This window comes from uncultured Polaribacter sp., assembly GCF_947501385.1.
Lineage (GTDB): Bacteria > Bacteroidota > Bacteroidia > Flavobacteriales > Flavobacteriaceae > Polaribacter.
Window position 1 is genome coordinate 1 of record NZ_CANMVP010000008.1, and the last position, 115,343, is coordinate 115,343.

Consider the following 115,343-nt stretch of genomic DNA (forward strand, 5'->3'; position numbering starts at 1 on the left):
ACGATTTGTAGGATGGTTGAAGAAAAGCCAGTATATCAAAAATTAATAAAACAGAAGCTAAACGTATAACTCAATAATTATTATATTAGTATATTTAAAATTATAACAAATTATTAATAAAAGATTCCAAATTTCACCCAGTTTGGAGCTCCTTCCTTAGCCTGCATTGAGCGCAGACGTGATGGGAAGGCTAGGATGGGATTTTAATATGAGTAAGCTAGTACAACCTTTAAATTTTAAAAAGTGGATTGATGAACATCGTCATTTATTAAAGCCACCAGTTGGTAATAAACAAGTTTGGGATAATGGCGACTATATTGTGATGGTGGTTGGTGGCCCGAACAATAGAAAAGATTATCATTACAACGATACTCCAGAGTTTTTTTATCAAGTAGAAGGAGATATGATTTTAAAGATCATAGATGATAAGGGAAAAATGATTGACGTAGCCATTAACGAAGGTGATATCTATTTATTACCTGGTAAAGTATCACATTCACCACAAAGAAAGGAAAACACCGTTGGTTTGGTGATTGAATATCCACGTTCGGAAGGAATGTTAGATGCCTTGGAATGGTATTGTGAAAATTGTGGAAATCAATTGTATCGAGAAGAATTTGCGTTGGATAATATTGAAACAGATATGCCAGTAATTTTTGATAAATTTTATGCTGATAAAGAAAAAAGAACTTGTGATAATTGTGGAACAGTAATGGAAGCCCCCGTTCCCCCAAAGGGGGACAATGCGTAATATTTGCGTAAATTTTATTTTATCTCATATCAATTTGAAAGTACAAACCAAATTCTAAAATCAAAAAAGTAATGTCAAATCCATTAGAAAGTAAAAATATTCCCTCCTTTGGGGAAAAGGGGGGTGGAAATGGGCGTCGCAAACTACGCATCAACGGACATTCACATTTATTGCCTTATCCAGAGCAAATTCCTCAATTTATGAAGGACAAAGAGATCTTTTGGGTAGATGATGAACGCAAACATATGTTGCAAAAAGGATGGAGTAGACCTGTAACAGATTCTAGTTTTTTCTTGGATGAGAAATTATTATGGATGGAAAAAAACAAGCTAGACCACGCCGTGATTTTAAATCTTTCTCAATTGTACGGGAATGGATTGCGTTTAGAAGAAATGAAAAAAGCGTTGCGTTTTCAGAATGATTTTAATGCAAAAGTGCAAAAAGACCATCCAGATAAATTTACATGTGGTTTTGTAGTGCATCCTGGGTTTATATACGGGGCGTTGGATGAAATAAAACGTTGTGTGGAAGAATTAGATTTAAAGGTCTTGTGTTTGCCAACACATTTTATGGATTCTATTGGGCAATGGCGTTGTGTTTTTGATGAAGAAAATGATCGAATTTTTGAATTGGCAGACCAATACAAATTAGCGATTGAAATTCATCCTTATGACGGAGATAAAATGATAAAGCTAGAAAATACCAATTGGCGTTTTCACTTAATTTGGATGTTGGCACAATGTGGTGATGCCTATCATTTTTATACGTTAAATGGCATGCAAGAACGCTTTAAAAATATTAGAACCTGTTTCGCACACGGAGGACAATTGGCACAAATGAATTTAGGAAGAAGGATTCAAGGTTTTGACGGAAGACCCGATTTATTTGAAGGAAAATACCATCCACGAAAAGCAGTTGGACATAAAAATATCTTTTTTGATACGCTGGTTCACGATACCGATTCTTTAAAATTAATGCTCGAAAGACAAGGTACAAGTCAGGTTTTAATGGGCTTAGATGATCCGTATCCCTTAGGTGAAATGGAAAGTGATAAACAATCTTCGTATCCTGGAAAAATTTTGGATTTAGCCATTGAGAAAAAGATTATTTCAGAAACAGAAAAAGGAGAGATTTGGGAAGACAACGTTTTACAATGGTTGTTTGGAGACGATGAAAAAGCGAAGCGAGATTTGGTGCGCAAAATTCTTGGTTAGAGTATGCAGTAGACAGTCTTCAGTTAGCAGTCAAAAGTACCTGACTGAAAACTATATACTGATGACTAAAAACTTTTCTACCCTTCACATCTTTTTAAAACTTCCTCAGCTCTTGATAACATAAACTTTGGGTAAAATTCGATGTCATTTTTCTCTTTTTTGCCTAATTCAATTGCTTTTTTAATTTGGTCACAATAGGGTTTTGTAGATTTGCCAAAGAACTTGGCAGTACCCATATTCCATTCAGCATAGCCTAGAATTACCCTTGGGTTTTCTGGCGCAATTGCTAAGGCTTTTGCATATAATTGATTGTTTTTTCCAGACAGAGTCATTCCGTATTTTTGTCCATCAAAAGCAATATAACCAAGGTTTAACAACGCTTGTGTAATAATTATTTCTGGATTGTTTTCTGAATTCGATTTTGCAACATCTAAAAAAGCTTGCGCTTTATTTAATTTGGCTGTTAACTTCGTTTCATCTTTTAATCCAAAACTACCTAAAATTTCTACAGTGGCAGCATAATATGCAGGCTTCCATTTTGTTGGTTCTGCTTTCGATATTCTTTCAAATAGCTGAGAAGCTTCTAACATTTTTCCAGTTTCCCAAAGAGAAAATGCCTTTTGCATCCCTTTTTGATATTTTGATTGTGCAGCAATACTACCTACAAATAAAAGGGCGATAATAATGATTGATTTTTTCATGTTATATAGTTATAGGTTGTTGATTTTTAAATTGATATTTAATAATAAAGTATGCGACTATAATGTTTGGAACCCAAGATAACCAAGCAACAATTTTATATGCTGATAAAAAACCACCCAAATATATTGTTAAAACTGGCAACCAAATTCTAAGTGTTACTGCTGAAAAGCAGGCGGCATAACTGTAAATCATTAATTTTTGATGTTTAATAACATCTCCATTTTTAATTGCAATAAATGCAAAAAGCGTTGTAAAAAACCAAACAATTGCCATGGCTAAAAATCCTAATTTGGGGCTAATCCCGCCTGTGGCATGTAAAGCGATATAGAAACCAGCAATTCCACTAATTAAACAACACAGAACATATATTTTGCCAATACTTTTATGAATTTTCAAATTTTTAGTTCTAAACTTTTTATTGAATTGAATCCATCCAATTAATAAGGCAATTCCTCCTAGAATAATATGTGTATAAAAAAATGTATTCCAAAGAGTATCTGCTAAAAGAAGATCTGATTTGCTTGCTAAGAGTCCGAATTTTCTATCAATAATAAAATATATTGCAGGATATAAACCAATAGCCACACAAGAAATAGCTAGAACATAGTATGGAATTTTTTTGATTGCCATTTTAAATTTTTATATTGATTGTTTTGTTTTCTGCTAATTGAAATTTTGCATCCTCATATTTTGGAGGTCCCATAAAACCTTTTGCATTGTTAGAGCAACCATAAGCTTCTTTTGGTATTCCAAAGAAATTCGTGTCCATTTTTTTATTGTTATTTTCATCGTGAACAAAGGAAACAGCATATTCGCCTTTTGGTAAATCTTTAAAAACAACTACCGATTTTTTATCGCTAATATGTACAACATCTCCTTTAAATTGTTTTTTTAAGAAATTTTCTTTTTTATTATAAATCCCTACCATTAAAGTTCCTCTGTCTGATGCTAAGCCAGATATATGTACGGTTAAATTAAAATTCTCTTCTTGTGAGGTTGTGGTATAAATTCCACTAAATATAAGAGTGATTATTAAGATTGTATTCTTCATTGTAGTTGTTTTTTATTGATGATTCAAATATCTGATGTTTTTAGTTCTTTTACACAAGAAACATACCGAATTGTAGTTTTTTATTGCTGAATTGTGTTTTTTAAAGTTTCAAAGTTTCTATTTGTTTTTATGCTACTAAAGTTTTTTAAATAGGTTTAGCCCAGATTGAGCGGTCTGTTTGAGCTCTTTTTATCTCTTTTTAGAGATGAAAAAGCGAGTAGCGAAAGCTGGAAATAGCTCTTAAAAATCATAAATTATCTAACTGATTCGATTTATTGTCATCACTAATGGTCCAAAAGAAACCTACAAAAAAGAAACTATCTGCGTTTGGTATGATTGCTTGTCTTTCAAAATTACCATTGCTATTTGGTGTGTCTTTATAATCGTAACCAAAGATGTTTTTTGTTGCTAAAACATTGTTTACAGAGAAATATACAATTTTCTGTTGGTCTATTAAATAGGCCCAATTAAAACTCAAATTATGAAAGTTTTTGGTTTCGTTATTTAAAAAACCAGGTTCGTTAGGGTTTGTGTAATTTCTGCCAGATGCAAACTGATAACTGAAACCTATTTGACTTTTAAAATCTTCGATCCAATGTTTGGTGACTATAGATAAATTGTGTTTTGAGGCGAAACCTGGTCTTGCTGCTGTTGGGTAGTTTCTGTAGTCTCTTTCTGTTTCTAAATAAGAATAAGAAATCCAATAATCAGTATTTTTTATCTTTCCATTTTGTCTCCAGAATACATCAAAACCTTTTGCAAAACCGCTTCCATTATTGTTGAAGTTGGTGTCAAAATTAGGTTGATTGCTATCAAACTTTACCAAGCTAGTGTAATCTTTATAATAGGCTTCAACTCTAAAAATCTGACCTTGTTTTACAGATTGATAATTGGCAATGAAATGCGAGGTGGTTTGTGCTTTTAAATTTTGACTGAATTTTAGAAATTCATTGTTAGGGTTTTGGTAAAACTGACCATAGGCCAATGAGAATTGAGAATTTGTTCCTGATTTATATGATATTGACGTTCTTGGAGAAAGTGTAAATTCATTTAATAATTCTGAGTTCTCAGCTCTAAGACCCACTTTTGCTGCCAAGTTTTTTGAAAAGAAAATATCTGTTTCTATAAAAGAGGCAAAAATGTTATTATCGAATCCATACGTAAATCTATTACTATTGTTTGGAGTATAACTTTCATCATAATTGGTTATAAAATATTCTGCACCAAAACTTAAACGTGCTCTACTAGAAAAACGCTTTTTTAACTTCGCTTTAAAGTGAAAAGAATTGTCATTGCTATGTACAAGATCATCAATAATTTTAATAGTAGCGTTGTCATTGGTATAACTTACGCTTGTTTCATATTTCCAGTTATGTCCAAATTTGTTTTTATAAGAAGCATTAAAATAGAGATTTTTATTGTTTAATCCGAATCTTAACCCTTCTTCAAAATTAATATGATCTTGTAAAACATCTAAACTTGAATAGCTGTATGCGCTGTATAATTTTAGCATCGAATCATCTTTAAATTGGTGTCTAAAAACCATTTCTCCGTTTAAAGATTGAAAAGGTTTTTTCCAAGTATTTCTATCTTTAAAAATTTCTAAATATGGTGCTAAATTGATGTAAGTTGTATTAATACTAAACGAATTACGATTCCATTTTTGAGTATTTCCAACCCCTACACCAACCGTCATTAAAGTAATGTCTGTTTTTTCTTGATCTGGTTCATCAATGGTACTTAACAATAAAACACTAGATAAAGCTTGTCCGTATTCAGCTGAATAACCACCTGTAGAAAAGGTAATTCCTTTAAATAAAAAGGGAGAATAACGTCCTCTTGTTGGAATGTTATTAGTTGTTGGTGTAAAAGGTGTAAAAACACGTGCGGCATCTATAAAGATTTGCGTTTCTTCTGCTTCACCACCACGTACAAATAAACGCCCATCTTCTGCAACAGTGGCTGTTCCTGGAAGTGTTTGTAGCGCGCCTACAAAATCTCCTAAAGCACTTGCTGTAGTTACAACGTCTAAAGGTTTTAAGGCAGTGACTTTTGCCTTATCACCCGCCTCGAAAGTACCTGCGTTTATCACAACTGCGTCTAAAGTATTTACATCATCGCGTAATTTTATTTGTAAGTTTTGTAATGTGGAAACATCAGCAGTTTTAATATACGTTTCGAAAGAAACAAATGAAATTACCAGAGTTTGTGCATTTTTTTCTGCTGTTTTAAAAGAAAACGCTCCTTTTTCGTTGGTTGAAGTTCCATCATAAGTTCCGTCTAAATACACATTTGCCCCAAAAACAGGATTGTTTTTTGCATCAGTAACTCTTCCTGAAATAGTAGTTTGGGCACTGATGGAAAATTGGCAAACTGTACAAAGTAAAAATAGCATTCGTTTCATCTTATTGGTTTTTTGATGCTACAAAGATGTATTCGTTTTGCTTTTAAAAATAAAAAGAAGTACCGAGTTGTAATTTAAGAATGATGAACTGTAACATGTTTATTTGACTTTAAAACGCAAGACCGTTTTAAGTTTTTCAATAGCAACTTTTCTAAAATCTGATACATAAATTTCTCTGTGAATCTTAGATTGTCTTTCTAAATTATGCTGTTCAGCAAATTCTTCCATTATTTTAAAAGTTGTTGCTTCATTGTCATAAGAACCTATATGGAGCATTTGCACACAATTTCCTTCTGCTATTTTTACAAATTTTACCTGATCAATAAAAAGAGCTGGTTTTTTAATTGTTACTTTTTTTATCATTTCTAAAGCGTAGTCTCTCGTAACAAAATTGGGTTGCCGAATCATTAAAGTGAATATCAATTTATCTTTATCAATTGGTGAATTAGGGTTGAAATTTTTCTTTGCTTTCTCAGAAATGTCCCAAACTCCTTCAAGTGGATACACCGTGTAGTCAAAGTAATTTTCTAAAACAGGTTTTTGTTTTAAACTCATCTTTACTCCATAAGAAAGTGCATACAAAGGAGCTATGAAATTAGTAAAATGATTACTATTTGGATTTCCTTTTCCTGATATTGTAAAAAAATTATATTCAGGTATTACAATTTGTTCTGGTTTCGCTTTTGGAATATAAACTTGTTTTTCCTTTTTTCTCCATTCGTGTTTCATCAGTAATCAGTTAAAATTTATAAAACAGGAATACATAAATCTACAATGAATTTGTTTTCTGGATGTTCTGCAGCATTATTATGATAGATTTCAAACGGATCAATGGTTGATTTTTTATGTCCATTTTCTACCATCCAAACAAAAGAAGATTCCCAAGCTTGTTGAAATTCAAACGGTGTAATTTCGAATTTAGAAACAATACATTTTGTAGCTGCTATAGTTCTTAAATTAACTTCTCCATCAACTTTTATAGGCTCGTTTAAAATTAGACAAGCACTCATTCTTAAATTATTTGGATCTGTAATTTTTGGGCTGTCATGATAAATAGTTGCCATTTTGGTTCTTTCATTCATCAATCCTTTTGGCGCTGCCCATTTTACCAATTTGTCATAAACCGTGCTAATTGCTTCCATTTTTCCTTTATGAGAAATAGAAGCGAGATGTAACTTGTCTATTTTTTCAACAGTTGTTTTTGCATTCATTTGTAACCATTTTAAAGCGTTATTGATATTACAAATGTACTGCTCAAAAGAAATTTCTACTTGTCCGTTCTTGCTAATGGTTTTACAAATCTTGCTAAATTTATCTGGACTTTCTTCTTTGAATTGTTTTGGTGAAATGCCATAAAAACTCTTGAAAGCTCTAGAGAACGAAGATAGATTTTCAAAACCCACCGCTTCAGAAACGGCTGTTATCGATTTTTCTTTTTGATGTAATAAATAGGAAGCCGCTTTTTCGATTCTTTTTCTAGTGATGAAATTTTGTAAAGTTTCACCCACAACAACAGAGAATAAACGGTGAAAATGAAAAGGAGAAAAGAAGGCTTTTTTTGAAATACTTTCTAAACTTAATTTTTCAGATAAATTTTCTTCTATAAACTGAATTGCTATATGTAATCTAGCAATGGTTTCTTTCGCAACTTTAGTAGCATTCATTGATCTATTTTTTGAAGTTGATAGAATAAAATTCCACCTGCAAAGTATAAAAGAATGTCTACATAGTCCTTTGTATATCTTGCTAAATAATTTGGAAAAATAAATTCAAACAGCATGCTGTATAAAAAACAGAGATATAAAATGATTGCTAAAGGAATTTTATAATTTTGATTGTTTTTGGTACATTTTAAAACCTGAAGACAAATGTAAAGAACAATAGGAATGATTAAAAAATCATTCAAGTAAAATTGAATAATTTTGGGCAACTGAATATTTAAAAGAGATGAAACATATATAAATGTTCCCAACAAAAGAGAAAATAAAAAATAGTTTAATAATATATTTTTCATCTTATCCAGCTGCTACCATTGCAATAAACCATGCCAAACCTGCACCAATTGTACTAACCACCAGAATGGCAGAATATAGAATCCAACCTGCCATTTTATAGAATATATTCGGATGCTTTTTTAATCTCTCGGCTAAATTAGGGTTCTCTTTTTCATAGATAGCTTCCTTTACTCTTTTTTCTTTTCCTGCTTCAGCTCTAATTTCTCTCTTTTTTTTGTGAGAAATGAGTGTATTACAATTGGTGCAATATTCTTTATTCGTATTAAAAACACCACAATTGGGGCATTTTACCATTCTTTTAGTTGCCATATTTATATTTTAAAAGAATATTTATTTTTATTCTTGTAAGGTCGAATAATCAAACGGGTTTCTCGATCGAAACGAATGTAATTGTAGACCCAATTTAGAAATACAATTGCTCTGTTTCTAAATCCTATTAAAGAAAATAAATGGACAAACATCCAAACAAACCAAGCAAAAACTCCTTGAAATTTCCAGTTTTCTAAATCTACAACTGCTTTATTTCTGCCGATGGTTGCCATAGAACCCTTATCATTATACACAAAAGGACGTTGCTCTTTATTCAAAAGCTTTGCTAAGATGTTTTTAGCAACTAATTTTCCTTGCTGTATTGCAGGTTGCGCCATCATGGGATGACCGTTGGGTGTTTTTTCTGAGGTCATGCAAGCCACATCACCAACTGCATAAATATTCGTATAATTTTTTACTTTGTTGAATTCATCCACTTTTATTCTTGCAGCGCGTTCAATAATACATTCTTCTTTTAAACCATCAATGGTTTCTCCTTTTACACCAGCTGCCCAAATAACCGTTTCTGCTTTAAAATAATCTTCTCCATTTGTGGTAACCGTTTTCCCATCATAGTCTAAAACGCGTAAGTTTTTCCAAACGTTTACGCCTAAATTTATTAAGAAATCTTCTGCTTTTTCAGAGGCTTTTGCGCTCATTCCTTTTAAAATTTCGCCAGAACTTTGTATCAAATTAATTTGCATTTGCCTAATGTCTAAATCTGGATAGTCTTTAGGTAAAATTCCTTTTTTCATTTCTGCCAAAGCACCCGCCAATTCAACACCTGTTGGACCACCGCCCACAATAACAAAATTCATCAAAGCATTTCTTTCTTCAAAATTTGAAGTCAGCAAGGCCTCTTCGAAATTTTCTAAAACCAAGCTTCTAATATTTAATGCTTGTGGAACAGATTTCATTTCCATCGCATATTTTTCTACATTTTTATTTCCGAAGAAATTGGTTGTAGAGCCTGAAGCAATAATTAATTCGTCATATTCTAAGTTTCCAATGGAAGTTTTAAGTGTATTTTTTTCTGGTTGAATTTGAACTACTTCGGCCAATCTGAAATAAAAATTCTCAACATCATTAAAACGTTTTCTTAAAGGAAAAGCAATAGAATCTGGTTCTAAACCACCTGTAGCAACTTGATACAGTAATGGTTGAAACGTATGATAATTGTGTTTATCTATTAAGACAACTTGTAATTCTTGTTTTTCTAAACCTTTTGCTGCAGCTAAACCTGCAAAACCACCACCAATGATTACAACTCTAGGAAAACTTGTTTGAGGAATGTTCATATTAGATGTTGCGTTTGAAATGTTTAGAAGTTTAGATTGCAAATTTACTGAAAAGGATTTTATTTTTGAGCTCTTTTAATTTCTTGAAGTGTTTTATTTGAGTTTATAAATGCTGAAATGACTTTGATTTGTAATTTGTCTATTTCTAAATCAAAATAGTTTGCCCATTTATCATCTTTAAAAAGATGATGTATTTGTTTTATTCTTTGTTGTGCCTCAGAAAATGAAAATAAATAATGTATTTGGTGCTCTTTTTTTGATTGAATTTTTGCTGTTTTTTCTTCGAAATTTACATCAATAAAAAATATTTTTTCGGTTGAATTGATTGGGTAGAAGTCGTTCCATTTTGCAAAACCAATGACTTTATCTTGGTTTTTGTAATTTGTTAATGCCATTAACTTCCACCTGCAATTGGCAACTCTTCCCCAATGATTTGATTTTCTGTAAACACCTTTGTCAGTATAAAAATAGGTGCTTTCAGACTTGCTTTTGTAGTTGGTGTTTTCTGGAAACTCAAAATGATCAATTTGTTGGAATTCACAAAAAGTATGCTTGAAGAAGTTGGTTTGATTGTAGGTTTTCAATATAATTATTTAAGTACGAGTTTCCTTGAAGGCTCTCTATAAAATCCATTTATAGTAACAGTGTCTTTATCAAAATTAACGGTTGCAAATGCTGAGGTGTTTTCTGTATCTACCATTCCTTTAAAAGTTAAATAATGTACATTATCTACTTCTTGATATGCACCTGCATGGTTATGTCCATTAAAAAATAGTTTTACATTTTTATACGGTTTTATAACAGACAAAAATTGCGCCCTATTCCAAATAGTATGTTGATCGATAGGGAAAATAGGAAAATGACAGTAGAAAGCTACTTTTTGGTTTTTTTCAAGAGCTTTATCTAATTCTTTTTGAATCCATTTTAATTGAGTATTGCTTAAAGCACCGTTCCATTTTTTTACAAAAGGCAAATCTTTATCTTTTAATAAATCAAAAATTGAATCTGTTTGTTGTTTTTTAGTTTCGGTTAAAGCTCCATAAAAACTTAAATCGTTACCATCTAAAACTATAAAACGCCAATCATTTTCAATAAAACTATAATACCTATTTTTTATGTTTAGTTTTTTTAAGACCTCTTTTTTTAATGAATCTTTTACTTCAAAATCATGATTTCCTAAAACATGATAAGACGGCGATTTTAGATTTTGCCAAGTGGGTAATATACTATCTAAACTCTTAAAATTTTTATCAATAAAATCACCTAAATGAATGGTGTATTTTAAGGTGTCTTTATTTAAAGTTTTAACAGCTTCTTTCAATCTTTTAGGAGATTCCTTATAGTATCTGTCCCATTTAACGTCACAATTACAATATTGGCAATCTGAAATGACTCCAATTTTAAAAGAAGTGTCTTTTGAGTTTTGGCAAGATTGAATGCTAATTAAAATAGTAATTAAGAATATTATTTTTTTCATCGGATTCAAAAATAGTCAAAATTATAGAATTTAAATAAGGGTATAAGAAAACGCAACCAACTTAATGATTGCGTTTTAACTTTTTTAGAGATCCCGCTTTTCAGCGGGATAAATTCAATTGCGTATTTTGTAAAAACAAAATACTATTTTATTTACTTTATTTTTTCGAAATCTATATCTTCAACATACTCATATTGGATGTTATAGGAGCGAAAAAAATCCCACTAAAAAAGTGGGATTTTAATCATTTATTTAAAGATTCCGTTTATCAACGGGATAAGCAATCCATAGAAAATTTTTAGTCTCTGTGCATACCTGTTTTCACAGGTATCAGCGATTCACGCAATAAAACTTATTGGTTCTCTGCTTTAAAATAGATCCCGCTTTTCAGCGGGATAAATTCAATTGCGTATTTTGTAAAAACAAAATACTATTTCATTTACTTTATTTCTTCGAAATTTACATCTTCAACATACTCATATTGGATGTTATAGGAGCGAAAAAAATCCCACTAAAAAAGTGGGATTTTAATCATTTATTTAAAGATTCCGTTTATCAACGGGATAAGCAATCCATAGAAAATTTTTAGTCTCTGTGGATACCTGTTTTCACAAGTATAAGCAATTCACGCAATAAAACTTATTGGTTCTCTGCTTTAAAATAGATCCCGCTTTTCAGCGGGATAAATTCAATTGCGTATTTTGTAAAAACAAAATACTATTTCATTTACTTTATTTCTTCGAAATCTATATCTTCAACATACTCATATTGGATGTTATAGGAACGAAAAAAATCCCACTAAAAAAGTGGGATTTTAATAATTTATTTAAAGATTCTGTATTTCAACGGGATAAGCAATCCATAGAAAATTTTTAGTCTCTGTGGATACCTGTTTTCACAGGTATCAGCGATTCACGCAATAAAACTTATTGGTTCTCTGCTTTAAAATAGATCCCGCTTTTCAGCGGGATAAATTCAATTACGTATTTTGTAAAAACAAAATACTATTTCATTTACTTTACTTCTTCGAAATCTACATCTTCTACATTGTCTCCTTGTGCATCACTTGCTTCAGGTTCACCTTGCTGTGCTGCTTCAGGATTTGCTCCTTCAGCACCACCTTGTGCAGCATACATCTCTTCAGAGGCAACTTTCCAAGCTTCGTTAATGGTTGCTAATGCAGTGTCAATTTGCGCTAAATCTTTAGATTCATGTGCCGCTTTTAACTCTACTAAAGCAGCTTCAATTGGTTTTTTCTTATCATCAGATAATTTATCACCAAATTCTGTTAATTGCTTTTCTGTTTGAAAAATCATAGAATCTGCTTCGTTGATTTTTTCTGCAGTTTCTTTGGCAATTTTATCAGCGTCAGCATTTGCTTCTGCATCTTTTCTCATTTTTTCGATTTCTTCTTCAGATAAACCAGAAGAAGCTTCAATTCTAATTTCATGAGATTTATTGGTTCCTTTATCTAAAGCAGAAACTTTAATGATACCATTCGCATCAATATCAAAAGTTACTTCTACTTGAGGAACTCCTCTTTGTGCTGGAGGTAAACCATCTAAATGGAAACGTCCAATAGTGTTATTATCTGCTGCCATAGCTCTTTCACCTTGTAAAACGTGAATTTCTACGGATGGCTGATTGTCTACTGCTGTAGAAAATACTTGCGATTTTTTTGTTGGAATGGTTGTGTTTGCATCAATTAATTTTGTAAAAACATTCCCCATTGTTTCAATACCTAAAGATAAAGGTGTAACGTCTAATAATAATACATCTTTTACATCTCCAGATAAAACGCCACCTTGAATTGCAGCTCCTAAAGCAACAACTTCATCAGGATTTACACCTTTACTTGGTGCTTTTTTAAAGAATTTTTCAACCGCTTCTTGTACAGCAGGTATTCTTGTAGAACCACCAACTAAAACAATTTCATCTATATCAGAGATTGTTAAGTCTGCATTTTTTAATGCTGTTTCACAAGGCTCTATGGTTCTTTTTATTAAATCGTCAATTAATTGCTCAAACTTAGCTCTAGACAAGGTTCTCACCAAGTGTTTTGGTCCACTAGCAGTAGCAGTTACATAAGGCAAGTTAATTTCTGTAGAAGCAGAAGAAGATAATTCAATCTTTGCTTTTTCAGCAGCTTCTTTTAAACGTTGTAAAGACATTGGGTCTTTACGTAAGTCTAAACCTTCATCTGCATTAAATTCGTCAGCCAACCAATTAATAATTCTTTCATCAACATCATCTCCACCTAAATGTGTATCACCATCTGTTGCCAATACTTCAAAAACACCATCTCCTAATTCTAAGATAGAAACATCATGTGTTCCACCACCAAAATCAAAAACAACAATTTTCTTATCGTCATGAGATTTGTCTAATCCGTACGCTAATGCAGCTGCTGTAGGTTCGTTTATAATTCTTTTTACTTGTAAACCTGCAATTTCACCAGCTTCTTTTGTAGCTTGTCTTTGTGCATCGTTAAAGTATGCAGGTACAGTAATTACTGCTTCAGTAACATCCGTTCCTAAATAATCTTCAGCAGTTTTTTTCATTTTCTGTAACACCATTGCAGAAATTTCTTGTGGTGTGTATAAACGACCATCAATATCTACTCTTGGTGTATCATTGTCTCCTTTTACTACTTTATAAGGTACTCTTTTTACCTCTTTTGTAGATTCAGAAAATTTATTCCCCATAAAACGTTTGATAGAATACACTGTTTTTGTTGGGTTTGTTACTGCTTGTCTTTTTGCAGGATCACCAATTTTACGTTCTCCACCTTCTACGAAAGCTACAATAGATGGTGTAGTTCTTTTTCCTTCCGCATTAGGAATTACAACTGGCTCATTACCTTCCATTACAGAGACACAAGAGTTTGTTGTTCCTAAATCGATTCCTATAATTTTACTCATAATTTTTATTTTATAATTTAAATTCGTTTTTCAATTTTACAGTTACAATTAGTCAAACTGTGTGCCAACCGTTTTTTTTATTGTAAAATGTCAGTTTTAAAAACATAAATAAATTAAATTATGACATATTGACATAATTAGTTTCTAATTCATTGCAGAGAAGAATAGCTGAAATAGCAAATTATTTTCTTATATTTGGATAGTTCTTTTTAGAATTAACATTTTATATAAACTCTTAAACCTAAAAAACATGAGTAAATTCGATGAAAAAGTAGCATTATACAAGAAATTTATGGACGATAGAGATTTTCGTTCCAATTCAGATTTATTAGCCGCTGTTACAAAAGGTCTCGGCCCATCAATCTATAAAGCAGATGCAGAAACTGTTTCTGGCTCTGATGCAAAAGAATTGGCAACTGTAAAGAATAACTTTTTAATCAAAAAACTAGGTTTAAAGGATGGTCCAGAATTAGACGCTGGAATTAATGAAGTGATGGATCGTATTGGGAAATCTGAAAGAAAAAAATACAGAGCAGTAGTTTATTACATGCTGATGAAAAAATTTGATAAAGAATCTGTTTACGGTTTCTAAATACATATCTTTTAAATTATATGAAAAAATCCAACTCATTGAGTTGGATTTTTTACATTTACAGCGTTTTACTTAATCATTTTTACGAATGTCGCAATTTATTAGTGTTTTTGATATGTTGAAGATTGGCGTTGGCCCGTCAAGCTCACATACATTAGGTCCTTGGAGAGCTGCTGAACAATGGATTCAGAAATTAAAAGAAAATAAAAAATTTTATGTAATTGACGGTATTCAGGTTGATTTGTACGGTTCTCTTTCTTTAACAGGAAAGGGACATGCTACAGATTTGGCAATTCAGTTGGGTTTAAGTGGTGCAGATCCAGAATACATTCCGATTGAAAGTATTGCTTCCATTATTGATGAAATAAAAAACAACCAACAACTTTTTTTCAATCAAGAAAGATTCGTCCCTTTTTTTAAAACCTCAATTATTTTTAATAGAGAGTTTTTACCTTTTCATGCCAACGGAATTAAATTCACAGGATTTTCTAAAGGTGAAGAAATTTCTACCCAAAGATATTATTCTATTGGTGGTGGCTTTATTGTGCAAGAAAATGACCATTTAGAAGAGGAGATTGAAATCAATAAAAAGAATTTTCCATATCCTATAAATAGAGCCATTCGATTAGAAGAGTTTTGCGAACGTGACCATTTAGCAATTTCTGAAATTGTACTTTTAAATGAATTAGAGTTAAACTCGGCTGAATTTATAGACAAAGAATTGCATAGAATTTGGGACACCATGTTAGAATGCATGTATACAGGTTGTCATACACAAGGAATACTGCCTGGAGGATTGAATGTAAAAAGACGTGCTTTTGACACGCATCAGAAATTAATAAAAGATACGAGTTATACAAATCCTAAAGAATGGCTCACTGCCATACGAAGTACAGAGGTAAAATTTAGAGAAATTTTAAAATGGGTAAGTTGTTTTGCACTTTCTGTAAACGAAGTAAATGCAGCTTTGGGTAGAGTAGTAACCGCACCAACAAATGGAAGTGCAGGAGTAATTCCTGCAGTTTTAATGTATTATATGGTGATAGAAAATCACGAAGCTGATTTTAGTCATGTTAAAAAATTCTTATTAGTTGCTGGCGAAATTGGCAGTATTTTTAAGAAAAATGCTACAATTTCTGCAGCCATGGGAGGTTGCCAAGCAGAAATAGGTGTTTCGTCTGCCATGGCAGCAGCAGCCTTAACAGAGTTGTTAGGCGGAACAGCAGCACAAGTATTGTCAGCCGCAGAAATAGCGATGGAACATCACTTAGGTTTAACCTGCGACCCTATAGGAGGTTTGGTGCAAGTGCCTTGTATAGAAAGGAATTCTATGGGTGCAATAAAGGCAATTCACGCAGCAGAAATTGCTTTAGAAACAAACCCTAAAGAATCTTTGGTGCATTTAGATAAGGTAATTGATACGATGTGGGAAACGGCAAAAGACATGAATAAAAACTACAAAGAAACTTCTGAAGGTGGTTTGGCAGTGACTGTAAGAATTGTTGATTGTTAAATAAAAACCTAAAGATACTCGGGAGTATCTTTAGGTATAATTATAGCTAATTTTAAAGAGCAGGAGTTTTTTCTGAGCTTTGAATCGCTAAATTGTAAACAACCAAACCAAAACCAATCTTATTAATCGCATCACCAATATTATAAATAACATTTAAATCGAATCCTCCGAACACACTTTCGTACCATCCTGGAGTTCCAGCCATATAACCAATTGGGTAAATTGCCCAACCAACTAATACGAACCAACATAAAGTTTTGTGTGCGCTTAATACTGCTCCGCCGGCTTTTACAGCTAGTTTTTTTGCAGTTCCAAACCAAATATCATACACAATTACAAAGTATGCTATACCTGAGATTAGACCCCATAGCCAAGCATTCTCTCTATCTATAGTTTCTCCAATATACCCTGTAACAAGCATAACTACCGATAAGAAGATTAGTCTCCACATCATAGATCTTTTTGCGCCAGCTACTTTTAAAATCAAGTAAAACTCAACACACATTAAAGGTACTGTTAATACCCAATCTACGTAACGAAAGAAGGTTGGAGATTCTACGTTTGAAGCCCAATAATCTCTCATATACCAATAATGTACTGCAGCTATAAAAGTAATAAGCCCAGAAACTAAAATTGATGTTCTCCATTTTTTATCAAAACTATTCATTGATAAAAAGAAAAATACAGATGCAGCCATCATAGCCATGCATCCCACAAAAAAAGTAAATCCAACATAATCATCTGTAGCCATTTTAGCGACAGACAAAAAATTAATTGATAAATTCATATTTAAAGAATTAAGTTAGTAAAAAATGTTTAATGTTTTGTACAAAACATTAAACAAAAATACAAATTAAATTGATAACTTTGTAAAATGGAATCATTTTTAAAGCAGAATTATCAAAATTTTATGATTTTCTTTACATTTTTATTGTTTTGGTTTAGTATACAGTTTGGCGAATTCGTAGAAGATTCTGTTGCTTTTGTAATGATTGTTTCTATAGGAATACTTCATGGGGCAAATGATTTACTAATTTTATCTAAAGGAGAAAAAAAGAGGAATATTTTTAGAAAGCATCTAACAATTTATTTAAGTATTATATTGGGTTGCGTGGTAGTTTATTTGATAAGCCCTTTTGTAGCTATTTTATTATTTATTCTATTAAGTTCTTATCATTTTGGTGAAGAGCACTTTGGAGAAAAAATAACTGTAAATAAAATCTTCAATTCTATTTTTTTTACGTCCTATGGACTGTTTCTTTTTATGATGTTATTTTACGAGTCGATGGCTGATGTTGATGAAATTATGATTGAGCTTACAGGTGTTACATTTACAAAGTATCAAATAGAAATTTCTTTAATTACTTCTTCTGCTATTCTTTTATTAGCAGGTTTGTATATAGTCTTAAAAAAGATGTATAAATTAGAAAAACTGTTAAAAGAAGTTTTTTATTTAGGATTGCTTTTTGTTGTTTTTAAAACATGCTCACTCATTTTGGGTTTTGCTATTTATTTTATTTTTTGGCATTCTATACCATCAATTATAAATCAAGTTGAGTTTATTTCTGGAAATTTAACAAAAGAAAGTATACTTTTTTATATTAAAAAAGCCTTTATTTATTGGGGAATTAGTGTTCTTAGTTTACTAATTTTGTATCAGATAATACCTCAAGCTAGTTTATTTTCAACCATAGTTTTTGCGGTTTTATTTGCAGTTACGGCACCACATACTTGGGTGATGTATAAAATGAAAAGTTAGCGGGTAAACACCAACTCATTTCCAGAAGACATTTCTTCTGAAAAACGATACTTCTCAATATCAAACCCTTTTAATTCTTCAATTGTTGTAATGTTGTTATCAATAATATAACGAACCATGAAGCCACGTGCTTTTTTGGCATAGGTCATAATGGTTTTGTATTGTCCGTTTTTAAAATCTTTAAAAACCGGTGTAATCATCGGAACTTTCAAAACTTTTTTAGGAATTACTTTAAAGTATTCTGTACTTGCTAAATTGACTAATAATTCACCATCCGCCAATTCTTCGTTTAAAGCTTCAGCAACTGTAGTATCCCAAAATTTATAGAGGTTTTCTTTTCTACCTACTTTTAATTTTGTGCCCATTTCTAATCGGTAAGGTTGAATTAAATCTAAAGGTTTTAGCAAACCGTACAAACCAGATAATATGCGAAGTCGATCTTGTAATATTTGTATTTTTTCTTCCTCTAAAGAATTTACATCAATTCCTTGAAAAACAGCACCTGTAAAAGCATAGATAGCTTGTTTGGCATTATTCTTAGTAAATGGAGTTTTCCAATCTTGATTTCGATCATAATTTAAAGCAGCCAAATCACTCGAAATAGACATTAAATCTGATAATTTATTTTTAGAAAGTGTTTTTAGTTTTTTATTCAGCTTTTCAGATTGGTCTAAAAAAAGAGGTTGTGTATATAAATCGGTAGGCACTGTGCTTTCGAAATCTAAAGATTTTGCTGGAGAGATGATGATTTTCATTTTGCTTAAATTGAAAAATTTTTGAGAAAAATTAAAATATAAATATACAAATGATTCAGACTATTTTTGAATTTTATGTTATTTTAAATTGATGCTTCCATTCATAAAATTTATCTATATTCACATTTTATCAATGAAACCAAAAATATGAAAAGAAGTCTTGTTAAATATAAGAATAGCAAGTTTAATTTATTTATAAGCAAGCATAAAAAATATGCACCACTTCTATTTTTTATCGCGGGTTTTACTTGGGATTCTCTTACGCTAGGTAGAATAGATAGATTGTACGATATTATAATTTTGTGTGCTTATATGATACTTTTAACCGTTAGTATCTATTTTTTTAATTTGGTGGATAGTGAAAAATGGAAAACTTCTTTTATTCAAAAATATGGACATTATTTACCATTAGCCATTCAGTTTTTTTTAGGTGGACTTTCTAGTGCCTACGTAATCTACTTTTCTAGAAGTGTATCACTTTCTAAGACAGCTAGTTTTTTTATAATTTTAGTAGTTTTACTTTTTGCAAATGAAGTTTTTAAAAAACGTGTTTCTAACAAATATCTACAGTTTAGCGCTTATTTCTTCGTGAATTTTACTTTTTTAAGTTTCTTTTTGCCTATTATTTTAAAAGAAATGAATACGACGATATTTCTAATTTCTGGAGCTATCAGTTTGGCTTCAACTTTTGTCTTAATAATTTTAGTGTATAGTACAAGCCTTTCTGCAAGAACAGAAATTACAAAATGGAAAATGGTGAGTATGATTTTCGGAATTTATTTGTTAATAAACATTTTCTACTATTTTAAATTGATTCCTCCAGTGCCTTTGGCTTTAGATAAAGGATTGGTTGCATACAACATTGAAAAGGAAGACAATTCATATATAGTGAGTTATGAAATTGATGAATGGTATATTTTTTGGCGAGATCATAAAATCAATTTTAACAGGAACTCGAATCAACCTGTGTATGTTTTTACGTCGATATTTGCACCAACCGATTTAACAAAGAAAATTTATCATCTATGGAAATGGTATGATCCTAACACAGAAGAGTGGCAAAATTTAGATAAAATTGGTTTTAATATTGTTGGAGGAAGAGATGAAGGTTATAGAGGCTATAGTTATAAAAATAATGTTATAGACGGTGAATGGAAAGTAGAAGTAATTACTGATGAAGATTTAGTGCTAGGTGTGGTAGATTTTAACATTAAAACGTCTAACTCAACAAAAAAGCATAGAAGAATTACAAGGAAATTTTAAAATATTTTTTAAACTGTAATAATATTATTGAAATTTTTTGTCAAAATGATTTTTCAAATAGGCTATTTGTATCAATGCCAAAATAGAAAATGTAATAACAGTATACATTACTGTTGATGATATTGATATACTTCCAAATAAATTAGGGAATTCAATATTGCTAAAAGAGCTTGTATCTAATGCTGGAAAATTATAGGTACTAGTACTTTTTCCTTTGAATAAGAACCACAAACAAGTTGCTATAAAACTTACTGAAACAACCCATATTTTTTTAGAAATTAAGGGTTCAGGTTTTAAGACTGTTTTTTGTTCTTCCTTTAAAATTGCATCCATAATAGTAGCGGTAAAACGGGAGGTGGTTTTATCTACTTCTATTTCTTGTATGTACTTTTTAAAAAAAGCATCTTCGGTTAAGTGGTGTTTATTTTTTTCCATAGTGTGCGATCATTTCAGGCTCAAAACGTTTTTCTACAATACCAAGTAAACGTTTTCTTGCTCTGTGTAATTTTACTTTAATGTTTGCTTCAGAAAAGTTGGTAATGGTTTGAATCTCTTTTAAACTTAATTCTTTAAAATAGAAAAGCCATAATATGGTTTTTTCTTCTTTCGGCAATTCTTCTAAGCAAATTTTCATCATTTTTGCTCTGTCTTCTTTTTCAATAGTTTTTAAAACATCATCAGAAGATTTTAAATTTAGTGAAAAATCTTCATCAATTGTAGCTGTTTTATATTTTCTTTCATTCTTTTTAAATTCATCTAAACAGTTATGATACGTAATTTTATATAACCAGGTAGAAAATTTAGAATCGCCTTTAAAATTTGCAAGATTTTTATAGGCTTTAATAAAAGTATCTTGACTAACCTCTTCTGCAACTTCTTTATTTTTCGTCATTTTTATTGCCAAAGAGAACACCAAATCTTTGTAGGTGTTTACCAATTCTGCGAAAGCATTAGAATTGCCTTGCAAAACTTTATCAATAATTAGTTGGTCTTTGTTGGCCATTTTCTATAGGACTGTAAAGTAAATAAAAAGGTTACAGTTTTTTTGAAATAAAAATAAATGAATTTTTCTGTAACCTTTATTTAAAATTATTCGTCAAAGCTACAAACACAATAACAATAAACAATTTAAAATCAATATTATGGAAGTAGCAATCGTATTTATGTTCTTATTCGCAATCATTTTCGGAATCTTTTATGTATTCTTTTCAACCAGAAATAAAGAACGTCTGGCACTAATAGATAAAGGCGTAGATGCTACCGTTTTTATGAAAGGACAGCAAGACCGCAAAACAGCACCTTTTTGGAAGGTATTAATTTTAAACTTAGGTTTACTGGCCATGGGAGTTGGTGTAGGTATTTTACTAGCAACCATATTAAGTTATCATTTTGGGTATGAGGGTTCATGGCAAAACAGACCACAAAACGCTATCGATTCTGGTGTGTTTTATGCAGCATCTATCTTTTTATGTGCTGGTGGAGCGCTGTTAATTGGCTTTCAACAGACAAAAAAATTAGATAAAGAATAAGATTTATTTTTATTCAATTTACAACCACTTTTAAAATAGTAAAAGTGGTTTTTTTGTGTTTTATAAAGTCACTATCTTTAAAAAAATATTTTTAATGAAAAATGATTACACAGATAGTAAGTTTAAAGAACTTTTAGACAAATTACAGCAAGAAAGTTGGCAGTTAGAATTGCTAATTTCTGGGTTTGCAATTTTTGGTTTGGTTTCATCTTTAGACCTTCTAGTAAATATGCTGAATGAGGCTAAGGCTGTTGAGAGCTATAACGAATATTTATATGGCATTGCTTTAGTTGCTTGTTGGGTACTAATTATAAATTTAATATTACACGTAGTTTTAAGAGGTTTATGGATTGGCGCTATAGGCTTGCGCTATGTTTCCGGTGAAATTGAATATGAATCTTTAAATTATAAAAAACGTTTTACAAATCATCTAAAGAAAAAAGTAGGTTCTTTTGATAAATATATAAATACCTTAGAAAACTACTGTAGTATTCTATTTGCAATTACCTTTTTGTATTTATTTTATATTATTTCCTTTTTTCTTGTTATTCTGATTCTTGTATTAATAAGTAACTTTTTTATGAAATTAGGTCTTTTTTCTGAAATGACAGGGGCTTTACTATTGGTATTATTTGGAATGTCTTTTCTTTTTTTAGCCCTTATTGTATTTATCGATTTTATAACACAGGGATACTTAAAGAAAAAAGAATGGACTTCTTTTTTATACTTTCCAATTTACAAAATCTTTACTATTATTACACTTTCCTTTTTATACAGACCTTTGGTATATAATGTTCTAGATGATAAGTTTAGCAAAAGGTTAACCTTTATCATAACACCAATTTACATTTTAGCATTTTTTTTTGTAACCTCTAATAGTATAAGATCTAATTACATTTCTGCAAAAGAATACTCATCTGTTCATTATTCCGATAATAATAATTATATAAGCACATTAGAGAAAAATAAATATATTAAAAGAGCAGCCATACAATCTAAAGTAGTCAAAGAGAATTATATACATCTTTTTATTCCTTTCAAGGAAAATATTGAAGATTTAATTTTTGATCAAAATAAAGATTTAGAGCCTGAAGATGACAAAAGAGGTTTTAGTAACGGTATCTTTTCTTCTAAAGATAAAGTCAATGTTCAGAAAAAAGATAGTTTGAATTTTTTATATTTGAAAGCCTTTAAAAAAATATTTACTTTAAAAATAGATGCGCTAAAAATAAACACAAATTTTTCATTTACAGAAATAAATAATCAAATAGGTTTCGAAACATTTGTCTCATTAAAACAATATACAGAAGGCAAACATATCATCAACTTAAAAAGATTAACAACTTCTATAAGATCAAAGAAAATAGAAAATAAACATGTGATAGATATCCCATTTTGGTATTTTAAACAATAAAAACAACTTCAAATGAAAAAAATTACAGGATTCCTTTTATTTGTCTCAATGATAAATTTTGCTCAGACAGATTCAAAAATATATCAAATTATCGAGAACGTTTCTGCAGATAGAATTAAAGCAGATGTAAAAACACTCACTGAATTCGGAACAAGAAATACCTTTTCTGATACCATTTCTAATAACCGAGGAATTGGTGCTGCAAGACGTTGGATAAAATCTGAATTTGAGTCTATTTCTAAAAATTGCAATAACTGTATCGACGTTTTTTACCAAAAAGATTTCGTTAGCAAAGAAGGGAATAGAAGAGTACCTCATGATGCTTGGATAGTAAATGTTGTGGCGATACAAAAAGGAACAAAATATCCGAACAAATTTGTAATTATGAGTGGAGACATCGATTCTAGAGCTAGTGATACGATGGATTTTACTACAGATGCTCCAGGTGCAAATGACAATGCTTCAGGAATGGCAGGAACCATTGAGGCAGCAAGAGTTTTAAGTAACTATAAATTTGAAAGTAGTATTCTTTATGTGGGTTTGTCTGGCGAAGAGCAAGGCCTTTTTGGTGGTGCTGGATTGGCAAAATATGCTAAAGAAAAAGGTTGGGAGATTATTGGTATTTTAAATAATGATATGATTGGTAATATTGAAGGTGTAGATGGTGTCATAGACAATAGATCTTTTCGAATTTTTTCGGAACCTGTACCTGCAAATGAAACCGAAAGAGAAAGAAGAATGCGAAGATTCTATGGAGGAGAAGTTGACGGAATTTCTAGACAATTAGCGCGCTATATTCATAAAACAACCAAAACATACATGCCAGAAATGAATCCGATGATGATTTATAGGTTAGACAGGTTTGGGAGAGGTGGGCATCACAGACCTTTTAATGATTTGGGTTTTGCAGGAATTCGTATTATGGAAGCTCATGAAAATTATACACAACAACATCAAGATATTAGAACCGAAAATGGAATTAAATATGGTGATACTTTTGAGCATGTAAACTTTGGCTATGCTAAAAAATTGACAGCTGTAAACGCAATTAGTTTGGCAAGCTTAGCTTGGGCTCCAGAGGCACCAAAAGAGGTTGCCATTGGTGGAATTGTAGAAGCTTCTGTAAAATTAAAATGGACCAAAGTAGCAGGTGCAAAAGGCTATAAAATCTATTGGAGAGACACCACGTCACCTACTTGGGATCATTCTAGATATGTAGAAACTACAGAATTTACTTTAGACGGTATTGTAATTGACAATTTCTTTTTTGGGGTTGCAGCAGTTGGAGAAAACGGACATGAAAGTGTGGTTGTTTTTCCTAATAAAATTTGGAGGTAAGAATTTAGAATTAAACGTCCATAAAATCATCAATTTCTTTTTGTGAAATTTGTGGATTTGCTCCTTCCTTTTGAGCCACCAAAGCACCAACTGCGCAGGCTACATCAATGGCTTTTTGTGGATTTTCTTTTTGCAGTAAATGACTAATTAAGGTTGCTAAAAAAGAATCTCCAGAACCCACGGTATCTGCCACTTTTATTCGATAGCCGCTATTGTAAAATAGTTGTGACTCATAAAATAAAACAGCACCATGTTCGCCTTTTGTCACACAAATATGTTTGGTTTTTGTTTTTTCTGCTATAAAATGGATGTTTTGTTCTAAATTGTTGCATGGAGAATCTAGATAAGTAGCAATTTTATACAATTCTTCATCATTAAATTTGATGAAATCTGCTATTTGCATCAGCTCAATTAAAATGTTTTTCTCGTAAAAAGGCGCGCGTAAATTCACATCAAAAATTTTATAAGTTGCTACTTTTAAAAGCTGGTATAAAGTTGTTTTGGAAATCTCATCTCTGGTGATTAAGCTTCCAAAGACAAAAGCATCCACCTGTTTTACTAAGTCTGATGTTGCTTCTTTACATGTTATTTTATCCCAAGCTTTGGGATGTACAATTTGATAACTTGCAACTCCTTTTTTATTTAAAGTAACGGCAACTTCTCCTGTTGTAAAATCATTTAAAACTTGCACGTGTTTTGTGTTTATTTGGTGTGCTTGCAAATACTCTAAAATAGATTTTCCCAAATCATCAGTACCTACTGCACTAATCATAAAAACTTCATTAGAAAAGGATTGCAAACGAATGGCGACATTTAGCGGAGCTCCTCCAATTTTTTTATGATTGGGAAAAACATCCCACAAAACTTCCCCAAAACAAACAATTTTAGACATGTTTTAATAAATATTAGATTCTGATGTTCTTTGATTTATTGAGCTTGCAAAAATACTCAGCATTCTTTTTGCAATACCTGTCCAACCAAAATTTCTACGTGCAAAACGTGCGCCTTCTACAGACATTTCATTTCTTAAATTAGGATATAATAACGGCATTGCCATCATTGCACCAAATTCTTTTGGTCTGTGTGGATCTGCAAATAATGCTTGATTTCCAAAATCAATCAAATCACATAAACCACCGTGAACTGTAATTACACTTGGTGTTCCACAAGCCATGGCTTCAATGGCAACCATTCCAAAAGGTTCATATCGAGAAGGCATTGCAAAAATGCTTGCAGATCTATAAACGTTCGCTAAATCCTCATCTTCAATATAACTTTTCCATTTAATTTTATCCATCACTCCAATTTCAGATGCTACTTGTTTTAATTTTTCAATTCCGTCTTTATCTTGTTGAGAATCTCCGCCAATTGCAGCGACTAAACCAGCTTCTGGAGCTAATTCAAATAATGTGGGTAAAGAATTTATTAGTAAATCATACCCTTTATTATGCGCCATTCTTCCCAAAGCTAAAACATCTTTAGGATTGATGTCATATTTTACACGAATTTTATCATTCTCTTTTGAGGGAACAGGGAAAAATTTATTTTCATCAATTCCTGGAGGAATCATACTACAATTTTTATTTAAAACATCATATTGCTGTACCAGTAAGTCTACTTGTGGCAACGTTGTAGCAATTACAAAATTACACATTTGGTATACGAAATATTCTTTACGAATTCGTTCTTTAAAACGGTAGGTTTTTTCCATTTCCTTTTCATCCATATCACTTCCCATAGAATGTTGTTTCCACCAACCTAAAGAATGTGGCGTATGCACGTGACAAATTCCTAACTCTTCTGCAATTTTTTGTCCCGCCCAACCTGCATCCCAATAATGAGAATAGACCACATCATATTTTTTATTTTCTTTTTTTATGGCTGCAAGCGTATTCGTAACAAATTTCTTCAAATGGTCGTGCATATCTTCCTTTCGGATGAATTTTTTCCCTCCAAAAGGAATTCTCCAAATACTATAATTCTCATTTACATCATCATATTCTGGTTGGTCTTCAAATTGGCGTGTCACTAAATCTACACGTTTGCCAAGCCTGCTAAATCTTTCTGCTAATTCTAAAACATACACTACTTGTCCGCCAGTATCTGGCTTTCCTAATTCGGCATTTGCCCCAACATATCCATGCAGAGAGATCATTAAAATCGATTTCATAGTTTTATTTTTTAGTTTTTGTTATTTTTAAATCATTGTACGCAGAAATATATTGCGCTGCAGACCACGCTTGATAGGCTTTTCCCATTGGTTTTCCAGTAACGCCATGCGCCCATTCTGTAAATTCCCATTCGTTACTAATGCCTTCTTTATTTAGCAATGCCAACTTGTGTAGTTCTGCTATGGCCATATCTCTAAAGCCTAATTTATTTACAAACTTTACCCAAAAACCGCCCACAAAAGGCCAAATACCGCCGTTGTGATAATGGTTTGGCAGATTTAAAAGGTTTACAGTATAATAAGGTCTCCAATCTGGGTCTCCAGGACTTACTACTGGATATACGTTTGCAACAGGAAAAGGATCGTTCACACCAACACCTAACATAAATTTAAATGTTTGATGCGCTTTTTCAGCATCGATGGTTCCATGTAAATAGGCAAGTACATTTCCTAAAATATCACAACGCCAACTAAAATCGAAAGGTGTTGTTTGGGCAATTAAATACGAGGTGTCTCCTAATGTAAATTGTTTTTCAGCAAATGACACGGATGAAAATAATTGCTGTTGTGTTGAAGGCCAAAAATTCTGAACAATTTCTTTTTTTATTACTTGAGACCATCTAATAGATTCGCCAGCATCTTCATGATTTCCTAACATTTCTAACATGCGTCCAAAACAAACGTTGGCTCTATACCATAAAATTTCATCGTATAAAATATTATAACTTCTACCAAACAAATCGGTCCAATCTCCTGCTTCAGGAATTTCTAAAAGGGCATCATTATTGCTATCATGTGCACCTAACCATCGCATGGTTTCTTTAATATCTGCAATGTATTTTCTTAAAAATTTGTAATCTTTTGAAACATTTACATATTCATAAAATGCAATCACTACCCAAATACCACTGTCTATAGAGCAAATGCCTCCAACACCAGAATAATCAGGCTCATTATCCTTCAACCTTACATTAGAAGGAATCTGACCGTTCCTAGAAATATGTTCAAAAAGTGTAATTAATGTTTGTCTTTGACATTGATGAATTTCTTCGTCATCAATTAAAGACAAAGAGCCAATAACCGTAATTGCGCCATCTCTTGCCCAAACAGAATGGTAATTTTCATCGGTTCCATTCGGAATATTATCTTTTATAGAACAAGCAGAAAAACCCAAAGGTGTTATGTTTTTTCGTAGCGCTTCTATTGCTTTTTCATAGCCTTCTTGTATCAATGCAATCTTTTCATTATCATCTTCTAAAGCCAAAGTGTCTAATTCTTTTTTGATAAAAAAATCATCAGAATGATCTATATTGGTAATATCAATAGCTTCTTTTGGAAGTATTTTGTAGTAGATGAGACCTTCAATAATACCATCTCCTTTTTCTTTTTCAGTATGATAAACTTTTTTGTGTTTTGTGTATTTGTATAACTCTTCGTGTGCATTTGCAACCACAATACCAGAAACACCTTTCAAATCGAACATTGCTGAGTCATTTCCACTATCTCCTGCAACCAAAACTTGATTCGTCTCTAAATTTAGCCTTCGTAACAACCACTGCAAAGCGTTTCCTTTATTAGCCCATTTAGGTAAAATGTCTAAAAATTTATTGCCTGAATAAATTACATTGACGTCCATACCAGCATTTAGAAAATCTTGCGCAACATTTTCTATTAAGACTTCACTTGCATCATGAAAAAAATAACTTCTTTTGTAGGAATGTTGAAATTTATTAGGCTGTTCACTAATAGGAAAGTCTATTTTATTGATAATAATTTCTACAGCCTCTAAATTCCAACCATCATCTAAAATATCATTAAATTCTTTTTCTACACTTCTTTTTTTATAATTATAAATATGCGTTCCGACTCCAGAAATTATATAATCTGGTTTGGGTAGTACACCTTTGTCAATTAGATTTAATACATCATCAATTAATCTGCCAGTATTATAAGTAACAATAATATCTAAGTCATGGGCATATTTTATCCATGATTTTGTAAAGTTACTTTTATAGGTGTGAAAATCAATTAATGTATTATCGATGTCAAAAGATAAAATTTTAATATCGTTCTCTATTTTTTGGTTTTTACTCATATTTAAAGGCTTTTTTTTTAAAAGATTTCAATACTCGTTAAATTAATAAAATTTTAGGGAGATGCTAATCGTTCAGTTCTTTAATCTCTTTTAAACAGCTATTTTTATGATAATCATAATTATAGTATATAAAAAATGATAATTTGAAACGTTAAAAAAAAGTTAATTAATAGTTTTTATTTCTTAATTAAGAGTATTACTATTATATTTGAGATATAAACTTTTAGTTATGAAATCAATTATATTATTTACACTCATTTTAATCGTAAATTTTTCTTTTGCACAAGAAAGAAATACTTACTTAAAGACCATGACTTTCAATACGAATATTGAAGAAAACCATTATTCAGATAATGATAATAATTCAATTTTAGAAATTAAGCTTTTAGAGCTTTTAGAACCTATAAATAATTCTGAGGGTAAGTTTCCAATGTATAAATTAGATGGTGAACATGTTGATCTTATTTTGAATGGGAAATCTAAAATAATAAATAACTATAGTTCTAAAAACTTAATGAGTTTAGGAGCTGATGCAACTAGAGTTTCAGAAAATCTATTGACTCAAAATGAAGTAAAACTAATTCAAACTTTAATTTTAAAAAAACTTTTAAAAGAAGGTCACACAGATGTAGCTTTTGTGAAGGAGTATCAAATTAAAGGAAATTTAAACAATGAACTTTATAAAAACATTCCTCTTTATAAAGATAAATTAAATGTGAACTTAAAAATATCTAATAATATAGAAGTTCAATTAGGTGAAAATCTTGAGGGTTATATGGCAAGAATTAATAAAACAGAATTAGATAAAACGCTTCAAAATAGTTTGAATTTATTAATAGTGAGTTTTTAAAATCGATACGTCGTATTTGTTTAGACATTGTTTCTTGATTGTTTCTTGATTGATTTAAATTGGTAGCTCAGCAAATCGAGTTACCAATTTTTATTTTATAACTATATTTACAATCAACAGCATATTTTGCAATTAATGGAATTAAAAGAAGAATACTATTTTAAAAATGATACTGAATGGTACGATTGGCTAGCAAAGAATCATCATTCTTCAAATGGTGTGTATCTAATTTTTTATAAGGTAGAAAATAAAGAAGCATCTATGCGTTGGGAAGAGGCTGTAAAAGTTGCGCTTTGTTTTGGTTGGATAGATGCTACTGTAAAAAGTTTAGGAAATGGAAAGCGCAAACAGTATTTCTGTAAACGAAATCCGAAAAGTGTTTGGAGTGCTTTGAATAAAAAATATATAAAAGAATTATTGGAAAATAATTTAATGAATGAAAGCGGATTAAAAATTATAGAAATAGGAAAACAGAACGGTTCTTGGACGGCTTTAGACGCTGTTGAAAAAGGTGTTATTCCCGAAGATTTACAAGCAGCATTCAATCAAAACAAACTTGCTTTTGATAACTACAACAATTTTGCACCTAGTTATAGAAAGAGCTATTTGTACTGGTTACATCAAGCAAAAAGAGCAGCTACTCGGCAAAAAAGAATTACAGAAATTATTTCATTTTGTGAGCGCAATATAAAGTCTAGAAATACTTGGTAAGATGAAAACAACAAAATTTAAAATACTATTCATTGATGTTTTCAATATCTTTATTCCGAATAAAATCTTTGCACCTTTTGCCGCTAAAAAAATGAACCGTGTAAAAGTTAAAATCTGGTTTCAAACCCATAAAATTGAATTTTATGCAGCTGTAAAAAAAGATAAGAACTCTGGAGATTATAAAATGATGTTGAGTAAGCAAAAGCAAAAAGCGTTGGGTGTATCTTTAGGGGATGAATTTGAAATGCAAATTTTCGAGGACACCTCTAAATATGGAGTAGAAATGCCAGAAGAATTAGAGGCTGTTTTAATGAGCGATTATGATGCATATAAAATTTTTGAAGAACTAACTGCAGGCAAAAAAAGAAGTATTATTTACGGCATTATTCGTTACAAGAAAAGCCAACAGAAAATAGACAAAGCACTTGTGATGTGTGAGAACTTAAAAAGAGGAATTAGAAATCCTATGGAACTTTTTAAATTGCCATAACCACAAACTAATATTCTTTCCAAAGCACTTCGACAGACTTAGTGTAGAATCACACATACAAATTGTATTTTGAGCAAAAAAAAAGACCCTTCAGGTTTTTAAAACCTGAAGGGTCTTGACTATAAGTATCTACAATCCGCTTATAAAACTTCCATAAGGATCTTTGAACTGAGTACCTTCTGCAAATCTATATTTACTTAACTTTTTATATTCTACCAAAGCCCATAAAACAAATTCTTTCATAAAATAAGTATCAGCATCATTCATGTTTGGTTGGTGTTCTTTTATAAAATCATCTAAAGGTATAATTTTATCAATTTCTGCCTTGTATTGCGCTTCAGAATGTTCATCTAACAATTCGAAATCTTCGTCAGCATTAAAAAACCAAGAAATAATAGCATCGTATGGGGTTTCTTCTTCTTGTTTTTCCAATTTTTTAATTTCTGGAAAATAAGTTGGGAATAAACTTTTTACAGCTTTTTTAATCAAACTATCTGCAACTACATGTGCACCTTCTTGTTCACCTTCATACACCAATTCTACTTTTCCTGTAATTGAAGGTATAATTCCATCAAAGTCGCTTAAACGAACCATGGTTTTTTCATCCCCAGAAAATAAAGCCCTTCTTTCTGCAGTACTTAATAAATTTTCAAAAGCAGAAATACTTAATCGTGCACTTACACCACTTTTTGCGTCTATATATTCACTTTCTCTTGCTTCAAAAACAATCTGCTCTAACAAATCTTTTGCTAGTTCAGGTACCTCTATAAAATCTTTTTGAGAACTGGCTTTGTTCGCTTCTTGTTGTGTAATGGTTTTAGCAGTTTCTATGTCTTCAGGATAATGCGTTAAAATCTGAGAACCAATTCTATCTTTTAGCGGTGTAACAATACTTCCTCTGTTGGTATAGTCTTCGGGATTCGCCGTAAAAATAAATTGCATGTCTAAATTTAGACGCATTTTAAATCCGCGGATTTGGATATCACCTTCTTGTAAAATATTAAACAAAGCCACTTGAATTCTTGCTTGTAAATCGGGCAATTCATTAATTACAAAGATACATCTGTTTGCTCTTGGAATCATTCCGTAATGAATAACTCTATCATCGGCATAACTCAATTTTAAATTGGCAGCTTTTATAGGATCTACATCACCAATAATATCTGCAACCGTAACGTCTGGTGTTGCTAATTTCTCAGCAAAACGTTCATCTCTATGCATCCAGAAAATTGGTGTTTTATCACCTTTTTCTTGAATGGTTTCAATGGCAAATCTTGAAATAGGATTCAAAGGATCATCATTTATCTCAGAACCTTCTACTACAGGAATAAATTCGTCTAATAAATTGACCATTAATCGAGCCAAACGTGTTTTTGCTTGACCACGTAAACCTAATAAATTGATGTTATGTTTACTTAAAATAGCACGTTCTAATTCAGGTATCACGGTGTTTTCATATCCATGAACTCCTTTAAAAACGGTTTCTTTATTCATTATTTTACTAATGAGGTTTTCTCTTAATTCGTCTTTTATAGATTTTGAAGCATATCCCGCTTTCTTTAATTCTCCTAATGTTTTTATATTTTCTAAATTCATAAGCCTATCCTTAATCCTTTCCGAAGGAAAGGAAACACTGTTGTGTTTATCTGTGTGTTAATATTATATTTTTGCCCTCAAACTTGCTAAAAGCCTTCCCTTTGGGAAGGTTGGATGGGCTTTTTATTTAATTCTCTTTTTTCTATTTGTTTCGTAGTCTTCAAAAATCATTTCACCTAAACCCTTTAAACCTGTGTAAAATGCTTTTCCTTGATTTGCTTGTGTAAACGCTCTTACAAATTGCATCAAATACGGATCTTGTGCAATCATAAAAGTAGTAATGGGAATGTGTAATTTTCTGGCTTGTTGCGCCATTGCGTAACATTTGTTTACAATGTGTTGGTCTAAACCGTTACTGTTTTTATAATATTGACCATCTGGCAGACGTAAACAGCTTGGTTTACCATCTGTAATCATAAAAATTTGCTTGTTGGTATTTCGTTTTCTGCGGAGCAAATCCATCGCTAAATTTAAACCAGCAACTGTATTTGTATGATAAGGACCTACTTGTAAATAGGGTAAATCTTTAATTTTAATAGACCAAGCATCGTTTCCAAAAACAATAATATCTAAAGTATCTTTCGGATAACGAGTAGTAATCAATTCAGCCAAAGCCATCGCAACTTTTTTGGCAGGTGTAATTCTATCTTCACCATACAAAATCATAGAATGACTAATGTCTATCATCAACACTGTACTCATTTGGCTTTTATGAAGCGTTTCTTCAACAACCAAGTCGTTTTCTGTAAGACTGAAGTTCTCTATACCATTATTTATTTGTGCGTTTCTAATACTTTCGGTAACGGAAACTTTGTCTAATGCATCTCCAAATTGATAAGCTCTAAAATCTCCCGTATGTTCATCTCCAATTCCTGGAGATTTACTTTTATGATTCCCCGAGCCACTTCTTTTTATTTTTCCAAAAATATGATTTAAGGCTTGCTGGCGAATTGCACGTTCTGTTTTCGGAGTAATTTTTGTGCCTCCAGTTCCATCTGCTTTTACTTCCTCTTTAATGTATCCTTTTTTCTTTAAATCTTCGATAAAATCATCAATGGTATAATTTTTATCAGTCAATTTATATTCTTTGTCTAAAGAGCGCAGCCAATCGATGGCTTCATCAAAATCGCCAGAAGTATGCGTGATTAATTCTTTAAAAATCTCGAATAATTTTTCAAAAGGAGATTGGTTTTCTGCTTCATAAGTTTTAAAGACAAAACCTTTTCTTTTCGTGTTGTTTTTCATCACTATAAAAATACGGCTTTATAAATCGCCCAAAAAATGATTAACATTACTTTAATATATACTGAGATTGATTTAGGTTATTCTTTACAATGGATATTAGGCCTACTTCACTTATTAAATACATACAATAACAACTTTAAGATGATAAAAAGTTTTAATTGAGTTTTTTAAGAAATATAAAAATAATTTTTTAGAGGTCAGTAGTTAAATACATACCAAGTAAAAATTTTAAAGTACTGTTTATTAGGTGTTTGGAATCGTTTGTTATCGTCCGTTCGAGCACAGTCGAGAACTATTGGTCTGCTTTATATAGGTTTCGATAGCTTCGCTAGCTACCTTCGGCGCAAAATATCTTTTGCTTCTCGGCAATGCTCAACCAGACATCGTTAGTTAATTATTATTTTTAATAAGTAACTCGCTACTGACCTCTATAATTTTTATATATGCAATAATTATAAAATAATGAATAAGTTCTTTGATGAATTGATTTATTATCTTTAGTTTTATTATGTGAAATATTATTTTGATTACTTAAGTGATTTTGAAAAATGAAACATATCAGAATACTCATACTTCTTTGTCTACTAATGCATACAGCATTTTTCTCTCAACACATTCCTTATTTTAAGAATTACAATGTTTCTAAATATGAAGCTGGGAACCAAAATTGGGGCATTTCAAAATCTGAAACAGGGAAATTATACGTAGCAAATAATAATGGATTATTAGAATTCGACGGTCTAAAATGGAAACTTTGGGAACTGCCAAATAAAACAATCATACGTTCTGTTTTAGCCCATAAAGATAAAATTTATACAGGCTCTTACAAAGAATTTGGCTATTGGATTAAAAACAGTAAAGGCCTTTTAAAATATTTTTCTTTAAGCGAAAATTTTGAGAATAAGATCTCATCAAATGAAGAGATTTGGCAGATAAATGCCTATAAAGATTTAATAATTTTTAGATCTTTCTCTAATATATATATGTATGAGAAGGGTAAAACACAAAAAATAAATTTATCATCCACCATCATTTCTTCTAATTTTATAAATGAAGAATTGTATGTTTCTACTTTAAGAGAAGGGATTTTTGTCAAGAAAGGAAATGAGTTTGTCTCTTTTATTGACGATCCTATTTTTGAAAACACTAAAATTATATCCATCTCTAATTTTAATAAAGGTTTTTTGATTACTACTTCTCTAAAGGGATGTTTTCTATTTAAAAATGATAAATTATCGGTCTACAAATCAGAAATTAACTCATTCATAAAAAAACACCAATTAAACACTTTTTTAGAACTAAAAAATGGGAATATGGTTTTTGGAACCATTAAAAATGGAATTTATGTTATCGATAAAAATGGAAAAATTTTATATAGTATCAACAAAGAAAATGGTTTGTTAAATAACACTGTTTTGGGGATGTCTGTTGATGATGATAACGAACTTTGGTTGAGTTTAGACCAAGGGATTTCTATGATAAACTTAAATAGCAACTATACTTTTTACAATGATACTAGTGGAAATTTAGGCGCTGTTTATGACGTAATTTTATATAAGGACGTAGTTTATATAGGAAGCAACACAGGAATTTATTTCTTAAATAAAGAAAACAAATTAGAATTTATAGAAGATTCTCAGGGGCAAGTTTGGGATTTTAAAATAATAAATGATGAATTGTTTTGCGGACATAACAATGGCACCTATCTTATTAAAGATAATAAACTAAAGCTGATTTCTATTTTTACTGGTGGATGGACGTTAAAAAAAGTTCCAGAATCTAATGCTGTTTATATTCAAGGAACGTACTCTGGTTTGGTGAAATTCGAAAAAACAAAAAATGAATGGCAAGCAAAACGTTTAGATAAAACAACAAATCCCATTAAGTATTTGGTATTTGAAAATGAAAGAAAAGCTTGGGCTGCAGATGCTTATAAAGGATTGTATAGAATCACTTTTAATGAAGATTATCAGTCTATAAAAACTATTGAAAATTATAATTCCAAAGGATTATCATCAGATTATGGTGTACGCGTTTATAATCTGAATAACAATATTGTTTTTAAAACTAATAAAGGATGGCAGAAATATGAATCTATATTAGATAGCATCATAGATTATGAGCTATTAAACAAAACGTTCGGTAAAGACGCTTATATAATTTCTGAAGACGATTCAGAAAAATTGGTCGTTAAAAATAAAGATTTAATTAGTTTTTATAACGTATCTAATTTTAAAAACACCTTATCTATTGAGAGTAAGTACTTAGAAAATAGACTAATTGTTGACAATGAAAACATATCAGTTTTAAAAGATTCAGCTGTTGTATTAAGCTTAATGAATGGTTTTATGATAATTGACGAACGAAAAAATCAATTTTATAATCAGTTACAAAAACCAAATATAGAAACCATTGTTACAGATAAAAGAAACATAAATATCAGTAACAAAGAAGTTATTAAAATCCCTTTTGATAAGAATAATATAACAATTTCATTATCTGCACCAAAATCAAAGAATTACTTTTTTGAATACAAAATAGCTACTAATAATTCTTCAATTTGGAACCGTATTGAAAAAGAAAAATTAGAATTGTCTAATTTGCCCGACGGAGATTATACGTTACTATTTAGAACATCGAACCTTCTCGATAAAACTTCCGAAAATACCAGTCTTCAAATAAAAATACTTCCTCCTTGGTATAAATCTAAAAAAGGATATCTATTGTATGTGGGAATCCTACTTTTAATTAGTGCTCTTTTTTTTATGTTGCATAAAAGAAAGATTAAGAAAGAGCAAAAACTTTTAGAAATCAAATTTCAAAAAGCACAAGAAAGGTTAGTTGAGGAGCAAATCATTGAAAACGATAAAAAAATAATCGAATTAAAAAATGCAGCTTTAAAAAACGAGTTGAAATTAAAAAGTAAACAGTTGGCAAATACTGCAATGGCTTTGGTCAAAAAAAATGAATCGCTTCTTTCTCTTAAAGAAGAATTACTTTCAAATAAAGACAATTTCAATAATTATTTTTCCTTTAAAAAAATAATAAAAAAAGTTAACAATTCTATTGGTCACAAAGATGAATGGGAAGTTTTTGAATACAATTTCAATCAAGTTCACGAAGAGTTTTTTAAACTTTTAAAAGAGCAATTTCCAAGATTAACCCATAAGGATTTAAAGATTTGTGCTTATATTAAAATGAATCTTTCAACCAAAGAAATAGCACCATTAATGAATATTTCTTTAAGAGGTGTAGAAACCCATAGATATCGTTTAAAGAAAAAATTAGGACTCGATAATGAGAGTTCTTTGACTTCATATTTGGTAAATTTTAGCTCCTAATTTTATCATTAATTCAATAAACAAGTGCTTTTTTTTCGATTTTACCACTTAAAATTATTTAAAAACTACACTCAAAAATACGTCATTACTACGTCATTTTTATTTTTAAAGGTTAATTTTATTAGTTATAATAGCTATTTATCTATTGTAGAATACTCACTTTTATCAATTTTTTTTATAATGATGTACTTAAAGTGTAGTCTGTATTGTTAATTTAACGTTAAATAAGCTCTAATTTTACTCTAATCAATTTCAAATGAATAAAAAGATGAAAGTCAAATTAAAGTTATTACTACTATTAATGTTATTTTCAACAATAACAATGCTACATGCACAAGAAATTAATATTAAGGGAATTGTTACTAGTGCAGATGATAATTCACCTTTACCTGGTGTAAGTATTCTAGTAAAAGGAACAACCAAAGGAACCTCCACAGATTTTGATGGTGGCTATGCTATCAACGTAAATAAAGGAGATGTTTTGGAATTTATGTATGTGGGTATGAAAACCGTTGCTGTTACTGTAGCCAACAAAACTACTATAAATGTGGCTTTAACAACAAGTTCTGAAATTTTAGATGAGATAGTTGTTATTGGTTATGGTACTGCAAAAAAACGAGATTTAACAGGATCTATAGTGAGCATTAAAGGGGAAGAAGTTGCAGATAAACCTGCCACAAATCCAATTGCTTCGCTTCAAGGAAAGGTTGCTGGGCTTTCCGTAGTAAATTCGGGTAGAATTGGGCAAAATCCGGATATTAGAATTAGAGGAACAAGTAGTAGGTATAACACAAGTCCACTTTATGTAATAGACGGAATATTTGCCAATAATATTGACTTTGTAAACCCAAATGACATCGAATCTATAGAGGTGCTTAAAGATGCATCATCTTTAGCCGTTTTTGGAGTTAGAGGAGCAAACGGTGTTATTATTATAACTACTAAAAAAGCGAAAAATGGAGAGTTTACATTAAACTTTAACTCTACTATAGGTGTCAAAAATATTACAGGGAAACCAAATTTGGCGAATGGGGCGCTTTTCAAGGAGCTTTATGATGAGCAATTAATAAATGAAGGTGAATCGCCTTTTATTTATTACAATGAATTTGACGGAGATACCGATTGGGTAAATGAAATAGCAAATAATGCTGCATTTATTCAAACAAATAATTTAAGTATTCAGAATGCTACAGATAAAAGCAAATTATCTTTTGGTTTAGGGTATCGAATAGAAGAAGGATTAGTTAAGGAAGAAAAGTTAGAGAGAATTACATTGAATTTAAATAATGAATATAACATCTCTAAAAATTTTAGAATTGGTATTAACTTAAATGGGTTGCAAGATAAGCTTCCAAACCAAGGCGGTTTTGGAGCAGCATTGAATGCAACTCCAATCGTAGATCCTATTCATTTTGATACGAGACCAGAGTTTAACGGTCTTTATAACCAACTGCCCATTCAGATTGGTGGGCCGCAAATTGGAAATCCTGCATTGGTTGCGAATGTCACAAAAAACAAAGGTATTGGAGAAAGATATCGTTTTGTAGGAAGCCTTTTTGCAGAGGTAGATTTTTTAAAAGATTTTAGCTTTAGAGTAAATATATACGGAGATTATAGTCACTCTAGAACTAGATCTTATACGCCAATAGTTGGAATTTATGTTGCTGAATCTGATGAAATAGAGAACTTTAATGGCAATCAACTTACGCGAGTAAATCAGTCTAGTAATACAGGATTCAATTTTCAGAACGAATATTTGTTATCATTTAAAAAAGACTATGGTAAGCATGACATTAATGCTGTTATAGGTTTTACAACAACAGAATTTTATTCAGAAAATATAAATGGTAGTGTAGAACATGATCCAAGTTCAGCAGTAGGTATTATTCCTGATGATGAACGTTTTTGGTATTTAAATGTATACCCTTACGGAGATCCATCAACGAGAACATCAAACTCTAGTCAATCAGATAGGGCAACTGCTTCATTTTTAGCTAGAACTTTATATAGTTATGATGGCAAATATTTATTAAATGCTTCTTATCGTAGAGATGCCACATCACAATTAGCACCAGATAATAGAGAACAAGATTTTTGGTCTGTTGGGGCAGGTTGGGTTGTTACAAGAGAAAGTTTTATGGAGAATGTAAATACGTTAGATTACCTGAAATTTAAAGGTTCTATAGGGGCATTAGGGAATCAAGCTTTACCTGGTGGCACTAATTACCCCTATTATCCAGGTGTAAACCAATCTGCAACTGCAGTTTTTGGTAATAATGTAATTGCTGGTTTTATTCAAAAATTTGAGGAAAATCCAGATTTAAAATGGGAAACCGTAAAAATGTGGGAGTTTGGTTTTGAATCGAGATGGTTAAATAATAAACTAACGTTTAATACGAATTACTATAACAGAAAAACCGAAGACTTATTAGTATTTGTAAATACAGGTGTACAAACATTTTTTGATAATTTTGGTGAGATTGAAAATAAAGGTTTTGAATTTGAAACTTCATGGGATGATAATCTTAGTGATAATTTCAGCTATTCCATCGGTGGAAATGTAACGACTATCGATAATAAAGTTTTATCAACTTTTGAAGATGCTCCAATTTTTGCAAACGGATCTGCTTCAAGAACTATTACTGGTGAGGCAATTGGACATTTCTATGGATATATCGTAGATGGTCTATATCAATCAAACGCAGATATAGCAGCTTCAATCCCAAGTGCTTTAGGTAGTTATTCTCCAGGAGATTTTAAATACAGAGATGTTAATGGAGATGGAGAAATTACACCAAACGATAGAACAGTTATCGGGAACCCTACACCAGATTTTACCTATGGTTTTTATACAAATTTAAAGTATAAAAACATTTATTTGAATATGGATTTTCAAGGTGTTTATGGAAATGAAATATATCGAGATTGGGGAAATGGAAATTCTTTCGCTCAATTTAATTTTAGAGATGCTAGAGCAGAAAGATGGATGGGTTCTGGAACATCAAACTGGGAGCCTAGATTATTTTCTACAGATTATAACAGACTTCCATCAACATATATGATTGAAGATGGTAGTTATTTAAGAATTAGAAATATTCAATTTGGGTATAGTGTTGATCATAATGTACTTAAGAAGTTAAAAATTCAGCAATTAAAATTATTTGCTAATATTCAGAATTTATACACTTGGAAAGAAACTTCGGGCTTTACCCCTGAAGCTGGTGGTTCTCCAACTGCTTTTGGTATAGACGGAGGAGGGTATCCAATACCCGTAATTTCTACCGTTGGTGTTAGCTTAACATTTTAAAAAATTAATAAAATGAAAAAAATAAAACGAATTAAATTACAAATTTTGTCATTGGTAGGTATTTTAATATTAGGCATGGCATGTGAAGACGGTTTCTTAGACAGGTTACCTTTAGGGGAGGTTGCCAATAATGAAGAATTGGGGGTTGGTGGTCAAGAAGCCGCTGTATTTGGTATATACTCCTTAACAAGAACTACTAGCGTAGGAAGCTGGACTAGATTATGGTTTGGAAGCATTAGATCTGATGATGCAGAAAAAGGGAGTACTCCTGGAGATGGTGCTGCAAATGGAACAGCTTTTAACGAATTTCAATACATTCCAACCAACGGATTAAGTACAGCATGGTGGAACGGACACTACGAAATTATTTTTGCATGTAATGAGGTGATTAATAATATTAAAGAGGCTGAGTTAACCGATGAAGCAAGTTTAGTAAATGACGCAGAAGCCAGAGCAATAAGAGCTTTAATGTATTTTGAATTGCGAAGAGATTATGGAGAAGCACCAATTATTACAGTTACAATAGATGTGCCTTCAGATGCTTTTGCACCAAAATCTTCTATTGCTGAAATAGATACGTTTATAATAGAAGATTTAGAAATCGCAGAAAAAAAATTACCACTTACTTGGCCAAATTTTCCAGGAAGAGCTACAGCTGGCTTTGCTAAATCTTTATTAGCGAAATTATATCTATATCAAAAAGATTGGACAAACGCCTATAATAAATCTAAAGAGATTATAGATTCTAAAACCTATACACTAGACCCTAGTTTAATGAATTTATTTGAATTAGGAGGCAACAATGGCTCTGGATCTATATTTGAAATTCAGCAAACAATTACGGATAATGGAGATCGATTTTCTAACATTTACTTTATTGGGCAAGGGGTAAGAGGAACAGGAGAATGGAATTTAGGTTGGGGTTTTAATGTGCCAACACAACAGCTTGTAGATGCTTTTGAGCCAGGAGATTTAAGAAAAGCAAATACCATTTTAGAATCTGGTAAAGATGATGGTGGTTTTGGAGGTGGTACATTGCCAGATGCACCTCCTTTAGCTCAAAAATATTGGAATAAAAAAGCATATACACATAAAGATGTTCGTACCAGCTTTAATACAAATGGAAACAGATGGGAAAATATTAAGATCTTTAGATATGCAGACATCCTCTTAATGGCTGCAGAGGCTGGGAATGAATCAGGATTAATTTCTCCGTCAGATGCAGCTGATTTAATAACACCAGTGCGTTTAAGAGCTGGACTTCCTAGAGTTTCCAGTTCATCGCAAAGCGGAGTTCGAAATGCAATTAAACAAGAAAGAAGAGCAGAGTTTGCTATGGAAGAGTACAGATTTTATGATTTAGTGCGTTGGGGAGATGCACCTGCAGTATTAGGTAGTTTAGGATATTTACCAAAACATGCTTTTTTCCCAATTCCTCAAGAAGCAATTGATAATTCTGGAGGTGTTATTGTTCAAAACCCTAACTATTAATAATTATCATATCAAATTTTAAAAAGTATAGAAGTGATGAAAAATAAAAATTTAAAAAATTTAGGTATACTATTCATAGGAATTCTATTTTTTAGCTGTCAAGATTTACAAAAACCAGAGTTTACGAATTTTCTTTATGATGGTCCAGAAATTACAATTACAAGTCCAAGTGCAAGTGGTTCAACCGTTATTCGTTCTAAAGAGGCAACAGCACCAATTACTATTACGTTCAAAGTAGTAGATGATCTTGGTGTGGCGAGCGTAAATGTAAAAGTCAATGATACAGAAATTGCAAATTATACTGATTTTGCAAATAATAGATTAATTGAAGTAGACAATCTAGTTTTTGATAATGTAACCACAGGAGTACATACATTAACCATAACAGCTAAAGATATTAACGATGTTGTTATTACAGAAACAACAACGTTTGAAAAAGTAGATATACCTCCATATACACCTATGTTTGATGGAGAGATATTTTACATGCCATTTAATGGAGATTACGCTGAAGCTATAAGTGGAAATGGAGCTACAGAAGCAGGGAGTCCAGGTTTTGCTGGTGAATCAAAAATGGGCAGTAATGCCTATGCAGGAGCTACAGATTCTTATTTAACATATCCTACGGCAGGGTTATTGGATGCTGAATTTAGCGCTTCGTTTTGGTATAAACTTAATGCAGATCCAGATCGTGCAGGAATATTGGTGATAGGACCACCAGATACAGCCAATCCTGATGCACAGAATAACAGAAAAAGTGGATTTAGGTTTTTCCGTGAAAATGCAGGAGGTAAACAACGTTTTAAGCTAAATGTTGGAAACGGCACTGCAGATACCTGGGTAGATGGTGGAGCTGCAGCAGATGTAGACCCCGCAGTTAACGATTGGGTACACATGGCATTTACGATATCTGGAACCGAAGCTAGAGTCTATATTAATGGTAATATGGTTAAAGAAAGTGCTTTTACGGGTATAGATTGGGCAGGTTGTGATTTGTTATCCATTATGTCTGGAGCTCCACGTTTTGAAGCGTGGAATCATAAAGCTGATTTAAGTTATATGGATGAGTTGCGTTTGTTTAACAAGGTATTGACACAAAAAGACATTTCTAATTTAGGCGCGCAAGGAAGTAAAACATTTAGTATGCCATTTGATGGTAGTTATACAGAAACGATAAGTGATACCGATGCTTTACAAGTAGGTAGTCCTGGTTTTGCTGGAGAATCTAAAGAAGGTAGTAACGCTTATGCAGGTGCTACAGGTTCTTATTTAACCTTTCCTACTGCAGGATTGTTGGGTAATGAATTAAGTGCAACCTTTTGGTATAAACTTAATGCAGATCCAGATCGTGCGGGAATATTAGTAATAGGACCACCAGATCCAGCCAAACCAAATGCACAGAATAACAGAAAAAGTGGTTTTAGATTTTTTAGAGAGAATGCAGGAGGTAAACAACGTTTTAAGCTGAATGTTGGAAATGGCACTGCAGATACCTGGGTAGATGGTGGAGCTGCAGCAGATGTAGACCCCGCAGTTAACGATTGGGTACACATGGCATTTACGATATCTGGCACCCAAGCTAGAGTCTATATAAATGGAATTATGGTCAAAGAAAGTGCTTTTACAGGTATAGATTGGACAGGTTGTGATCTGTTATCTATTATGTCTGGAGTTCCTCGTTTTGAAGAATGGGGGCATAAGGCCGATTTAAGTTATATGGATGAGTTGGCTTTATACAACAAGTCATTATCACAAGAAGAAATTCAAGCGATTATGAATTAATTGAAAATTAGCTACTGCAAACTAAAAAATAAAGTTTATACTAATAATAGTCAAATATAAATATTTATATAGTTCCCCCAATAGTAATTCTTAGCTGCATTTAACAAATAAATGCAGCTAAATATTTATCAAAAACATGATACTACAAAAAATAAAAATAACGTTGTCACTAGGTCTTTTAGTAATAGTTTTTAGCTGTAATTCAAAAGATAAAAAATCAGCAAATAATTCGTTAGCAAATAAAATAGAACTAACAGATAATCAATTGTTAGATTCCATTCAAAAACAAACGTTTAATTATTTTTGGGAAGGTGCAGAACCTAACTCAGGTATGGCTCCAGAAAGGATTCATTTAGACAATGTATATCCTTCAAATGATAAAAATATAGTGACCATTGGTGGAACAGGTTTTGGGTTGATGGCTATTTTAGCGGGTGTTGAAAGAAAGTTTATTACTCGAGAACAAGCACTAAACAGATATTTTAAAATTATAAATTTCTTGGAAAAAGCAGATCGTTTTCATGGTGTTTGGCCCCATTGGTTAAATGGCGAAACAGGAAAAACAAAACCGTTTAGTAAAAAAGATGATGGTGGTGATTTGGTGGAAACCGCATTTTTAGTCCAAGGACTATTAACGGTTTCGGAATATTTTAAAGATGGCAATCAAAAAGAACAAGAGTTAGTTCAAAAAATAGATATACTCTGGAAAGAAGTAGAGTGGAATTGGTACACAAAAAATGGAGAAGATATTTTATACTGGCACTGGTCTCCTAATTATAAGTGGGAAAAGAATTTTGGTGTAAAAGGGTATAACGAATGCTTAATCATGTATGTTTTAGCGGCATCTTCACCAACACACCCAATCAAAGCATCAGTATATCATAAGGGATGGGCAAAAAGTGGCGATATTGTTTCTAATCAGCAATTATACAGTCATGATTTAGTTTTGAATTATTTCAATCAAAGTGAAAAACCAATGATTGGTCCCTTATTTTGGGCACATTATTCATATTTAGGATTAAATCCAAAAGGACTGTCAGATCAATATGCAGATTATTGGAAATTGACTCAAAATCAAGCCAAAATTCATTATGATTACGCCGTAGATAATCCAAAAAACTATAAAGGATATGGAGCAGATTTTTGGGGGTTAACTTCTAGTTATTCCATGAGAGGTTATGCTGGACATAGACCAGGTGATGATTTAGGGGTAATTTCACCAACCGCAGCTTTATCTTCTTTTCCTTACACTCCAAAAGAAAGTATGAAAATGCTTCGCAATTTATATAAAAATCACGATTCACTAATCGGTAAATATGGACCTTACGATGCTTTTAGTATAGAACATAATTGGTCTACTCCAAGATATTTAGCCATAGATCAAGGACCAATTCCTGTAATGATAGAAAATTACAGAACGGGTTTACTCTGGGATCTATTTATGCAAAATACAGATGTTTTAAAAGGATTACAAAAATTAAATTTCACAATTAAATAAATACAAATGATAAAAAATATAGCATTTTACCTATTTATATCAGCGTTATTTTTTTCGTGTTCAAACGATTCTATATACAAAATATCTAACAATCCAGATCCTGTAGATTCAACGATAGAAAAATTATCTGATGAAGAAATGTTGAATTTGGTTCAAAAAGAAACGTTTAAATATTTTTGGGATTTTGCCAATACAGCATCAGGTGCAGCAAAAGAACGTTATCACCCAGAAGATCCTACTTTAAATCAAGATGTAGTGACAAGTGGAGGTACTGGTTTTGGATTGATGAGTATTATAGTTGCTATAGAGCGCGGTTTTGTTTCAAGATCAGAAGGTGTATCAAGACTAAGTAAGATTGTAAATTTTCTAGAAAATGCAGACAGATTTCATGGCGCTTGGTCTCATTGGATAAATGGAAACACAGGCAAGGTAATCCCTTTTAGCACTAAAGATAATGGAGGTGATTTAGTAGAAACTGCATTTTTGGTACAAGGGCTTATCTGTGTAAAAGAATACTTAAAAAATGGTACTACTACCGAAAAAGCAATTTCTTTAAAAGCAGACCAACTGTGGAAAGGTGTAGAATGGAATTGGTACACTCAAAATAAGGATGCATTGTATTGGCATTGGAGCCCTAATTTTGATTTTGATATTAATTTAAAACTTACAGGGTATAATGAGGTAATGATTACTTACATTTTAGGAGCATCATCACCAGATTATAGTATTACAAAATCTACTTATGAAAGTGGATGGGCAAGCAATGGAAGTATAAAAAACTCAAATTCTCAGTACGGTTTTCCTTTAGTTTTAAAACATGCTGGAGGTTCTAATTTTGGAGGGCCACTTTTTTTTAGCCATTACTCTTTTTTAGGATTAAACCCTAAAAATTTATCTGATCAGTATGGTAATTATTGGGATGTAGCCGTTAATCACACTAAGATTAATCGCCAGTATTGTATTAGCAATCCTAAAAATTATAAAGGGTATGGCGTAGATGTTTGGGGTTTAACAGCCAGTTATTCAAGAAATTCAGATGGTTCTAGAGGATATGCTGCACATAGTCCATCAAAAGATCTTGGAGTTATCTCGCCAACAGCGGCAATAAGTTCCACACCATATACGCCAATAGAATCATTACAAGTGATGCATTATTTGTATCAAAATAAAGATGAAATGTTGGGCGTTGCAGGTTTTTATGATGCTTTTAGTCCAGAATATGATTTCTGGGTAACAAAAACATATTTAGCTATAGATCAAGGACCACAAATTATAATGATAGAAAACCATAGAACTGGTTTACTATGGAATTTATTTATGCAAAATGAAGACGTAAAAAAAGGATTAACTAAATTAGGATTTAGTTACTAAAACTCGATTATGAAAAAATATTATTACACTTTACTGATACTTTTCTTGTGTTTTTCAAATAATTTGTTGTCACAAGGCAATTCAAATTTATACGAGTCAAAATCATTCATACATAAAACGGATACCTTAAAGTATCGAATTCAGTATCCAGAAAATTTTTCAATAGGAAAAAAGTATCCTGTAGTTTTATTTCTTCATGGAGCTGGAGAAAGAGGAAATGATAATAAAAAACAGTTGGTACATGGCAGTACCTTATTTACGGATGAAATAAATAGAGGTGCTTTTCCTGCTATTGTAATTTTTCCGCAATGCCCACAAAATGATTATTGGTCAAATGCAAAGGTAGATAGAACAACAAAACCAATTTCGCTAGTATATCCTCTAAATGACGCGCCAACAAAATCGTTGAATTTGGTGATGTTATTGATGGATAATTTTTTTGAAAAACAATATGTCGATAAACATAAAATGTATGTTGGCGGATTATCGATGGGCGGTATGGGAACTTTTGAAATCTTATATAGAAAACCAAATTTATTTGCTGCAGCGTTTTCAATTTGTGGAGGAGGAAATCCAGCATCTGTTAAAACTTATGCAAAAAAAACAGATTTATGGGTCTTTCATGGAGCAAAAGACGATGTTGTAAACCCGCTATTATCTGTAAATATGGTGCATGCTTATTTGCAGGCGGGTGGTAAACCCAATTTTACCTTATATGCAGACGCTAATCACAATAGCTGGGATGCTGCATTTGCAGAACCCAAGCTCTTACCATGGCTTTTTTCGAAATCAAAAAATAATTAAAAATGAATAGTAAAATAACGCAAACCCTTTTTGTTCTAAGTAGTATACTTGTTTTTTTTTCTTGCAATATTGCTGATAAATCAAATCATTTAAGTAAGCAAGAAACTGTTTTTGATACCAAAGTAGATTCTTTGATGGAATTAATGACTTTAGAAGAAAAAATTGGTCAAACTACCATGTACAGTGGAAGTGGCGCCGTAACTGGACCTACCGTTAATGCAGATTTTAGAAAATTCATCAAAGCATCTAAAGTAGGTGCTATGCTGAACGTATATTCCGCAAAAGGCACTCGTGAACTGCAAAAACTAGCAGTTGAAGAAACGCGTTTAGGAATTCCATTACTATTTGGTTACGATGTAATTCACGGTTTTAAAACCATTTTCCCTATTAATTTAGGATTATCTGCAAGTTGGGATTTAGAAGACATTCAAAAAAGCTCAAGAATTGCTGCTGAAGAAGCTTCCGCAGTTGGTATTCATTGGACCTTTGCACCCATGGTAGACATTGCAAGAGATCCGCGTTGGGGAAGAATTTCCGAAGGCGCAGGTGAGGATGTGTATTTAGCAAGCAAAATTGCTAAGGCGTATGTGCATGGTTTTCAAGGTGATGATTTATCGAAATACAACACTATTTTAGCTTGCGCAAAACACTTTGTGGGTTATGGCGCAGCGCAAGCTGGACGTGATTATCATACCGTAAACATGAGTGAAGACGAATTACGAAACGTGTATCTACCACCTTTTAAAGCAAGCGTTGATGCTGGTGTAGAAACATTTATGACTGCGTTTAATGAAGTAAATGGAGTTCCTGCATCTGGAAATAGTTTTTTATATAGAGATATTTTAAGAGATGAATGGAATTTTAAAGGATTGGTAGTTTCAGATTATACTGCCATTTTTGAAATGGTGCAGCATGGTTTTGCAAAAGACAATAAAGATGCGGCTAGAATTGCCATGAATGCAGGTATAGATATGGACATGATGGGTAGTGTGAATCGATTGTATTTAGAAGAATTAGTAGTAGAGAATAAAGTAGACATTGCGCATATAAATGATGCGTGTAGAAGAATCTTGCTCGCTAAATATAAATTAGGCTTGTTTGACGATCCTTATAAATATGCTAATGAAGCCCGAGAAAAAGAAGTAATTTACAAACCAGAATTTTTAGGTGCTGCGCGTCATTCGGCCGCAATATCATCCGTATTATTAAAAAATGAAAATAATGCTTTACCACTAACATCAGCCAAAACAATTGCCTTAATTGGTCCTTTGGTAAAAGATAAAGAAAATATTTTGGGAAACTGGGGAGCTGCTGGAGATCGAAGTGGAAAAGCAATTAGTGTGTATCAAGGTATACAAGAATATTTACAAGATACTAGAATACTATATGCTAAAGGTTGTGAAATTGAAGGCGATGATGAAAGTAAATTTAAAGATGCCATAAATATTGCAAAAAAAGCAGACATGGTAGTTCTGGTTTTAGGGGAAGATTATGATATGAGTGGTGAAGCAGCCTCCAGAACAAATATTAAGTTACCAGGAAAACAAACCAAATTGATTCGCCAAATTAGAAAAGCAGTACCAAATAAAAAAATAGTTTTGGTGTTAATGAATGGTCGTCCGTTAGATTTATCTGAAGAAGATATATTGGCAGATGCAATTTTAGAAGCATGGTTTCCAGGAACTATGGGTGGTCATGGTGTTGCAGATGTATTGTTTGGAAAATACAATCCTTCAGGGAAATTAACGGTTACTTTTCCCAGAAATGTTGGGCAAATTCCTATTTATTATAATATGAAAAATACAGGAAGACCAATTCCTAAAAACAATCCGAAAGAAGATTATAAATCTAATTATATAGATGTAGCAAATACGTCATTATATCCTTTTGGTCATGGGTTGAGTTATACAAATTTTGAATATTCAGATTTTAAATTATCTGCAGCAACAATAGGGTTTTCTGATATGATAACTGCCTCTGCAACCATCACCAATACGGGTGATTACGACGGTCATGAAATTGTACAATTATATGTGCATGACAAAGTTGGGAGTATTACCAGACCTGTAAAAGAATTAAAAGGATTTGAAAAAATATTTCTTAAAAAGGGAGAAAGTAAAATAGTTTCTTTTAAAATTGAAGTAGAAGATTTAAAATTTTACAATTCAGAAATGGTATTTGGAGTAGAGCCAGGTGTTTTTGATATTGCTATTAAAGGAACTTCAGACTTTGAATTTGAGCACACATTTACATTAACGGAATCAAATAAATAATATGAAAAATTATCTTTTAATCTTTATCTGTCTTTTTTTTCTTCAACTTTCTTCACAAGAAAAGAAAACATATACATACGCTGTTAAAGAAGGAATTAATTTAAAAATGGATGTGTATACTCCAGATAATATTTCTAAAGATAAAAAGGTACCCGTTTTATTGTGGATGCATGGTGGTGGTTTTGCAGGTGGAAAACGAGACAATGGTGCAGAGGTAAAAATGATGCAACATTTTACCACAAAAGGCTATGTTAGTATCTCAATTTCTTACAGGTTATTAAGAAAAGGAAAAAAAACTGGTTTTGGTTGCAATTGTCCAAAAGAAGATAAGATGGAAACTTTTAAACAAGCCGCATTAGACTATTTAGATGCTACTAAATTTGTAGTAGATAATAGTGAAATGTTACAAATTGATAGTTCTAAAATTATTGCTGGTGGAAGCAGTGCAGGCGCAGAAGGAGTTTTGAATGCCGTGTTTTTAAGATCATTTTTCGTAGCAGATATAACTACATACAAAAACGTAAAATATGCTGGCGTATTTTCTTTAGCAGGTGCCGTGGTGAATGCAAATTATATTACTAAAAAGAATGCAATACCTAGCGTTTTATTTCACGGAACAGATGATAATCTAGTACCCTTTGCAACTGCACCACATCATTATTGCAAAGAAGATAAACCTGGTTACATGGTTTTAGATGGCTCTGAAACGATTATTCAAAAGTTAGATAATATAGGTGCTTCGTATTATTTTCATAAAGTAATTGGGGGCAGACACGAATTATCTTCCATACCTTTTAAAGAGTTAGAAAATGTGGTTTTATTTTTTGATAAAACAATTTTAAATTCAGAAGTGATTCAAACAAAGAAAATAGTAACTAAGAAAAACAAGAATTAAAGATGAAAAAAGTATGTATGGGTTTTCTTGTTTTCTTGATTTTTCAAGGATGTAAAAATCAGGAAGAAAAAGCAACCACTGCAAAAAAAAGACCAAATATCATCTTTATTATGGCAGATGATCATGCAACACAGGCAATTAGTGCTTATGGACATCCCATAAGTAAATTAGCACCCACTCCAAATATTGATAGAATTGCTGAGGAAGGTGCAATTTTTAAGAACAATTTCTGTACAAATTCTATTTGTGGACCAAGCAGAGCGGTTATTCTTACAGGTAAACATAGTCATGTAAACGGGTTTAGAATGAACGGAAATCAGTTTGATGGCAGTCAACAAACCTATCCAAAGTTACTTCAAAAGGCTGGCTATAATACCGCTATAATTGGAAAATGGCATTTACACGGATCTCCAGAAGGTTTCGATTATTGGAACATTTTACGAGATCAAGGAAACTATTACAATCCGCAATTTATTACACAAGAAAGCGCAGGAGAAAAGATAGACACCACTATTGTAAATGGATATGCAACAGATTTGGTAACTAAAGATGCTTTGGAATATTTAGATAAAGTAAAAGAGAGCAATCAACCTTTTATGTTAATGGTGCAACACAAAGCACCACATAGAAATTGGATGCCCGCATTACGTCATTTAAACAAATACGATGCTGTAAAATTTCCAGTTCCAGAAACCTATTTTACTGACCATAACGGTTCAACAGCATCAAAAGAACAATCTCAAACCATTTATACAGATATGTACGAAGGCCATGATTTAAAAATGACGATTAAAAAAGGAAGTAATCAATTGGCTCATAATCCTTGGAAAACAGATTTCGATAGAATGTCAATTGAACAAAGAGCTGCTTGGGATAAAGCTTATCAACCAAAAAATGATGCGTTTCATGATGCTAATTTAACTGGAAAAGCATTGCATTTATGGAAATTGCAACGCTATCTAAAAGATTATATGGCAACAATTGCGGCCGTTGATGAAGGTGTGGGTGAAATTTTAGAGTATTTAAAAGCGAATAATTTAGAAGAAAACACCATTGTAGTTTATACCACAGATCAAGGTTTTTATTTGGGAGAAAAAGGATGGTTTGACAAACGTTTTATGTATGAAGAATCTTTGGCAATGCCCATGTTAATGAAATACCCTACCGTAATAAAATCAGGAACAGAAGTTACCGCATTAACGCAGAATTTAGATTTTGCACCCACTTTTTTAGATTTTGCTGGTGTAAAAATTCCTGAAGATATGCAAGGTAAATCTTTAAAGCCATTGGTCACAAATGCGCAAAAAGATGAAGATTTTAGAGAAGCTATTTATTATCATTATTATGATTTTCCCGCATTTCACATGGTTAAAAAAATGTACGGAGTTAGAACAAATCGTTATAAATTAATTCATGTATATGATGATGTTGATGAATGGGAACTGTACGATTTGCAAGAAGACCCGAGTGAACTAAATAATCTTATAAACGATAAAGAGTACCAAGAAATTAAAGCAGATTTACAGCAGAAATTAGCACAATTGCAAAAAGAATATAATGTTACAGAAGAAGAGTTTAAGTGAGCAAATCCGAAACAAATAAAAAGAGCGTATCAAAATTTTGAGAAAATGCGTGGAAAGTCAATAAAATCTTATGAGCATTAAGTTTAACGTGCTAAAATTGCTTCTATGAAATCAATAAAAAAAAATGGCCTTTTATACATGTTAGCAATTGCTTTCTTATTACTACAATCTTGTAAAGAAAATAATAACACAACTAGCAAAGAACCAGAAAATATAAGAAAAAATCTTACAACGTATTGTAACCCTTTAGATTTAGATTATACATATATGGTTTACAATTCCGCTAAAAATAAATCTTACCGCTCTGGAGCAGATCCTGCAGTCATAGAATTTAAAGGAGAGTATTATATGTTTGTTACACGCTCTTTTGGTTATTGGCATTCTACAGATTTAGTAAATTGGAATTTTATCAAACCAAAACAATGGTTTTTTGAAGGAAGTAATGCACCAACAGCATTTAATTATAAAGATTCTTTAGTCTATTTTGCTGGCGACCCCGCAGGATATGGTAGTATTTTATATACTGATAATCCAAAGGAAGGAATGTGGACTCCAACAGCTTCAATCTCTAAAAATATTCAAGATTCAGAATTGTTTATTGATGACGATGATAAAACATATTTATATTGGGGTTCTTCAAATGTACATCCTCTTAAAGTAAAAATGTTACATAAAAACGACCGCTTTTTAGAAACTGGTGTTAGAAAAGAACTTATTAATTTAGATGAAGAAAAACATGGCTGGGAGCGTTTTGGAGAAAACAATTATCACCCAACTTTAAAAGAAGGTTATATGGAAGGCGCTTCTATGACAAAACATAACGGTAAATATTATTTACAATATGCAGCTCCAGGTACACAATTTAATGTCTATGCAGATGGGGTTTATATTGGAGATACACCACTTGGACCATTTAAATATATGAAAAGTAATCCTATGAGTTTTAAACCTGGTGGTTTTATAAATGGAGCAGGTCATGGTATTACTGTAAAACAAACCAATGGACAATATTGGCATTTTGCAACAATGGCTTTGGCGTCTAATGCACAATGGGAACGCAGATTGTGTATGTTTCCTACGTATTTTGATGAGGAAGGCCTTATGTACACCAATACTGCATATGGAGATTATCCACGTTTTGGTGCAAACCATCCAACAAAAGCAGGGAAACATAATGGTTGGATGTTACTTTCATACAAAGGAAATGTAAAAGTATCATCTTCATTAAAACAAATTAAAAAATTTACTTCTAATGATGATGACGTAAAAGTAACAGAATTACCACTAGAAAAAGATGCTGACGGAAACATAATGGCTAAAGTATTAACGGATGAAAACCCTAAAACATTTTGGGTAGCAGAAGCAAATAATGATAAACAATGGATCACTATTGAAATGCAAAATGTGGGAAAAATACACGCAATACAATTAAATTTTTATGACCACGAATCTGCTATTTATACTCGTGTAGAAGGATTAAAACATCGTTTTATCATTGAAACTTCTGATGATAATAAAAATTGGCAAACCATTGTAGACAGAAGTAAAAGTACTATTGATGCGCCAAATGCATACATTGTTTTAGATAATCCTTTGAAAGCTAAATATGTGCGTTATAAAAACATAGAAGTTCCAGGAGCAAATTTTGCGATGTCAGAATTTAGAATATTTGGTGTAGGTTTAGGAGATAAACCAGAAAAAGTAGTAGACTTTATTGTGCAAAGAGAGAAAGATAGAAGAGATGCATCATTTTCTTGGAAATCTGTAAATGGAGCACAAGGTTATAATATTCGTTGGGGAATTGCACCAGATAAACTATACCAATCTTGGTTAGTATATGATACCAACACTCATTTTATGAGAAACCTAGATAGAGATACTTCTTATTATTTTACTATTGAGTCATTTAATGAGAATGGAATTTCAGAAAAGAGCCCAATAATACCCATTAAATAATTATGAAAAATATACTTTTATTTTTTTTAGGATGTATTACTTTAATTTCTTGTGAGGAGAATAAAGCTAATTTTGTTACGATTATTGAATCACCAAATAAGAATATTAAGGTTAACTTCTCGCTTTCATCCGAAAAACAACCAATGTATGTTGTAAGTTTTAAAAATGAAACGGTGATTGATACTTCTAAAATGAGTTTCGATTTAAAAGATGCACTTTCATTAGAAACAGATTTTAAAATTTTAAATACTACTACAGATACTTTTAATGAAACCTGGCAAATGGTTTGGGGAGAAGATCAAGAAGTTATAAATAATTACAATTCACTTAAAATTGAATTGCAAGAGACATCCGAATTAAAAAGAAAACTGAATATTATTTTTAAGGTTTATAATGACGGAATAGGATTTAGATACGAATTTCCAAAGCAAGAAAATCTCACTAATGTTACTATCACAGATGAAAATACCGAATTTAATTTAACAGGAAATCACAAAACTTGGTGGATTCCTGGTGATTGGGATATTTACGAATATCTATATACCACTTCTAAATTTTCTGATATAAATGCGTTTAAGGATTATATTCCAGGAGCACATTTAGGACAAACCTATATTCCAGAAAATGCTGTAAATACGCCAGTAACTATGAAAACAGATACTGGTTTATATTTGAGTTTTCATGAAGCAGATTTAACCGATTATGCAGGGATGACTTTAGCAGTTGATACTATAAATCTTGAAATGAAAAGTGAATTGGTTGGTAATTCCAAAGGAATAAAAGTTAGCAGAGCAACTCCTTTTAAAACACCTTGGAGAGCGATTCAGATTGCAGAAAAACCTGGAGATTTAATTGAGTCTAAATTGATTATAAATTTAAATGAGCCAAATTCGGTAGAAGACATGAGTTTTTTTACACCAACTAAATACGTTGGTATTTGGTGGGACATGCATATTGGAACAGGTAATTGGGATTATGCGGGTAAAAATCACGCAGCAAATACAAAATATGCCAAAGAACTGATTGATTTTGCTTCAGAAAATAACATTAATGCAATGTTGGTAGAAGGTTGGAATATTGGCTGGGAACAATGGTGGGATAAAAAAGCGAAGAAAGTTCATTTCGATTTTGTAACTCCGTATCCAGATTATAATTTACAAGAAGTTGTTGCCTATGGAAAATCTAAAAATGTAGCATTAATTATGCACCATGAAACTTCTGCAGATATTACATTGTATGAAAAACAGTTAGATACTGCTTTTGCGTTAATGAAAGAGCTGAAAATTCACGCAGTAAAAACGGGGTATGTGGGAAGTGTAATTCCTGAAGGGGAATACCATCATGGTCAGTTTATGGTAAATCACTATCAAAAAGTATTAGAAAAAGGGATCGAAAATCAAGTGGCTATCAATGCACACGAGCCAATTAAGGCAACTGGAAAACGAAGAACCTATCCTGTTGCTATTTCTCGCGAAGGAGTTCGCGGACAAGAATATAATGCTTGGTCTGACGATGGTGGGAATCCGCCAGAACATTTAACCATAGTTCCATTTACGAGAATGTTGGGAGGTCCAATAGATTATACACCAGGAATTTTTAATACTACATTAAAACCTTATAAAGTAAAAAATCAAGTTAATACAACATTAGCGCACCAATTAGCTTTATACGTGGTTTTGTACAGTCCTGTACAAATGGTGCCAGACTTAATTAAAAACTATAAAAATAATCCTGCTTTTCAATTTATTAGAGACGTTGGCGTAGATTGGAAAAAAACCAAAGTCTTAGATGCAGAAATTGGTGATTATATTATTGTTGCAAGACAAGAAAAAAAATCTAAAAAATGGTTTGTTGGTGCAATTACTGATGAAAATTTAAGAACTATTAAAATTAATTTAGATTTTTTAGAGGAAGGAAAAACATATATTGCAACCATTTATAAAGATGCAAGTGGTTCACATTATTTAAAAAATCCAGAAGCTTATAAAATAAGCAAGCAAAATGTAACCAAAGAAACTATTCTAACTATAAAATTAGCTGCTGGTGGTGGTTGTGCAATTTCAATTGTCAAAAATCAGTAATTAAGAAAAAAAATAACTTCTACTAAATAGTCCGAATAAAAAATTACTTCAATAATTTTTTATTTTTAGTTACCTCCTGTTTTCAACTTTTTCTATTTTCTTATAAAAAATCAAGAATTTTACTATAAAAATTATTTTTTTCGCATAAAATGTAACGTTTCTATATTTTTATCGTTATTAAGTTAGATTATTTATCATAAAATTAACAAAAATATGTTTTTGTATAATTAATTTAACGGAAAATATGTAACCAACTCAATTACAATGAAAACAAATAATTTAAGTTCAGTAAAAATTCTTTGTTCTTTATTTTTAACTCTTGCTTTTGTAGGAGTTCAAGATATGAACGCACAGTTTTGGAAAAAGAAAAAGAAAGAAGCTTCAAAAACAGAAATGGCAGCCAAGAAAAAGGCGCCAAAAAAGAAAGAGAAAACAATAAAAGAACTCACTAAGAGTAGCAAAAAAATAGTCGGTTTGTTTACCATCTATCAAGATACTGTAAGTGGTGCTACCAAATTATTGATAAAAAAAGACCAACTAGATAAAGACTTTATCTACTTCTCTCAAATTTCAGATGGTATTGCATCTGTAGGTGCTTTCAGAGGAAATTATAAAGGATCCAGTGTTTTTCATGTGAAAAAATATTTTAATCGCTTAGAATTTGTGGCACCAAATACCTCTTTTTATTTTGACAAGGATAATGCTATTTCTAAATCTTCTGAAGCAAACATTAGTGATGCTGTATTAGCGAGTGGAAAAGTGTTAGCATCTGATGATAAAAAAGGAGAATATCTAATTGATGCAGATGGTTTATTTTTATCAGAAACATTTACTAGAGTCAAAGGCCCAAGATTTCCAGGACAATCTCCATTTGCATTCAGTTTGGGGAGTTTTAGTAAAAGCAAATCGAAAATTAAAGAAATTAAAAATTATCCAGAAAACACAAATGTTAAAACAGAGTATGTTTATAGCAATCCGAATGTGTTAAATGGGGGTGGAAGAGATGTAACTGATGGAAGAAATGTTTCCATAAAAGTTTTTCATACGTTTATGAACATGCCAGAAAGTGATTATGTTCCTAGAATGGATGATGCAAGAGTCGGGTATTTTTTAACACAAACAAATGACATGACATCTACCGATGTTGTAAATTATAGAGATTTTATTCACCGATGGAAATTGGTAAAGAAAAATCCAAATGCTGTACTTTCAGAACCCGTAACTCCAATCACATGGTGGATAGAGAACACAACACCAAAAGAATTTAGAGAAACAATTAAAGAAGGTGTTTTGGCATGGAATACAGCTTTCGAGAAAGCTGGTTTTAAAAACGCAATGGTTGTAAAAGTACAGCCAGATGATGCAGAATGGGATGCAGGCGATGTACGTTATAATGTTTTAAGATGGACTTCTTCTCCAAATCCTCCTTTTGGTGGTTATGGACCAAGTTTTGTAAATCCAAGAACAGGAGAAATCTTAGGAGCAGATATCATGTTAGAATACGTGCATTTTACAAATAGAGTGTATTATGACAGAGTTTTTGACAATGCTGCTGCACTAAGTTTAAATATATTAACGGAAGCGGAAGAAAAAGAAAAATTCTTTAAAAATAAAGCAAATCATTTATACTGCTCTAAAGGGCATTTAATGCACGAAAATACATTGTTCGGGCAAACAGTGCTATCAGCTGCGGGTGCTTCTGAATTAGAGATGGAAGGGATGAAGAAAGAAGGAATGAAATCTTTAATTATGCATGAAGTTGGCCATACTTTAGGGTTGAACCACAATATGAAAGCAAGTCAGTTATTTTCTCCTGAACAATTAGCAGATGCAAACTTCATCAAAGGAAAAGCCTTAACTGGTTCTGTGATGGATTATGCAGGAATTAATTTAACTTTAGACAGAAGTAAGCAAGGGCAATATTATGATATGGCTGTTGGCCCTTATGATGTATGGGCAATTCAATTTGGGTATACACCTTTTAGAACAAAAGCTGAAATGAATGCCTTATTAGTGCAATCTACAAAACCAGCATTAATTTTTGGAAACGATGCAGACGATATGCGCTCTCCAGGAAAAGCAATTGACCCAAGAGTTATGATTGGAGATTTGTCTAATGATCAAATTGGTTATTCTATAGACCGAATTCAATTGGTAAATAAAATGATGAAAGATATTAAAACTCGTTTTGGCAATACTGGTGAATCTTACATGCAATTAAGACAAGCTTATTATATTTTAAGTGGACAATCTGCAACTGCTGCAGGAGTAATTTCTAGATTTATTGGCGGTGTTTATGTAGATAGAGCTGCACCAGGTCAAGTAGGAGGTACGCAACCTTATACACCTGTAAGTTTAGAGGATCAAAAAAGAGCCATGGATGCTTTAAAAAATTATGTTTTTGCGCCTGATGCATTTACAGCTCCAAAAGATTTGTATAATTATTTAGCAAGCCAAAGAAGAGGTTATAACTTTTTTGGAGGGCCGGAAGATCCTAAGATTCACGAGCAAGTATTGAGCTACCAAACCAGAGTTTTAGCACATATAATGCATCCAAATACATTACAAAGAATTTCTAATTCAGAATTGTATGGTAATGAGTATAAGTTATCTAGTTTTATGACAGATTTAAACAATACTATGTTTAAGTCAGATATAAATGGTAGTGTTAATTCTTTTCGTCAGAATTTACAAGCTGCTTATACAAAAGGATTGATAGGGATGATTTCTGGAAAAACAAGTAGTAGGTATTCAGTAGCCTCTAAATCTATGGCAATTTATAATTTAAACAACATCAAATCTTGGGTGGCTAATAATAAAGGTGATATTGCTACAAAAGCGCACAAAGCACATTTAAAGACTTTAATTACAAATGCTTTAAAGGAAATTAAATAATAAGATAAATATTATTTATACAAACCGCAATCTTATAGATTGCGGTTTTTTTATCTTTACAATATGGCAAAAATACTCATTACAGGAGGCACAGGTTTGGTAGGTGCTAGATTAACAACATTACTTTTAGAGAGAAAGCATCAGGTAAGAATTCTATCTAGAAATCCAACAGAAAATAACGAATTTAAGTGGGATATTTCCAAAGGTTATATCGAAGAAAAAGCATTAGATAGTATAGATTATGTGATTCATTTAGCTGGCGCAGGAATTGCAGATAAACGTTGGACAGAAGAAAGAAAGAAAGTAATTATTGATAGTAGAGTAGAAACTGCAAATTTAATCTTTGATAAAATTAAAGAAAAAGGAACCTCTTTAAAAGGATTTATTTCTGCCTCTGGAAGCAATTATTACGGAGCGAAAACCACAGATAAAATTTTTCAAGAAACAGATGCCGCTGGCGACGATTTTTTAGGAAAAGTTTGTCTACAATGGGAGGCTGCTGCAGATCAATTTAATGAACTGAAGATTCCTGTAACTATTTTAAGAACAGGCGTAGTTTTATCTAAAAATGGTGGGGCTTTAGAGAAAATGAAAACCCCTATAATTTCGCCTTTAGGCTCAGGAAAACAGTATCTATCTTGGATTCATATTGACGATTTATGTAACTTATATATAAAAGCAGTAGAAGAAGATTTTGTAGGAGTTTACAATGCTGTATCACCAGATTCGCATACCAGTAAAACCTTCTCCAAAACATTGGCCAAAGTTATAAAAAGACCTTATGTACCCATTGCGGTTCCAAGTTTTTTGCTAAAATTAGTTTTTGGTGATTTGGCTGTTATTTTATTAGAAGGAAGTAGGTTGTCTTCAGAAAAAATAGAAAAAAAAGGATTTAGTTTTAGATACCCGCAGTTAAAAGTAGCTTTAGAAAATTTATAAAAAAAGACGAACCTAAGTTCGTCTTTCTAATTCCATTATTTTAAAGCATCTGGGGCTTTTATAACTTTAAAATGATAAGAAACTAATGGTAAGATGTAATATCTTACGTTTTCAATTTCACTAGCTATTTTTATTTTCTGTTTTATTTTATAATCATCAAAAACCTGTTCCTGGCACTGGGGCATCTGGAGATTGTGCTTGTGCTTTTTGTGGACTTAATATTAAATAAGTTCCTAATGCAGTAAGTGCAGCATATTTTCCATAATCGCCAATTTTCTGAATGGCTTCTTTTCTATCAATGATCGTATCTTCTTTTGTTAATTTCATTTTTTAAAATTTAGGGGTTATTTTAAAATAATTTTTTTGTTAATTTCAATTGTTCCACTTTTTAGTTTAGAAAAGTAAACACCAGTAGATAATTTTGGCAATTGAATTTTTGAATTTCCATCAGAAGAAAAAACAGTAGAAAATACTTTTTTTCCTAAAATAGTAAACAATTCTATTTTAATTTTTTGATCTACAACACCAGTAATAATAAGTTCATTTTTATCATTATTAAAAATGGTATTACTATTAGATGATTCATTTTCTAAAGATAAAACACTAGATCTGGTGTGTATAAAAAAGTTTCCTACACCATTTAAATCTGAAGTTAATACAACTTTATAGGTATCAGAAATTTCGTTTAATTTGGTGAAAGCTTTATTTGCTTTGTCTTCTAAATACACATGTAAGCCAGAGGGAATATTCTTGTTCTGAGAAGTAAAAGTTATTTCTGAACCCGCTTTCGCGTTGATTCCTATAGGAATCACCATAGCTTCGTGATTATCATTTGGAATTGATTGAATACTTAATTTCTTACTTGTAGCATTAGAAACCAATTCTGTGAAAATTTGAAAATCTGAAGGAACTCCGCCAAATATTTCACCATCATAACCGTCGTCAAAACCAGTTGTAGTACCCTCTATATAGTAGATTTTTGTAGATTTACTATTAGATGTATCTGTTACATTCAATTTTATTTCAGTTCTGCTACTTTTTAAAAACGTGTCTGTATTTTGATGACTCTGAGAGGTTTTAGAAAAGTTTATTCCCAAATTATTATCAACGTTTACAAAGAAGGCTTGTCCAGGTGCAATTTGAAAATCTTCAATCGTAATTCTGGTATCGTAATCTCCAGTTCCACCATTCAAGCTAGGATCCCAAACCCATAAAGTTTGTGATTTTAAACTTTTACCTACACCCGTATTTTCAGTTAAAAAATCGGCACTACTTATATAAGAAGGATACGGATTAGATACCAAATTAAATGAATTTACATTTTGAGTTACTGTTGTTGGAACATCGGCTGTTTGTAATGTTCCTGTAAATGAAATATCTCCAGAGGTAGTAAGTCTAGAAATATACCCTAAGCCAGAAGTCATATTATCAGTAGTGTCATCACCACCAATACCATCTACTTGGCCAACTTTATAATACTGCCATTTTTCTGAAGCTAATGTTTTTGAATTATCGAAATTTGCCAAAGCAACATTTTTATCATTTCCTGTGCCGTTACCTTTGGCCAAATTTGGATGTGATATTACAAAATCTGCCACATTTTGTCCAGAAAAAGGAGCGCCAATTAAATACCAAGTATTTGCATTTAAGCTTCTTTTATACGTCAGTTTTCCTGAAGAGGTTCCTTTAACAATAATAGAACTACTAGAGTTTAAGGTAAATGAGCCAGTATTTGTTAAGTTTCCATTAACGGTTAAAGATTTATTATCAATTATGGTTAAAGAGCCCACAACATCAATATCATTTACAACAACTGCTGTAAGATCTAAATTTGCAATTTTTCCTATTGGAATTGATACATTATCTAATACAGCTGGTATTCTATTCAAGCTCCAATTTGCTGGGACAGACCAATTTCCAGAATTTGAAATAAATTCATTTGTAACAGCATTTGTATGTATGGTTATTTGAATTTCTTTTTTGTAATAGCTGCCTACATTCGGTGCATTATAAGCAATAGTATATACTCCAGGAGTAGAGGAAGAAAGATCGATGACTCCTGTAGCTGTGTTAATTGATAAACCAGAAGTACTAGAAAAAGTTCCGCCAGAAATACCCGCTATTGTTGGAGTCGCATCTGAATCGTAAATAGAATAATTATCTTCTGAATAGGAAATTTTAGAAAAATCATTATAATGCAGGTCTATAAATTTCTCTATAACTTTTGCATAATCTCTAGAGAAAAAAGGAATTGTTGGACTTCTACTATCTGAAACACCATAAGTAGATGAGAAGATACTGCCTAAATCTCTTACTCTTCTATTTACTTCTGTCATAATGCCATCTATGGTGCCACCACCACCATTTACAGTACCGCCTCCTTCTACAACTGTATTTGCGGTAGTTGTGTTCCCCGAACCGTGTCTAATATTATTGTAAAAATCTCCAGCAAAATAGCTATTTGAACCTGGATTTGTATCATCACAAGAACCTTGTCCGCCATCACCAATATTACTTGGTACCGTTCTATAACCTTCTGTTCTGCCACAACCGGCATAACCTAGATCTGCATATTTCTTACCGCCTGTAGACTGCATGATTCCTCCAAAACTAGTAGCACCTCTAATTAAATCTTCAAAAGTAGCTCCACTAATGTTATTGTTAATTAAGTTTTTTATGGTTACTCTTGCCAATTCAGTTGTATTTGTACTCGTATTATTCAAGTCTTCATCAAAAGAGCTGCTAGTTAAGTTGTAACCAGCTTCTATTCTTGGAACCGTATGGCTTTGTCCATGCAAATCTATATACAATCCCTTTCCGAATTTACTGTTAATATCTGCACTTGCAGCGTCTATAAAATTATGAAAAGCATCATAATAGACCTTTGCTGTAGCGTTTCCACAAGTAGCAACACTTTCGTTTCTATTTGGATCTAATTTTTTTCTATGAAGATTGTTTATGATGATGTAAGGATACACACCAAATTGATCAAAACATTTTTTCTGAATTTCTTTGATTAACACGTCTGTATTATCATCCATTGCATTAGTACCACAAGTTCTATCTGGAATTTCACCATTATTAGGTGTTAATCTACCGCCATGTGGTGCAGAAATAATAATTGGCATTGTACCAGGAATGTATTCTATGTATTTTTTGCTGTCTTCTTGATATTGAGAAATTCCAGGAAATACAGTATCTATGATTGTAACTGTGTCTGTATACACAGATCCACAAGACCCTGAAGTCGTATAAGAGACTGTATAAGTTCCAACCGTGGAAGCTGAAACATCAATTACTCCTGTGGCACTATTAATTGATAAACCAGTACTAGCACTAAAAGTTCCTGACACTCCCGTTGTGGTAGGGTATAAATCCACATCATTTTTGTTTACTCTTGATGTTTCATAAGTTAATGAAGTCTCGTCACCAATTGTTATATTCTTAGTAGCACTGTTTTGATCTGGTGCCAATGTAGTATAAGTAACGATGTACTCACCAATTGTTGATGAGGACAAGTCTATCTTTCCTGAAGAATTATCGATACTTAAGCCATTTGTAGCGGTAAATGTTCCGCCAGATTCACCAGTAATTATTGGTGTTGGATCTGATTCTGCTGGACAATATGTTGTTTTTGAATACGCAAAGGAAGCATTGTCTAAACCTATTGTAATTGAGAAATCGGATGTGATTTCAACTTCTGCTGGGCCATTGTTTAGAAAATCGCCGTTAAAGTTAAAAGCTTCACTTCCATCTATAAAAACTTTTCCAAAAGGACTTGTACCGTTCCAGTCATCACCATAATTATCATATACTCTTACGGTATAGTTTCCACTTGGTAGACTTGTTGTTGTAGATGTTTTGTTTAAAAAGCTTGTGTTTGCGCCATTGCCATAGCTGTTTTCAATAGATAAGACTGTGACATTGGAGGAATTAATAATTTCCATTTTATTCTCGCCGGAATAACTTGGCCAGTTTACTTCTAAATAAACATTGTTTTGCGAAAAGAAATTTAATGATTGCGAAAAAATAATCAAGACAAGAACATGTCTTAAAAAATTAGGGGTAATTTTTTTAGTCATTTATTAGGGGTTAAAAAGATTAATCGACTTTTTATAAAAAGCAAAATGGCTATTCACAAATTGTCAACAGCCAAATATACTTTTTTTTTTCAATTATTGAATAAGAAGTTTAAAATTTTGAAGTAATATTTAAAGCAACGTCGCTCCAGGTTTTAGAAACACCGTCAGTACCAGTGTGTAAGGCTTCACAAACTTTATTTAAAGATGCAAGTGCATCTAAAGCGTCCCATTGACTAACGTCCATTTTTGCACTCATCGCAAAAGTATTCGCTACAATTGTGTATTTAAAAGGAATTTTTTCTGAAATTCCGTTCATTTTAATTGTTGCAGTTCCTATAGAATCATTTTCTATCATCAGTTTTCCAGAAAGTAATTGGGTATTGTCCATTACACCAAAGAAAAATTTCTGAATTTTATAATCTCTACTTGAATCTTTTGTAAAAAGACTGCTTACGGGTATTGAAAATTGCGTGTTATGTATTGCTTCTTTAATCGTATTTCCTGCGCCACCAGAAATGATATCAACTTTTCTAAATTGTCCACCAACGGGTGTTTTTTCAGTAAATTTATAGGCAGTAAAATTGATTTCATTTGCTGCTTTTTCTACTGAAAATGAAGCTTCTTTTTTATCTGTATTTAGAGTTTTGTTCTCTTTTTTTTCTGATTTACAAGAAGTAAAACCAACACTCAATGACACGGTTAATATTAGTAAAAGTATTTTTTTCATGATCTTATTTTTTATTATTTAATATAGCGTTTGCTAAATTTATATATTCCTTTTTTGCTTCTTCGGAAGACATTCCTTTTAGTTGCATCCAAGCATTTGCTTTAAAGGCATTTCTAACGTTGGGTTCAGCATCAAATGAAAAATTACTTCCGAAATTAGCTTGCTTATTATAGGCATAAAATTTTAGCATCACATCTGGTGCTACCGCTTCTTTTAATGTAGATATCTTACGAAAAGCTTCTTCAAATGCTATTTCTAAATCAGAACTCATATTATTTTTCAGCAATAATTTGAACGCCTCCTTTAACTTTATCTCCTAATTTTACGTTTAATTTTGTTCCCAAAGGTAAAAATAAGTCTACTCTAGAACCAAATTTAATAAAACCAGCGTCTGTGCCTTGTACAACTTGTTCTCCTACTTTAGCGTAATTTACAATTCTCTTCGCCATGGCACCAGCAATTTGTCGGTATAGCACTTTGCCCATCGTTTTATTTTCTAAAACAATGGTTGTTCTTTCGTTTTCTGTAGATGCCTTCGGATGCCATGCAACCAAATATTTTCCTGGGTGGTATTCACTATATGTAACCAAACCGCTCATTGCATACCTTGTAACGTGCACATTAATTGGAGACATAAAGATAGAAACTTGCAGTCTTTTATCTTTAAAATATTCAGGTTCTTCAACTTCTTCTATCACCACGACTTTACCATCTACGGGTGCGATAACTGTGTGATCGTCTAAATTAGTAGCTCTTTTAGGATTTCTAAAAAATTGAAGAATTGTAATCAACAATAGTAGTATTGCTATTTGAACAGTTTTTACCAACCAAGTTATTTCAATAAATCTTTCTGCTAATAAAATACCTGCAATAGATAAAATAGCGGCAATTACAATAATCTTATACCCTTCTTTATGAAAACGAATCATACTTAAATAATAAAGTTAATATACAAATATACAAATGGAGCTGCAAACAACAAACTATCTAGTCTGTCTAAGATACCTCCATGACCTGGCATAATAGTACCACTATCTTTTATGTTGGCTTGTCTCTTAAGTTTCGATTCTACCAAATCTCCTAGGGTTCCTATAATAGAAACTATGGTAGCAATTATAAGCCAATTTATTAAAGAAAATTGTGTGTTTAGTCTGCTAATAATATAAGCTGCTAAAAGCGCAAAAATAAGACCTCCTAAAAAACCTTCTTGGGTTTTTTTTGGTGAAACTGAGACAAATAATTTTCTTCTTCCGAAATTTTTACCCACCAAAAAGGCAAAACTGTCATTTACCCAAATTAAAACTAAAATAGAAATCATTATATAGGGAGAATAATTTCCACCGTAAAAAGGAAGTAAAACTAAAAAACCCAATGAAAATACAATGTATCTTATGGTTAAACCTAGTTTTTCTCTTTCATTTGAAAAGGTAATTTCTTTTTTTGAAAAAAGTTGATAAATCAAATAGAGTGACGAAGCTATATTGATAAATAAGATGCCGTAAATTGCATAATTATTTGAATTCTTAAGGAATAAAAACAAAGCACCAAGAAATAAAATATAAGCTACAACGTTTTTAAATTGAATTAATTTAGAAAATTCCCAAATGCATAATAAACCAAAAATTGCAGTTAAAACTATATAGGATTCTTTAGAAAACAGAATTGCAGATACAAATAGTAAAACATAAATTATTCCAGAAAAACTCCTTCTTAAAAGGTTACGCATATTATAAATCTTCTAACAGCAACAAATATAGGTTTTTTGAGTTATTGTTACCGTAGTTTAAAAAATTATCATCATTTTTATTGATATTATAATTTTTAACTGAAGAAATGTTTGTCGGCAATTTGCCTTTCGAATTTGTTTTAATACCCGTTAAAGCTTCGCCTGTATTTCTAACTAGCTGACTAGTTGTTGCGTAAACAATTAAATGCTCTGATAGCTCAGAAAGTTTATGGCTTCTTAATTGATTTGAAGAAAAAAGCACGTCGCCATTATCTGCAATTAAATGTTCACATTTGGTGAAATAAGGCAACGGCTTTTTAAAATCATCCGTAGTTTTCACCTGATTGTAATCTATAAAGGAAGTTAAGTGTTTATTATTCACTAAAATTTCATCCCAACTAGTTTCTTTTAAAATTTTATTTAGATTTTCTTTTACTTCTTCTTTTTTTAAGCAGTATAAGAATTTACCTCCTTTTTCAATAAAATGATGCACAAACAGATTATCTAAAGATAAATTTACTTCTTGCTTTTGAATAAATTCATCTTCTTTTACAGGTAAATTAAATAATTTTTTTAAAAACTTCATTGTATAATTAAAGATGTTAAAATTATTCTTCAGTGCTCTCCGCTACTGGGGGAATATCTACTTCTTCTTCAATTATTTTTTTCACTTTTATAGTTACGTCTAATTCTTCAAAAGGTCTTTTCCCAAAGATTTTTTCTAAATCGTCTTTAAAGATAACTTCTTTTTCTAAGAGAAGCTCCGCCAAGATTGTTAATTTTTCTTTATTGTTATCTAATAATTCAATCGCTCTAGCGTACTGAGCTTCAATCATTTTAGAAATTTCTGTATCAATAGTTTTTGCAGTATCATCACTGTAAGGCTTTACAAAAGCATCATTACCAGAAGAGTCATAATAGGTAATATTCCCAACTTCATCATTTAAACCATATACAGTAACCATGGCTCTTGCTTGTTTGGTTACTTTTTCTAAATCGCTTAATGCTCCTGTAGAAATTTTATTAAAGATGATTTTTTCTGCAGCTCTACCACCTAAAGTAGCACACATTTCGTCTAACATTTGTTCTGTTTGCACAATCATTCTTTCTGCTGGTAAATACCAAGCGGCTCCTAGAGATTGTCCTCTAGGTACAATAGTTACTTTTACCAATGGTGCAGCGTGTTCGAGCATCCAACTTATAGTGGCGTGACCCGCTTCATGAAATGCAATTACTTTTTTCTCTTTCGGTGTAATTACTTTATTTTTCTTTTCTAAACCACCTACAATTCTATCTACAGCGTCTAAAAAGTCTTGATGACTGATTGCTTTCTTACCTTTTCTTGCAGCAATTAAAGCAGATTCATTACACATGTTTGCAATATCCGCACCAGAGAAACCAGGGGTTTGTTGTGCTAAGAACTCAACATTCACATCATCTCCTAATTTTAAAGGTTTTATATGTACTTCAAAAATTTCTTTACGTTCATTAATATCTGGTAAATCTACATAGATTTGTCTATCAAAACGTCCTGCACGCATTAATGCTTTGTCTAAAACATCCGCTCTGTTTGTTGCTGCAATTACAATTACATTCACATCAGTACCAAAACCATCCATTTCAGTCAATAACTGATTTAACGTGTTTTCACGCTCATCGTTACCACCTGTCATACTGTTTTTACCACGAGCTCTACCAATGGCATCAATTTCATCTATAAATATAATTGAAGGCGATTTCTGTGCAGCTTGCTTAAATAAATCTCTTACTCTAGAAGCACCAACACCTACAAACATCTCTACAAAATCTGAACCAGACAAAGAGAAAAAAGGCACACCAGCTTCACCAGCTACTGCTTTTGCTAACAATGTTTTTCCTGTTCCAGGAGGTCCTACTAACAAAGCTCCTTTTGGAATTTTACCACCAAGAGAGGTATATTTTTCTGGATTTTTCAAGAAATCTACAATCTCTTGTACTTCTTCTTTAGCACCTTCTAAACCAGCAACATTTGCAAAAGTAGTTTTTACTTTCGTGTCTTTGTCGAATAATTTAGCTTTCGATTTTCCGATATTAAATATTTGACCACCGCCACCACCACCAGCACCACCACCAGACATTCTTTTCATAAAGAACAACCAAATACCGATCAAAATAATAAATGGTAAAAAACCTATTAAGGTGTCTACCATACTCGTTCTACTTTCGTTTTTTAAATCGAAGGTAAGCTCATTTTCTTTTTTTGCTTCTTCAAGATCGTTTTCAAAATTTTGTAAATCACCAAAGTTGTATTCATATAATGAAGAACCTTTTCTATAAAAAGCAGAATTTATCAATTTTTGATATTTCGATTTTTTAATCGCTTCCTCTTTGATAAAAATTTGAGCAACATTATTGTTGACAACAATAATTTTTGAAATATCGTTATCTTTTAAAATCTCTTTAAATTCGTTTTTAGAAATGCTTTTAGAAGCCAAATCTCCACTACTAAAAAACTGAAAACCAATTAGTAATATAATTACAGCACCATAGATCCAATAAGCATTAAACTTAAACTTAGGTGTGTTTGTATTGTTATCTTTCTTAGAATCGTTCATGTATTATAAAAATATAAAAGTTTAAGCTGGTTTTATTTGTGTGATTTTTGCATCTCCCCAAAGGCTTTCTATATCATAGAAATCTCTTATTTGTTTTTGGAAAATATGTACCACAACATTTACATAATCCATTAAAATCCATTCAGCATTACCAGAACCTTCTATATGCCAAGGCTTGTCTTTGATCTCTTTGCTTACTAATTTTTGTACGGAACCAGAAATTGCATTTACCTGTGTATTTGAATTACCAGAGCAGATTATAAAATAATCGCAAACGGTATTTTCTATATCTCGTAAGTCTAGTAGTTGAATATCTTCTCCTTTAACGTCTTCAATTCCTTGAATGATAAAAGCGATTAAATCGTCTGTGCTTACTTGTTTTTTAGCCATTAATTTTTTTCTAATTTTTGTGCAAAGTTATTATTTTTTTGCGAGTATTTTGTGTAATATTGAACTACTTTACACTTTATTTAACAGTTGAAAATAATCAAACTTAATGCCATTGATTCTACCAATTCTTTTTTAAAAGAAATGGCACTAGATTCTGCCTTAGAAAACTTTACCGTTGTGGTTACCAATACACAATTAAAAGGAAGAGGGCAGCAGGGCAGTAAATGGGTTTCTGATTCTTTTAAGAACCTGATGTTTAGCGTTTTTATAAAATTTGAAGATCTAAAAATAACCCAACAAAGATACTTAAATTTTGCTATTTCTTTAGCAATTTTTGATGCTTTAATTGAAGAGAAAATTCCGAACATTGCTATCAAGTGGCCTAACGACATTATGTCAGGAAATAAAAAAATAGCGGGTATTTTAGTTGAAAATAATTTAAAAGGTGCAAAAATTAACACCACAATTATAGGAATTGGTTTGAATGTGAATCAAACAGCGTTTCCAGATGCTTTAAAAAAGGTGAGTTCTTTAAAGATAGAAAATGGAAGGGATTTTAATTTGGAGGTGCTTTTGAAAAACATTATTTCAAAATTGAAAATGAATATTGAAACCTTAAATTCAAAAGAATTTAAAACTTTAGAAACTGATTATTTAAAAGTCTTGTATAAAAAAAACATCCCAACTATGTTTAAAAATAGTAAGGATGTTTTATTTATGGGTATTATTCGCGGCATTTCTAACGACGGCAAACTTCAAGTTGAATTAGAAGATGAAATCTTGCAAGAATTTGGCATTAAAGAAATTTCTTTTCTTTAAAGTTCTGTGATCATATAATAAAAAAATTATATTTAGCTCCAGACTTGTGTTTTGATCAAGTATTTATTCTAAAAATTTTTCAACTTCAATTTTTAGTTTGGGTAAATACTTTATGACGATAAACCAAATAACATCTTCTGTAACACTATCATAGCCGTGTATGATTCTATTTCTTGTATCCACAATTTTTCTTGAATCAGAAATTGCAATTTTGGGCATTATTTTTAATATTCTGTTCAAAGCTTCTCCAATAATCTCTAAATTCCTCTTAACTGCTTTTCTAGTTTTTAAGTCCTTTTGAAATTCAAAAAAATCTTCTTTAATTCGGGAGAAAAACATCTATTTCTTCTATAGATTTATGAATGTCAAAAAGCCATGTTTTAACTTCAAGCTCCATAAATTAAAAGTTTAGAATTATTAATGTTTTCTATAAAGTATTTATTTTTTAACCCTTTTTCTTCCAGTAAATCAATTTTTCTATTCAATAATTTTTCTAATTCAAATTTTAAATTAAAGTAATTTTCAGCATATTTTATAGGATCTTTATCATCTATACTTACCAATAAATCAATATCGCTATGTTCTGAAAATGAACTCGTTAATACAGATCCGAAAACAAATAATTGTTTTACATTGTTTTTTTTACAAAGTGAGGAAATTTTTTTTCTAAAACGATTTAAATACATATCAGTAATCTTTACTCAAATATACAAAAGAAGAAAATAAGATGTATTAAAAATGTTAGTAGGACTTTAGTGGTGTCATATTAAAGATTTTTTTTTCTTTAAAGTTTGCCAATATTTTCAGTGAGGGTTTCTACAAACTTCGTCAATGGTTTTTTAATCATCATTGCCATCATCGGATTAAAGTCTCCATTAAAATTCAGAGATACTTCACTTTTATTTTCTTCAATCTTTAAAATATCCGCAGATAAGGTAAAAGGTAATTTGCTACTTGCAGCTCCTAAAGTAATGTTAGAAAATTCAGTTTTTTCTTTTAAAACCAATCTAATTTCTGGCATTCCAGGCAAACCGAATAAGAAAGAATCGCCATCAACTTCAAATTTGTTGGTGTTTTCTGGCATTATTTTTTCAAAATTATTCAAATCGCTAAAAAAAGTAAACAATTCTTCTTGTGATTTTTCTATAATTACGCTATTTCCTTCAATATTCATTTTCTTTCATTTTTTATTGTTTCCATTCACTTGGGTTTCTTCTCCATTCATGAAGTGTAATAAGTTCTTTATCGGTAATATAACTGCTGTCTAATGCTTGTTCTAATAAGTTGTCATAATTGCTTAACGTGGTCAATTCTATATTCTTTTCTGCAAAATTTTCTTTCGCAACTTCAAAACCATAAGAAAAAATAGCAACCATACCTTTTACAACGGCACCTGCTTCTTTTAAAGCATCAACGGCATTTAAACTACTTTTACCCGTACTAATTAAGTCTTCTACCACCACAACATTTTGGCCGCTTTCTAAATGTCCTTCTATTTGATTTTTACGACCATGTTTTTTAGGTTCTGGTCTTACATATACAAAAGGAACACCCAATTCTTGAGCAACTAAAATTCCAATAGCAATGGCTCCTGTTGCCACACCAGCAATTACATCTGGTTTGCCATACTCTTTTTCTACTATTTTAGCAATTTCTTCTTTTAAGAAAACACGAACTGGAGGGTATGAAAGCGTTACTCTATTATCGCAATAAATTGGCGATTTCCAACCTGAAGCCCAATTAAAAGGGTTACTAGGATTTAGCTTTATGGCCTTTACTTGTAGTAAAAGTTCAGCTGTTTTTTTTGCCGTATCTTTGTTTAAAATCATAACGCAAATGTATAAAGTTTTTGTAAATGATACGCCAATAATTGTGACATCTTCACAAAAAAAAGAGAATAACTTTCCTATATACATTCTCAAGAATATTGTTGCGGAAGAAATGATACATAAACTTAAAAATAAGAAATTTAAAGGCGTAAACTTATATACTCCAGATTTAGAGAAAGGATGGAAAGATTTTTTAAGCACGTTTAAAATAGTTTCTGCTGCTGGAGGCTTGGTTTTAAACCCTAAAAAAGAAATTTTATTTATTTACAGAGCAGATAAATGGGATTTGCCAAAGGGTAGAATTGAAAAAGGAGAAGCTATAGAAGATGCTGCTATTAGAGAAGTAGAAGAGGAGTGTGGTATTTTTAATTTAAAGATTGTAAAGCCTTTAATTACAACCTATCATGTTTATTTTCAAAATGGCACAAAACTCAAAGAGACGTATTGGTTTTTAATGACTTCTAATTATACGAAAAAGTTGGTACCGCAGTTAGAAGAGGATATTACAAAAGTGCTGTTTAAAAATGAAGAAGAAGTTGAAAAAGCATTAGAAAATTCCTACAAAAATATAGCTTTGGTGTATGATACCTATAAAGAAGGATAAACTAAAAAGAATCACTGTTTTGAATATAAATTATACCAATACTATTGATCAATGAACAAAGTATATTTAAAATTATCGAACTCATTTAAAAAATTTTTCTAAAAGAAAGCCAAAGACTTTCAGAGGTTTAGCATCGTTTTTAAAGAATTCACGAACATCATTTTAATAGGTCTGGAATGCTCGTTTTCTAAAAAAACCGTCTATCTTTGCCGACTTCTAAAAAGGCACAAAAAACATGACTGAATTTATAAAAAAGATAACACCCAATGCTAAAGATGATGTTTTAGCAGGTATTACTGTTTCCTTAGCCATGATTCCAGAAGTTGTAGCATTTGCTTTTGTTGCACAAATAGATCCTTTAGTGGCGCTTTCGGGCGCTTTTATTATTGGATTAATTACTGCCGTTTTTGGTGGTAGGCCGGGTTTAATTTCTGGTGCAGCGGGTGCAGTGGCTGTAATTTTTGTAACAATGATTGCAGACGGGCATACCAAAGGAATGTTATTTGATACACCTATAGATAATATGGGCTACTTCTATTTGTTAGCCTGTGTGATACTCATGGGCGTTATTCAAATATTGGCAGGTGTTTTAAAATTGGGTCGTTTTGTTCGTTTAATTCCACATTCTGTAATGATGGGTTTTGTAAACGGTTTGGCAATTGTTATTTTTTGGGCACAAGTAAAAATGTTTTCACATAAAACTTTAGAAGTTTCTGCCGAAGGTGTAAAAGGATATACAAGTACTTTTATGCAAGGAACAGAATTATATATCATGCTTGGTTTGGTCGCATTAACCATGGCAATTATTTGGTTATTACCTAAGATTACTAAAAAATTACCAGCATCTTTAACCGCTATTTTAATCACTACTTTTATTGTTGTCATTTCTGGGATGGATGTCTCTACTGTAGGTTCTTATATCATAGAAGGCGGCGGAACTGGTTTAAAAGGAGAATTTCCAACACCAAATACAGAACTCTGGCAAAACCTGCCATTCAACTTAGATACCTTTACTTTTATTTTACCCTTTGCTTTTTTAGCAGCTTCGGTTGGTTTGATAGAATCTTTAATGACCATGAATTTAGTGGATGAACTAACAGAAACTAGAGGAAACGGAAATAGAGAATGTGTTGCACAAGGCGCAGGAAACATTTTAAGCGGTCTTTTTGGTGGAACTGGTGGTTGTGGAATGATTGGACAAACCGTAATTAACATCAATGCAGGTGGTCGTGGACGTCTGTCTGGCATTATGATGGCCATCACCTTATTAACATTCATTCTTTTTACCGATAAGTTGATCGAACAAGTACCCATAGCCGCCTTAATTGGTGTGATGTTTATGATGGTTATTGAAACTTTTGCCTGGTCTAGCTTTAGGATTTTAAAGAAAATACCAAAGTCAGATGCTTTTGTGTTGATTGTGGTTTCTGCGGTTACTGTAATTTTCGATTTGGCAATTGCCGTTTTTGTAGGTGTTATTATTTCTGCATTGGCATTTGCCTGGGAAAGTGCCAGAAGAATTAGAGCGAGAAAACGTTTTAGAGAAGATGGTACCAAAGTATATGAAATCTGGGGACCTTTGTTTTTTGGAAGTATTGCTGCTTTTAATGAAAAGTTTGATGTAAAAACAGACCCAGAAAATGTAGAAATTGACTTTGTAGAAGCACGAATTTCAGATCATTCTGCCATTGAAGCCATTTTTGCTTTGGTAGAAAAATACCAAGCTGCAGGTAAAAAAGTTACCTTAAAACATTTAAGCGAAGATTGTAAAGTTTTGCTATACAAAGCAAGCCCTATTTTTACAGATATTATTGTAGAAGACGTTGATGACCCGCGTTATCATTTAGCGGCAAATCCTGAAAAATTTCCAAAACCTTTGGGTGAGTATAAGTTTTAAAATTTATAATAATAAAATTATTTAGATAACTTTTTTTGCACTAAATTTGTAACCATTGTATAAGGTTGTATAATATGGTTACAAAAGATTATTATTCTTTAAATGAAGTTTCTCAAATTTTAGGAAAAAATAAAGAAACACTTAGGCGTTGGGATCGAGAAGGTAAGTTTATTGCTGTAAGGGAGCCAATTAGTCAATATAGAATCTACAGAAAAGAACAAGTAAACGATTTGCTAAAACAATTGTCTATTGATTATGAAGACACTGTTGACAATTCTATAATTCCTATCAAAGAATTTAAAGTTTTAGAATTATTTGCTGGCGCTGGTGGATTGGCAGTTGGTTTAGAAAAATCAGGAATTAAATGTGTTGCTTTAAACGAAATTGATAAATGGGCTTGCAAAACTTTACGTGAAAATAGACCTAATTGGAATGTTTTAGAAGGAGATATTGCTTCATTTGATTTTTCAGAGTATCAAAATAAAGTAGATATTGTTACTGGCGGATTTCCTTGTCAAGCTTTTAGTTACGCCGGTAAAAAATTAGGTTTTAATGACGCTAGAGGAACGCTATTTTATGAGTTTGCAAGAGTTGTAAAAGAAGTGAATCCGCTTATTTGTATTGGAGAAAACGTAAAGGGTTTATTATCTCACGAAAAAGGAAAAACGATTGAAGGAATGATTTCAATTTTAGATGAAATTGGCTATAATGTTGTTCCTGTTAAAGTGCTAAAAGCAATCAATTATAAAGTTCCTCAAAAAAGAGAGCGTGTAATTCTAGTTGGAGTTAGAAAAGATATTGACTTGACATATGAATATCCAAAACCACACAATAAAATTTATAACCTAGAGGATGCCCTTAAAAAAGGAGAATTATTTAATTCAGATGTTCCTAAGTCTGAAGGATCTAAATATCCTGAACATAAAAAGATAGTTTTAGATTTGGTGCCTCAAAAAGGATATTGGAGAAATCTACCCTTAGCAATTCAAAAAGAATATATGGGGAAAAGTTTTTATTTAGGTGGAGGGAAAACAGGAATTGCAAGAAGAATTGGTTGGGATGAACCAAGTTTGACTTTAACTTGCAGTCCAGCCCAAAAACAAACAGAAAGATGCCATCCGGAGGAAACAAGACCCTTTACAGTGCGTGAATATGCAAGAATTCAAACTTTTCCAGATGAATGGAAATTTATGGGTTCAGTTTCTCAACAATACAAACAAATTGGGAATGCAGTTCCTTGTAATTTAGGAGAAGAAATTGGATATTCTGTTATTAAACTTTTGAATGAGTATTATTTGAGTTTTTCGAAACCTAAATAATAACTGTAATTTTCAAAGGTAATTTCATCTAAAATAGTCCGTTTTGAAATTTCAGCACTTGTAGAAATTTCTTCAAGGGCAGAATTTATTTGAGAATTTTTATTTTCTTGAAGCTTTAAATAGTCAGCAATTGCTTTTGGTAATATTTGATATAATTCATAAAGAGCATTTTCTTTACCTGAAAGTAATTTATAAAACTGATCGCCAGATATTTTATAAACTCTACTATGACTGTATTCCTTTCCATTAATTTCTCCAAACCATTTCTCATTAAAACTATTTTTTGCTAAAATTTGCACCCAATAACATTTAGCTTTTTTATAACTATCTGCATAGCTTGATAATTTCTGAAACAAACTTTCAGCAGAGCTACTGTTCATTGTGTTGTGCTTATTTTTAATATCTGCAAAAAGCGTATCGTCTAAAGCTTTGATATCAAAACCATTTAAGTTACCAATTTCAAAACCTTCAATACCACCTAAAATTTGTTCATGAAAAGTTCCAATCGAATTGTTTATAGATTTATCTATTTGACGATTTATTTCTGTTTTAATAAGCGTTTCTTCATCTAAATCATTAAAACTAGCATCAAAAGTAAGTTTTATAGTATCTATCTTGTTTTTGTAAAATTTTTTCTTACTCACATTAGCTTTCGCTTTTGAATAAGATTTGTGAAGGTTTTCTATACAAGATAGCAGATGATTATCTGATATGTAACTTAAATACTTATTCGACATGTTTTCGTATTCATTTAGATTCAACGAAATTAGATAATTAAATTGATTTTGTAAAATTTTAAATTTTTTGGATAATTTCTTAATGAAATGCTTCTAAATCTTACAAATGTAATTTTAGAATGAGCCCCAAACTTTAAGATTGAAAAAAGTGCTACAAATTGTTTTAGAATTTTTTAAATAAAATACTCTAAAACAAAACACAAACAGGAGTCGGCGCAAATATTTCATCAACCAAAGTTAATTCTCCAGTTTTAGGATTTCTTTTAAAAGAAACAATATTATCGCTGTCTTGATTGGCAACTAATAAAAAATTATTATCTGGAGATAAAGAAAAGTTTCGAGGATGTTTCCCTAAAACCGATTCATAACCAACATTTTTTAAACTACCATTTTTAGGATTTACTTTAAAAATTGCAATCGATTCATGTCCGCGATTAGAAGCATACAAAAATTTACCGTCTTTCGAAATATGAATGTCTGCAGCTTTACTATATGCTGTAAAATCTGTTGGTAAAGTAGTTATTGAATTTTCTATATAATATCTGTTCTCTTTCTCTTTTACCAAAGAAACAGTATTGTTCAGCTCGTTTAAAACATAGATCCATTTGTTATTTGGATGAAAGGTAAGATGTCTTGGGCCAGCACCATCAGCCATTTTTAGGGCCTTCTGATTTGTGAGTACCAACTCATTTTTTGTTTCATCGATGGTAGAAAACCACAATTCATTGGTTCCTAAATCTACAGAAATCACTTCGTTTTTAGTTGGGTGAAACCAAGTGGAATGTGCATGAGGCGCTTTTTGTCTGTCTGTAGTTCCGTTCCCTTCGTGTTGTTGAATGTTTAAAATTGGTGCTAATTCGCCTTTTGAATTCGCCTTTAACAAACCGACACTTCCACCGCCATAATTTGCAGTTAGCACATAGTTTTTATCATTTACAGCAACAAAACAAGGACCAGAACCTCCTGTTTCTTGTTTGCTAAGTAGCTGCAAAGAATCTGTATGAATTTGATAAGATCTGATAAGCCCAACTTTTTCACTCGAGGTTTCACCCACTGCAAAAAGTACTTTTTTATCTTTTGATTTTGCTAAAAAAGTAGGATTTGTAAGGGCGGCAACCAACCCTAAATTTTTTAATTTTCCGTTTTTGGAAATACTGTATTTATAAATGCCTTTGCTTTCTTTTTTAGTATAGGTTCCTACATAAAAGATCGTATCGCTTTGCTGTTCCACTGTTGTTGTTTTACATCCTGAAATCATCAAACCTAAAAATATAAAAGAGAAAAATTTCATAAATTAAAAAACTTTAAATATTGGTAAACGTAAATGTGCAGGCTCATAATGAGGAGATTTTTTATAAACAAAATCTAACTGCATTCTTGGGTTTTTCGCAAATGCATCATCTTCTTTTATTTTATCATCAAAAGCCTTTTTAATAGCTGGATTTTCTGCTAAAATTTGTTCGGCAACATCTTCAAAAACATAGGAAGAATAGCCTTCTTTTTGTTGTAAAATAGTATCGAAAAAATTCCAATTGAAAAAAGAATCTGTAGCTTCTGCTTCTAGGGTTTCTAGCAAATAACGCACTCCGTTTTGGTTGGTAGGAATATACAAATCTCCTGCTTTGAAAGTAATCTTTTTAGTAGTCTTAGAAATTTGCGTATTGTAATGCAAATAATGCCCTTCATAAGCGGCGGTTCTTGTTTTGTAGTCTGCAATATGATGCACTTCTGCAGTCATTGTAGAATCTTTTTTAAATTGTGTAAATTCAATATGATTGTTTTCTAGTCTGTCTACAATTTCATGCCAACCTTGTTGTAAAACATAGGCTTTCGGAATGGTAATTTCTTTTTCGGGAAGAAAGTTGTTGTAATATTTTGTCTCTTTTGTAAATGGCTTTTTTGAATCGTAAAACAAGCGCTTTCCGTTGGTTACTTTGCTGTTGATTATTTCAGCTTCATATCCTTGAAATTGCAATATTGTAGGATTTTCTCTATCTACTTTATAGTGAATTGGATATGTTTTTTTATTCAGAACTTCTTCCACAGCTTTTGCACGAAGCTCTTTAATTTTTTTCGAATTCTCTTCCCCGAAATCGAAAGCAGAAAATAGGAGTTCATAGGTTTGTGCTACACGTGTTTTATAGGGTTTTAGCATGTGAGTCTCTATCATAAGACCTAAGGTATGAAACAAGGTTGTGTAGCCTGTAGAATATCTAGGCGCATCGAAAAATTGAGAAAAACCGGCTTCAGGCGTATTTCCCCAAACATTAACGTAGGGTGTAATGATGATGTTTTTCTTTTGTAAAGAGGCTTCTATTTGAGGTCGCATTTCAGTTTCTAAAAAATTACCTAAACGACCTCCTAATTTATTGTGCTGGGTAAATAAATGGGTAATTGCATATTGATAGTCTGCGCCATTACTTACATGATTGTCTATAAAAATATCAGGATTTACCGTATGAAATATTGCTGCAAAAGCCGCGGCATTTTTAGTGTCTTGTTTTATAAAATCTCTGTTCAAATCGTAATTTCTTGCGTTTCCTCTAAAACCATAAGAGACAGGTCCGTTTTGATTTGCTCTTGTATGCGAATTTCTATTCAAAGCGCCACCCACATTGTACACAGGAATTACGGCAATTAGAGAGTTTTTATATTTTTCTTTTAAAGAATCGTTTTGTACAAGGTCTCTTAAGAGCATCATAGAGGCATCAATTCCATCAGATTCTCCAGGGTGAATTCCATTGTTAATTAAAATTCTATTTTTTGTCGAGTTGGTAATTTCTTCCACATTATAAATTCCTTCACGATTGTAAACAACCAAATGCAAAGGTTTACCTGAGTCTGTTTGCCCAAATGAAAACATTGAAATTTCTGAATATTCATTCGATAATTGTTTATAATAAGAAATGATTGCTTCGTATTCTGGTGTTTCTGTTCCTGCTGATTTTTCGAAACGCGTCGTAAAATTAACTTCGCTCTTTGAAGAATTGTTACAAGACAAGATAAGCAACATGCACACGAGAACACTTATGTATTTCATAAAGATTAGCCTTTAAAATTTAGATTCAAATTATAAACCGATTGTAGACTTTTACCACGTTTTTTAGCAGGTGTCCAGTTAGACATCTCCGAAATTATCCTTTTTATTTCAGCATTGTAATCTTGTGTCAATCCTTTTAAAACTGCTACATTTTCGATATTTCCTTCTTTTGTGACAATAAAAGTAATTAAGATATTCCCAATGATACCCGCTGAGGAAGCATCAAATTTTTTTGCTATGAATTTCTCAACATTTCCATTTCCAGGTTTTTTATAATAGGCTTTTGTAAAAACACTTTTATATTTCATAGCATTTCCTTCAGCATCCCAGCAAGTTCCTTTTATAATTTGTCCTTTTTTATAGGTTTCTTCGTACACTTTTGTAGCCCCATCAAATGCAGTCCAAAGTCCGTTTTTTAATCCGTCTTTATAATTCCCTTTAATAGTATCTCCATTTTCATTGGAAATAGATTGAATAAAACCATTGCTGTTTTCTACAGTTTGAATTCCTTTTTTGTCCCAAAAGTTCACCACTAAATTCACTTTTTGATCATTAAAAAAAGTTTCTTTAGATAATTTTTCTTCAGATTTCTTTTCACCGTTTTCATAGTAATGTGTCCAAATACCGTTGCCAATTTTTCCATTTACAGTTTCTCCTACGGCAGAAATGTTTCCATTTTTATGATAGGATGTAAAAGTGCCATTTGCTTTTAATTGTTGCAAACCATTTGTTATAAACCTAGCATTTAATATATAGGTATTAGAGATAGAATCTAAAACATGTTTTTCTACGTTAAAAGTATTTCTATTCTTTGCAACATTTGTCTGTTTAATAATAATTAAAGTGTTTGTTTTTAAATAGGTTGCCCTATTGTTTTGATAGTATAAAGTATCTCCTGCTTTATAATAAGAATTTGTTTGCCCAAATGCAGAAAAAACAACTAAAAACAATGTTGTAAGCCTTATCAATATATCCATTTTTATTTATCAAATTTTACCCTTACGGCTTGAGGAACCAATTTTGTGTAATCTCCATTATTTCTAATAACATCTCTTACAATTGAAGATGAAATATAAGAAGTTTTTGCTGCTGTTAATAAGAAGACGGTTTCTATGGGGGCTAAATCTCTATTTGTATGTGCAATTGCCTTTTCGAATTCAAAATCTGCAGGATTTCTAAGTCCTCTTAAAATAAAATCGACATTATTTTTTAGGCAGAAATCTACCGTTAAACCTTTATAAGTTACTATTTTTATTTTTGGATTGTTACCAAAGCATTTTTCTAGAAATTCTTTACGCTCTTCTAAAGTGAACATGTATTTCTTTTCTGCATTGATACCAATAGCAATAATTAATTCATCAAAAAGTGTGACACCTCTTTCTATAATGTCATAATGACCTAATGTTATCGGATCAAAAGATCCAGGAAAAATTGCTTTTTTCATGTGAAATGTTTAACAGCACAAATTTAAAGATTATTGCGTAACTTTTTTGATATTATGAATTTAATGTTCCTTGAATAGCATTGTCAAACAATGCCGCTAAAGATATTCCTGCTTTTTGTGCTTGCTGAGGCAAAATGCTTTCTTCTGTTAAACCAGGCACGGTATTCATTTCTAAAAAATAAGGTTCGTCGTCTACAAAAATATATTCAGACCTAGAAAAACCAGACATGTTTAAAATTTCATAGACTCTTTTGGCTACTTTTTCGACTTTTTCTTGTTGTGTTTTAGAAATTCTTGCAGGGGTAATTTCTTTAGATTTTCCTTCGTATTTGGCTTCATAATCAAAGAAATCATTTTCTGAAACAATTTCTGTAACGGGCAACACTTTCGTTTTGCCTTTGTATTGAAGAACACCTACAGAAACTTCTGTACCATTTAAAAAAGATTCGATTAAAATTTCTGAATCTTCTTTGTAAGCAATTTCAATAGCTGGTAAAATAGCTTCTTTTGTATGCGCTTTCGAAATACCGTAACTAGAACCGGCATTGTTTGGTTTGATAAAACAAGGCAACCCTGTCTTTTTTACAATTTCATCAACATTAATGATATCACCTTTATTTAAATAAATGGATGTTGCCGTTTTAATACCATACGCTTTTACAGCACTCAATGTATCTCTTTTGTTAAACGTTAATGCCATTTGGTAAAATGGGGCAGAAGTATGTTTTAAATTGATAAGATCAAAATAGGCTAATAGTTGTCCGTTTTCTCCTGGAGCGCCATGAATTGCATTAAAAACACAATCAAAGACCATACGATTATTGTTCAATACAAACGAAAAATCATTTTTATCAATCGGGTATTCATTTTCTTGTTCATCTAAAACAACCCATTTTTCTTTTAGAATTAAAACCCTAAAAACGGTGTATTTTTCTTTGTCTAAATGGTTATAAACCACATTTCCACTCTTGATAGAAATATGTATTTCAGATGAATAACCCCCCATTACAATGCCAATAATTTTCTTCATTTTACTATAAATAATAAAACAAATTTATCAAAATATAAATAGAAATAGCAACGTTTAGTTTTTATATATTTGTGAGATAAAAAAAAAGGTATGAGTTTGATTCAATTTTTAAAAAGTAAAACTTTTTTTATACAAATTGCGATTGCAATTGTTGGTTTGTTTCTGTTTGTTTTTCTGTTAAAATATTGGTTGGGTGTTACTACAAATCACAACCAAAAAATACAGGTTCCCGATTTACAAAAATTAACTTTAGATGATGTTGATAGAAAGTTAAAGGAATTACATTTAGATTATAAAATTATAGACAGTGCGAGTTACAATCCAGAGTATCCAAAAAGATCTGTGATAGAGCAAACACCAGAAGCAGGAGATTTTGTAAAGGAAAAACGTAAAATTTACCTGACTTTAAATCCGTCTAAATACAGAGATGTCTCAATTCCGAATTTAAATGGACGAACAAAGAGACAGGCATCTTCTCAATTAAGAGCTATGGGGTTAAATGTAGGTACAAATTTTACCTATGTAAGTGATATTGGTAAAGATGTTGTGAGAGGTTTGCGTTACAACGGTACCATCGTAAACGAAGGAGATAAATTGCCCTTAAACTCAATTGTAGATTTGGTTTTAGGAGATGGGAGACGTTAACTTGGAGTTGGAAGTTGGAAGTTGGAAGCTTGAAGTGGGAAGTTGATAGGAATTTAAGAAAATTATTATTTTGCAGGAAGAACAGAGTCAAGAATTAGAGAATGAAGAATTATACGAACACCATAAGTTTGTAGCAAGTGCTGGACAAGAACCTTTGCGCGTAGATAAATTTCTAATGAATTTTATTGAAAATGCGACAAGAAATAAAGTACAGCAAGCTGCAAAAGCAGGAAATGTATTGGTGAATGACGTTGCTGTAAAATCGAACCACAAAGTTAAGCCACAAGATATCGTTAGGGTTGTTTTAACGTATCCGCCAGCAGAAAACTTATTGGTGGCAGAAGAGCTTCCATTAGATATTATTTATGAAGATGATGCGGTAATGGTGGTAAACAAAGCGGCAGGTATGGTGGTGCATCCAGGTCATGGAAACTATTCTGGAACCTTGGTAAACGGCTTAATTCATCACATAGAAAATCTACCAACCAACTCTAATGAACGGCCTGGTTTAGTGCATAGAATAGACAAAGATACCAGTGGATTGTTAGTGGTTGCAAAAACTGAATTTGCAATGGCTCATTTATCGCGTCAGTTTTTTGACAGAACTACAGAACGTTTGTATTATGCTTTGGTTTGGGGGTATATAGACGAAGATGAAGGTCGTATTGAAGGAAATATTGGTCGAAGTTTAAAAAATCGCTTGCAAATGGATGTTTTTCCGAATGGTGATTTTGGAAAACATGCAGTTACCCATTTTAAAGTACTGGAAAGACTTACCTATGTTACTTTGGTAGAATGTAAGTTAGAAACAGGAAGAACACATCAAATTAGAGCACATTTTAAACATATTGGGCATACCTTATTTAATGATGAACGTTATGGTGGAAACGATATTTTAAAAGGAACTACATTTACCAAGTATAAGCAATTTGTACAAAACTGTTTTAAAACATTACCAAGACAAGCACTACACGCTAAAACATTAGGTTTTACGCATCCTACAACGGGTGATTTTATGCAGTTTAACTCTGAAGTACCACAAGATATGGTAGATTGTTTAGAGAAATGGAGAAACTATACCGTCAATTCTAAAGACGAACTTTAGGAAGCTTTTTTCATTTCTGTACGTCCCCGTCCTGAAAAATTTTGGAATATATTTAACTCAAAATGCACAACGGGTTGTAATTGTATTTTTATATGATTTAAGTATCTATTCTTTTTGAAATGTAAGTAGTGGTGTTTTCGTTTGAAATGCTGTATTTTGGGTTACACTTTTATTGAATATTTTCTCAAATAAAGAAGTGCTATGCGTAAACATTGTGACCATATCTGCATTTATATCTGAAACATATTGGTTGATACCTTCTACGATAGAAACACTCTGAAGTTCTTTTACTTTTATATTTTTGTAGGAAAATATTATTTTTAGTCTTCTTTCTCGAAGGTGTAAATCTTCTTCAAAATCTTCATTTTCTTTTTTAATATGAAGAATGTGAATCCAAGATTTTAATAATTTTGCAAATGGAATTATAGTTTCAAGTTCTTCTTCTAAGTTTTGTAGATCGCTTGAATATACGATGTTATTGATGCCTTTATAACTTGCATGCTCAGGGATTGTAAGGACAGGTAAACTACTATTTGTAATAATACTTGCTGCATTACTTCCAAAAATAATTTTTTTAATGCCAGTAGCTCCCTTAGTGCCAATACATATGATATCAACATTATTCTTTAGAGCAAATACTTCTACTTCTTTTGCCATAGAGGTACCAAAAATAATTCTAGTGCTTATTTGAATATTGTTATTGTTTTCCTTTTTAATTGATTTAATGAGCTCATCCATATCCCGCTTTGAACCTATTTTGATGGCTTCTTCTAACTTTCTAGAACTAATTCTAGTCATTGGTTGCGAATTGGTATTTATAAAGTGAAGTAACACCAAGTCAAATTTAATATCCTTATTTAAGTCTATTGCATATTGAATGGCTATTTTAGATAATTGAGAGAAATCTGTTGGAATTAATACTTTCATAGTATGGGATGTATTTTGGATTGTAAATCTATACTATAAAAAAATGTTACACCATGATATTTATCAGTTTGAAAACGCTTCGATATCAACTAGGAAAAACAAGTACAGGTGTATGTGTATGATTTACCATTTTCTTAGATAGGCTTTTTTCGAAAATGCGCTCAATAAAGTTTCGGTTTCTAGTGATTAAGACTAACATATCTGGTTTTGAATTTTCGAGAAGTGCTGCCAGTTCATCCTCTATATCTTTCGCATAAAGAAGTTCAAATCGGAAATTTTCACTGCTAATCATTTTGGCTACTTCGGTTTCTAATTGTAAAAGCTTTTCTCTTTCTTGTTCTAAATCTTCAAAATATCTACTTATATGAATTATGTGAAGACCAGCTCCATAGTATTGTATAATTTCTTTGATAAACCTAATACAGGTTGTGTCTTTTATATGAAAATCTGTTGCAAAAACTATTTCAGATAAATTATCGAATTTTGCTTCTTTAGGAACCGTCAATACAATAGATTTTGTATTACGAATGGTTTGGGCAGCTAAACTTCCAAAAATTTTATTCTCAATACCATGGTTACCAATTGTACCCATTATAACCATAAGTGGGTCTAAATTCTCCATATATTCCTTAAGAAATAAGGTCTGACCTCGTACAATGTCATATGCACACTCCAGATTAAAAGCTTCTATTCTTTCTTTGAGTTTTACAAGCTTGTTTTTTGCTTCTTCCTCTAACAATCTAATTGTATCTAAGAGAATGGTAGGATTTTTTTCAGCAGATGCCAACGAACCAATCTCAATAGCATGTACTATCCTAATTTTGCTTTTTAGTGCTTTAGCTAATGCGATGACATAAGGCATTGTATTTTTGGCACAATCAGAGAAATCAGTTGGGTATACAATTAGTTTTGAGTTCAATTTTACTGTGTTTAACATCATACTTTTCTAGATCTTTTTAATAAGATATTAAATGATCGTTTTGGTTACTAGTAGATTTGTTACATCGCTTTAATTTACAACTTTTTTTGTAATCTAGTTTTTTACTAATTAATTGAGAGGAATTTTAATTTCTTAAATCGTGCAGCGCCAACACAGGAATTTTGGAATGATACCCTAAGTTTTTAACCATAGGTTTAAATAAAATACTTTCAAGAAAATTATGCTTTTTGTTAATAAAGACTACCATATCACCATCACGAGTTTTTATAAATACATTAATAGCCTTTTGTACCTCGGTGTCGTTTACCGTGTGAAACGAATATTCTAGTCTTTCAAAATAACTTTTTAGAAGTATTTGGTTATTCAACTGATCTTCATTTAGAGATTTATCCTTGACTGATATGTGTAAAATTCTTATTGCTGATTTCGTTATTTCAGCGATATCTACTAAGTGCTGAAATTCTCGCCTCTTAAAATTTGTTTTATAATCTGTTGGAAATATTATTTCTTTAATGCCTTTGAACGTAGCCTTTTTAGGAACAGCGAGCACAGGGCAGTTTCTAATTTTCTCCATGGCAAGAACGGTTTGAGTACCATAAATTTCAATTTTAGAATTTGTCCCCCCTTTGGTTCCCATAATAACCATATCGATATCCCGTTTATCTACTACCTCTTTTATAACACTTATTAAAGAGCCACATTCAGATATTATATGGAATTTATGATTGGTAACTTTATTAGTGTTTAATAGTCTTTTTAGAACATGTATCAAGCCTATATTTGATTTTCTTTTAGATTTTTTTAAATCTCTTATAGCCGTAAGTTCCATTGTATAAGGTTCAATCTCATAGGTGTTTAGAATACAAAATTCACAGACTTCATCTTTATATAAATTGATAGCATAGTCCATCGCATTTTGAGCATTCTTAGAAAAATCTGTTGGTAAAAGTATTCTGCGTTCCATAAAGTGTTATGTGATAAAAATGAGATCAAATGTATTTTTTAGTTTCCTACATTACAATGATATTTATCAGTTAGGTTTCAGTAAAGAAAACCTAGGTATAAAGAATACATTGTTATTAATAATACCTCTCTTAAGTGTGTAAATCATGTAAAGCCATTATGGGTACTTTAGTGTATGATCCTAATTTTTTCGCCATTGAAGTAGAAAATATTCTTTTAAGAAAACTATTCTGTCTATTCATAAAAATGATCATACCACTATTTCTACTATCGGAGAAAAAATGTACGCTTTCTTCTATGTTATTGCTATTAAGAGTATGGAAAGAATAATCAATGCCTTCAAAATATTTGGGAAGCTTATCTCTATTTTTATATTGTTTTTCACTGATTGACATATTGTTACTGATGTGAAGAATACGAAGAGGAACTTCACTTTTATGAGTAATTTCTTTAAGGCTTAATAATTCATTTTTTTTATATGGTATCGAAAAATCCGTTACAAATACTATTTCATTCGTAGGAGGAAATTTTGCTTCTCTTGGAATAGCAAGTACTGGACAATTCGTAATTTTTTCCATCGTAATAACTGTATTGCTACCATAAATTTTGTCTCTTCTTTTACCAGCACCATTTGTTCCCATTACAATCATTTCTATATCCATTTCTTCTACTAGTACTTCTATAGCCACGAGAGGCGTTGCAAATTTGGAAATTTGATGAAAGTGATGCTCAGTAGAATTATATTTTGAATCTAGTTTTACTACTGTTTTGCTCAGTCCATTTTTAGATTTTGTTGCAGCAAGATCATAGGTTTTTTCACCAGGTTCAGGAATCATTAAACTATCTAGCGTGAAGCTATTTACGGAAAATGAATTCAGCAAGTAGAAATCACAAGGCTCATTTTTATACATTTTTATAGCATATCTTAATGCATTTTGAGCTGTTTCAGAGAAATCTGTTGGGACTAAAACTTTTCTTTTCATAATAATCTGTTTGTATGTAGACAAAATTATAATGAAATTTATAAAGAGGATATGATATTTATCAGTACTGTAATTTATGCATGAATATTGCTTTCTATCAATAAGATCTACTAATTATTTTCTATCATATTTATAACTATTTATCAACTAAAATCATGAACAAACAAAGAAAAATAATCGGATGGATTGTTACTATTATTGCTTGTCTCGCAACGGGTTGGGGTGTAATCGGAAAATTTATTAGCCCTGAAATGCAGGCAAAAATGACCTCGATAGGTTTTGAGCCCTATACACAAATGGTTGCAGTTTTTGAATTAATTACTGTTGTCCTTTTTATACTCCCACAAACGGGTAGAATTGGTGCATTATTAATGTCTGCACTTATGGCAGGTGCTGTATCGGCGCATCTTGGACACGACCAAAATATTGGGTTCCAGATTACTATTTTGTGTTTGGTTTGGGCAGCAACACTTATTCGATATCCAGAATTCTTACGCTTTAGTGCAAAACAAAAATCTTAACCTGATACGAAGGGAGTACTTAGCTTCCTTCGTGTTTTTAATTAAAAATTAAAAAAAAATACTTAGAGCTATACTTTTAAAAAGATAAGTCAAAAGAATCTAATATTTAGCTTTTGAACAGGTTGGATTATTAAAACTTGCTTACATCAGACTAAATATAATGCCACAGACTAATAAATTCTAAAGGCAATAATTTTTTACTGATTCTTGGTGAATACTTTATAATTAATAAATATTCTTTTATTACTACTTGCAGTAGTAATTTTTTTTTGAAATTGTTACTCTGAAATTAATAATCAGTTTTAGGTTTTGATTCTAAAAATATGGAGCTACTCAATACTTTTGTAAAGTATGATTTATAAGTTTATTCAATTAATTACGAACTGTAACAAAAGAAATAAATAATTGTCTTTTATATAAGTTTTATATTTTTAATAAAGAAAACTAATTTTATAACAATAAGAATTTAATGAGATCAGAATATTTTATTAATATTTTAGAGTACGGGCTGATTCTAAACCTGTCGATTGCACTTTTGGTAAATATGCTCTCAAAAAACATTCGGAATTATATTCTAGGGTATTTTGTTTCAATTGCCCTTTTTGTACTAATTGCTGATGTATTTTATTTAAAATTAAATGATTCAAAAATATTCTATTTTCTACTTCCATTATTCTCCAGTCTTTTTTATGGACCAGTTCTTTACATATATTTAGTCTCTCTAATAAACCAGAAAATAAAAATTAAGACAATCACAGCACATCTTTTACCATTTTTTATTATTTCGATATTGTACTTTGTGATTAAACCAATGCTTGCTACTTTCCTTTTTGCTAGTAAGGTAATATATGGAACTATTGGTGATTTGTCGGTAATCATTTACTTTATTCTTGGTTATAGATTAGTAAAAAAACAGAAAAGTAATGAAAAATTTATTTTAAAAAACCGCTTTTGGTGGTTCTATGTTAGTGTAAATGTATATTTAATATTTTCAGCTTTAATTTCTATTATTTCAACTTTAACATTTATACCATGGTCTTTTTCTCAAGAGATATCATCAGCTATTTCTTCATTTTATTTCTCCTATTTGCTTTATCCTATATGGGTGTTTTTTTGTTTTGTTCTGCCGCTTTATTCAATTACCGAAGCCGAATGGCTAAAGCAGTTTTTTGTATCAGATACTTCGGTAAGAAATGAAGAATTCTTAGCGCAAAATTTAGATGATAAGATCAGCATGATAATTGAGGAGGATTTATTATATAATAAAAGATATTTGTTTCCTAAACTCACTATGAATGAATATTCCAAAATTATAGATGTTGATATAGAGGATATTAAGGAATACTTGATTGTGAAAAAGTTTAAAAATTTCACAGAGTTATTGAACTTCTATAGAGTTCAAGAGTTTAAAAGCAGAGTTGCAAAAACAAATCATAAGAATTATTCACTTATCGGAATTTCAGAAGAGTGCGGCTTCAAATCCAAATCTACCTTTTTTAGAGTATTTAAAGAACTTGAAGGAGAGACGCCTAATGAGTTTGTTAGTAAGATTTCAGTATAAGAATAAAAGCACACAAATTAAGGTGCTATTTATATTTTTGGGACAACATTGGTAAATTGATTTTACTGTTTCTTACCAGTATATTAGTATTTTGCTGAGGGAAATTTATAATTGGTGTGCAAAGTGTTCTTAGTCATTATATGAGCGTATGATACAGTGAAATTAACACATACCAATCGACATAAAATGTAATTGAAATGAAGCATTTTTTAATAGTAGCTATATTTGGATTAAACATTCTTCCGTCAAATTGTCAAGAATATTCAAAAAATCAAGTTATTGAGGATTTGGAATTTTTGGTTCAATCTATTGAAAAATTTAACCCTTTACTGTATGAATACAATCCTGATTTTAAACAACAAGCCCAGCACATAATTACTTCGATTTATGAGAGTGTGTCTAGTATTAATTATTTTAAGTATGTAAACAATATTGCCGCATTGAGTAATGAAGGTCATCTCAAGGTGACTAGTACTAAACAATATCCTTTTTTAGGTATTTTACAGCTTTGAAGAAAACTGATTACTAAAACCCCAAATATTATGTTTTTCATAGTTACCATTTTCAAGTATAAGACTAACGTTTTGTAGATTGGTTTAATTATAAATAACAACCCTTATATAGTTGCCATATTTAGTATAAATCCTTGTGGCTTAAAATTAAACTTTTACTCCAATTACAAAGAGTTATCAATAGCGGTAAAAGGTTTTTCCCGCTTTCTGTTAAACTGTACTCTACTCTTGGTGGTATTTCCCGATATTGTTTTCTTATCAGTATTCCATCATACTCTAATTCTTTTAACTGTTCCGTGAGGATTTTTTTTGATATTGCAGGGATAAGAAAGTTTAATTTCCCAAAGCGAAGCTTCTTTTTACCAATTGTATATACAATAAGAGGTTTCCATTTGCTGCCTATTACATTCATTGAAAATATCAGTGGACAATTTTCTGGATTTTCGATTATTTTTCTTGCCATTAGTTACCATTCTGTTACCACAAATTTAGCTAATTTTTATTATAGTTTCAAAATTAAACCATAAATAGTTTAGTTTTGAAACTAATTTAATAAAAATTTTTAACATGAGTATATTAAAAGAAGAAATTAAGAATGAAATTATGAGGTTTCTACAAGAAACTGGCAGTAATCAAGAGTTGCAGAAAGAAAATATGGCAACCAAAAATGTACAAGAACTTACCGAAGTAGCAAACAAACACGGTTTTAATTTTTCAGCAGCAGATATGATAAGACATCAGTCTGAAACTATACTGTCCTTTACTGATGAAGAATTAGTTATTTATTATACCGATGAAAATTGGTGGCTAAAATGTTTGGAAGCTTATTCTAAATACGGAAGGTAGCCGTCTGGAGTTCGAGTTAAGGCGGAGCGAAGCGGAGCATTAACTCGAACTACTTAATTTTCAATCTGTATTCAATAAATGCTATCAATAATTTAAATACAATCTTAAAAAGATAATTTATGACTATTTTGTTTGTTTATGCGCATCCTAATCCCCAAAGTTTTACAACATCCATAGTTTCTAAGCTTGTTGAAAAAGCAAAAGAAAAAAATCATGATACAGAAATCCGGGATTTATATGGACTGAAATTTAATCCAATATTAAGTAGTAATGATTTACAGGAACTACGCACTGGCAATATACCTGCTGATATTGAAATTGAACAAGATTTAATTACCAAAGCTGATGTAGTTGTTATGATATATCAACTATGGTGGACTCAATTTCCAGCGATGCTCAAAGGATATATTGATAGAGTTTTCAGCTATGGCTTTGCTTATCAGTTTGGTGATAATGGTTTAGAAGGATTATTAAAAGGTAAAAAAGTGTTTTTGGTAACTAATATGGGGACTCCTTCCAATATCTATGACGAAAGTGATATGTTTTCAGCATTAAATAAAACCTCCAATGTGGGAATTTTTGAATACTGTGGAATAGAAACTATTGAGCATATATTCAATGGTGGTGTTCTACGGGTTAGTGAAGAAACAAGAAAAGAATACGTTCACAATTCAGTGAAAGCCTTTGAAGCGTTCTTGTAAGATGAGTTATCACCATTATTTTTATAAAAAATAAACATTCACTAATCATGGATAGAATAGAAGTCATTTTAATTTTTGAAATTAAAGAAACCCCTACTAATTTTCAGGAAATTTTAAAGCAAGAACAAGAAATTGTTAGCATATGGAAACAACAAGGTATTTTAGAACATTTGTTTTTAAGGCAATCTCGTGATGGTGCTATTTTGATTTTTAAAAATGTTGATGAGCAAAAAGCAAAAGAACTAGTCGAAGGTCTTCCTTTGTATCAATTCAAAAAAAATGTGAATTATTATAATTTGGTAAAACAATTTTGAGTCTTTAACATTAAAATCGTTTATTTTTCAAAGACTTTAAAAAATAGTTAATCTCAAAGCAAGAGATGCTTCTATGTCTTGTAATGAAATGTACTACGGGTTAAAAGATGAATTCATCCTGATAATTGATATACAATGTTAGGTGTTTTTATAGGCTAAAGACAAGTATTCGTTTTAGCAAGTGCTTAGACACTTTATCAGACAGTGTTGTTTCACAAAAAAATCTATCCAAAAGACACGATATTTCCTTTTAAATTGTTTGAAAATAGTATACTTTTATATGCTAATATTATTTTATAAAAATTGACTTTTGATTGGTCCTCTTTAATTTTAGCTAGTGGTGTTATAAATGCAACCTTTTCTATTATCGTATTGATGTATAATAGAAACAGGCTCAAATTAAAATATTCAATTTGGTTAGTGTTAATTCTATTATGTACAATTCTAATATTGCTAGAAAGGATAATTAGGTTTTCAAATTTAGAAAATACTTATCCAGAATTAATTTTTATTACAAGTCCATTATTTTTTAGTATCGTACCCTTATTATTCATTTTCCAAAAGAAAATAAATGAAATTTTTCAATATTGGTATCTTCATCTTTTGATACCTGTATTGAGTCTGTTCTTCTTTTTGCCAACCATTACTATGGCGAATGAAGATAAATTAGAGATGTATGGTAGTCAAGGTCTAAATGATCCTATTTGGATAGTTTTATTGTTTTCTATATATGTAGCATTTTATATCTTAAAAATCTTCGGATTAAATAGAAAGCTAAGGAAAAAACTGTTGAACGAATATGCCAATAATGAGATTGAATTAAAATTATTCTCAAATCAACTTGTTTTTTTAGCAAGTATTTTAACAATCACTATTCCACTTTCATTATGCCTACAATATTTAAGTTTTGACACCCAAGTTATAGATAAGTTGCCCTTCCTCTTATTCTCATTGATTCCTCATGTGTTTCTTTTCTATATACTTAGATTTAGGGAAACCAGAATAGTGACTATAGAAAAAGAAGAAACCGTAAACGGCTCTTTGAATATAGATATTGATAGTTACAAAAGTAATTTATTAGATTTTATGAATAAATATGAGCCTTATTTAAATAAAGAATTAAAACTCCAGGATTTAGCATCTTTTATAGGCTGGAGTAGGTCTACATTATCTTACGTAATTAATAAGGGATTTGATAAAAATTTTTATGATTTTGTAAATGAATATAGACTGAATTTCGCAACCCAAGAAATAAATAATGCTGCTTACAAAAAGTATTCTCTAGATTATATTGCCGCAGAATCAGGTTTCAAGAATTATGTTTCATTTTATCGCATTTTTAGAAGATACAAGGGAACATCGCCAAAAACATTTATTAAAGAAATAGAAAATAAAAATTAAAATACATTACAGTATATCTTGTGTAATAGAAGAAGTTTGATTTCGAACACATTACAAAGTAGATTTGTAAAAAAATCTGTTTATGAAATTACTGCTCTTTCTAAGTTTTCAATTTTTTGTATTTACAATTACCGCTCAAAATGTTGTGGTTCTTGGTGTAGAACATTCTGCACAACTTGTAAATACGAACCATCAACCTGCAATATTAAGAGCCTTTATGGATAAGGTTAATCCAGAAGGAATATGTATAGAGCGTTCACCAAGAGAATATCTAAAAAATGATTTTTATGAATTTACGTTTGAGCAGCAATACTGTATAATTCCATATGCAAAAGATAATAGCATTCCGTTATACCCTATTGATTGGATTCCTGAAGATGAGGATTTAGAATTAGCTTTTGGCGTTGCTGATTTAGCAGTGCCAAGATTTACACGCAACCCGAGTGGCTTTTGGGGCTTTACCGTGTTTTCTGATAGTACTTCATTTAATAAAGATTTTTATTTTGCTGATGAAGAGAACTATTATGAAAATAATAAGGAATGGTATGCGAATCACTCAAAAAAAGTAAGCAATGATTTCGCAAGAAGATTGTTTCTGTATCGCACTTTTTTGCAGGCTAAAAGAATTGAATCCGTATGCCGAAAATATAGTAAGAATGATACAATATTAGTAGTTATAGGAGCTTTGCATAAAAACGATATTGAAGTTAATTTGGCTTCAAAAGGTTACACGATTATCCAGCCAAGCTCTTATGGAAAAATTGCTCTTAAGGAAAAAGAAGAAAGCTTCAAAATTAATGATGCTTATGCAATTACTACATTTAATCTTCTCGGGATGCAATCTAAAATTGATGTTATAAATAAAGAATTGGTTGATTATGCAATTAATAAACTAGACAAAGATAGGCCTGGACTGGAATTAGAATTTTTTAAAGTTAAATATGATGTATTGAGAAACAAAATAGATTCAAAAATCGCAATTAAGTCCTATTTGAAGCTATTGACCAATATCTCTAAAGATTCAAAATTTACTTGGACAGGGGTGAAACATAATTACAGAATTGATTCTTATTTTGATCCATTCGGAAATTTAACGTTATGGCAAAGAATACATTTAGAGCTCGCTAGAGAATATCTTAAAATTAATAATACAGCTGCATATCAAAAACAGAAAGAATTATTGTTTAAAGAATTCAAAGGGTTTAAGTTGGGTATGCTAAGCGCATATTGGGGAGAACATATTCACACTATGTAATAAAGTATGTAATAAAATAGTTTCAAAACGGAATATGGCATTTATAATTCAATGCCTGGTGCCATTACTAACTTAAATAATAGTATCAATAATATTAGTGCACCTAAACCCATATAAGATAACTTTCCGATTTCTTTATTTGATGAGGGTATTATTTCCTTAATACTATCCGCGTTTTTCCAAGGAAATATAAATATCATGCCACTCATTATAGGGTAAATTATACTTATTAAGGCAATAACAGGAAGGTATAAGACTGTAATAATTAGCGATCCTATTAACCATGGGAGAAATAGGACGTGAAATGAGAAATTCATCTTGGCTTTACCGTCTTTCAACCATGCATGTTTATAGCTCAAACGTAGATATGGGGCAGTCATTTTAAAGGCTACATAAACCAATAATAGAGCAGCTATGATAGCTAAAAATATCTGAATCCAAAGTGGAATATTTAATAGATTATATACTTTACCTATATCACCTTTATGAAATAAAAATCCAGTCGTTAGATATCCTAGAAAATTAAAAAAACCTAACACAGAAAACCACAAAAGAAAAAGATGAATTAATTTATGGGATTTTCCCCTAATTCTAAGATATGCTAGGCTTGATAAAATTCCCTGTATTAAACTGATTACTGGTCCCGCCAATGCTATTAGTGCTTTTTGATTCGTAGCTAGGTGTTCAATTGAAAAATGTTCAACATAGTTATGATGCAGAACAGGGTTACTATCAAAAGACCAACCAGTAAAGGCATGCATAAATTCATGAATAATGGTTGTCAACAAAAAAGCTATAATATATAGCAAAGTTGAATTCATTGTTATTTTATTTATTTCATTCATAGCCAACATGGTTTATTCAAGATTTTTATGCGAAAGGTTTAAAACAAAAACAGATTAGCTAGGTTTTGACTTGTATTGCTAGGGCACATAGTTAAAAGCACTTTGATTTATTTCAACTGTTCAATATTAAAAATATTGAGCCAATAATATTGTTAAAATTTTCTATTGATGAGAGTTTATTTTAAATTAATGAGTCCCATATTTTATTTTGATACATCTTAAGGAGCCTTTACATAAGTAAAAAACCACAGAGTGATAAAACAATTTCTATTTTAGCTTCAAGCAGAAATATGTTTTGAAATTTACAAACGCTAATTTCCTTTTTAAAATTATTGATAATGGTCAAAATTCTAATTTTAATCCTCAATAGCAGTTCTTTTAGCGAAGAGGTTGCAATTGCTGAGTTAGGTGAAAAAGTGCAAGATTAAATTTTTAATAATTTAATATTTTTAATAATTTAATATTTATTGTGTAAGAAGAAATTTCATTATGTGATTTAAGAGGTAAAGGAGAAAAAGAATATAAACGAGCGAAGATAATATCCTTGTATAATAAATTAGAGTAGCCTTTTTGATTCCTAGGGTAGTGTCTACAATTCTTGATAATTATTAATGATGAGAGCAATATGAATTTAAAAAAGTATAGCATTCTAAGTATTATTTGTCTTCTAAACTTTTCATTTGGAGTTTATAGAGAAGATGTTTCGATTGAAAAGCATATAGAACTAGCTTCAGATAAAGAGTTTGATTGTGTAGGGAAGATATTAAATGAGGGTGGAATACTAATAGGAAGTGGCGTTCTTATAAATGAAAATTGGGTTATTACAGCTGGGCATGTTGTAGAAGATGTTTTAAACAGCAAGCTCAGGTTTAAATCCAATAACATTATTTATGATTCAGAAAAGGTCATTTTATATCCTGATTATAAAAGTAATGTTTTAGGTCACAATGGTGATGTCGCATTGATTAAAATAAAAGCCAGCAAGAAACAAATTGAACCAGCAACCTCTTTTAATGGTAATGAGATAGTAGGTAAGCAAATCATCTATGTTGGTTATGGGACTAGCGGTAAAGGAAAACAGGCAATTAAAAAGCCAACACCTGCTGGAAGAAAACTAGCGGGTACTAATATTATAGATGCTACGGGACAAGAATCAATCGATGATAGAGAGCTTCCAGATCAATTTTTAATAGCTGATTTTGACCATCCTACTCACAAAGAATTGAATAGAATAGGAAGTGCAACACCAACAGATTTGGAATATTTTCCAATGGGTGGAGACAGTGGTGGCGGTGCATTTGTTAAAGTTGGCAATAAGTTTTACCTAGTTGGTATACATAGTGGCGCAACTGCTAAAATTAATGATGATATCAATTTAGGTCTACATGGGTCTCTAATTTATACAACCAATCTTAGCTTTTACAAAGACTGGATATCAGAAACAATTAAAATATAAGATATGAAAGAACAATTAATCCTAACATTAATAATATTAATTAGCACATTGCCGATTATACTCATATTTAGAGAGAATAAGGCAAACTTCACGAAGAATATTGGATTATTGACACTATATCACATTGTTTACGTGATTTTGATATTTTTGCCATTAACGTTCACATACCTTTCTATTTCAGATAGTAAAATGAATTGGACAGGGAAATTGTTGGCTATAATTTTTTCAATTACTATTTATTTCATAACGAGAAAGTATTTTAAGAAGCACGATTTTATTTTATCTCTTCCCAGAAAGGGTTCCCGAAAGAGGATATTAATTGTAGGACTCATAACTGTTTTGACTATGTCATTATTGACCATAGCATTCTCAGGACGTAAAGACTTAAATTTAGACGTTTTATTTTACCAAATAATCATGCCTGGTTTAGATGAAGAATTATGGAGAGGAATTCTACTTGGTTTCTTAATACTTATTCTAAAGGATAAGAAATATAAACTTGGACACCCTGCTGTCTGGGTGATTACTTTAATCTTTGCTCTAGGGCATTCACTTTACTTACAGAATGGGGACTTTAGCTTTGCTTTAGATGCATTCATAATTACAGGAATACTAGGTTATATTTTAGGTTGGATGATCTATTATAGTAGAAGTATTCTACCAGCAATTATTTTTCACAATCTCATTAATTTTTCAACAAATGCTCTTGAAATGTTTGTTTTATAAAGCAAATTAAAATACGTGTAAGATTGCTAAAACAATAATCTATCAACTAATATGAAAAATTTAAAAAGAATTTCAATCGCGTTAGGTGTTTTTATCATAGTGGCAGTATCCTTAGTGTCTTGTAATGTAATTTGGACATCCCCTAGTTATTATGATGTTAAGGACCCTATAACAATAGAAAATCCAATTATGGATATGGAAACTTATGAAAAGATAATAAATACCCACAGGAGGCCTTATATATATTCTATCAAGTCTTCATCGGGTGGCGAAGCTCATATTTTGGGAGTTGCCCATACTACTGATGGAAATCACCCACAATTTGAAACAATTAAAAAGTTGTGGAATGAGGCCAATCCTTCGGTTGCGCTTGTTGAAGGAAGACTTGGCTTTTTGTTCACATGGTTTCAAGATCCTATTAAAAAGTATGGTGAAGGGGGACTAGTATCCCAGTTGACAAAAAAAAATGGGGTTGATTTATTCACTTGGGAGCCAGCTAGGGAAGACGAAATTGAACTATTAATGAAGGAATTTCCAGTTGAACAAATTGCCATGTTTTATTCCTTTCGGCCTTATTTCAGTAATATGAGACATGATAAGCCAGAAAATCCTGAGAAAAAACTACAAGAATATTTAGATAGTAGAACAGATTATAAACATATCAGAGGCATTTATAAATCTTGGGAGGAATTGGACCGTTTATGGAAGGAAGATTTTCCCAGTATTGATTGGAGAGATTATAGTGATATGTACGGGTGGCCAGAGGGTTATCTTAGTGATATAGCTAATTCATCCAATTTGGCGAGAGACTATCATATGGTACAAACAATCATTGAATTAGTAAATGATGGGCAAACAGTATTTGTTACCATGGGAGCTAGCCATGCGCCTAGAATTGAAAAATCTTTGAGGGTTGCAATAACAAACTAAACTCATTTTAAACAATTTTAAACATATAGATGAAAAAAACAATACTGCTATTAATAACATCAATGTTGTTTGGATGTTATGCCAAAAGAGAGCACATTAATAAATTAGATGGGTCGCAAATTTCAAAATCTGAGTTGACTATAAAAATCCAATCATTAATTGAAGTGGCTAACGTTGCAGGAATTTCTACCACTATATTCAACAATAATAAAACAGTTTACCAAAAATCCTTTGGTTATGCCAATCTTGAAACAAAAGACACACTTACTGCAAAAAACGTTTTTTATAGTGCTTCTCTTAGTAAGGCCGTTTTTGGATATTTGGTGGCTCAACTGGTAGTTGACGGAGTCATAGACCTTGACAAACCTCTTTACGAATATTTAGATAAACCGCTTCCTGAATATGAATTCGGAAATGAACGAAAGAGTTATAAAGATTTAGCTAATGATAAGCGGTATGAAAAAATTACTGCGAGAATGTGTTTATCTCACACTACTGGGTTTCCCAACTGGAGGTGGATGACAAGAGAAAGTGATTTCTTTAGAGAGGGTAAAATTAGGTTTCTTATAGACCCAGATACAAGGTATTACTATTCGGGAGAAGGAATTCAGTTATTGCAATTCGTAATAGAGAAAATCACCAATAAAAATTTGGAAGAATTAGCTCAAGAAAAAGTATTTCAACCATTACATATGGATATGACCAGCTATGTCTGGAAAGAAAAATTCAATAATAAATATTGCAATGGGCATACATCTAATGGGGTGGTAATAGCTAAAGATAGAAGAGATAGAGCAAATGCAGCAGGGTCAATGGAAACAACAACCGAAGATTATTCTAAATTTATCCAACACCTCTTAGAGCAAACTGAAATCAAATCCGAGGTAACTAATTTGTTATACGAATCAAATATTAGAATAACATCAAAAACGCAGTTTGGGTATCAGGCTTGGCAAGATATCGATGAAAATGATTCCATAGAATTAAGTTATGGTTTGGGCTGGGGCTTGTTAAAGTCACCTTTCGGAAAGGGAATGTTTAAAGAAGGACATGGCGAAGGATTTCAACATTACTCTATCATTTTTCCAGATAAAGATATTGGTATAATAATCTTATCTAACAGTGATAATGCAGAGAGTATTTTTAAAGAACTTTTAGAAATAACAATTGGAGATACTTATACCCCTTGGCAATGGGAAAGATATATTCCATATAATCATAGGAAATAGCTGTTTATAACAACACATCTAAAATATTACTTTTATGTAACCTAAAATATTTTTGCAATTTACTTCAATTATGAAAAAAGAACTATTAATTTTCTTGACAATTTTAATTTCAAATCTATCTTTTTCACAACACTCTGAAACGGATACCATTTCAAAAGCTAAAATAAAAGAGTTGAATTTTATAGTTGGAGATTGGATAGGAAAAGGTTGGATGATGGGTGAAAATGGAAAATCTAAATTCGATCAAACTGAAAAAATTCAATTCAAATTAGATTCAACGGCAATTTTAATCGAAGGGAAAGGCAAATCAAACGGTGAAGTTATACATAACGCCCTTGCTATTCTTACTTATAATAAAAAAGACGATAATTACGTATTCAGATCATTTCTGCCAAGTGGTCAAAATGCAAAATTTAAAGCAGAACTAATTGATAACAAATTATATTGGTATCCGAATGAAAACGTAAGATACATTATTTGGCAAAATGAAAATGAGCAATGGTTGGAAAAAGGTGAATTTAAAAGAGAAGGAAAATGGTCTCAGTTCTTTGAAATGACCTTGAACAGAAATGATAAATAATTTTTCTCAAGTTAATCTTAATGATTTCAAGTGTTTCAAAATCTGCATAAGGCTAGAGCTATATTATCAGGATTTTGTTCATGGAATAATGTTAGAAATTTTAAGAGTATTAAAATTAAATCATTTATAATAATCAAAGCTTTAAAAATCAAGCAGATATTTTTTATGCTTAAAAGTAATTGCATTTTCTACAGTTTCAGATACCGTTAGTATACTTATACAAACCGTTCAGATATAATATTTCAAATACTAGCCAATAATGTGTTATTTGAAAGTACTTTTAAACTATCATAATATGAAAAAATCTATTTTATTCATCACTATACTTTTCACCATAAGTTTGTGCCATTCACAAAATAAACTTGAAAATGAAATTCTAGAAGCTTATGACAAATCCGTTTCATCACAGACTGATCAGTTTCAGCCAATAATAGATAGTCTAAAAGCTTCTTTTATTAAAACAAAAGACCCTATTTACAACTATTGGATTGCCTTTGCCATGTATCGACAAGCTATTTTATCAATGATCAATAAAAATGATAATAAAGCATTAAAAATTTTGCAGAAAGGAATTGAACGATTGGAAAAGTCATCTAATAAAAGTTCTGAGAATTTAGCTCTTCAAGGTTCTATGCTTAGTTTCTCAATTAATTTTCAATCAGATCTCGCTGCTATAATTAGTGCAAAAGCCAATATTTTGTATAATAAAGCGATTCAAGAAAATGATCATAATTTAAGGGCCTATTTAGGTGTAGGAAGAAGTGATTATTATAAACCTACAGAATATGGAGGGGGTTTAAAAGTTGAATCATTCCTAAAACAAGCATTGAATAAACCAGATAAAAGTGGTAATCATGCTTTGGCCCCAACCTGGGGAAGAAATCAAGTTTACTATTATTTGGCAAGCTATTATAAAAGGGAAAACAGAATTGGTGAAGCCAAGCTTTTTTGTTCTAATGGGCTTAAACTATTTCCTGATGATAGACAGCTAAAAGAATTAAAAAAAGGTTTAGGTCTAAATTAAATTTTAATGAAGATAATATACATTATTTTGCTATTTTCAGTCTTAAATACTTATTCTCAAACAATTATAAGTGGTACTGTTAATGATAAAAAAGGAAAACCGATACCTTTTGCTAATGTATACCTAAAAATTTCCTTTGAAGGAAACACTACTAATGAGTCTGGAGAGTTTTCTTTTGTTACAAGTTCCAAAGGAGCATCTACACTTGTAATAAGTAATGTAGGATACGAAACTTTAGAAAAAAAAATTATTATATCTGGAGAAAGTATGCGTTTAAATCTAATATTAAAAGAAGGTAATACTTTATCAGAAGTGATAATTGCTGTAGGAACTTTTGAAGCGAGTGACAAAAAAAGAGCTACAACTTTAAAGCCTCTACAAATTGTAACAAATTCTGCTGCTAGTGGCGATGTATATGGAGCTTTACAAACTTTACCTGGCACAACTCCTATATTGAATGAAACAGGACTATTTGTGCGTGGAGGTGAAGCATCAGAAACAAAAACAATCATCGATGGGGCAGTTGTTACAAGACCATTTTTTAGTGATGTGCCAGATATACCATCAAGAGGTCGTTTTGACCCTTTTTTATTCACAGGAATATTATTTAGTACTGGTGGATATTCTGCGGAATATGGCCAGGCATTATCATCCGTTCTTATTTTGGACACAAATGATTTTCCTGAAAATGACAACTACAGTTTTGGAATTGATATGGCGGGGATAAGCGGGAGCTATGTTAAAACTTGGCAAGATAAAACCGCCTTTTTGGCTAGTGTTAGTTATTCTGATTTATCAACTTTATTTTCAATTGTTCCTCAAAATAGGAAATGGATAACCGCACCAAAAGGTATTGCAGGGTCATTTGGGTTTAGGCATGTAGATAATAATTTGGGAATTTTTAAGTCGTATTTGCAATATCAAAAGGGTAACATTGCATTAAAACCTGATTTTTTTGAAAATTTATCATCAGAAAATATATTTGAAAACAGAAATAGTAACCTTTTCTGGAACAATTCATTTTATGGATATATAAGTGGAGATTGGAATTTACGTGCTTTAACTGCTGTGAGTTATGATGATAATGAAGATGTGTTTAATGAAAACTCAGAAACTGAACATGATTTATTAGTTCAAGGGCGAATTACCGTTAGTAAAAAGTTAAATCAAACAAAAATAAGAATTGGCACCGAATGGCAATATCACAAAAATGATTATTTAGAATCTAAAACCTATAATTCTTTACGAGATAATTTTATAGCCACTTATGCTGAATCTGATATTAGACTAAATAAAAAAGTTGGTATGCGAATTGGTGTTAGGTATGAATATTCTAGCATCTTAAAAAAGTATAATCTTGCACCAAGAATTTCTTTAGGTTATAAAGCAGGAAGTTACTCAAATATTTCAGTAGCATATGGTAAATTTTATCAAACACCAAACAGCGAATTTTTACGGTTAAACAAACAATTAGATTTTGAGAACGCAACTCATCTCATTGCAAATTATCAATGGAAAAAGAAACAACAGCTGTTTAGAATAGAAGCATACTATAAAAAATATGACAAATTAATCAAAGAAGACGAATTATCGATATTAGATAATAGCGGTAAAGGATATTCAAAAGGCATAGATGTATTTTGGAAAGATGAAAAAAACATTAAAAATTTAAGCTATTGGTTATCTTATTCTTTGTTAGACTCAAAACGTATTTATCGTGACTACCCTATTGAAACTACCCCAATTTTTGTAGCCACACATACTTTAAATCTTGTTGCTAATTACAAAATAACCCCTCTTTTGAGGCTAGGTATGACTTATACCTATTCTAGTGGAAGACCTTATTATAACCCTAGTAATCCTATTTTTTTAAGTGATAAAACTATGGACTATAATAATTTGAATTTTAGCACTAGCTATTTAACTTCAATATTTAAAAATTTTACCGTAATTTATTTTTCATTAAGAAACCCATTGCAGTTCAGTCAAGTTTTAGGTTACCAGTATTCTGAAAATGGAACTCAAAGAAGTGAAATAATTCCTTCAACAAACTGGAGCTTCTTTGCTGGAGTTTCTATCTCAATAAAAAAATAACATGAACTATAAAAAAACAGTACTTCATTTGATATTTTGGGGAGATTTTTTAATATTGTGGAGTACTCATGATTTAGTTTATAATTAAAATTTTTCATCTAACTTAATTTCTAATGTATATACTTTTATACCATATGCATTTCTTGTCTATTTTAACTTATATATTTTGGTGCTAAAATATCTTCAAAAAAAAAGATGAGAATTTACCTATTGGTCTTTTTTGGCGCGAATCAAGCAGGATGGATAATTCCAATTGTTGCAAATAAAAACCCATTAGTAGAATTTATGGTATTATTTAGTTGCCCTACGATAACCACTCTTGAACAATTAAGATTTCAGTTTTATACAAGTGGAAGAACAGATTTTTAGGAAAATAATACAGAAGAAAATGCACTTGAACATATTAAGAACGACCCTGATAGATATCAATTTAAAGCTACTGACCCAAAAGACGTTCTAAAAACTCTTTCTATTCCTGGTCTCTGGCTTTTCGGTGAAAAAGACATCTAGATCCCTGTAAAAATGTTTATTGAGCATATTAACATTCTAAAATTAAAAAACAAACCTTTCGAATGTGTTTTATTTCCATCATTAGGACACAACATTAATAAAACAAAACCAATAGAAATTTCGATTAATTGGATACAACAAAAATCTTTGAAAATCAAGAATAGTAAAAGCTAATAAGAATCGAATTAGAATAATAAAGCACTGCCTACAACGTATATAATTAATTGCTGTGGCAAGTGCTTATTTGAAAATTCCTTCGGAATTTTATTGGTTTCGTATTTGTTTACTAAATTAGTTACGTAACAATCGCAACTAAGCCATAGACAAGTGCGTTTACGCAATTTGAAAACCGAAATCTGTCATTTAAAAACAGGCTGAAATAGTGCGATTTTTCTACACTACACTTTATTAATGCCGATATTAACTACAATATAGGTTATTAAAATTATATTAACTACATTTGTTGTAAATACCTAAAAAATGAATCAAAAAACACTTGGAGAATTTGAAGAAGTTGTTTTACTAATTGTGGCAATTCTCAATGGGGAAGCGTATAGTGTAAGTATTATAACAGAAATTGATGAACGACTACATCGAAATGTCAGCTTGGGAGCAATTCAAACCGTTTTGAAGAGATTAGAGAGTAAAGGTTTATTGAAGTCAGAATTTGGAGATGCCACAAACGAAAGAGGTGGAAAACGAAAACGCCTCTATGAAATTACCGCAGTGGGCCAGAAACTGCTTAACCACACAAAAGCACAAAGAAACTCACTTTGGGATGCTATGCCAAGACTTTCATTCAAATTACATTAGATGAAACAGCAACAACATAAACCGTCTCGATTGGTAGTAGCATTCTTTCATTGGTTTTGTCATCCTGATTATAGAGAAGAAATAGAAGGCGATTTAATGGAGCGTTTTAGCGTTTATTTTGAAAAATATGGATACAACAAAGCAAATAGACTCTTTGTGAAAGAGGTTATTTTTCTGTTTCGTCCGTCTATTATTGGAAATATTTATCATTTAACTCATACAGACACTATGGAAATTACGAATCAAAACAAAAGACTTGTCGCTATTTTGGCTACTGCGATAGCAGTACTATTAGTCCCTTTTATAGCAATGAACTTTACTAATGATGTAAATTGGAAAATTTTTGATTTTCTCGTTGCAGGTGTTTTATTAATTGGAACAGGACTAACACTTGAATTTATTTTAAGGAAAATAAAGACCTTACGATTTAGAATTCTATTTGGCATAGCATTGTTCTTGGTTCTAATGCTAATTTGGGTCGAACTTGCCGTTGGAATTTTTGGGACTGTAATTGCAGGGAGCTAAAAAACGAATCAGTTTAGGTATGAGGGTAGATAAAATACATTACCAAGCAAGGAAAAATAAGTGGCTTGGCTACTTTGCAATATTCTGCAGAATAACACTTGCTTTAGGTTTTATCCCGTCAGGTATGCAAAAAATTCTTGGAGAAAGATTTACTGTTTTAGCTGTTAATCACCCAATGGGTAATTTTTTGGACGCTTTTTTTCACACGGGATATTATTATACATTTGTTGGAATCATGCAAGTATTGGCTGCTATTCTATTACTGATTCCCAGAACAGTTTCCATTGGAGCTTTTATTTACTTTCCAATAATTTTAAACATCTGCATTTTATCACTATCAGTTAGATTTGACGGCTCTCAAATTACATCACCTTTAATGGTTTGTGCTGTGTTGTTCCTTCTTTGTTGGGATTACCATAAATTCAAAAAGATATTTCCTTTCAATCATAACATTTCTAAACAGGATTTACCCACTAAAGACGAATTGACTAAAAAGTTTCCTTTTAAATTCTTTGCAGGAGTCTTAGCAGTAATACTTTTAGTCGTATTTCATACTAGGATATTTTATACAATTTTACCTAGAAACACTCTTTCAGATTGCACTACCCAATGCCATGATAAAAATGATAAATCGTGTATTGATTTTTGTGAATGTATCCACAAAGAAGGTAAATCACTTGAAAAATGCTTGGAAGAATTCGATAAAAGGAATTGAGTATTTATCAAAAACATTAAAAGACAAACTGACTCTTCCTAAATAAAGGCTACATCATTTTTAAAGTTAGATACTTTATAAAACCGTCTTTTTAAATACTCCAATTCAACGCCAAACTGTGAAGCATGTTTATAATGCTGTAGGGTATGTCAATTGTTTTTCTTTTTATACTCTTTACCACTATAGTTATATTCAAATACATATAAAATACAATTATTTATATTTATTATATCTAAATACATATAATTTAGTATTTTTACGTATATTTATATTTAAAAGCATATAATGAAATTATTATCAGCATTTGTAAAAGACCGTAGAAAAGAAGTACGCCTTACGCAAGAAGAGTTTGCAGAACGTGCAGGTGTCGCTTTAACAGTAGTACGTAAAATAGAACAGGGTAAAACCAATTTAAATCTAGAAAAAGTGAATTTAGTTTTAGCTATGTTTGGGCATGAACTAGCACCTGTAGCTATAAAAAAAGTAGACGATGAGACGAGGTAATGTATATTATAAAGATGTTATTGCAGGACAAATTATAGAAACATCAGAAGGGGATTATGTTTTTCAATATGATGAAAACTATATTGCAGTACATCCTACACAATTTATCACCTTTAGTATGCCTGTTCAAAAAGCACCCTATAAAGATCATCGATTGTTTCCTTTTTTTGAAGGTTTGATCCCAGAAGGTTGGTTGTTAGCTATTGCTACTAAAAATTGGAAAATTAACGCTAACGATCGTATGGGGTTGTTATTGGCCTGTTGTCAAAACTGTATAGGCGCTGTTAGTGTTATACCTATAATTGAAGAAGATGAAAAATAAAAAGAACTGTTTGTATTGTTATACCGCCTTAGAAAATGGAACTGATTTTCATGAGCAATGTGCGTTCGAATTCTTTGGAACCAATACCCCGCCAAGTATGCCTTATAGCCTTGAAGAAATGGACGCTTTGGCAAAAGATGTTGTCGCCAGAAGTATTGCAGTACCAGGAGTGCAACCCAAACTATCGATGTCTTTAATTACAGATGCTATCGCAAAAGAGCCACCAAGGCTAACGGTTGTTGGTGCATTAGGAGGGCAATATATTTTTAAACCCCCTACAGCACAATTTAGAGAAATGCCAGAAAATGAGCACTTGACCATGCGTATTGCTGAAGCTTTTGGAATCCGTGTTGTACCTTCTAGTTTGGTGCGACTTACTTCTGGAGAACTCTCTTATATTACCAAGAGAATTGATAGAACAGCTAAAGGAGAAAAAATACATATGCTAGACCTTTTTCAGGTTACAGAAGCATTTGATAAATACAAAAGTTCCATGGAAAAAGTTGGAAAAGCCATCGGGCGCTATTCCAATAATACCTTATTAGACAAAATCTTCTTTTTTGAATTGGCCATATTTGGTTTTTTAACAGGCAATAATGATCTACATCTTAAAAATTTTTCTATGATAGCAAATCCCTCGGGTTGGATACTTGCCCCTGCATATGATTTGTTAAACGTTAGCCTTGTTTTATCTGAAGATCAAGAAGAACTTGCGCTGACTCTGGCAGGAAAGAAAAGCAAGCTAAAAAAGGAACATTTTGAACAATTAGCCATTGGACTTGGAATGACGGATAAACAAATTAAAGGTGTTTTTAAACGAATGCTAAAAAACAAAACCAAAGCCTTCAAATTGATTGACGCTTCTTTTTTGTCTGATGCAATGAAAGTCTCTTATAAAGCCATTTTAGAAACTAGATATGCGAGGTTTAATTAACATTTAGCTATATTTCTCACAGGGCAACATGTGTAGGGGAAAGTGATTTTTTTTGTTTCTTAGTGAAATGAGACCAGCAAATGGCTACTAAAGCTGTGAACCCTAAAAATGTTAGTATTTGCATAATTATAATGTTTGATTAATTTGATTTTTGGATGTAAATTATAATAAAAAATAATAAACTATTAGGGAGATATTTTAACTATGGGTAATTTTATTGAAAAACAACCTCTTTAACTCCTTTTTGATAATCTTTTCCTCTTAAATTTATAAAAAGTTGTTTCATTTCAGAAAGTTTTTCTAGTTCTGATATTGCTAAATTACTTTGTTGAGCTCTGTCTTTTTTAAGATTATACAATTGTTCATAAGGAAAATTACCAACTTCAATACCTACTGCTTCTCTAAAATTTTCACCATCATAAGCAGGAATATATAACCAATCTCCACTTCTTAAGGCTGTTTTTCCTGTGGCTTCAATAATTAAATTTTCTCGTCCTTTTTTGGTTTTTCCTAAAAAAGCTTGTAATATCTCTTTACTATCAGTAGAAGTTTCTTTTGTATTTACTAAATCTGCAATTGAAGCTAATAAATCCATTTGACAAACAATAGCATCTGACACTTGTGGTGCTATAGTTCCTTTCCAATAAGTAATAAAAGGCACTCTTGTTCCTGCCTCAAAAATGCTGTATTTACCTCCTCTTAATCCTCCTTTTGGATCATGCTTTCCTATTTTTTCATCAGCATCATCAAAATAGCCATCATTTAAAACTGGCCCATTATCACTTGAAAAAACAATTAATGTATTTTCTAAAATTCCTTCGTCTTTTAAGGTTTTCATAAATTCTCCAATTGCCCAATCTGCTTCTAAAATTACATCACCTCTTGGTCCCAATCCAGATTTACCCACAAATCTAGGATGTGGTGTTCTTGGCACATGTGGCTGCTGCATAGCATAATATAAAAAAAACGGATTTTCTTTATGCGTTTTTACATAATGCTGCGCTTTTGCTAAAAAATGATCAGCCATTTCTGTGTCTACCCATTTTGCAGATTCTCCACCTTTCATATAACCAATTCTAGGAATTCCGTTTACAATACTGCTATTATGACCATGATGCCATTTCATTGTCAACATTTCTGGATTAGAAATCGCAGTGGGTTCTCCTTCAAAATTTTCTTTATAATTTACTTCTATTGGGTCGTTTTTATCTAAACCAACCACATTACCATTTTTAATGTACACTGTTGGAACTCTGTCTTGGGTGGCGGCTAAAATATAAGATTCATCAAAACCAACTTCATTTGGACCAGGTGTTACTTTTTCATTCCAATTTACAATTCCTGTTCCTAAACCTAAATGCCATTTACCAACTATTGCTGTTTGGTATCCTTGGTTTTTTAACAATTTTGGTAACGTTTGTTGTTTTGTATCAATTAATAAAGGTGCTGTTCCTGGTAAAATTTTTGCATTTTTATTTCGCCAAGGATACATACCTGTTAATAATGCATATCTACTTGGTGTACAGGTTGCAGAAGATGCATACCCATTTGTGAATTTTATTCCACCATTGGCTAAAGCATCCATATTTGGCGTTTGTAGTTCAGTTGCTCCATAAGAAGATAAATCTCCATAACCTAAATCATCTAAATAAATAATAACAATGTTTGGTTTTGTTGAGGTTATTTCTTTTTTTATATCTGAACTTTTTTTAGATTGATTACATGAAACTATGATTAATAGCATTACAATGGAAAAATATTTTTTCATAAATATTATTTTTAATTTTTAATCAATTATTTTGTTTGCTTCTTTTAATTGCTCAATATATTTTTTAGGTGTTACGCTTTTTTCTTTTTTAAATAAGCTAATAAAATGTGCATAACTATTAATCCCAACTGCATCCATAGCTTCTTGAACTCTATCGCAACCATCATCAAACATTTGAACTGCTTTTTCTATTTTTATAGAATTGATAAAAGCAGTAGTATTAAGCCCAATTAAAGATTTTAGTTTTCTATGTAATTGCATTCGGCTAAGCCCAAGTTCTTCAGATAAATCTTGTACAGAAAAATTGGGTTCAGACATTTTAGTTTTAATAATATTTACCAAATTTGCCACAAACTTTTGATCATAAGAAACATAATGGCTATCTGTTTTATCTGAAGAACCTTCTGCAATATATTGCCTAAAATTATTTCTGGTTTTTATAATGTTTTTAACCTTTTGTAATAATTGAGCACTATTAAATGGTTTGGAAATATAATCCCAAGCACCTACTTTTAATCCTTTACTAGAGAAATCTTCTCCTGATTTTGCTGTTAACATTAACACTGGAATATGAGAGGTTAAAATATTTTTTTTAATTTTTTTACACATTTCAATGCCATCTAATTCTGGCATCATAACATCAGAAATTATAATATCTGGTATTTCTTTTAAAGTTACTTCTAAGCCTTCTTTTCCGTTATTTGCTTCAAAAACATTGTAATCATTTTTTAAAATATTTTTTAGATATTTTCTTAAATCATAATCATCTTCTACTACTAAAATTTTTTCTTTACCTTCATCATCTTCCTCTTCGTCTTCATCAATTTGTTCAACAATATCTCCTGGCACATAATCTTTAGGTAAATTACAAGGAATGTCTTCTTTTGTTATATACTCTTCTTCAGAAAAAGATTTTGATGAAACAGGTAATGTTATCATAAATTCTGTGCCTCCCAAAGCGCTATTTAATACGTTTATTTCTCCTCTATGTGCTTCAATAAGTGAAGAAGCTAAATGAAGACCAATACCAGAAGACGATCTATCTTTTCCATGAAAATGTCTTTGAAAAATTTTCTTTTTGTCTTGTTGAGATATTCCTTTTCCACTGTCTTTAATTAAGATTACAAAATACTCTAACTCTTGTTTCCAGGTTGGTTTTATTTCTATTTCAATAGTACCATTATTTGGTGTGTATTTAAAAGCGTTAGATAAAAGATTATAAATTACTTTTTCTACAATGTCTTTATCAAAATGGCAGAAATAACTTTCTGGGGAAATAAAGTTTAAATTTATATTTCTAGTTTTAGCCTGCCAATCAAAAGATTTGGAAATTTCTTCCACAAACAGGCACATATCATTCCTAGAAACTTTTAAGATATTTACTCCTGAATTTATTTTTCGAAAATCTAACAATTGATTGACCAAGTTCATCAATCTATTTGTATTTCTTGATACAATATTGTAACAGAAATCCTTATGTTCTTTAGATATATTTCCTTTAATTAAATCATTAAGAGGCCCAATAATTAAAGATAAAGGTGTTTTGAATTCGTGTGCAACATCTGTAAAGAAAATTAATTTCATTTCATTAATTTCTTTTTCTTGCTCACTTTTAAAAGTAGAAAGTTTTATTTGATTTCTTAATTTTTGTTTGTTAGACCAAAAATGAATAAGGGTAAATAAAATGGTAAGTGTTATTAAAAAATAGAATAAATAAGCCCACCAAGTATTCCAAGGTGCAGGTTGAACAGAAATTGAAATTTCTCGAACTTCATTAGACCACTGACCATTTGGATTTGTTGCTTCTACAAAAAGAGTGTAATTACCTGAAGGTATATTTGAGTAACTGGCATATCTTTTTGTATTGTTAACTTCTTGCCAGTCTTCATCATAATTTACAAGTTTATATCTGTATTTATTTACTTTTACATTGGAGTAGTTTGTACTTGAAAATTCAATTGAAAAATCGTTTTGCTTATAGTTAAAATCTAAATAATCAGTATTATTCAATCTTTTTTCTAACAATACAGAACCTAATAATTCTTGCTTTACCTCAACTTTTTTATTGTTTACAAAAAGTTCTGTAAATGAAATTTTTGAAGAAAATGAATTGCTTTTTAATTCGCTGGATTTAAAATAATTAATGCCAGATATACTTCCAAAAAAAAGTTCACCATTATTGTTTCTAGAGATAGCTTCTGTAAATGTGTTGGTAAGCAATCCATCGTAATAATTAAACTTGTTGGTTGCTCCTGTTTTTGTTGAATATTTTATAATTCCTTGTGAATTGTTTAGCCATAGATTTGAAAATTCGTCAGCAACAATAGCCATAATTTTTTTATTCTGAATATCATCTATCAATATCGATTCAAATTCATTTTTATTAGGTTTTTTTACTAATAAACCTGTATCTGTACCAACATATAGTGTGTTTTTATCTAAATAAAAACTCCAAACTGAATTATTGGGAATGTGATAAGAACCTGTCATTTGTTCATTATAACTTTCTACAGAAATAATTTCACCTAGTTTATCCAAGTTTATTTTAAACAAACCATTAGATATGGTTCCAACCCAAATACATTGATGCAGAGCATCAAATTTTAATGAAAAAACACGAATGTTGCGTAAATATTCTAAATTTTCAAATTTTTCATGAATCCAACCTGACTCCTTTTTATTTTTTAATAATAATCCTTTGAAAGTACCATAATATTCGTTGCCAAAATTATCTTTAAAAAAACTAGTTACAAATAAAGAAGAATCTTTTTCTTTATTGTTGAAAATAGGCACAAATTCAAATTCATTTTTATTAGATTTTTTTTCTCTGTACAAGCCTTCTGTTGTTGCTAAATGAATTTTTCCATTTAAAGTATCTACTCTAAATGCTTTCGCTTTTTCTGGAATTTTAATTAATTCTGTGTTATTTGTATTAAAAGAATAAACATAAAACTTACCTGCTTGTATACCATAATAAACTTTGGAATTGTTAGCAAACAGCGTTCTTACATGACCTATTTTATCTATTGGTAAACTTTTAAACTTTTCACTATCTAAATTGGTATATAAAAGCCCTCTTTTGTTTGCAATCCACAACGTATTCGATTTATCTTTAAAAATAGTGTGTAATGGATTGTTTGCTAATGAATATTTATTTTGCTCATTAACAGCTTCAACTTTAGATGCTTCCATCGAGTCTAAAGAAATATGAATGATTCCTTCTTGAAATGTAGTAAGCCATAAATCGTTTTTAATACCTTCTTCTATAGATAGAATATTGCTACTAACTTTAGCTGTTTTAAGTGCTAAATTTTGATTATTAATTTGATACAAGCCATTTCTTCCTCCAATCCAAATCTCGCCTTTTAGTGTTTCTACGATGGTATTAAAAGACGTATGATTTGAACCCTTAATTAATGAGTATTTGTTATTTTTATATAACCAAACACCAACATCTGTTGTATAGATAATATCTCCATTCTTTAAAATTTTAATTTTTTTTACATTTAAACCTGTTAATGGGGTTTGTATAACTTCAACAGAAAATGAATTTTTATTTTCTATAACTTTGAATAAACCTTGGTTTGATGCGACTAATATTTCCCCTTTAGAATTCTGTTGAATATCATTAATAATTTCATAATTATTAGGTGCTTTTATTCTTGCTATTTTTCCATCTTCTAAAGAATAGTAATTTAAACCATAGCCATCTGTGCCAATCCAAACACGCTTTTTCGGGTCTTCAAATAAGGTTCTAATTCTATTACTAGACAAACTAGCAACATTATTATTATCATGAAAAAAGTTTTCTATTCTGTAACCATCATATCTATTTAAACCATCATAGGTAGCAATCCAAATAAATCCCTCTGAGTCTTGTATGATTTTACTTACATCATGTTGAGACAAACCGTCTTTTACAGATAATGAATTGAATTGTAATCGTTGCCCAAAAGCAGACGAAAAAATAGTTAAAATAAAAATTAAAAATATGAAATGCTTGTTCATTTAATTAGTGATGCTATTTTAATTCTTTTACCAAATTACGTAAATAAAAATGAAAGAAACTTGCAGGAGCCCTAATAAATATCGGACTTGTTACATTTCAGAAAAACATTGTTACATAACAAAACAGCATTAAAATGTACTTTCTATAATTTTGGAGAGGTGAAGTTTTAATAAATAAAATAGTCTTTTTGCCAACATTTATTACGAGCTCAAAAATTGAGTTTTTATATGATTTTAACTAAATTAAAAATTATGAAACAAATTTACTTTTTTCTTTTAATTATTTTGTGCTCCACATTAACAGTTGCACAAAACAACGACTTTAATAACGGAGGTGGAGACTTTCTGTGGTCTAATAATGCTAACTGGTCATTAGGGACAACTCCAAACACATCTCAAACAATTCGATCTTCCATTTCAGGTTCTATCGTAAATGCAGATTATACTCTTTTTAAAATCCAAAATATTTTTGGAACTACCAATGATGTTTCATTTGGTGGTGGAGGTACTGGTACGTTAACTATTAATCCAGAAGGTAATAATCTATTTGGTATTGAAAATGTATCTAATAGTGATGTTTCTTTATCTTTTGCAGGTAAGGTTAACATCGATAATCCCTCAGGAATTACTTTAATAAGAAATTCTAATGGAAATACAAATGATGTTAATAATATTGAGTTTGAAAGTACTTCAACATTAACACTTACTACCAATCTAGAAGCTAGAGCTGGTTCAGGTGGAGACATTTTTAATTTTAATGGAGCTCTTGAAGGAAATGCAGCTCTTCGAATTGCATCTGGCACAACAATTAACTTTGGAAGTACATCAAATAACTCATCATTTGCTGGAGATTTTGTATGGATTAGTGATGGTATTGTGAATGTAAATAGTGCTGATAATAATGTTTTCTTGCCAAATGGTAGAAAACTTCAAATTAACTCAAGTGGAGGTTCTGTTCAAGTTAGTGGAGCTAATGTTTTTGATGGTAACATTACTATTGGGGGATCGAACACTTTTACTGTAGATATGAACAAAAACCAAGATAATATTGGAACTATCGTTTTCTCAGTAGATGGAACTTTAAATTTACCAGTAGATAACGCTGTTACAAATTTAACATTTGCAGATAATTCTGCTTCAAGTTGGGGTACTGGAACTTTAAATATCACAGGTTTTAAAGACGGAGTAATTCGTTTCGGAACTGATAATAATGGCTTAACATCAGTTCAATTATCTCAAATTACTGTTGATGATAGTAGCAACGGTTTGGCTTTAGATAGTAATGGATATTTATATTCTTATGATACAAGTTGGACAGGTGCAAGTAGTTCAGAATGGACAACTGCAGGCAACTGGAGTAATGGCACACCAACTTCTGGACAAGATGTTTTTATTGCAGATGTTGCTACTGCTCCAATAATTGGTAGTAGTACAAATGTAACTCTAGGTGATTTAATTATAGTAGAAGCAGATGGTTTAACAATCAGCTCTGGAGGTTCTTTAATTGTTAATAGTGCCTCAACAGGAAACGTAACTTATAATAGAACTTTAACAGCAGTTGCAGGTAATGCAAATGGATGGCATTTGGTGGCTTCACCAGTAACAGGTCAAGTTTATAACAATGCTTATGCTACAGCAAATAATTTAGAAACTAGTGGTTCAAAAAGAGGTTTAGCCACTTATAATGATGCTAATGGAACAGGTTTAAAATATACCTATTTAGAAAATGACGATAGTAATGCTGGCACTTTTGCTTCTGGTATTGGTTAT

102 protein-coding genes (1 of these 102 running past the window's edge) are annotated in these 115,343 nt (G+C 31.2%); 55 read left to right on the top strand and 47 right to left on the bottom strand.

Annotation, left to right across the window (positions count from 1 at the left end; translation table 11 throughout):
* The first annotated feature begins 208 nt into the window (after nucleotides 1-208).
* Nucleotides 209-751, top strand: coding sequence for a 3-hydroxyanthranilate 3,4-dioxygenase (locus Q0998_RS06720; RefSeq protein ID WP_299667959.1), 543 nt, complete (start codon nucleotides 209-211; stop codon nucleotides 749-751).
* Between the two features lie 71 nt (nucleotides 752-822).
* Nucleotides 823-1,965, top strand: coding sequence for an amidohydrolase family protein (locus tag Q0998_RS06725; protein ID WP_299667962.1), 1,143 nt, complete (start codon nucleotides 823-825; stop codon nucleotides 1,963-1,965).
* A 77-nt stretch (nucleotides 1,966-2,042) separates the two neighbouring features.
* Here Q0998_RS06725 and Q0998_RS06730 read toward each other — a convergent pair whose 3' ends face one another.
* The 11 genes from Q0998_RS06730 to dnaK all read right to left on the bottom strand — a co-directional run bounded on the left by Q0998_RS06730 (nucleotide 2,043) and on the right by dnaK (nucleotide 14,142).
* Nucleotides 2,043-2,666: a hypothetical protein gene (locus Q0998_RS06730; RefSeq protein WP_299667965.1), complete on the bottom strand. Its 624-nt coding sequence runs from the start codon at nucleotides 2,664-2,666 to the stop codon at nucleotides 2,043-2,045.
* Nucleotide 2,667: 1 nt separating this feature from the next.
* The gene (locus tag Q0998_RS06735) at nucleotides 2,668-3,297 is read right to left on the bottom strand and encodes a DUF2306 domain-containing protein (protein WP_299667968.1); all 630 of its coding nucleotides are present in this window, start codon (nucleotides 3,295-3,297) and stop codon (nucleotides 2,668-2,670) included.
* Between the two features lies 1 nt (nucleotide 3,298).
* Nucleotides 3,299-3,718, bottom strand: a complete 420-nt coding sequence (locus Q0998_RS06740; protein ID WP_299667971.1) for a DUF2141 domain-containing protein — start codon at nucleotides 3,716-3,718, stop codon at nucleotides 3,299-3,301.
* 247 nt (nucleotides 3,719-3,965) lie between these two features.
* Entirely contained in the window at nucleotides 3,966-6,122 is a 2,157-nt protein-coding gene (locus tag Q0998_RS06745; protein ID WP_299667974.1) for a TonB-dependent receptor, read from the bottom strand.
* Nucleotides 6,123-6,221: 99 nt separating this feature from the next.
* Nucleotides 6,222-6,851, bottom strand: a complete 630-nt coding sequence (locus tag Q0998_RS06750; protein WP_299667976.1) for a GyrI-like domain-containing protein — start codon at nucleotides 6,849-6,851, stop codon at nucleotides 6,222-6,224.
* Nucleotides 6,852-6,868: 17 nt separating this feature from the next.
* Nucleotides 6,869-7,786 (bottom strand): GyrI-like domain-containing protein, encoded by a 918-nt coding sequence (locus Q0998_RS06755; protein ID WP_299667979.1) that lies wholly within the window; start codon nucleotides 7,784-7,786, stop codon nucleotides 6,869-6,871.
* A 351-nt stretch (nucleotides 7,787-8,137) separates the two neighbouring features.
* Complete coding sequence (locus Q0998_RS06760; RefSeq protein WP_299667981.1) at nucleotides 8,138-8,446, bottom strand: hypothetical protein; 309 nt, start codon at nucleotides 8,444-8,446, stop codon at nucleotides 8,138-8,140.
* A gap of 2 nt (nucleotides 8,447-8,448) precedes the next feature.
* A complete protein-coding gene (locus tag Q0998_RS06765; protein WP_299667983.1) occupies nucleotides 8,449-9,744 on the bottom strand; it encodes an NAD(P)/FAD-dependent oxidoreductase in 1,296 nt (431 codons plus the stop codon).
* 59 nt (nucleotides 9,745-9,803) lie between these two features.
* On the bottom strand, nucleotides 9,804-10,328 hold the full coding sequence (locus Q0998_RS06770) for a hypothetical protein (RefSeq protein ID WP_299667985.1): 525 nt from the start codon (nucleotides 10,326-10,328) through the stop codon (nucleotides 9,804-9,806).
* A gap of 5 nt (nucleotides 10,329-10,333) precedes the next feature.
* A complete protein-coding gene (locus tag Q0998_RS06775) occupies nucleotides 10,334-11,221 on the bottom strand; it encodes a metallophosphoesterase (RefSeq protein ID WP_299667987.1) in 888 nt (295 codons plus the stop codon).
* A gap of 1,013 nt (nucleotides 11,222-12,234) precedes the next feature.
* The gene (gene dnaK, locus Q0998_RS06780) at nucleotides 12,235-14,142 is read right to left on the bottom strand and encodes a molecular chaperone DnaK (protein WP_299667990.1); all 1,908 of its coding nucleotides are present in this window, start codon (nucleotides 14,140-14,142) and stop codon (nucleotides 12,235-12,237) included.
* A gap of 250 nt (nucleotides 14,143-14,392) precedes the next feature.
* Between dnaK and Q0998_RS06785 the strand changes: the two genes are divergently transcribed.
* Together Q0998_RS06785 and Q0998_RS06790 are read left to right on the top strand one after the other, a co-directional pair.
* Nucleotides 14,393-14,734 (top strand): DUF2853 family protein, encoded by a 342-nt coding sequence (locus Q0998_RS06785; protein WP_299667992.1) that lies wholly within the window; start codon nucleotides 14,393-14,395, stop codon nucleotides 14,732-14,734.
* Nucleotides 14,735-14,822: 88 nt separating this feature from the next.
* Nucleotides 14,823-16,247 carry an L-serine ammonia-lyase gene (locus Q0998_RS06790; RefSeq protein ID WP_299667994.1) on the top strand — a complete coding sequence of 475 codons (1,425 nt, stop codon included), beginning with the start codon at nucleotides 14,823-14,825 and terminating at the stop codon, nucleotides 16,245-16,247.
* A gap of 52 nt (nucleotides 16,248-16,299) precedes the next feature.
* On the opposite strand, the gene Q0998_RS06795 is transcribed toward Q0998_RS06790, so the two are convergent.
* On the bottom strand, nucleotides 16,300-17,034 hold the full coding sequence (locus Q0998_RS06795) for a bacteriorhodopsin-like (protein WP_299667996.1): 735 nt from the start codon (nucleotides 17,032-17,034) through the stop codon (nucleotides 16,300-16,302).
* A gap of 87 nt (nucleotides 17,035-17,121) precedes the next feature.
* On the opposite strand from Q0998_RS06795, the gene Q0998_RS06800 reads away from it, so the two are divergent.
* The gene (locus Q0998_RS06800; protein WP_299667998.1) at nucleotides 17,122-18,006 is read left to right on the top strand and encodes a Brp/Blh family beta-carotene 15,15'-dioxygenase; all 885 of its coding nucleotides are present in this window, start codon (nucleotides 17,122-17,124) and stop codon (nucleotides 18,004-18,006) included.
* On the opposite strand, the gene yaaA is transcribed toward Q0998_RS06800, so the two are convergent.
* Complete coding sequence (gene yaaA, locus Q0998_RS06805; protein ID WP_299668000.1) at nucleotides 18,003-18,761, bottom strand: peroxide stress protein YaaA; 759 nt, start codon at nucleotides 18,759-18,761, stop codon at nucleotides 18,003-18,005. The genes Q0998_RS06800 and yaaA overlap by 4 nt on opposite strands.
* 147 nt (nucleotides 18,762-18,908) lie before the next feature.
* Here yaaA and Q0998_RS06810 point away from each other — a divergent pair, with 147 nt between their 5' ends.
* Entirely contained in the window at nucleotides 18,909-20,024 is a 1,116-nt protein-coding gene (locus Q0998_RS06810; RefSeq protein WP_299668002.1) for a DUF2914 domain-containing protein, read from the top strand.
* A gap of 24 nt (nucleotides 20,025-20,048) precedes the next feature.
* Here Q0998_RS06810 and Q0998_RS06815 read toward each other — a convergent pair whose 3' ends face one another.
* Nucleotides 20,049-20,459, bottom strand: a complete 411-nt coding sequence (locus tag Q0998_RS06815; RefSeq protein ID WP_299668004.1) for a hypothetical protein — start codon at nucleotides 20,457-20,459, stop codon at nucleotides 20,049-20,051.
* Nucleotides 20,446-21,027: an RNA polymerase sigma factor gene (locus tag Q0998_RS06820; protein WP_299668006.1), complete on the bottom strand. Its 582-nt coding sequence runs from the start codon at nucleotides 21,025-21,027 to the stop codon at nucleotides 20,446-20,448. Before Q0998_RS06820 ends, Q0998_RS06815 begins: the two co-directional genes overlap by 14 nt.
* Before the next feature lie 139 nt (nucleotides 21,028-21,166).
* On the opposite strand from Q0998_RS06820, the gene Q0998_RS06825 reads away from it, so the two are divergent.
* From Q0998_RS06825 to Q0998_RS06835, 3 genes are all read left to right on the top strand, one after another.
* Complete coding sequence (locus tag Q0998_RS06825; protein WP_299668008.1) at nucleotides 21,167-21,553, top strand: DUF6249 domain-containing protein; 387 nt, start codon at nucleotides 21,167-21,169, stop codon at nucleotides 21,551-21,553.
* A gap of 94 nt (nucleotides 21,554-21,647) precedes the next feature.
* Nucleotides 21,648-22,967 carry a hypothetical protein gene (locus Q0998_RS06830; protein WP_299668010.1) on the top strand — a complete coding sequence of 440 codons (1,320 nt, stop codon included), beginning with the start codon at nucleotides 21,648-21,650 and terminating at the stop codon, nucleotides 22,965-22,967.
* Between the two features lie 12 nt (nucleotides 22,968-22,979).
* Nucleotides 22,980-24,305 (top strand): M28 family metallopeptidase, encoded by a 1,326-nt coding sequence (locus Q0998_RS06835; protein WP_299668012.1) that lies wholly within the window; start codon nucleotides 22,980-22,982, stop codon nucleotides 24,303-24,305.
* Between the two features lie 10 nt (nucleotides 24,306-24,315).
* On the opposite strand, the gene Q0998_RS06840 is transcribed toward Q0998_RS06835, so the two are convergent.
* From Q0998_RS06840 to Q0998_RS06850, 3 genes are read right to left on the bottom strand one after another with little or no spacing between them, the layout of a single operon-like run.
* The gene (locus Q0998_RS06840) at nucleotides 24,316-25,197 is read right to left on the bottom strand and encodes a carbohydrate kinase (protein WP_299668014.1); all 882 of its coding nucleotides are present in this window, start codon (nucleotides 25,195-25,197) and stop codon (nucleotides 24,316-24,318) included.
* 3 nt (nucleotides 25,198-25,200) lie between these two features.
* Nucleotides 25,201-26,475, bottom strand: coding sequence for a glycosyltransferase (locus tag Q0998_RS06845; protein ID WP_299668016.1), 1,275 nt, complete (start codon nucleotides 26,473-26,475; stop codon nucleotides 25,201-25,203).
* A gap of 4 nt (nucleotides 26,476-26,479) precedes the next feature.
* A complete protein-coding gene (locus Q0998_RS06850; RefSeq protein ID WP_299668018.1) occupies nucleotides 26,480-28,570 on the bottom strand; it encodes an HAD-IIB family hydrolase in 2,091 nt (696 codons plus the stop codon).
* Between the two features lie 229 nt (nucleotides 28,571-28,799).
* On the opposite strand from Q0998_RS06850, the gene Q0998_RS06855 reads away from it, so the two are divergent.
* The 3 genes from Q0998_RS06855 to Q0998_RS06865 all read left to right on the top strand — a co-directional run bounded on the left by Q0998_RS06855 (nucleotide 28,800) and on the right by Q0998_RS06865 (nucleotide 30,621).
* Nucleotides 28,800-29,420 carry a hypothetical protein gene (locus Q0998_RS06855; RefSeq protein WP_299668021.1) on the top strand — a complete coding sequence of 207 codons (621 nt, stop codon included), beginning with the start codon at nucleotides 28,800-28,802 and terminating at the stop codon, nucleotides 29,418-29,420.
* Between the two features lie 135 nt (nucleotides 29,421-29,555).
* The gene (locus Q0998_RS06860; protein WP_299668024.1) at nucleotides 29,556-30,131 is read left to right on the top strand and encodes a YdeI family protein; all 576 of its coding nucleotides are present in this window, start codon (nucleotides 29,556-29,558) and stop codon (nucleotides 30,129-30,131) included.
* 1 nt (nucleotide 30,132) lies between these two features.
* The gene (locus tag Q0998_RS06865; RefSeq protein ID WP_299668026.1) at nucleotides 30,133-30,621 is read left to right on the top strand and encodes a YdeI/OmpD-associated family protein; all 489 of its coding nucleotides are present in this window, start codon (nucleotides 30,133-30,135) and stop codon (nucleotides 30,619-30,621) included.
* Nucleotides 30,622-30,750: 129 nt separating this feature from the next.
* On the opposite strand, the gene Q0998_RS06870 is transcribed toward Q0998_RS06865, so the two are convergent.
* On the bottom strand, nucleotides 30,751-32,217 hold the full coding sequence (locus tag Q0998_RS06870; RefSeq protein WP_299668028.1) for a sigma 54-interacting transcriptional regulator: 1,467 nt from the start codon (nucleotides 32,215-32,217) through the stop codon (nucleotides 30,751-30,753).
* A gap of 123 nt (nucleotides 32,218-32,340) precedes the next feature.
* Complete coding sequence (locus Q0998_RS06875; protein ID WP_299668030.1) at nucleotides 32,341-33,462, bottom strand: VWA domain-containing protein; 1,122 nt, start codon at nucleotides 33,460-33,462, stop codon at nucleotides 32,341-32,343.
* 548 nt (nucleotides 33,463-34,010) lie between these two features.
* On the opposite strand from Q0998_RS06875, the gene Q0998_RS06880 reads away from it, so the two are divergent.
* The 14 genes from Q0998_RS06880 (at nucleotide 34,011) to Q0998_RS06945 (ending at nucleotide 59,678) form a co-directional block, all read left to right on the top strand.
* Nucleotides 34,011-36,803 carry a LuxR C-terminal-related transcriptional regulator gene (locus tag Q0998_RS06880; protein ID WP_299668032.1) on the top strand — a complete coding sequence of 931 codons (2,793 nt, stop codon included), beginning with the start codon at nucleotides 34,011-34,013 and terminating at the stop codon, nucleotides 36,801-36,803.
* A 268-nt stretch (nucleotides 36,804-37,071) separates the two neighbouring features.
* Entirely contained in the window at nucleotides 37,072-40,110 is a 3,039-nt protein-coding gene (locus tag Q0998_RS06885) for a TonB-dependent receptor (RefSeq protein WP_299668034.1), read from the top strand.
* Between the two features lie 12 nt (nucleotides 40,111-40,122).
* On the top strand, nucleotides 40,123-41,601 hold the full coding sequence (locus tag Q0998_RS06890; protein WP_299668036.1) for a RagB/SusD family nutrient uptake outer membrane protein: 1,479 nt from the start codon (nucleotides 40,123-40,125) through the stop codon (nucleotides 41,599-41,601).
* A gap of 36 nt (nucleotides 41,602-41,637) precedes the next feature.
* A complete protein-coding gene (locus Q0998_RS06895; RefSeq protein WP_299668038.1) occupies nucleotides 41,638-43,383 on the top strand; it encodes a LamG-like jellyroll fold domain-containing protein in 1,746 nt (581 codons plus the stop codon).
* A gap of 136 nt (nucleotides 43,384-43,519) precedes the next feature.
* A complete protein-coding gene (locus tag Q0998_RS06900; RefSeq protein ID WP_299668039.1) occupies nucleotides 43,520-44,881 on the top strand; it encodes a glucoamylase family protein in 1,362 nt (453 codons plus the stop codon).
* Nucleotides 44,882-44,887: 6 nt separating this feature from the next.
* On the top strand, nucleotides 44,888-46,252 hold the full coding sequence (locus Q0998_RS06905; protein WP_299668040.1) for a glucoamylase family protein: 1,365 nt from the start codon (nucleotides 44,888-44,890) through the stop codon (nucleotides 46,250-46,252).
* 9 nt (nucleotides 46,253-46,261) lie between these two features.
* Nucleotides 46,262-47,056, top strand: a complete 795-nt coding sequence (locus Q0998_RS06910; protein ID WP_299668041.1) for an alpha/beta hydrolase-fold protein — start codon at nucleotides 46,262-46,264, stop codon at nucleotides 47,054-47,056.
* A gap of 2 nt (nucleotides 47,057-47,058) precedes the next feature.
* Nucleotides 47,059-49,329 (top strand): glycoside hydrolase family 3 N-terminal domain-containing protein, encoded by a 2,271-nt coding sequence (locus Q0998_RS06915; RefSeq protein ID WP_299668042.1) that lies wholly within the window; start codon nucleotides 47,059-47,061, stop codon nucleotides 49,327-49,329.
* 1 nt (nucleotide 49,330) lies between these two features.
* Nucleotides 49,331-50,224 carry a carboxylesterase family protein gene (locus Q0998_RS06920; RefSeq protein WP_299668044.1) on the top strand — a complete coding sequence of 298 codons (894 nt, stop codon included), beginning with the start codon at nucleotides 49,331-49,333 and terminating at the stop codon, nucleotides 50,222-50,224.
* Between the two features lie 2 nt (nucleotides 50,225-50,226).
* Nucleotides 50,227-51,807 carry a sulfatase gene (locus tag Q0998_RS06925; protein WP_366943610.1) on the top strand — a complete coding sequence of 527 codons (1,581 nt, stop codon included), beginning with the start codon at nucleotides 50,227-50,229 and terminating at the stop codon, nucleotides 51,805-51,807.
* 105 nt (nucleotides 51,808-51,912) lie between these two features.
* Entirely contained in the window at nucleotides 51,913-53,763 is a 1,851-nt protein-coding gene (locus tag Q0998_RS06930) for a family 43 glycosylhydrolase (protein WP_299668046.1), read from the top strand.
* 2 nt (nucleotides 53,764-53,765) lie between these two features.
* Entirely contained in the window at nucleotides 53,766-55,844 is a 2,079-nt protein-coding gene (locus Q0998_RS06935) for a glycoside hydrolase family 97 protein (protein ID WP_299668047.1), read from the top strand.
* 264 nt (nucleotides 55,845-56,108) lie between these two features.
* Nucleotides 56,109-58,739 (top strand): zinc-dependent metalloprotease, encoded by a 2,631-nt coding sequence (locus Q0998_RS06940; protein WP_299668049.1) that lies wholly within the window; start codon nucleotides 56,109-56,111, stop codon nucleotides 58,737-58,739.
* Between the two features lie 63 nt (nucleotides 58,740-58,802).
* A complete protein-coding gene (locus Q0998_RS06945; RefSeq protein WP_299668051.1) occupies nucleotides 58,803-59,678 on the top strand; it encodes a TIGR01777 family oxidoreductase in 876 nt (291 codons plus the stop codon).
* Between the two features lie 156 nt (nucleotides 59,679-59,834).
* Here the strand turns inward: Q0998_RS06945 and Q0998_RS06950 are convergent, their stop codons facing one another.
* The 9 genes from Q0998_RS06950 to rsfS all read right to left on the bottom strand — a co-directional run bounded on the left by Q0998_RS06950 (nucleotide 59,835) and on the right by rsfS (nucleotide 69,197).
* Nucleotides 59,835-60,005, bottom strand: coding sequence for a hypothetical protein (locus tag Q0998_RS06950; RefSeq protein ID WP_299668052.1), 171 nt, complete (start codon nucleotides 60,003-60,005; stop codon nucleotides 59,835-59,837).
* 17 nt (nucleotides 60,006-60,022) lie between these two features.
* Nucleotides 60,023-63,760 carry a T9SS type A sorting domain-containing protein gene (locus Q0998_RS06955; protein WP_299668054.1) on the bottom strand — a complete coding sequence of 1,246 codons (3,738 nt, stop codon included), beginning with the start codon at nucleotides 63,758-63,760 and terminating at the stop codon, nucleotides 60,023-60,025.
* A gap of 109 nt (nucleotides 63,761-63,869) precedes the next feature.
* Nucleotides 63,870-64,487 carry a YceI family protein gene (locus tag Q0998_RS06960; RefSeq protein ID WP_299668056.1) on the bottom strand — a complete coding sequence of 206 codons (618 nt, stop codon included), beginning with the start codon at nucleotides 64,485-64,487 and terminating at the stop codon, nucleotides 63,870-63,872.
* A gap of 4 nt (nucleotides 64,488-64,491) precedes the next feature.
* A complete protein-coding gene (locus Q0998_RS06965; RefSeq protein ID WP_299668058.1) occupies nucleotides 64,492-64,758 on the bottom strand; it encodes an acyl-CoA-binding protein in 267 nt (88 codons plus the stop codon).
* Nucleotide 64,759: 1 nt separating this feature from the next.
* A complete protein-coding gene (locus tag Q0998_RS06970) occupies nucleotides 64,760-65,416 on the bottom strand; it encodes a phosphatidylserine decarboxylase family protein (protein ID WP_299668060.1) in 657 nt (218 codons plus the stop codon).
* Between the two features lie 2 nt (nucleotides 65,417-65,418).
* Nucleotides 65,419-66,213, bottom strand: coding sequence for a phosphatidate cytidylyltransferase (locus Q0998_RS06975; RefSeq protein WP_299668061.1), 795 nt, complete (start codon nucleotides 66,211-66,213; stop codon nucleotides 65,419-65,421).
* A gap of 1 nt (nucleotide 66,214) precedes the next feature.
* Nucleotides 66,215-66,799 (bottom strand): LUD domain-containing protein, encoded by a 585-nt coding sequence (locus tag Q0998_RS06980; protein WP_299668063.1) that lies wholly within the window; start codon nucleotides 66,797-66,799, stop codon nucleotides 66,215-66,217.
* A gap of 22 nt (nucleotides 66,800-66,821) precedes the next feature.
* A complete protein-coding gene (ftsH, locus tag Q0998_RS06985; RefSeq protein ID WP_299668065.1) occupies nucleotides 66,822-68,807 on the bottom strand; it encodes an ATP-dependent zinc metalloprotease FtsH in 1,986 nt (661 codons plus the stop codon).
* 21 nt (nucleotides 68,808-68,828) lie between these two features.
* Complete coding sequence (rsfS, locus tag Q0998_RS06990; protein WP_299668067.1) at nucleotides 68,829-69,197, bottom strand: ribosome silencing factor; 369 nt, start codon at nucleotides 69,195-69,197, stop codon at nucleotides 68,829-68,831.
* Between the two features lie 87 nt (nucleotides 69,198-69,284).
* Between rsfS and Q0998_RS06995 the strand changes: the two genes are divergently transcribed.
* Complete coding sequence (locus Q0998_RS06995) at nucleotides 69,285-70,016, top strand: biotin--[acetyl-CoA-carboxylase] ligase (RefSeq protein WP_299668077.1); 732 nt, start codon at nucleotides 69,285-69,287, stop codon at nucleotides 70,014-70,016.
* Nucleotides 70,017-70,079: 63 nt separating this feature from the next.
* Here Q0998_RS06995 and Q0998_RS07000 read toward each other — a convergent pair whose 3' ends face one another.
* The 4 genes from Q0998_RS07000 to pyrE all read right to left on the bottom strand — a co-directional run bounded on the left by Q0998_RS07000 (nucleotide 70,080) and on the right by pyrE (nucleotide 71,845).
* Entirely contained in the window at nucleotides 70,080-70,355 is a 276-nt protein-coding gene (locus tag Q0998_RS07000) for a HepT-like ribonuclease domain-containing protein (RefSeq protein WP_299668080.1), read from the bottom strand.
* A 47-nt stretch (nucleotides 70,356-70,402) separates the two neighbouring features.
* Nucleotides 70,403-70,702: a nucleotidyltransferase domain-containing protein gene (locus Q0998_RS07005; RefSeq protein ID WP_299668083.1), complete on the bottom strand. Its 300-nt coding sequence runs from the start codon at nucleotides 70,700-70,702 to the stop codon at nucleotides 70,403-70,405.
* Nucleotides 70,703-70,800: 98 nt separating this feature from the next.
* Entirely contained in the window at nucleotides 70,801-71,190 is a 390-nt protein-coding gene (locus tag Q0998_RS07010) for an SRPBCC family protein (protein WP_299668086.1), read from the bottom strand.
* A gap of 13 nt (nucleotides 71,191-71,203) precedes the next feature.
* Nucleotides 71,204-71,845, bottom strand: a complete 642-nt coding sequence (pyrE, locus tag Q0998_RS07015; RefSeq protein WP_299668089.1) for an orotate phosphoribosyltransferase — start codon at nucleotides 71,843-71,845, stop codon at nucleotides 71,204-71,206.
* Between the two features lie 7 nt (nucleotides 71,846-71,852).
* Between pyrE and Q0998_RS07020 the strand changes: the two genes are divergently transcribed.
* The 3 genes from Q0998_RS07020 (at nucleotide 71,853) to dcm (ending at nucleotide 75,665) form a co-directional block, all read left to right on the top strand.
* Entirely contained in the window at nucleotides 71,853-72,449 is a 597-nt protein-coding gene (locus tag Q0998_RS07020; protein ID WP_299668092.1) for an NUDIX domain-containing protein, read from the top strand.
* Between the two features lie 235 nt (nucleotides 72,450-72,684).
* Nucleotides 72,685-74,346, top strand: a complete 1,662-nt coding sequence (locus Q0998_RS07025) for a SulP family inorganic anion transporter (protein WP_299668095.1) — start codon at nucleotides 72,685-72,687, stop codon at nucleotides 74,344-74,346.
* A 74-nt stretch (nucleotides 74,347-74,420) separates the two neighbouring features.
* Nucleotides 74,421-75,665 carry a DNA (cytosine-5-)-methyltransferase gene (gene dcm / locus Q0998_RS07030; RefSeq protein ID WP_299668098.1) on the top strand — a complete coding sequence of 415 codons (1,245 nt, stop codon included), beginning with the start codon at nucleotides 74,421-74,423 and terminating at the stop codon, nucleotides 75,663-75,665.
* Here the strand turns inward: dcm and Q0998_RS07035 are convergent.
* The 6 genes from Q0998_RS07035 to Q0998_RS07060 all read right to left on the bottom strand — a co-directional run bounded on the left by Q0998_RS07035 (nucleotide 75,638) and on the right by Q0998_RS07060 (nucleotide 81,916).
* Complete coding sequence (locus tag Q0998_RS07035; protein WP_299668100.1) at nucleotides 75,638-76,402, bottom strand: Eco47II family restriction endonuclease; 765 nt, start codon at nucleotides 76,400-76,402, stop codon at nucleotides 75,638-75,640. The two genes, dcm and Q0998_RS07035, sit on opposite strands and share 28 nt — an antisense overlap.
* A 187-nt stretch (nucleotides 76,403-76,589) precedes the next feature.
* Nucleotides 76,590-77,693: a lactonase family protein gene (locus Q0998_RS07040; RefSeq protein ID WP_299668102.1), complete on the bottom strand. Its 1,104-nt coding sequence runs from the start codon at nucleotides 77,691-77,693 to the stop codon at nucleotides 76,590-76,592.
* Nucleotides 77,694-77,696: 3 nt separating this feature from the next.
* Nucleotides 77,697-79,442 carry a M14 family metallopeptidase gene (locus tag Q0998_RS07045; RefSeq protein ID WP_299668105.1) on the bottom strand — a complete coding sequence of 582 codons (1,746 nt, stop codon included), beginning with the start codon at nucleotides 79,440-79,442 and terminating at the stop codon, nucleotides 77,697-77,699.
* A gap of 5 nt (nucleotides 79,443-79,447) precedes the next feature.
* Complete coding sequence (locus Q0998_RS07050; RefSeq protein ID WP_299668108.1) at nucleotides 79,448-80,419, bottom strand: energy transducer TonB; 972 nt, start codon at nucleotides 80,417-80,419, stop codon at nucleotides 79,448-79,450.
* A gap of 2 nt (nucleotides 80,420-80,421) precedes the next feature.
* Complete coding sequence (coaD, locus tag Q0998_RS07055) at nucleotides 80,422-80,886, bottom strand: pantetheine-phosphate adenylyltransferase (RefSeq protein ID WP_299668111.1); 465 nt, start codon at nucleotides 80,884-80,886, stop codon at nucleotides 80,422-80,424.
* A gap of 52 nt (nucleotides 80,887-80,938) precedes the next feature.
* Nucleotides 80,939-81,916, bottom strand: a complete 978-nt coding sequence (locus Q0998_RS07060; RefSeq protein ID WP_299668114.1) for a D-alanine--D-alanine ligase — start codon at nucleotides 81,914-81,916, stop codon at nucleotides 80,939-80,941.
* Nucleotides 81,917-82,006: 90 nt separating this feature from the next.
* On the opposite strand from Q0998_RS07060, the gene Q0998_RS07065 reads away from it, so the two are divergent.
* Together Q0998_RS07065 and Q0998_RS07070 are read left to right on the top strand one after the other, a co-directional pair.
* Nucleotides 82,007-82,561, top strand: coding sequence for a PASTA domain-containing protein (locus tag Q0998_RS07065; RefSeq protein ID WP_299668116.1), 555 nt, complete (start codon nucleotides 82,007-82,009; stop codon nucleotides 82,559-82,561).
* Nucleotides 82,562-82,631: 70 nt separating this feature from the next.
* Nucleotides 82,632-83,666, top strand: coding sequence for an RluA family pseudouridine synthase (locus Q0998_RS07070; protein WP_299668118.1), 1,035 nt, complete (start codon nucleotides 82,632-82,634; stop codon nucleotides 83,664-83,666).
* Nucleotides 83,667-83,771: 105 nt separating this feature from the next.
* Here Q0998_RS07070 and Q0998_RS07075 read toward each other — a convergent pair whose 3' ends face one another.
* From Q0998_RS07075 to Q0998_RS07090, 4 genes are all read right to left on the bottom strand, one after another.
* On the bottom strand, nucleotides 83,772-84,593 hold the full coding sequence (locus tag Q0998_RS07075) for a universal stress protein (protein WP_299668121.1): 822 nt from the start codon (nucleotides 84,591-84,593) through the stop codon (nucleotides 83,772-83,774).
* Between the two features lie 85 nt (nucleotides 84,594-84,678).
* Entirely contained in the window at nucleotides 84,679-85,512 is an 834-nt protein-coding gene (locus tag Q0998_RS07080; protein ID WP_299668124.1) for a universal stress protein, read from the bottom strand.
* Nucleotides 85,513-85,657: 145 nt separating this feature from the next.
* Nucleotides 85,658-86,497 carry a universal stress protein gene (locus Q0998_RS07085; RefSeq protein ID WP_299668128.1) on the bottom strand — a complete coding sequence of 280 codons (840 nt, stop codon included), beginning with the start codon at nucleotides 86,495-86,497 and terminating at the stop codon, nucleotides 85,658-85,660.
* A 130-nt stretch (nucleotides 86,498-86,627) separates the two neighbouring features.
* Nucleotides 86,628-87,479 (bottom strand): universal stress protein, encoded by an 852-nt coding sequence (locus tag Q0998_RS07090; protein WP_299668131.1) that lies wholly within the window; start codon nucleotides 87,477-87,479, stop codon nucleotides 86,628-86,630.
* 155 nt (nucleotides 87,480-87,634) lie between these two features.
* On the opposite strand from Q0998_RS07090, the gene Q0998_RS07095 reads away from it, so the two are divergent.
* The 3 genes from Q0998_RS07095 to Q0998_RS07105 all read left to right on the top strand — a co-directional run bounded on the left by Q0998_RS07095 (nucleotide 87,635) and on the right by Q0998_RS07105 (nucleotide 90,073).
* Nucleotides 87,635-88,000, top strand: coding sequence for a DoxX family protein (locus Q0998_RS07095; protein WP_299668133.1), 366 nt, complete (start codon nucleotides 87,635-87,637; stop codon nucleotides 87,998-88,000).
* A 469-nt stretch (nucleotides 88,001-88,469) separates the two neighbouring features.
* Nucleotides 88,470-89,561, top strand: a complete 1,092-nt coding sequence (locus Q0998_RS07100) for a helix-turn-helix domain-containing protein (RefSeq protein WP_299668135.1) — start codon at nucleotides 88,470-88,472, stop codon at nucleotides 89,559-89,561.
* 197 nt (nucleotides 89,562-89,758) lie between these two features.
* Nucleotides 89,759-90,073 (top strand): hypothetical protein, encoded by a 315-nt coding sequence (locus Q0998_RS07105; protein ID WP_299668138.1) that lies wholly within the window; start codon nucleotides 89,759-89,761, stop codon nucleotides 90,071-90,073.
* A 121-nt stretch (nucleotides 90,074-90,194) separates the two neighbouring features.
* Here the strand turns inward: Q0998_RS07105 and Q0998_RS07110 are convergent, their stop codons facing one another.
* The gene (locus Q0998_RS07110) at nucleotides 90,195-90,536 is read right to left on the bottom strand and encodes a helix-turn-helix domain-containing protein (RefSeq protein WP_299668141.1); all 342 of its coding nucleotides are present in this window, start codon (nucleotides 90,534-90,536) and stop codon (nucleotides 90,195-90,197) included.
* Between the two features lie 104 nt (nucleotides 90,537-90,640).
* Here Q0998_RS07110 and Q0998_RS07115 point away from each other — a divergent pair, with 104 nt between their 5' ends.
* The 5 genes from Q0998_RS07115 to Q0998_RS07135 all read left to right on the top strand — a co-directional run bounded on the left by Q0998_RS07115 (nucleotide 90,641) and on the right by Q0998_RS07135 (nucleotide 94,590).
* Nucleotides 90,641-90,919, top strand: coding sequence for a Nif11-like leader peptide family natural product precursor (locus tag Q0998_RS07115; RefSeq protein ID WP_299668144.1), 279 nt, complete (start codon nucleotides 90,641-90,643; stop codon nucleotides 90,917-90,919).
* Nucleotides 90,920-91,038: 119 nt separating this feature from the next.
* Entirely contained in the window at nucleotides 91,039-91,620 is a 582-nt protein-coding gene (locus Q0998_RS07120) for an NAD(P)H-dependent oxidoreductase (protein WP_299668147.1), read from the top strand.
* A gap of 47 nt (nucleotides 91,621-91,667) precedes the next feature.
* A complete protein-coding gene (locus Q0998_RS07125) occupies nucleotides 91,668-91,934 on the top strand; it encodes a hypothetical protein (RefSeq protein ID WP_299668150.1) in 267 nt (88 codons plus the stop codon).
* A 648-nt stretch (nucleotides 91,935-92,582) separates the two neighbouring features.
* Nucleotides 92,583-93,335 (top strand): AraC family transcriptional regulator, encoded by a 753-nt coding sequence (locus Q0998_RS07130; RefSeq protein WP_299668153.1) that lies wholly within the window; start codon nucleotides 92,583-92,585, stop codon nucleotides 93,333-93,335.
* Nucleotides 93,336-93,417: 82 nt separating this feature from the next.
* Entirely contained in the window at nucleotides 93,418-94,590 is a 1,173-nt protein-coding gene (locus Q0998_RS07135) for a hypothetical protein (RefSeq protein WP_299668156.1), read from the top strand.
* A gap of 41 nt (nucleotides 94,591-94,631) precedes the next feature.
* Here the strand turns inward: Q0998_RS07135 and Q0998_RS07140 are convergent, their stop codons facing one another.
* Nucleotides 94,632-95,435, bottom strand: coding sequence for a hypothetical protein (locus Q0998_RS07140; RefSeq protein ID WP_299668159.1), 804 nt, complete (start codon nucleotides 95,433-95,435; stop codon nucleotides 94,632-94,634).
* Nucleotides 95,436-96,060: 625 nt separating this feature from the next.
* On the opposite strand from Q0998_RS07140, the gene Q0998_RS07145 reads away from it, so the two are divergent.
* The 14 genes from Q0998_RS07145 (at nucleotide 96,061) to Q0998_RS07210 (ending at nucleotide 107,797) form a co-directional block, all read left to right on the top strand.
* Nucleotides 96,061-96,891, top strand: coding sequence for a trypsin-like serine protease (locus Q0998_RS07145; protein ID WP_299668162.1), 831 nt, complete (start codon nucleotides 96,061-96,063; stop codon nucleotides 96,889-96,891).
* 3 nt (nucleotides 96,892-96,894) lie between these two features.
* Nucleotides 96,895-97,617 (top strand): CPBP family intramembrane glutamic endopeptidase, encoded by a 723-nt coding sequence (locus Q0998_RS07150; protein WP_299668165.1) that lies wholly within the window; start codon nucleotides 96,895-96,897, stop codon nucleotides 97,615-97,617.
* Nucleotides 97,618-97,668: 51 nt separating this feature from the next.
* Nucleotides 97,669-98,547 (top strand): hypothetical protein, encoded by an 879-nt coding sequence (locus Q0998_RS07155; RefSeq protein WP_299668168.1) that lies wholly within the window; start codon nucleotides 97,669-97,671, stop codon nucleotides 98,545-98,547.
* Between the two features lie 29 nt (nucleotides 98,548-98,576).
* Nucleotides 98,577-99,776 carry a serine hydrolase gene (locus Q0998_RS07160; protein ID WP_299668171.1) on the top strand — a complete coding sequence of 400 codons (1,200 nt, stop codon included), beginning with the start codon at nucleotides 98,577-98,579 and terminating at the stop codon, nucleotides 99,774-99,776.
* A gap of 70 nt (nucleotides 99,777-99,846) precedes the next feature.
* Nucleotides 99,847-100,356 carry a hypothetical protein gene (locus Q0998_RS07165; protein WP_299668174.1) on the top strand — a complete coding sequence of 170 codons (510 nt, stop codon included), beginning with the start codon at nucleotides 99,847-99,849 and terminating at the stop codon, nucleotides 100,354-100,356.
* A gap of 295 nt (nucleotides 100,357-100,651) precedes the next feature.
* Nucleotides 100,652-101,380: a hypothetical protein gene (locus Q0998_RS07170; protein ID WP_299668176.1), complete on the top strand. Its 729-nt coding sequence runs from the start codon at nucleotides 100,652-100,654 to the stop codon at nucleotides 101,378-101,380.
* A gap of 6 nt (nucleotides 101,381-101,386) precedes the next feature.
* Nucleotides 101,387-103,474 (top strand): TonB-dependent receptor, encoded by a 2,088-nt coding sequence (locus tag Q0998_RS07175; RefSeq protein ID WP_299668179.1) that lies wholly within the window; start codon nucleotides 101,387-101,389, stop codon nucleotides 103,472-103,474.
* 195 nt (nucleotides 103,475-103,669) lie between these two features.
* A complete protein-coding gene (locus tag Q0998_RS07180) occupies nucleotides 103,670-103,843 on the top strand; it encodes a hypothetical protein (RefSeq protein WP_299668182.1) in 174 nt (57 codons plus the stop codon).
* A gap of 621 nt (nucleotides 103,844-104,464) precedes the next feature.
* On the top strand, nucleotides 104,465-104,797 hold the full coding sequence (locus Q0998_RS07185) for a helix-turn-helix transcriptional regulator (RefSeq protein WP_299668185.1): 333 nt from the start codon (nucleotides 104,465-104,467) through the stop codon (nucleotides 104,795-104,797).
* On the top strand, nucleotides 104,798-105,322 hold the full coding sequence (locus tag Q0998_RS07190; protein ID WP_299668188.1) for a permease prefix domain 2-containing transporter: 525 nt from the start codon (nucleotides 104,798-104,800) through the stop codon (nucleotides 105,320-105,322).
* A gap of 19 nt (nucleotides 105,323-105,341) precedes the next feature.
* Nucleotides 105,342-106,037 carry a DoxX family protein gene (locus Q0998_RS07195; protein ID WP_299668191.1) on the top strand — a complete coding sequence of 232 codons (696 nt, stop codon included), beginning with the start codon at nucleotides 105,342-105,344 and terminating at the stop codon, nucleotides 106,035-106,037.
* A 285-nt stretch (nucleotides 106,038-106,322) separates the two neighbouring features.
* Complete coding sequence (locus Q0998_RS07200; RefSeq protein ID WP_299668193.1) at nucleotides 106,323-106,541, top strand: helix-turn-helix domain-containing protein; 219 nt, start codon at nucleotides 106,323-106,325, stop codon at nucleotides 106,539-106,541.
* The gene (locus tag Q0998_RS07205) at nucleotides 106,528-106,863 is read left to right on the top strand and encodes a HipA N-terminal domain-containing protein (RefSeq protein ID WP_299668195.1); all 336 of its coding nucleotides are present in this window, start codon (nucleotides 106,528-106,530) and stop codon (nucleotides 106,861-106,863) included. Before Q0998_RS07200 ends, Q0998_RS07205 begins: the two co-directional genes overlap by 14 nt.
* Nucleotides 106,853-107,797 carry a HipA domain-containing protein gene (locus Q0998_RS07210; RefSeq protein ID WP_299668197.1) on the top strand — a complete coding sequence of 315 codons (945 nt, stop codon included), beginning with the start codon at nucleotides 106,853-106,855 and terminating at the stop codon, nucleotides 107,795-107,797. The genes Q0998_RS07205 and Q0998_RS07210 overlap by 11 nt, the downstream gene beginning before the upstream one ends.
* Nucleotides 107,798-108,011: 214 nt before the next feature.
* Here the strand turns inward: Q0998_RS07210 and Q0998_RS07215 are convergent, their stop codons facing one another.
* The gene (locus Q0998_RS07215) at nucleotides 108,012-109,565 is read right to left on the bottom strand and encodes an arylsulfatase (protein WP_299668200.1); all 1,554 of its coding nucleotides are present in this window, start codon (nucleotides 109,563-109,565) and stop codon (nucleotides 108,012-108,014) included.
* A gap of 18 nt (nucleotides 109,566-109,583) precedes the next feature.
* Complete coding sequence (locus tag Q0998_RS07220) at nucleotides 109,584-113,573, bottom strand: response regulator (RefSeq protein WP_299668202.1); 3,990 nt, start codon at nucleotides 113,571-113,573, stop codon at nucleotides 109,584-109,586.
* 252 nt (nucleotides 113,574-113,825) lie between these two features.
* Here Q0998_RS07220 and Q0998_RS07225 point away from each other — a divergent pair, with 252 nt between their 5' ends.
* Nucleotides 113,826-115,343 carry the 5' portion of a T9SS type A sorting domain-containing protein gene (locus Q0998_RS07225; protein ID WP_299668204.1) on the top strand. It continues 1,047 nt past the right edge of the window, so only the first 1,518 of its 2,565 coding nucleotides appear in the window; the start codon lies at nucleotides 113,826-113,828; its stop codon lies beyond the right edge, outside the window.

What these genes read in the sequence shown, in the direction of transcription:
- Q0998_RS06720 (WP_299667959.1), top strand. Translation starts at nt 209, where the DNA reads ATGAGTAAGCTAGTACAACCTTTAAATTTTAAAAAGTGGATTGATGAA.
- Q0998_RS06725 (WP_299667962.1), top strand. Translation starts at nt 823, where the DNA reads ATGTCAAATCCATTAGAAAGTAAAAATATTCCCTCCTTTGGGGAAAAG.
- Q0998_RS06730 (WP_299667965.1), bottom strand. Translation starts at nt 2,666, where the DNA reads ATGAAAAAATCAATCATTATTATCGCCCTTTTATTTGTAGGTAGTATT.
- Q0998_RS06735 (WP_299667968.1), bottom strand. Translation starts at nt 3,297, where the DNA reads ATGGCAATCAAAAAAATTCCATACTATGTTCTAGCTATTTCTTGTGTG.
- Q0998_RS06740 (WP_299667971.1), bottom strand. Translation starts at nt 3,718, where the DNA reads ATGAAGAATACAATCTTAATAATCACTCTTATATTTAGTGGAATTTAT.
- Q0998_RS06745 (WP_299667974.1), bottom strand. Translation starts at nt 6,122, where the DNA reads ATGAAACGAATGCTATTTTTACTTTGTACAGTTTGCCAATTTTCCATC.
- Q0998_RS06750 (WP_299667976.1), bottom strand. Translation starts at nt 6,851, where the DNA reads ATGAAACACGAATGGAGAAAAAAGGAAAAACAAGTTTATATTCCAAAA.
- Q0998_RS06755 (WP_299667979.1), bottom strand. Translation starts at nt 7,786, where the DNA reads ATGAATGCTACTAAAGTTGCGAAAGAAACCATTGCTAGATTACATATA.
- Q0998_RS06760 (WP_299667981.1), bottom strand. Translation starts at nt 8,446, where the DNA reads ATGGCAACTAAAAGAATGGTAAAATGCCCCAATTGTGGTGTTTTTAAT.
- Q0998_RS06765 (WP_299667983.1), bottom strand. Translation starts at nt 9,744, where the DNA reads ATGAACATTCCTCAAACAAGTTTTCCTAGAGTTGTAATCATTGGTGGT.
- Q0998_RS06775 (WP_299667987.1), bottom strand. Translation starts at nt 11,221, where the DNA reads ATGAAAAAAATAATATTCTTAATTACTATTTTAATTAGCATTCAATCT.
- dnaK (WP_299667990.1), bottom strand. Translation starts at nt 14,142, where the DNA reads ATGAGTAAAATTATAGGAATCGATTTAGGAACAACAAACTCTTGTGTC.
- Q0998_RS06785 (WP_299667992.1), top strand. Translation starts at nt 14,393, where the DNA reads ATGAGTAAATTCGATGAAAAAGTAGCATTATACAAGAAATTTATGGAC.
- Q0998_RS06790 (WP_299667994.1), top strand. Translation starts at nt 14,823, where the DNA reads ATGTCGCAATTTATTAGTGTTTTTGATATGTTGAAGATTGGCGTTGGC.
- Q0998_RS06795 (WP_299667996.1), bottom strand. Translation starts at nt 17,034, where the DNA reads ATGAATTTATCAATTAATTTTTTGTCTGTCGCTAAAATGGCTACAGAT.
- Q0998_RS06800 (WP_299667998.1), top strand. Translation starts at nt 17,122, where the DNA reads ATGGAATCATTTTTAAAGCAGAATTATCAAAATTTTATGATTTTCTTT.
- yaaA (WP_299668000.1), bottom strand. Translation starts at nt 18,761, where the DNA reads ATGAAAATCATCATCTCTCCAGCAAAATCTTTAGATTTCGAAAGCACA.
- Q0998_RS06810 (WP_299668002.1), top strand. Translation starts at nt 18,909, where the DNA reads ATGAAAAGAAGTCTTGTTAAATATAAGAATAGCAAGTTTAATTTATTT.
- Q0998_RS06815 (WP_299668004.1), bottom strand. Translation starts at nt 20,459, where the DNA reads ATGGAAAAAAATAAACACCACTTAACCGAAGATGCTTTTTTTAAAAAG.
- Q0998_RS06820 (WP_299668006.1), bottom strand. Translation starts at nt 21,027, where the DNA reads ATGGCCAACAAAGACCAACTAATTATTGATAAAGTTTTGCAAGGCAAT.
- Q0998_RS06825 (WP_299668008.1), top strand. Translation starts at nt 21,167, where the DNA reads ATGGAAGTAGCAATCGTATTTATGTTCTTATTCGCAATCATTTTCGGA.
- Q0998_RS06830 (WP_299668010.1), top strand. Translation starts at nt 21,648, where the DNA reads ATGAAAAATGATTACACAGATAGTAAGTTTAAAGAACTTTTAGACAAA.
- Q0998_RS06835 (WP_299668012.1), top strand. Translation starts at nt 22,980, where the DNA reads ATGAAAAAAATTACAGGATTCCTTTTATTTGTCTCAATGATAAATTTT.
- Q0998_RS06840 (WP_299668014.1), bottom strand. Translation starts at nt 25,197, where the DNA reads ATGTCTAAAATTGTTTGTTTTGGGGAAGTTTTGTGGGATGTTTTTCCC.
- Q0998_RS06845 (WP_299668016.1), bottom strand. Translation starts at nt 26,475, where the DNA reads ATGAAATCGATTTTAATGATCTCTCTGCATGGATATGTTGGGGCAAAT.
- Q0998_RS06850 (WP_299668018.1), bottom strand. Translation starts at nt 28,570, where the DNA reads ATGAGTAAAAACCAAAAAATAGAGAACGATATTAAAATTTTATCTTTT.
- Q0998_RS06855 (WP_299668021.1), top strand. Translation starts at nt 28,800, where the DNA reads ATGAAATCAATTATATTATTTACACTCATTTTAATCGTAAATTTTTCT.
- Q0998_RS06860 (WP_299668024.1), top strand. Translation starts at nt 29,556, where the DNA reads ATGGAATTAAAAGAAGAATACTATTTTAAAAATGATACTGAATGGTAC.
- Q0998_RS06865 (WP_299668026.1), top strand. Translation starts at nt 30,133, where the DNA reads ATGAAAACAACAAAATTTAAAATACTATTCATTGATGTTTTCAATATC.
- Q0998_RS06870 (WP_299668028.1), bottom strand. Translation starts at nt 32,217, where the DNA reads ATGAATTTAGAAAATATAAAAACATTAGGAGAATTAAAGAAAGCGGGA.
- Q0998_RS06875 (WP_299668030.1), bottom strand. Translation starts at nt 33,462, where the DNA reads ATGAAAAACAACACGAAAAGAAAAGGTTTTGTCTTTAAAACTTATGAA.
- Q0998_RS06880 (WP_299668032.1), top strand. Translation starts at nt 34,011, where the DNA reads ATGAAACATATCAGAATACTCATACTTCTTTGTCTACTAATGCATACA.
- Q0998_RS06885 (WP_299668034.1), top strand. Translation starts at nt 37,072, where the DNA reads ATGAAAGTCAAATTAAAGTTATTACTACTATTAATGTTATTTTCAACA.
- Q0998_RS06890 (WP_299668036.1), top strand. Translation starts at nt 40,123, where the DNA reads ATGAAAAAAATAAAACGAATTAAATTACAAATTTTGTCATTGGTAGGT.
- Q0998_RS06895 (WP_299668038.1), top strand. Translation starts at nt 41,638, where the DNA reads ATGAAAAATAAAAATTTAAAAAATTTAGGTATACTATTCATAGGAATT.
- Q0998_RS06900 (WP_299668039.1), top strand. Translation starts at nt 43,520, where the DNA reads ATGATACTACAAAAAATAAAAATAACGTTGTCACTAGGTCTTTTAGTA.
- Q0998_RS06905 (WP_299668040.1), top strand. Translation starts at nt 44,888, where the DNA reads ATGATAAAAAATATAGCATTTTACCTATTTATATCAGCGTTATTTTTT.
- Q0998_RS06910 (WP_299668041.1), top strand. Translation starts at nt 46,262, where the DNA reads ATGAAAAAATATTATTACACTTTACTGATACTTTTCTTGTGTTTTTCA.
- Q0998_RS06915 (WP_299668042.1), top strand. Translation starts at nt 47,059, where the DNA reads ATGAATAGTAAAATAACGCAAACCCTTTTTGTTCTAAGTAGTATACTT.
- Q0998_RS06920 (WP_299668044.1), top strand. Translation starts at nt 49,331, where the DNA reads ATGAAAAATTATCTTTTAATCTTTATCTGTCTTTTTTTTCTTCAACTT.
- Q0998_RS06925 (WP_366943610.1), top strand. Translation starts at nt 50,227, where the DNA reads ATGAAAAAAGTATGTATGGGTTTTCTTGTTTTCTTGATTTTTCAAGGA.
- Q0998_RS06930 (WP_299668046.1), top strand. Translation starts at nt 51,913, where the DNA reads ATGAAATCAATAAAAAAAAATGGCCTTTTATACATGTTAGCAATTGCT.
- Q0998_RS06935 (WP_299668047.1), top strand. Translation starts at nt 53,766, where the DNA reads ATGAAAAATATACTTTTATTTTTTTTAGGATGTATTACTTTAATTTCT.
- Q0998_RS06940 (WP_299668049.1), top strand. Translation starts at nt 56,109, where the DNA reads ATGAAAACAAATAATTTAAGTTCAGTAAAAATTCTTTGTTCTTTATTT.
- Q0998_RS06945 (WP_299668051.1), top strand. Translation starts at nt 58,803, where the DNA reads ATGGCAAAAATACTCATTACAGGAGGCACAGGTTTGGTAGGTGCTAGA.
- Q0998_RS06950 (WP_299668052.1), bottom strand. Translation starts at nt 60,005, where the DNA reads ATGAAATTAACAAAAGAAGATACGATCATTGATAGAAAAGAAGCCATT.
- Q0998_RS06955 (WP_299668054.1), bottom strand. Translation starts at nt 63,760, where the DNA reads ATGACTAAAAAAATTACCCCTAATTTTTTAAGACATGTTCTTGTCTTG.
- Q0998_RS06960 (WP_299668056.1), bottom strand. Translation starts at nt 64,487, where the DNA reads ATGAAAAAAATACTTTTACTAATATTAACCGTGTCATTGAGTGTTGGT.
- Q0998_RS06965 (WP_299668058.1), bottom strand. Translation starts at nt 64,758, where the DNA reads ATGAGTTCTGATTTAGAAATAGCATTTGAAGAAGCTTTTCGTAAGATA.
- Q0998_RS06970 (WP_299668060.1), bottom strand. Translation starts at nt 65,416, where the DNA reads ATGATTCGTTTTCATAAAGAAGGGTATAAGATTATTGTAATTGCCGCT.
- Q0998_RS06975 (WP_299668061.1), bottom strand. Translation starts at nt 66,213, where the DNA reads ATGCGTAACCTTTTAAGAAGGAGTTTTTCTGGAATAATTTATGTTTTA.
- Q0998_RS06980 (WP_299668063.1), bottom strand. Translation starts at nt 66,799, where the DNA reads ATGAAGTTTTTAAAAAAATTATTTAATTTACCTGTAAAAGAAGATGAA.
- ftsH (WP_299668065.1), bottom strand. Translation starts at nt 68,807, where the DNA reads ATGAACGATTCTAAGAAAGATAACAATACAAACACACCTAAGTTTAAG.
- rsfS (WP_299668067.1), bottom strand. Translation starts at nt 69,197, where the DNA reads ATGGCTAAAAAACAAGTAAGCACAGACGATTTAATCGCTTTTATCATT.
- Q0998_RS07000 (WP_299668080.1), bottom strand. Translation starts at nt 70,355, where the DNA reads ATGTTTTTCTCCCGAATTAAAGAAGATTTTTTTGAATTTCAAAAGGAC.
- Q0998_RS07005 (WP_299668083.1), bottom strand. Translation starts at nt 70,702, where the DNA reads ATGTATTTAAATCGTTTTAGAAAAAAAATTTCCTCACTTTGTAAAAAA.
- Q0998_RS07010 (WP_299668086.1), bottom strand. Translation starts at nt 71,190, where the DNA reads ATGAATATTGAAGGAAATAGCGTAATTATAGAAAAATCACAAGAAGAA.
- pyrE (WP_299668089.1), bottom strand. Translation starts at nt 71,845, where the DNA reads ATGATTTTAAACAAAGATACGGCAAAAAAAACAGCTGAACTTTTACTA.
- Q0998_RS07020 (WP_299668092.1), top strand. Translation starts at nt 71,853, where the DNA reads ATGTATAAAGTTTTTGTAAATGATACGCCAATAATTGTGACATCTTCA.
- Q0998_RS07025 (WP_299668095.1), top strand. Translation starts at nt 72,685, where the DNA reads ATGACTGAATTTATAAAAAAGATAACACCCAATGCTAAAGATGATGTT.
- dcm (WP_299668098.1), top strand. Translation starts at nt 74,421, where the DNA reads ATGGTTACAAAAGATTATTATTCTTTAAATGAAGTTTCTCAAATTTTA.
- Q0998_RS07035 (WP_299668100.1), bottom strand. Translation starts at nt 76,402, where the DNA reads ATGTCGAATAAGTATTTAAGTTACATATCAGATAATCATCTGCTATCT.
- Q0998_RS07040 (WP_299668102.1), bottom strand. Translation starts at nt 77,693, where the DNA reads ATGAAATTTTTCTCTTTTATATTTTTAGGTTTGATGATTTCAGGATGT.
- Q0998_RS07045 (WP_299668105.1), bottom strand. Translation starts at nt 79,442, where the DNA reads ATGAAATACATAAGTGTTCTCGTGTGCATGTTGCTTATCTTGTCTTGT.
- Q0998_RS07050 (WP_299668108.1), bottom strand. Translation starts at nt 80,419, where the DNA reads ATGGATATATTGATAAGGCTTACAACATTGTTTTTAGTTGTTTTTTCT.
- coaD (WP_299668111.1), bottom strand. Translation starts at nt 80,886, where the DNA reads ATGAAAAAAGCAATTTTTCCTGGATCTTTTGATCCGATAACATTAGGT.
- Q0998_RS07060 (WP_299668114.1), bottom strand. Translation starts at nt 81,916, where the DNA reads ATGAAGAAAATTATTGGCATTGTAATGGGGGGTTATTCATCTGAAATA.
- Q0998_RS07065 (WP_299668116.1), top strand. Translation starts at nt 82,007, where the DNA reads ATGAGTTTGATTCAATTTTTAAAAAGTAAAACTTTTTTTATACAAATT.
- Q0998_RS07075 (WP_299668121.1), bottom strand. Translation starts at nt 84,593, where the DNA reads ATGAAAGTATTAATTCCAACAGATTTCTCTCAATTATCTAAAATAGCC.
- Q0998_RS07085 (WP_299668128.1), bottom strand. Translation starts at nt 86,497, where the DNA reads ATGGAACGCAGAATACTTTTACCAACAGATTTTTCTAAGAATGCTCAA.
- Q0998_RS07090 (WP_299668131.1), bottom strand. Translation starts at nt 87,479, where the DNA reads ATGAAAAGAAAAGTTTTAGTCCCAACAGATTTCTCTGAAACAGCTCAA.
- Q0998_RS07095 (WP_299668133.1), top strand. Translation starts at nt 87,635, where the DNA reads ATGAACAAACAAAGAAAAATAATCGGATGGATTGTTACTATTATTGCT.
- Q0998_RS07100 (WP_299668135.1), top strand. Translation starts at nt 88,470, where the DNA reads ATGAGATCAGAATATTTTATTAATATTTTAGAGTACGGGCTGATTCTA.
- Q0998_RS07105 (WP_299668138.1), top strand. Translation starts at nt 89,759, where the DNA reads ATGAAGCATTTTTTAATAGTAGCTATATTTGGATTAAACATTCTTCCG.
- Q0998_RS07110 (WP_299668141.1), bottom strand. Translation starts at nt 90,536, where the DNA reads ATGGCAAGAAAAATAATCGAAAATCCAGAAAATTGTCCACTGATATTT.
- Q0998_RS07115 (WP_299668144.1), top strand. Translation starts at nt 90,641, where the DNA reads ATGAGTATATTAAAAGAAGAAATTAAGAATGAAATTATGAGGTTTCTA.
- Q0998_RS07120 (WP_299668147.1), top strand. Translation starts at nt 91,039, where the DNA reads ATGACTATTTTGTTTGTTTATGCGCATCCTAATCCCCAAAGTTTTACA.
- Q0998_RS07125 (WP_299668150.1), top strand. Translation starts at nt 91,668, where the DNA reads ATGGATAGAATAGAAGTCATTTTAATTTTTGAAATTAAAGAAACCCCT.
- Q0998_RS07130 (WP_299668153.1), top strand. Translation starts at nt 92,583, where the DNA reads ATGGCGAATGAAGATAAATTAGAGATGTATGGTAGTCAAGGTCTAAAT.
- Q0998_RS07135 (WP_299668156.1), top strand. Translation starts at nt 93,418, where the DNA reads ATGAAATTACTGCTCTTTCTAAGTTTTCAATTTTTTGTATTTACAATT.
- Q0998_RS07140 (WP_299668159.1), bottom strand. Translation starts at nt 95,435, where the DNA reads ATGAATGAAATAAATAAAATAACAATGAATTCAACTTTGCTATATATT.
- Q0998_RS07145 (WP_299668162.1), top strand. Translation starts at nt 96,061, where the DNA reads ATGAATTTAAAAAAGTATAGCATTCTAAGTATTATTTGTCTTCTAAAC.
- Q0998_RS07150 (WP_299668165.1), top strand. Translation starts at nt 96,895, where the DNA reads ATGAAAGAACAATTAATCCTAACATTAATAATATTAATTAGCACATTG.
- Q0998_RS07155 (WP_299668168.1), top strand. Translation starts at nt 97,669, where the DNA reads ATGAAAAATTTAAAAAGAATTTCAATCGCGTTAGGTGTTTTTATCATA.
- Q0998_RS07160 (WP_299668171.1), top strand. Translation starts at nt 98,577, where the DNA reads ATGAAAAAAACAATACTGCTATTAATAACATCAATGTTGTTTGGATGT.
- Q0998_RS07165 (WP_299668174.1), top strand. Translation starts at nt 99,847, where the DNA reads ATGAAAAAAGAACTATTAATTTTCTTGACAATTTTAATTTCAAATCTA.
- Q0998_RS07170 (WP_299668176.1), top strand. Translation starts at nt 100,652, where the DNA reads ATGAAAAAATCTATTTTATTCATCACTATACTTTTCACCATAAGTTTG.
- Q0998_RS07175 (WP_299668179.1), top strand. Translation starts at nt 101,387, where the DNA reads ATGAAGATAATATACATTATTTTGCTATTTTCAGTCTTAAATACTTAT.
- Q0998_RS07180 (WP_299668182.1), top strand. Translation starts at nt 103,670, where the DNA reads ATGAGAATTTACCTATTGGTCTTTTTTGGCGCGAATCAAGCAGGATGG.
- Q0998_RS07185 (WP_299668185.1), top strand. Translation starts at nt 104,465, where the DNA reads ATGAATCAAAAAACACTTGGAGAATTTGAAGAAGTTGTTTTACTAATT.
- Q0998_RS07190 (WP_299668188.1), top strand. Translation starts at nt 104,798, where the DNA reads ATGAAACAGCAACAACATAAACCGTCTCGATTGGTAGTAGCATTCTTT.
- Q0998_RS07195 (WP_299668191.1), top strand. Translation starts at nt 105,342, where the DNA reads ATGAGGGTAGATAAAATACATTACCAAGCAAGGAAAAATAAGTGGCTT.
- Q0998_RS07200 (WP_299668193.1), top strand. Translation starts at nt 106,323, where the DNA reads ATGAAATTATTATCAGCATTTGTAAAAGACCGTAGAAAAGAAGTACGC.
- Q0998_RS07205 (WP_299668195.1), top strand. Translation starts at nt 106,528, where the DNA reads ATGAGACGAGGTAATGTATATTATAAAGATGTTATTGCAGGACAAATT.
- Q0998_RS07210 (WP_299668197.1), top strand. Translation starts at nt 106,853, where the DNA reads ATGAAAAATAAAAAGAACTGTTTGTATTGTTATACCGCCTTAGAAAAT.
- Q0998_RS07215 (WP_299668200.1), bottom strand. Translation starts at nt 109,565, where the DNA reads ATGAAAAAATATTTTTCCATTGTAATGCTATTAATCATAGTTTCATGT.
- Q0998_RS07220 (WP_299668202.1), bottom strand. Translation starts at nt 113,573, where the DNA reads ATGAACAAGCATTTCATATTTTTAATTTTTATTTTAACTATTTTTTCG.